This window comes from Actinoallomurus sp. CA-142502 (assembly GCF_050936355.1).
Lineage (GTDB): Bacteria > Actinomycetota > Actinomycetes > Streptosporangiales > Streptosporangiaceae > Actinoallomurus > Actinoallomurus iriomotensis.
In genome coordinates this window covers 7106307-7217710 of sequence record NZ_JBNJMY010000001.1, presented here as the reverse complement: position 1 = coordinate 7217710, position 111404 = coordinate 7106307, and the positions used below count along the sequence as shown (strand labels likewise).

Genomic DNA, 111404 nt, shown 5'->3' with positions numbered 1-111404 from the left:
TCCGGCTCGCGACCGAGGAGACCGCGAAGCCGGCTGATGACCTCGTTCTTGGTCATCCGGCCGAGCTCGAACCGCCTCACCCACGCCAACCGGTCCAGTTCGGCCCAGAGGCGACGCAGCGGATGGGACCGCTGCATCTGATCACTGCGGTGAGTGGCGATCACCAGCAGGCCCGGAACGGCGTGCTGGTTACGGAGGAGGAAACTGAGCAGCTCTCGGCTGGATCGATCCGCCCAGTGCATGTCCTCGATGACCAGCACGATGGACCGCTGCTCGGCCACACCCGCAAGAAGTGCCAGAAACTCCTCGAAGAGGCGCGCGCGAGCCATACCGTCGGCGCCATCGCCGCCGGACGATCCCAGCGTCGGGAGCAACCGGCCCAGTTCCCGCGCCTCGCCATAGGGCAACACCTCTGAGACACCGGCCACGCCGAGCTCTCGTACCAGAGTGCGCAGCACCGCGGCGAACGGCGCGAACGCCAGCCCATTCGCGCCGAGTTCCACGCACCCGCCGAGGAGTACGAGCTCCCTCTTCGACAACCCGGCGGTGAATTCGGCCACCAGCCGAGACTTGCCCACGCCGGCCTCACCGCCGACGAGCACCGCCGCGGGCGACCCCTGCCGGACTCGGGCACAGGCTTCGCGGAACACGGCGAGTTCCTCGCCTCGCCCCACGAAGGACGAGCCTGCGGCATCCACGTTCACGCCTACAGATTTCCAGATAGGGATACCGGATCCGACATCTAGGGATACCGGATAGGGTGCTCGCCCGATCCGCGAAGGCCGGCCGCCGGAGAACACTGCTCCGGTGACCGAGCTGGAGATGGGAACGGCGCGGCGTACGTTGCTGAACCGTCAGATGATCCTTTTGTTGACTGCGTCCCTCGGTTCGCTCACCGCCTTCTACCTGCTGGTTTCGGTGGTGCCGCTGTACGTGGCGACGAGTGGGACAGGCGACACGGGCGCGGGGCTGTCGACCGGCGTGATGATGGCGGCCACCGTGCTGATGGAGCTCGCCGTACCGGCGGTGCTGAGGCGATGCGGCTATCGCACGGGGATCGCCCTGGGGCTGCTGTTGCTGGGCGTGCCGTCGGCCGTTCTGGTGGTCTCGCCTGCGCTGCCACTGGTCCTGGCCGCCTGCGCGGCTCGGGGGGCGGGACTGGGAATCGTCGTGGTGGCCGGTCCCACGCTGGTCGCCGAGTTGGTCCCGGACCGGCGGCGCGGTGAGGCGTTGGGCCTGTACGGCGTCGCCGTAGGGGTTCCCGCCGTCGTGGCCCTGCCGCTGGGCGTGTGGCTGAGCGCGCACATCGGCTACGGAGCCGTGTTCGTCCTTGGGGCGGCGGTGCCGTTGGCCACGCTCGCCGCGGTGGCCGGCCTGCCCGCCGCGCGGGGATCAGCCGAGCATCACACGGGAGTTCTGGGCGGGCTGCGCGACGGCGGACTTGCCCGACCTGTGATGATCTTCGCGGCCATCACGGTGGCGGCGGGAATCGTGCTGACCTTTCTGCCTCTTGCCGTGTCGGCCGGGGCGCGGGGCACGGCCGCGCTGGCGCTGCTGGTCCAGGCTTCGGCCATGCCGCTCGTCCGCTGGCTCGTGGGCCGCTACGGCGACCGCCACGGCATCGCGCACCTGCTCCTTCCCGCGGTTCTCGCGGCCGCCGCCGGCACTGCCGGACTCGTCTGGCTGCACAACCCGTACCTACTGGTCGCAGGAGCCGGACTTTTCGGGGCCGGGTTCGGGGCCGCTCAGAACATCACTCTGACGCTGATGTTCCAACGAACGCCGAAACCGGAGTTCGGCCGGGCGAGCGCGCTGTGGAACCTCGCCTGGGACGGCGGCATGGGCTTCGGCGCCGTCGGCTTCGGACTGGTGGCCGGACACGTGGGCTACGCGGCCGGATTCGCGCTGACCGCCGTCGTGCTGGTCGCCGCCCTCATCCCGACCTGGATCGACCGACGGAGGACTCGATGAGCGACGACCTTCGCCAAGCCGTACGGCGAGTTCTGCCCGGTGTCCTGGCCGACCTGAAGGCCCTGATACGCATCCCCTCCGTGAGCGCCGACCCCGGCGCTGCGCCAGAGCTGCGCCGCTGTGCGGAAATGACAGCCGGACTCTTCGCTGCCGCCGGCGCGCACGAGACCCAGATCCTGGACGACATCGAGAACGGCCGACCGACCGTGCTCGCGCATTTTCCGCCGCCCGCGGGCCGGCCCACCGTCCTGCTCTACGCCCACTACGACGTTCAGCCCGCTGGTGCCCCTTCCACGTGGACGAACCCACCATTCGAACCGTGCGAGACCGGCGGACGGCTCTACGGGCGAGGATCTGCCGACGACAAGGCCGGCATCGCCGCGCACCTGGCGGCGATCCGGGCATACGACGGTCGGCCGCCGGTCGGACTCACGGTCCTCATCGAAGGTGAGGAGGAGATCGGCTCCCCGAGTCTCGGCGCGTTCCTCGACCGCCACCGCGACCGGCTCGCCGCGGACGCCATCGTGCTCGCCGACTCCGAGAGCTTCGCGGTCGGCGTCCCCGCGTTCACCACCACGCTGCGTGGCCTCGCCGCCTGCGTCGTCGAGGTGCGGACCCTCGAACACGGCGCGCATTCCGGCACCTATGGCGGTGCCGCCCCCGACGCGCTGACCGCACTCTGCCGGCTGCTCGCCACCCTGCATGACGACCACGGCGACGTCGCGGTGGACGGGCTCGTCACCGCCCGGTGCCCGACGGTCGACTACCCCGAGGAACGGTTCCGAGTCGAGGCCGCCGTACTCGACGGCGTCCCGCTCCTGGGCAGCGGCACCGTCGCGGAGCGGATCTGGGCCAAACCCGCAGCGACGGTACTGGCGATCGACGCACCCCGGGTGGCCGACGCGTCCAACACCCTCACACCCGTGGCCCGGGCCAAGGTGAGCCTGCGGCTCGCACCCGGTGACAACGCGTCGTCCGCCCACGCCGCGCTGGCCCGGCACCTGCATGAACACGCACCTGGGGGCGTACGAGTCAAGGTCACCGCCACCGATTCGGCACAGCCGCACGCCATCGATCCACGCGGACCCGTCTACGACGCCGCACGACGGGCCTACCAGGACGCCTACGGCAATGACGTCGTCGACATCGGAGGCGGTGGCGCGATCCCGTTCGTCGCGGAATTCGCCGCGGCATTCCCCAAGACGGCGATCCTCGTCACCAGCGCAGGAGCCGACCCCACCTGCCGAGCGCACAGCACCGACGAGAACCTGCATCTCGCCGATTTCGAACACGCGTGCCTGGCCGAAACGCTCCTGCTCAACGAACTCGCGTCCGGCCAAGGATCTCGATGACAACACTGGCGGCCCGATCCGCTCGACGCGTGGCCGAAGCGCCCGATGTCATGCCCTGGCGCCGGCAGCCTTACCCGCAGGCCTCGACGCCCCGCGCCGGGTTCGCGATGATGACGGGCACGCGACGGCAAAGGAGGCACCGTGACGGGTTCGGCGCCGACTTCGGAACTCACCGGCTGGCAGAGCGCCCCGTTCACCGGGGCGGGGATCACTCACGACGTGTACGAGAAGGGCGACGGCCCGGGTGTCGTGCTCGTGCCGGAGATCCCCGGCATCACGCCCGAGGTGCTCGGTCTGGCCGACCACCTGGTGAAACAGGGCTTCACGGTCGCGATCCCGTCGCTGTTCGGCACGCCGGGCCGCCCGATGTCCGGTCCGTACGTCGCGGGGACGGTGGCCCGGGTCTGCGTGTCGGCGGAGTTCCGCGCCTTCGCCGTCAACGCGCGCCGGCCGATCGCGGACTACCTGCGCGAGCTCTGCCGCGACCTCGCGGCCCGCACCCCGGGACCCGGCGTCGGAGTCATCGGCATGTGCTTCACCGGAGGGTTCGCCCTCGCCGCCGCGGTGGATGACGCCGTGCTCGCCCCGGTGCTCAGCCAGCCGTCCGTGCCGCTCCCGGTCAGCAAGGGCCGCCGGCGCGACGCGGGCGTCTCCCGGGAGGAGCTCGCCACCGTGGTCGACCGTACGGCCCGGTCCGGCCTGTGCGTGCTCGGGCTGCGCTTCACCGGCGACCGCACCAGCCCGCCGGACCGGTTCGTGACACTGCGGGAGCACCTCGGCGACGCCTTCGAGGTCATCGAGCTGGACTCCTCGCCGGGCAACGCCGGCGGCTTCGGCCGGGCTGCGCACTCGGTGCTGACCGCCGAGGTGCGCGAGGAGCCCGGCCACCAGGCCCTCGCCGCCCGCGACCGGGTCGTGGACTTCCTGCGCGAGCGGCTCCTGCCCGGCTGAGCTCAGCCGGGCAGCGGACGGATCAGTGGGTCGAGCCTCGCGCGCGCATCGGCGACGGTGATGAAGTCCGGCTCCGTGATCCGCCGCATCTCGGTCAGGTCGGCGTGCTCGTACACGTGCCCGCCGAGCAGGCGCCCGCGCCCGTCGTACGGCCAGTGCATGGCGATCCGCTGACGCACGAGGTAGTACCCCTCGGGGTCGCCGTCCGGGATCACGTGGCCGCGGGCGTAGGTGTTGAAGGTCGCCTCCGTCGCGAGCCCCCAGTCGGCCACCGCGAGCTGCTCGTCCTGGAGCACCATGACGTTGGTCCCGCTGTCGGCGAGCGTCCGGTAGAAGGCGGCGACCTCGTCGGGGCCGTCGAGCGTGGCGCTCGCGCGGTTGATGTTGAGGTAGCAGACGGGGTGTTCCACCGTCATCTCCGGGACGAAGATCTGCTCCCACCGGCCGGTCACCTGGAGCAGCGCGTGACGGCGGTAGTTCTCTAAGATCCGCCGGCGGTGCGGGTTCTCGACGCGTTCGAGGAGTTCGTCCGCGGCCCGGGTCAGCGTGGTGATGTCGAGCTTTGCCACTGAGCGGTCCTCGCTGCCTCATTCACCGGGGCGCGGGGGCGTCCCGGCACTCGCATGATCTCCTCATGGTGACACGGCGCGGGGACTGTCCCGCTCCACGGTTTGCAACAGTCCCCACACGAAATGGGCGACGTACGAGCACGCGGCGGATCCTTCGCCCGGAGCGGTGAAGCCCACCTGCCACCGGCTCGGCACCGTGTCGGCCTGGTGACGGGCCGGCGGGAACCGCTCGGCCACGTCGGAGACGACACACGACCACGGCCGCAGGTCCGCGACGCCGTCGATCCGCGGCGCCGGCGCCCCCTCGGGCCGGACCAGCCACTCGTGCAGGACCGCCCCGTCGGGCCCGATCAGGGCCTCGAACCGCAGGTCCGGCCAGAGCGGCAGGTCCCACCAGTCCGTACGGCAGGTGACGTCGCCCAGCGTCCGCTCGGCACCGTCGGCGGGCGGCCCCAGCACCATCCGCAGCCGGCGCTCACCACCGGGAAAGGCCCGCGACCGCAGGATCCGCTGCCAGCGCGCGTTCACCTGCCGCATCTCGGTACGCGACGCGTCCAGCGAACGCATCGCCCCGGCCACCAGGTCGGGCTGGTAGTCGGCCATGCGCCGCAGCAGGACGAGCTGGAACTCCCGCCTCGCGAACCCCTTCATGGCCGTCCATCAAACCATCGTGTGCTCCAGGACGAGCTCGCCGATCCGGCGGGGCAGGCCGGGGGAGAAGAACGCGTGGCCCATGCCCGGGACCGTCCGCAGCCGGGCACCGGGGACCTGGGCGGCGAGCGCCTCGCCGTGCGGCAGCGGCCGGAGCGGGTCCTCGGTGCCGTGCAGCACCAGCGTCGGCGCCGTGATCGATGACAGCGGGACCCGCCGGTCGTCGGTCATCCGCCGGCCGGCCAGATCGTGGTTGGCCGCCGCGGCGTAGTCGCTCGCGCGGTCGAAGGAGTTCGCCACGAACCGCCGGGCGGCCGGTTCGTCGAAGGGCAGCACGCCGCCGTTCAGCACGCGCCAGGTCTCCAGGTCCGCGGCGATGTGCTCCTCGCGGGTCGTGCGCGGCATCGCCGCCTTCGCGGCCAGGTGTTCCAGGAACCGGGGCGCGGGCGGCGGCAGGTCGCCGGGGTCGGGCGCCTGCCCGGCGAGCGCGCGGGCCCAGGCGGGACCGGCGTCCGCGCCCATCGGGCCGGCCATGATCGTGGTGAGGGTGCGGACCCGCTCGGGCCGGTGCACGGCGAGCCACTGGGCGATCGCGCCGCCGAGGGAGGCCCCCACGACGTGCGCGGCGCCGACGCCGTACCCGTCGAGCACGGCGACCGCGTCGCCGGCCATGTCCGCGAGCGTGTAGGGGTGCCGCGCGAAGTCCACGCGGTCGGACCGGCCCGTGTCGCGGTGGTCGAAGCGAAGGACCTGGCGTCCGCCGTCGACGAGCGTCTCCACGAGTGCGTCGGGCCAGCCGATCGCCGGCGTGGCCGTCCCCATGATCAGCAGTATCGCCGGATGCTCCGGATCGCCGAACCGTTCGGTCCACAGACGCAGCCCGGCCGAGGTGACGAAGGCACTTTCCGCACAATCCATGGCCGCGAATATAGCGGGCTTAATTGCTTTCTGCATTTCCGATGAATGGTAGAAGAAATGCGATTGCCTTGGTATAATGGAGTCGTTGCGAGAGGGGCGGATCCGGGCCCGGGTATTCTGTTCGCGGGCACGGCGACCTATGGTGATCCCATGCCGAAGTCGCAGGTCCTGGAGGTCGCCGGGCGTGAGGTGACGGTCACCAACCCGGACAAGATGGTCTTCCCGTCCGGTGGTCACACGAAGCTGGACCTCGTCCGCTACTACCTCTCCGTCGCCGACGGCGCGCTGCGCGGCGTCGCGGGCCGGCCGATGATCCTCAAGCGGTTCGTCAAGGGGATCGACGAGGAGGCCTTCTTCCAGAAGCGCGCCCCGGCCACGCGGCCGGACTGGATCGAGGTGGCGCGGCTGCACTACGCGTCGGGCCGCTCCGCCGACGAGGTCGTCGTCCGTGACGCCGCGCAGCTCGCCTGGGTGGTCAACCTCGGCTGCGTCGACCTCAACCCGCACCCGGTGCTCAAGGAGGACCTCGACCACCCCGACGAACTGCGGATCGACCTGGATCCGGTGCCCGGCGTCCCGTGGGGGCAGATCGTCGAGGTCGCCCTGGTCGCCAAGGAGGTGCTGGAGGACCACGGCCTGACCGCGTGGCCCAAGACGTCCGGCTCGCGCGGATTCCACATCTACACGCGCATCGATCCCCGATGGCCGTACCGCGACGTGCGGCTCGCCGCCGAGACCGTCGCCCGCGAGGTGGAGAACCGCGCCCCCGACCTGGCCACCAGCCGATGGTGGAAGGAGGAGCGGCAGGGCGTCTTCGTCGACTTCAACCAAAATGCCAAGGACCGGACGATCGCCTCGGCCTATTCCGTTCGGCCGACCGCGGACGCCCGGGTGTCCACCCCGCTCACCTGGGACGAGGTGCCGGGTTGCCGCCCCGCGGAGTACACCGTGACCACGGTCCCAGAGCGGTTCGCGGCGATCGGCGACCCCTGGGCGGACCTTGAGGGCACCGCGGGCTCGCTGGAGCCACTGCTGGAGCTGGCCGACCGGCTCGGGCCGGCGGAGAAGCCGCCCAAGGGCACCGGCCGCCGGCAGCCGACGATGCCGCTCATCGAGATCGCACGCGCCCGTACGAAGGACGAGGCGCTGGCGGGCCTGGACCGCTGGAAGGCCCGGCACCCCGACGTGGTGCGCCACCTGGAGCGCGCCGACATCCTGACGGACGGGATGCGCGGTCGCAGCTCGGTCTGGTACCGCATCCGGGTCAACCTCCAGCACGTCCCGGAGGGCGAGCGCCCACCGCAGGAGCCGCTGGAGGTCGACTACGACCCGTGGGCGGGCGCGTCGTGGCCGGAAGGCCGCTGAACGGCGACGTCCGGCGCCTGAGGATTCTCCGGCCATCGCTCCGTAGGACCCGCCGTACCGCTGGGCGGTCCGGCGGATGCTCCAGCCCCGGTCGTAGACCCGCACGGCGTCCTGCCCGGTTCGGTCGCCGCCGAGCGGACCTCGCTCCGCGGTCCGATTATCACCGTCGGTGCGTGGCCGATTGACAGACCTCCGGCGAGCCGGGATGTTCGGCGGGTGGGTCGTTCGAGCGACGCGCGGGAGCGGCTGGTCAGGGCCGCGGCCCGGCTGTTCTTGGCGCGCGGTTACCAGGCCGTCGGGGTGGACGAGGTGTGTGCGGCCACCGGTGTCCCGAGGGGCACGTTCTACTACTTCTTCCGCTCCAAGTCCGAGCTGGTCAACGCCGTGGTCGACCGGCACGCCCTGGCGCTGTGGGCCCGCCTCGAGGCCGCGGGCGCGGTCGACGGCGCCGACCACGCCGCCCGGCGGCTGCACGCGGTCGCCGACGCCGTCGGGGAGATCCAGGCGGGCTTCGAGCTTCGCTTCGGCGCGCTGGTCGGCTGCCCGTTCGGCACTCTGGCGGCCGAGCTCGCCGGCGCCGACGAGTCCGTACGAGAACACCTCGCCAGCGTGTTCGCCGACTGGGAGGAACGACTGGCCGTCCTGTGCCGCCACGCGGCCGACCAGGGCACGCTGCGGCCGGGTGTGGACCCCGTCCTGCTCGCGCGCATCCTGCTCGCGCAGTTCCAGGGCATGATCCTGCTGGCCAGGACCGGCCGGTCGACGGTCGCCGAGATCCCCGCCACGCTGCACCAGATCATCGACTCTCACCTGCGCGAAGGGGCCAGTACGTAGTACCGCGATGGCACTTGCCGGCCAGGCGGTTGTAACGGCGACCTCGCTGGTGGTTTCGCCAAGCCTGAGCACCCCGGGGTGCTCGGTGGATGAGTGAATTGATGGGTCGTTCGTATGGCTCACATATATTCGCCGTCAACGCTCCTGACCTGCGGCGAGTCCTGGCGGCAGCCCATTGTGCGGGCCTGTCGCACGTCAACCTGGACGGGGTCGTCATCCCCACCGACCGGGTGGCCGCGCCCGGCCCCAACGGCGCTGACCTGTGGTGGTCGGGTAAGTACAAGCACCATGGCGGCAACGTCCAGGTCATCTCGCTCCCGACGGATGGCCGTTGTGGACCTCCGAGGTGCGGCCCGGTCGTGAACACGACATGACCTGCGCCCGCACCCATGGCGTGATCGACGCGCTGGCCGATTTTCGAGCCGATCTCATCGGTCTGGCGCATCGGCGCCATCACCTCCGCCGCCCTCGTTCTACTCCACCAGGAGAACGACCGTACGGTCTGAAGATCACACATAGCGACCAAGAGTTGCAGAGAGAGTGCCCAGTGTGATCGAAGTCAAGGTGAGTCTTGGTCGGAGGCCGCTCCCGATGCAGTGGTGACCCTTGCCTGCCAGCAGAGCGTGACTGGGACGAGCAACAGCTCGATGCCCAGTGCGACCACGAAGACCGGGTTGGGCCAGCCTGACGCTGCTGCGGCCCAAATCCGGGCCACGCCGCCGAGGAATGCAGCTCCCAGCGTGAGTCGGAGTACGGCCGTCGCCCGCTCGACTCGAGGGAGCGACCACATCACCACCGCACCGGCGGTGAACCAAAAAGCGTTGACGAAGCGATATTCGCTGTCGATCGTTGCGCTCACGTGGCCGCCGTCCGGAAGAAACTCGGGCCCGAAGATCATGCCGAACAGCCCTGATGCCACAGCAACCGTGGCCAATACGCCGAGTAGAAGCTGAAGACCTCGTCGACCCATTGCACCTCCCGGGATGCGACTAGTAGATGATCGCATGGTTGCAGGCGGCGTGTTCAATGTCGCAGCAGCACAACGAGAAATCGAACGATTTAAGAAATTGAACCACCGCGAGTTGGACCTGCTGCCCGCAAGACAGTCCTCTGGGATCCCATCGAGGGTGTTCTTCGCGAGGAACCCTCCGCTGTCCAGCATCACTTACCAGGTCCCCGGCGGCGGGTTCGTGAAACACTCCTGCGAGCGAAGCGTTCCCCGGGAGGTTTCGATGGGCGATACCGGCGGCGAGAGCAGGGAGACCGTGGTCGCCGCGCTCACCGCGGAGTGGGCCGCCCTTGACGCGCTGCTGGACGGCCTGCCGCCCGGCGACTGGACCCGGCCGACGTGTCTGCCCGGCTGGCGGGTCACCGACGTCGTCGCCCACCTCGTCGGCACCGAGGCCTCGCTCGCCGGCGACGAGGCGCCGGACCCCGGCGTCGACGTGCGCGTCCTGCCGCACGTACGAGGCGACGTGGCCGCGTTCAACGAGCTGTGGGTTCAGGCGCTGCGCGACGCGGCGCCGGGGGAGATGCTCGCCCGGTTCCGCGACGTCACCGCCCGCCGCGCCGCGCGGCTGGAGCGGATGACGCGGTCCGACTTCGACGCCCCGAGCTGGACGCCCGCCGGGCAGGCCACTTACGGCCGGTTCATGCGGATCCGCGTCTTCGACTGCTGGATGCACGAGCAGGACATCCGCGAGGCGGTCGGCGCACCCGGCCACGAGACCGGTCCGGCCGCCGAGCTGGCGCTGGAGGAGGCGACCCGTGCCCTGGGCTACCTTGTCGGCAAACGCGCCGCGGCGCCCGACGGCTCGATCGTGCGGATCGAGCTGACCGGGCCCCTGGTCCGCCGGCTGACCGTCGTCGTCGACGGCCGCGCCCGGCTCGTGGAGGCGGCGCCGGGGCCGCCGACGGCCGTGCTGCGCATGTCGTCGTCGCGGTACCTGCGCCTCGGTGGCGGGCGTACCGGTGACCACGCCGGTGTCGAGCTCGACGGCGACCGCGACCTGGCCCGCCGCGTTCTCGACAACCTCGCGTTCACGATCTGAGCCCGGCCGGGCCGAGGCGGATCGGCACGCCGTTGAGGTGCGCCATGCCCGCCAGGCGTTCCAGGTCGGCGGGGTCGGAGGAGGTCAGCAGGTTGACGTTGGCGCCGCCGGCCCGGTTGGCGCGCCGCCAGCCGCCGCCCTGGTGGCCCCACCCGTGCGGCACCGCCACGGTGCCCGGCATGACCTCGTCGGTGACCGTGACGGGCAGTTCGATCGCGCCGTACGGCGAGGTGATCCGGCACATCCGGCCGTCGGTGAGGTCGTGCTCGGCCGCGTCGGCCGGGTGGACCCGCGCCGTGTGCGTCCGGCCGCCGCGCATCAGCGTCGCGGAGTTGTGCATCCAGGAGTTCTGCGACCGCAGCTCGCGCAGGCCGATCAGGCGCAGCGGGTACGCCGGGTCCTCCTCGTCCGTGCCGAGGCGTCCGAGCTCCGCGAGAATCTCGGGCGGGTCCAGCCGTACGCGGCGGTCGCGGTGCCGCACCACCTTGGTCAGCATCCCGGTCCGTACGTGCTCGCCGAGGACCACGCCGTGCGGACGCCGCCGCAGCGCGCGCAGGCTGAGTCCACGCCGCCGCAGTCCGAACAGGTCGCCGCCCGGGCCCAGCCGTACCGCCAGGTCCAGCAGGAACACCGGCGACGGCGACGGAACCCGACGCAGGATCCGGCTCAGCGGGCGCGGTACGAAGGGCAGCAGCCCGGCCCGGCGGGCGATCGCGTCGATGATCTGCCATTCCTGCCGCGCCTCTCCGTACGGCCGCAGCACCGGCTCGGTGAACTGCGCGAACGGTGTGGCGAACAGGCCCAGGTTCGCCACCGGCAGGTCCTCGCGCTCCAGGAAGGTCGCCGCCGGCAGCACGTAGTCGGCGTGCCGGTTGGTGTCGTTGACGTACAGGTCGATCGAGACGAACAGCTCCAGCTCGGTGAGGGCGGCCGACAGCTCGTCGCCGTCCGGTACCGAGACGACCGGGTTCCCGGCCGAGACGAACAGCGCCCGTACGCGGCCCGGGCCCGGCGTGGTGATCTCCTTGGCCATCAGGGCCGCCGGGAAGCTGCCGAGCACGTCGGGGAGGTCGCCCACGCGGGAGCGCCGCTTCGCGTACGAGGCGAGGCCGAAGCGGTCGGCGAGCCGTTCGATCCCGAGCGGTGAGGAGCCGAACACCGCGCCGCCGGGGCGGTCGAGGTTGCCGGTGACGACGTTCAGCGCGTCGAGCAGGTACGCCACCAGCGTCCCGTGCCGGCCCAGGCAGGAACCGGTGCGCCCGTACACGGCGGCGCTCGCGGCGCCTGCCAGGTCGCGGGCCAGCCGGCGCGCGACCTCGGCCGGCACGCCGGTACGGTCCTCGGTCCGCTCCGGCGGGTGAGCGGCGGCCGCGGCGCGCAGCGCGTCCAGGCCGCGCGCCTGCCGGGCGAGGGCCGCCGTGTCCTCCAGTCCCTCCGCGAAGATCACGTGCAGCAGCGACAGCAGCAGCCAGGCGTCGCCGTCCGGACGTACCGCCACGTGCTCGAAGGCGCGTGCGGTCTCCGACCGGCGCGGGTCGATGACCACCACCCTGCCGCCGCGCCGCGTGATCGCGCGCAGCTGGTCCCGGATCCGCGGCGCGCTGACGGCGCTGCCGTGGGAGACCAGCGGGTTGGCGCCGACGACCAGCAGGAACTCGGTGCGGGCGAGGTCCGGGATGGGCACGCGGGTGAGCGAGCCGTACAGCAGGCGGCTCGCGACGAACCGGTTGTTGATGTCCTGCGAGCCGGCCGTGAACAGGTTCGGCGAGCCGACGGCGGTCATGAAGCCCTGCAGCCACAGCGCGTGGGAGTAGGAGAACGCGCCGGGGTTGCCGAAGTACCAGCCGATCGCCGGGCCGCCGTGGTCGCGCAGGATCCGCCGCAGCCTCCGGCCGATGTCGTCGAGCGCGTCGTCCCAGCTCACGGGCTCGAACCCGGAGCCGTCCGGGCGGCGGTGCAACGGGCGAAGGACGCGATCCGGGTCATTCTGCACGTCGGTCATGGCGATGCCCTTGGGGCAAGCGAAACCGCGCGACAGCGGGTGCCGGTCGTCGGGCCGCAGGCGGACGAGGCGGCCGTCGTCCACCGTGGCGACCAGACCGCACAGGGGCTCGCAGATCCGGCAGTACGTCACCCGCTCCTCGGTGGCCATGTCCGCATTGTAAGTAGCCACTTTTGAAGGGCATTTGTCCGGTCACGGCGTATCTGAGGGCCGCGACGGGGAAGAGAAGCGGTAGCCGCCCCGATCGGCGCACGTGGCCGGGCCGCCGCCCGGCCGGGTAGTCCGCGATGACTGAGGATCGCGCAGTTTTACCAGGCCGGCGACCTTGTCGTCCTGGCGGGACCGCGTTTTCTGGAGGGGCGTTGACGGCCGACCGGTTCACCCGGCGTGACTTCGGCAGACTCGCGGGCTTCGTGGGTGCGGCCGCCCTTTTAACCGCCCCGCAGGGTACGGCGCGCGCCGGGGACCGGCGCGCCTGGCGCGTCGCCGGGCCGATACTGCACGGCCTGGAGGAGTTCGACGCCACCGTGATGGCCTTCATGGAGGAGCGCTCCATCCCGTGCGGCTCGCTCGCCGTGGCACGTGACGGCCGGCTGCTGCTGGCCCGCGGTTACAGCCGGGGAGGCCGCGGGACGCGGGAGACCGGGCCCACGTCCCTGTTCCGTACCGCGAGCGTCACCAAGCCGGTCACCGCCGCCGCGGTCCTGCGGCTCATCCAGGAGGGCCGGCTCCGGCCGTCCGACCGGATGACGGACCTGCTCCACATCGGCGCGGCGGCCGACCCCCGCCTCACGGAGGTCACCGTCGCGCGGCTCCTCCGGCACCTCGGCGGCTGGGACCGCGAGGTGTCGGGGGACCCGATGTTCGACGACGTGGCGATCGCCAAGGCGCTCGGCCGGCCGTTGCCGATCGGCCCGGACGACATCGTCCGGTACGTCACGGCGCGGCCCCTCGACCACGCGCCGGGCACGGCGTTCGCCTACAGCAACTACGGCTACCTGCTCCTCGGCCGGATCATCGAGAAGGTCACGGGGCGGCCGTACGCGACGTACGTGCGGGACGCGGTGCTGGCCCCGCTCGGCATCACCCGGATGCGGCTCGGCCACACCCTGGCGCCCGCGGCCGGCGAGGTGCCGTACTACTCGCAGTACAAGGGCACGACCGTGATGGACTCCTCGGGCGCGCAGGTGGCCGCGCCGTACGGCACCTTCAACCAGGAGAACAACGCGTTCAACTGCGGGTGGCTGGCCACGCCGGTGGACCTGGTGCGGCTCGCGCGGGTCTACGACGGCGTGACCCCGGTCCTGTCCGCGGGCTCGGTGGCCCCGGCGCTCGCGGTACCCGAGACGGGCGCCAGGCGCGGCCGGTACTACGCCTGCGGCTGGCACGTGCGGCAGACCGGCCGTGGCCTCGTCACCTGGCACAGCGGAAGCCTGCCGGGCACGCACACCCTGCTGGTCCGCCGCTTCGACGGCCTGACGTGGGCGGTCATGTTCGACCAGCGGGACGATCCGTCGGGCGAGCCCTACCGCGACATCGACACGGCCCTGCACGAGACCGCGGACGACATGCCCGGCTGGCCGGCCGGCGACGTCACGCGCCCTTAGCGCATCCTCGTGACCTTTCGTCAGTGCGGGGTGCGGCAGTAGCGGCTCGGTCCGTCGACGAACGTGTCTTGAGCCCAACAACGCGGTCGCCGGTCGTCCGGCGTCGAGCCGGTCACGGCGCGGCCTCGTGGCCGGAGAGGTTCTTCTCGACGACCAGATCGGCGATCTCGGCCAGCAGGGTGATCTGGCCGGGGGTGAGGTGGTCCAGGAAGTAGCGCCGGACGTCCTCGACATGACGCGGGGCGGCGGCCGTGATCGCCGCCCGGCCCTCGGCGGTGACCACCACGAAGGCCCCGCGCCTGTCGTCCTCGCACTCCTCGCGGGAGACCAGGCCGCGCCTCACCATGCGCGTGAGGTGGTGCGACACCCTGCTCTTCTCCCACTCCAGGACGCGAGAGAGTTCCTGGATGCGCAGCCGGCCGTCGGGCGCTCGGGTCAACTCGGCCAGAACCGTGTAGTCCGTGGCGGACAGCCCGAACTCATCCTGCATCGAGCGGCCGGTCCGGTTGACCAGGAGGTCGTGCATCCTCAGCAGGCCGCGCCACGCGCGTTCCTCGGTCGTCGTCAGCCAGCGCGTTTCGGCGGTCATGAGCCCACCGTACGGGGAAGTTGACGTATCACGCATCGCTTCGGCGCGAACATCGACCTCGCGCGAGCGGGGCCAGGGCCCGCCACTCGGCCCGCGGCGGTCCGGGCCGGTCGGTGATGACGTGCAGGGCGACGTGGTCGGCGCCGACGTCGTGGTGGGCCCGGACGCGTTCGCCGATGGTGGCGACGTCCCCCCAGGCGACGACCGCGTCGATGAGCCGGTCGCTGCCGCCGTCGGCGAGATCCGCCTCGGTGAATCCCTGGCGCAGCAGGCTCTGGGCGTAGTGGTCCATGGCGATGAACGTGGCCAGGAACCGGCGGGCGGTGGTGCGGGCCCGGCCGGCGTCGTCGTCGACCACGACCGCCTGGTAGGGCGCCAGCAGGGGACCGGTGCCGAGCAGGGACCGGGCGGTGGCCGTGAAGCCGGGGGTGACCAGGAAGGGGTGCGTGCCGGCGCTACGCCGGGCGGCGAGTTCGGTGAGCTTGGGACCCATCGCCGCGACGATCCGCTCGCCGGGCGGGACCGGCTCCGGGGCCTGGTCGAAGCGGTCGAGATAGGCGTTCATCGCGGCCAGCGGCCGGTACGTCCCGCCGGCCGCGCGAGCGGCCTCGGCGTCGCTGACGCCGAGGCCGAACAGCAGCCGGTGGCCGTACGTCTTCCGCAGCCGCGCGTGCCCGGCGGCCATCTCGTCGGCCGGGTGCCGCCAGATGCTGAACACCCCGGTGGCGACGACGGCGTCGTCGGTGGCGCGCAGTAGCCGCTCGGCGTCGCCGAGGATGTCGCCGCCGCCGAGTCCGGGGATCCACAGCGCGCCCCAGCCCTGCCGGTCCAGCTCGGCCGCGGCCTCCTCGGCCTGACCCGGGTCGCGCAGTTCAGGGCTCCAGATGCCGATTCGCCCGATGTGCATGGTCGTGTCCTCTCTGATGCGTGCGGGGTCGGTTCAGACCTGGTTGGCGCCGCCGTCGACGTAGATCTCGGTGCCGGTGATGAAGCTGCTCTCGGCCGAGGCGAGAAAGACGGCGACGGAGGCCACTTCCTCCGCACGGCCCATTCGGCCCAGGGGCACGGTGCTCGCCAGGTGGTCCCGCAGCTGTGCGGCCTGCTCATCGTCGGGGGCGAGCCCGTTGAGGCCGGGCGTCTCGATCGGCCCGGGGACGATGGTGTTGACGCGGATGCCGCGGCCCTTGAGCTCGTTCGCCCAGGTGCGCGAGAAGGACCGTACGGCCGCCTTGGAGGCGCCGTAGACACCGAACGCCTCGTCGCCGACCGTCGCCGCGGTCGAGCCGGTGAGGATCACCGACGCTCCGTCGTTGAGCAGCGGCAGCGCCTTCTGGACGGTGAACAGCACGCCCTTGACATTGGTGCCGAACGTGGCGTCGAAGTGCTCCTCGGTGACCTGTTCGAGGGTGGCGAACTCGCCGCCGCCGGCGTTGGCGAACAGGACATCGACGCGCAGTCTCCGGTCCGCGACGGTCGCGTAGAGGCGGTCCAGGTCCGCCAGGTCGGAGCTGTCGGCCTGCACCGCGGTCACCGACCCGCCGATGGCGGTGACGGCTTCCTCCAGTGCCTCCTTCCGGCGCCCGGTGATGATGACGTTGGCGCCCTCCTCCTGGAAACGGCGGGCCGCGGCGAGCCCGATGCCGCTGGTGCCGCCCGTGACGACGACGGTCTTCCCGGCGAGCTGTCCCATGGTCTTCTCCTGATCTCCGCGCTTCAGTAGTTCAACAATCAACTAAATTAGAGCTAGATACATGACGTGTCAACTAACGTCGTCGTAACGTGAGGTGTTCCGGTCTTCGCAGGTGGGGGTGGGGTATGCGAACATATGTTCGTGTCGACTGAGGCTGCGATCCTGCACGCCGACCTGGACGCCTTCTACGCGTCGGTCGAGCAGCGCGACGATCCCCGCCTGCGGTCCCGGCCCGTGATCGTCGGAACGGGCGTCGTGCTCGCGGCCAGCTACGAGGCCAAGGCCTACGGCGTCCGTACCGCGATGAGCGGACACCAGGCGCGGCGGCTGTGCCCGCAGGCGGTCGTGGTGGAGCCGAGGATGCGGGCCTACAGCGCGGCGAGCGAGGCAGTGTTCTCGGTGTTCCGGCACACGACGCCGCTGGTGGAAGGACTCTCGATCGACGAGGCGTTCCTCGACGTCGCCGGCCTGCGCCGGATCTCCGGCTCACCGGTCGACATCGCCGTACGCCTGCGGCGCGAGATCGCCGAGGAGGTCGGTCTGCCGATCACCGTCGGGGTGGCGCGCACCAAGTTCCTCGCCAAGGTGGCGAGCGGTGTGGCCAAGCCGGACGGGCTGCTGGTGGTCCCGCCGGACGGCGAGTGTGAGTTCCTCCATCCGCTGCCGGTCCGCCGGCTGTGGGGTGTCGGCCCGGTGACCGCGGGCAAGCTCGGCCGCCGGGGCATCACGACGGTCGGCGACGTGGCCGCCCTGCCGGAGAGCCTCCTGGTCGCCATGCTGGGCCCCTCCTCCGGCCGTCACCTGCACGCGCTGGCCCGTGGCCGCGATCCGCGCCCGGTGCGTACGGGGGTCCGGCGCCGCTCGATGGGTGCGCAGCGGGCCCTGGGCCGCGGCGACCGGGCTGATCTCGCCGCGATTCTGGCCGGCCTGGTCGATCGGGTGTGCCGCCGTCTGCGCACGGCGCACCGGATGTGCCGCACGGTGACGCTGCGGCTGAGATTCGACGACTTCACCCGCGCGACCCGGGGTCACACGCTGCCCCAGCCGACCGCCGAGACCGACGCCGTCCTGTCGGCCGCCCGTGCCCTCCTGTCGGCCGCGGGCGACCTCGTCGCCGACCGCGGGCTGACCTTGCTCGGCGTGGCCGTGGGTGACCTGTACGACGACCGGGCGGTCCAGCTCTCCCTGCCGCTCGACCACTTCGCGCCGGCGGCGCTCGACGGCGCGGTCGACGAGGTCCGCGACCGCTTCGGCTCGTCGGCCCTCACCCGTGGCGTGCTGCTGGGCCGCGACGAGGGCCAGACCGTGCCTCTCCTCCCGGACTGACTAGCGCTGACCGATGAGGTTCGCCGACTGCCACGCGCCGGGACGTACGCCGGCCTCGCGGAGGAAGAAGGCCGAGAAGTTCGAGGCGTCGGCGAAGCCCAGCCGCCGTCCGCATCGGGCCGGGCTCAGGCGATCGTGGGCCAGCAGCCGCTTGGCCTCCAGGAGGAGCCGCTCGCACAGGTAGTCCTTGGCGGTACGGCCGGTCGCCGCCCGGACGCCGCGCGACAGCGTCCGCGGCGAGTATCCGAGTCTGCGTCCGTAGTGGGCGACGTCATGATGAACGCGGAAGTCCTCCTCCACGGCGTCGCGGAAGCGGTGGAAGACGGCGTTGCCGGGCCGGCCGGCGCCGGCGGGCGGGTCGAGCCGGAGCAGCAGCGCGGACAGGAGCAGGCCGGGGAGTTCTCCGGTCCGGGCGTCCTCGGTGGCGCCGGCCTCGAGACGGAGATGCCCGAGCGCGGCCGTGACCAACGGCCACACCGCGTCGGCGGCGGCCCAGCACGCCGAAACGCCCGGGTCGGCGGCCAGGGCCCGGCTGCCGGGCGTGACCGGCGCGGTCGGCACGAACAGGACCAGATCGCCGGCGAGGTCCCCGAGGTCGTCCCAGCGGTGCACCACGCCGGGCCGGATCCACACCACGTCTCTCGGCGCCAGCGGGTGAGCGGAGAAGTCGATCGAGACCCGTCCCCGGCCGCGGCGGACCACCGCGAGCACGTGGAAGTCGCCGCGCTGGGTCGAGCCGTCGTTCAGCCGCCGCAACCGGGCGAAGGACATCGTCTCCACGGGTGCCGAAGCCTCCCGCGGAGGCTGGTAGGTGAGCTGCCGGATCGTGGCCACGTGTCCATTTTTCACCATGCCGTGTCCGGCCGTGACGATGCGCCGGGCGGGGGCGTGCGCTTGAGTGGATGACGACACAATCCGCTATGAGCAGGGAGTTCTCATGACCGCCGCCATCGCAACCGGCCTTCCCGCCTATGACCACCGCCCGGGGGAGGGGCCGACACTGGTATTTCTTCACTATTGGGGAGGGGCGGCGCGCACCTGGCGACCGGTGATCGACCGGCTGCCCGGACGCGGCACGCTGAGCATCGAGGCCCGCGGGTGGGGACGCTCCCGCGCGTTGCCCGGCCCGTACACCCTGGAGCAGCTCGCCCGCGACACGCGCGCCGTCATCGCCGACGCCGGGGTGACCGATTACGTGCTCGTCGGGCACTCCATGGGCGGCAAGGTGGCCCAACTCGTGGCCGCCGCGCGTCCGGCGGGGCTCGCCGGGCTCGTCCTCGTCGGGCCCGGACCGGCCCGGCCCGCCGCCGTCGTCACCCCCGAATACCGGGAAGCGCTGTCGCACGCCTACGACTCCGACGAGACCACCGCCGCGGCCCGTGACACCGTCCTGACCGCCACACCGCTGAGCGACGATCTCAGGGCCCAGATCCTGGCCGACTCTCGCGCCGGCGCTCCCGCGGCCCGCATCGAGTGGCCGCTGCACGGGATCGCCCAGGACATCACCCGCGAGGCCCGCGACATCGACGTGCCCGTCCTCGTCGTCGCCGGTGAACACGACCGCGTGGAGCCGGCGGGGGTGCTCCGCGACAATCTGCTGCCCTACCTGCGCCGCGCGGACCTAAGCGTGATCCCCGGCAGCGGGCACCTCATCCCCCTGGAGGCACCCGACGAGCTCGCCCTGATCCTCCGGGACGCACCGTCTGCCCCCAGCGGTGGTCGAGGCTGAGACGACCGCCGTGAACGGAAACGACCCGGACTTCCTGATCAGCGGCGTGCCGGTCGCCCGGTGCACTCCTCACGCCGGTGCGTGGGACGATCTCGGAGCCGGAAAGTCGTCGGCGGCGAACTCTACGGCGTCGGGCGGCACGTCGAGGAAGCCGTCACCGCTCGGGTGCTCGAGCCGGTAGCCGATGACCGCGCGCGTTCGCAGGTCGACGCCGGTGCTGCTCACCGTCAACTCGGCCCCGGCGAACTCGCCGGAGCGCACGCGGACGCGGACGCCGGGCATGAAGCCGGAGGCGCCGTCGAGTGCCGGGTCGATGGGGTCGCGCCAGTGGGGTACCGCCCGGCGCGGTCCGACCAGCAGGTCCATCGGGTGGTGATAGTCGTCGGCGTCGTCCTGGACCTCAAAGCCCGTCGCGGTCAGGATCGCCGCGATCGCTCCGGTCATCGCCTCCGTCACCGTGCCCTGGTAGGCCAGCGAGATGTGCGTCTGCGAGCGGTCCTGGCGGTAGGCGCCTCGTCGGAGCACGGCCATGGCCGCCGCCGACAGCTCCGCACCGCATTTCCAGGAAACCCACACGCCGTCATCCACGACGACGCGGACGCCACCGCGATCCTGCTCCGGACCGAGCACCGTCAGCCCGGCAGCGGTGAGTTCGTCGCGGACCGCGTCGGCCAACTCGTCATCCGTCATCGGCGCAAGATCCGTCATCGACCAGAGCGTAGCGGCCCCGTCGTATGGCCGCTCGATTCGGCAGGACAGGAGCGGAACGTGAGGCTACGCGGCGTAGGTGCGCAGGACTTCCAGGGCCGTCGCGCCGTACGGGCCGGTGGTGCGCAGGCCGGACTCGGCCGGGCTCAGCCGCTGGGCCGCGACGCGGCAGAACGCCCCGGCGGGCCCGGTGATGGCCGACTCCGCGTCGTCCGGGCCGTACCGCCACGCGGTCGTGCCGTCCGGGGCGGTCAGCGCGCACGACACCGGGTGCTCGCCGGCTCCGGTCAGCGCCAGGGCGTACGGCAGCGTGCGGTGGGCCAGCCACGCGACGTGACGCAGCCGCTCGGTGTCGGCGAAGGCCAGGCCCAGCGGCCCGGCGATGTCGAGGCCGTGCGCCCAGTGCTCGGCCAGCCGGGTGGTCGCCAGCGTGGCCGGTTTCAGCGGCGCCTCGACCCACAGGAGAGGCCGCCCGGGGTCGGCCGACCGCAGCGCGGCGACCGCGGCGCGCCGCGCCTCGCGCCACCGCCGGAACACCTGCTCCGGCGACGTGCGCTCCGCGCGTACGAGGCGGTCCATCGACTCGTCCACCGACAGCCCGTCCGCCGGGCGGATCGCCGCGCCCGCGCCGGCCGCCGTGGCCGTCACTCCCTCCTCGGACTGGGCGAGGTGGAGCACGACGTCCGCGACGGTCCATCCTTCGGCGCCGGACGGCGAGGTCCACTGCGCCTCGTCCAGGCCGGCGAGGAGGCCCTCCAGCCGATCCTGCTCGGCGGTCAGGTCATCGAAGATCGTCACGACTCCTCCTGGGCACGGCGGGCGCGGGCCCGGCGTTTGCCCTCGTGCATCGCCTGGACACGGGCGACCGGGATCGTACGGCCCTCCTCGACCAGGCCCGCGTCCAGCGGCCGGGGCTCGGGCATCTCCTCCGCCCACGGATCCCGGACCGCGACCAGAGCCGGCACCGTACGGATGGTGAAGTCGGCGGGCGTCACCGCGTCCAGGTCGTCCCACGACAGGGGGCAGGACACCGGCACGCCCGGCCGTACGCGCGGGCTGTAGGTGGCCACCACCGTCGTCGCGCCGCCGGACCGGGTCGAGTCCAGGAACACCTTGCCCGCGCGGTCCTCGCGGATGAAGGCGGTGGTGGCGAGGCCGGGATCGAGGCGCTCCGCCCGCGCCGCGACCGCACGGGTCGCGGCGGCCACCTCCTCGTGCGGCGCCTCCGTGATCGGCACGAACACGTGGAGGCCCTTCGCGCCGCTGGTCTTCACGACGCCCGCCATGCCCACGTCCGCCAGCACCCGGCGTACGAGCCGCGCGGCACCGGCGGCCTCGGCGAACGCGCCACCGTCCGGCGGGTCGATGTCGAGCACCAGGTGGGTGGCGTGCGCCCGGTCGCCGGCCCGGATCAGCGCCGGGTGGTACTCCACCGCCCGCTGGTTGGCGAACCACAGCAGCGTACGGCGGTCGTCGCACAGCGCGTAGGACACCTTGCGCCGGGACGTCTCGGCCCACAGCGTGACCGTGTCGACCCACGGCGGCGCGTACTTGGGCACGTTCTTCTGCATGAACGGGTCCTGACCGCGCAGCACGCGGACCACCGAGAGTGGCCGGCCGTGCAGCGCGGGGAGGATCCGGTCACGCACCGCGTCGAGATAGTCGACCAGGTCGCGCTTCGTGGCGTCCGCGCCCTCGAACAGCGGCTGGTCGAGGTTCGTCAGGGACACCCCGTCCCGCGTCTCGCCCGTACCGCTCATCCGCTCACCTTCCCGGTCGGCGGGACGCCAGGTCAAGCCCCCCGGCCGGGCCGTGACGCCGGGAAGCGGCGAGCCGCACGCGGTCACTCCGCGCGCTGGAGCTCGGCGTGCTTGTCGAAGCCGATGTACAGCCGGGCCTCGGCGTTGGTGGCCAGACGCGCGAGGGTCTCCAGCTCCCGCACCCGCAGCAGGACCGGGTGATCGGCGTACGCCCCGGCGGCCTCGGCGTGCAGCCGCAGGGCCTCCGCGTCGGACTCGGCCTGCAGGCGCTGGGTCTCCGCGCGGCCCTCCGCCTTGACCAGCTCGGTCTCGCGCCGGGACCGGGCGGTGATCCGCTCGGTCTCGGCCTTCGCCCGCGCCTCGATCGCCTCCCGCTCGGCCTTGGTGCGGGCCTCGACGAGCTGTGCCTCGCTGAGGCGCTCGGTCGCGAGCACGCGGTTCATGATCTCCTGCAGGTTCCCCGGGAACACGAGATCCTTGACGTCCGCTCGGAGAATGGCGATGCCGTAGCCGGAAGCCGCCTCCTGGACGTCGCCGAGAATGTCCTCGCTGAGCCGGTTGCGATTGGTGAGAATTCCCTCCAGCGTCATCGACGCGAGCGAACGCCGGGCGGCCAGCTGCACATCGCTGTAAAGGCGGTCGGCGTACGACTCGACCTTTTCCAGCGCGGCGGCCGGGTCGACGACGCGATACTGGGTGATGATGCTGACCCGGACCGCGACCTTGTCGGAGGTCAGGATCTCCTGCCCCTTGAGCAGCAGTTCACGCTCGCGCATGTCGACCAGCACGATCTCCACGACCGGGCTGTTCCTGCGGCGGCGCTCGGCGTCCGGCACCTCGTAGCGCCCGGCCTCGAGCACGTCGGTCAGCCGGCCGTCCTCGTAGCGGAGGCCGCGGTGAGTGGACTTGATGACGATTTCCCGCGTGCGTGCCATGACGTTCTCCCATTGTTCTCGCGAAGGAGCCGCCCCGTAACAGGCCCGATGTGAAGGACGAGTTTTCGGATGGGAGACCTGTTATCAAAGGATGACTGTTCCGATTGCACCGGTTCCGGAAGGCCACTCGCTCCTGACCCTGCCGGGGCGGCTCATGAAGAACGATAGGACGCCCCATCGGAAATGGTCATCCGATTTATTCGGACAATGGCACGCCGAGGCGTGTGCGGTCAGCCGGCGTGTTCCGGCTCGGCCTGCGCGCGTCGCCGACGGCGGCCGGAGTACAGGTAGTTCTTCGGCCGGCGCAGAGCGGTGAACGCCCAGGCCATGTTGGGTTCGAGTGCCCAGCGCATGAGCCAGCGCACCGGCGGCGTGCACAGCAGCGTCGCGAGCAGCGCACCCGCCGCCCCGGCCGCCAGGACGCCCAGCACCGTGTGCAGGAAGGCGAAGTGGTACCAGCCGTAGTAGTCCGCGAGCTTGGTGGCGAAGCCGTGGAGCAGGTAGGCGTACAGCGTGGCCGACCCGAGCGAGGTGAACCAGTGCTGCCGCCGCGGTACCAGCGACAGGAACGCCAGGACCAGCACGGTCGCCGCAACGAGAAGGCCGAGCCGCATGCCCGTCCCGACGAGGTTGTTCACGTGGAGCGTCGGGTTGCCGCTGCGCCAGTACACCCACTCGGTCGCCATGTGCCGGTCGACGAACAGGTACGTGACGGCGAACCCGCCGACCATGGTCAGCGCGCCGAGGACGGCGGCCCAGCCCTTCTTGAGGGTCTCGAAGTGCTCCGGCTTGAGGAACAGGCCCAGGACGTAGAAGGGCACCAGTCCGAAGACGCGGTTCATCTCCAGGGTGCCGGGCAGCTGGCTCATCCCCGACAGCAGGCTGATCACGACGGCGACCAGGATGGGGAAGCGGATCTGCTGCCAGACCGGCGTGGACAGCCGCCACGCGAACAGCGCCATCAGGAACCAGGTGAGGTAGTACGGGTCGAGCAGGCTGAGCTCGAACTTCGCGTGCCCGACCGCCCAGTGGTACGTGGAGTACGCCGTCTCGAAGACGAAATAGGGCACGGCCACGTTGGTGAGCAGCTTGCGCGCCTTCCCGCCCGCGAAGGTGAAACGCCGCGTGAAGTAGCCGGTGATGACGATGAACACCGGCATGTGGAAGGTGTAGACGAACAGGTAGAGCGCGTGCGCGAAGTGGATGTCGCGGAGGTTCTGGATGATGTGGCCCGCGACGACGAGCAGGATCGCGAAGAACTTGGCGTTGTCGAAGAACGGGTCGCGCTGCCGCGGCTTGCGGGCGGGCTCCGCGGCGGCCGGCTCCGCGACCGGCTCCGCGAGTGACGACGGCGCCGGCAGGGCGGCCTGAGACCGCGGGAGCGGCTGGAACGCCGATGACTGGGGGGTGCTCATCAGGATCTACTTCGCTGGTCCGGTTCACCGGTCCTGGCGGCTCCAGGACCGAACTGGCGTCGCCGACCTTACCTACTCATGTCGCCCCGGCGAACCGGACTTGGCGAACTCTCAGGGACCGTCCGGGAACTCGTGGTGCACGGCGGGACACGGGTTCGCGGATCCCGTACGGGCCCGGCGTGCGGACCGGACGCGACTCGTCCCACGTCAGCGGTGCGTTCACCGGTTCGGCGCCTCGCCGCAGGGGCGCGCTCCACGCCGAAACCGATGGCGGGCGCGCGGTTTCCGCGGAATCGACTTGACGACACGCATCGTTCCGGGGAGTGAGAGGGCCGTCGCCGCTCGGAGCGGGTCCGCTCATGACTAGAGTTGGACCGACGAAATTGGTGACAATCTCGGTGGTCAGGGGGACCGTGTGGGGGAGGGCAACGGCAGCGATCGGGCCGTGGTGGCCGGCATCCGGGAGGCCATCCTCACCGGCGAGTTCGTCCCGAATCAGCGCCTGGTCGAGGCGGACCTGTCGGAGCGCTTCGCCGCCAGCCGCGCCAGGGTCCGCGCGGCGCTGCTCGAACTGACCAACGAGGGACTGGTCGAGCGGGTGCAGAACCGCGGCGCCCGCGTCCGCGCCGTACGCCTCGAAGAGGCGATCGAGATCTCCGAGGTGCGCATGGTGCTGGAAGGCCTGTGCGCCGCGAAGGCCGCCACCCGGATCACCGAGGCCGAGTCGGAGGAGCTGGAGCGGATCGGCGAGAACATGCGCGAGGCCGTCGCGTCGGGCGACGTGCTCGGCTACTCCCGCCTGAACGAGCGCCTCCACCGCCGCGTCCGCGAGATCAGCGGCCAGCACACCGCCGCGACCGTCCTCGAACGCCTGCGCGCCCAGAACGTCCGCCACCAGTTCCGCCTGGCGATGCACCCCGGCCGTCCGACCGTCTCCCTGCCGGAGCACCTGGCCATCATCGACGCGATCCGCGCCCACGACGCGGAGGCCGCCGAGGCAGCCGCCCGCGCCCACCTGCGCAGCGTGATCCGCACCCTCCCGGAGGCCGCCCGCCGTCCGGCCGAGCCCGCGTAGCCCCCGCCCGGGGCCAGGTGAGCGGTGCCGCACACAGGGCATCCGATGGGGTGACGCCGCGTGAAGGCGGGCGACCAGGGCGGGGCGAGCGACCGTGGCGCCGAACACGCCGTCCGGTTTCCGTCTCAGTGGGCCGTGGGGGACAGGCGGTCGGCGAGCAGCCGGAGCGCGTTCACGACCTCGGCGACGCGTTCCGGGTCGTCCGTGCCGAGCGCCGTGCCGATGGCCTGGTCGCCGAGGCGGCTCGCCGACGCTTACACCGTGGTGACCTACGACCGCAGGGGACTGGCGCGCGGCACCGTCGACGACCCCCGCCGTCCGGTGACCATGGCCGCCCACGTGGACGACGCCCACCGCCTGCTCGCCGCCGTCACCGACGAGCCCGCGTTCATGCTCGGGTGCGGCTTCGGCGCCCTGATCGGCCTCCACCTGGGCCGCCGAGCATCCCGGGCGGCTGGCCGCGCTCGTCGCGCACGAGCCCGTCGCCCCCGCGCTGCTGCCGGCCGCCGAACGCGCACGGCACGAGGAGGAGCTCGCCCACCTCCAGCGGGTCCTGCGGGAGAAGGGCATGGCCGCGGCGCTCGCGGAGATCGCCCACGTCCTCGGCATCGACCCCGCCCGCGAGACCGAGCCCGGCCTCACTCCGCACCCGATGACGCCCGAGCGCGCCGCCGACTTCCGGCACTTCGTGGAGCACGACTTCGACGCGCTTCTCGCCGACACGTTCGACCCGCGGTCCGCACTGGGAACGGGCGTGCGCGTCGTGCCCGCGGTCGGCCGCACCACCCCGGGCGCCGTGTTCGGCCGCAGGTGCGCCGAGGAACCGGCGAAGGCGCTCGGCACCGAACCCGCGGAGTTCCCCGGCGGCCACAACGGCGACCTGTCCCACCCCAGCGCGTACGCCGCCCGCCTCCGCGAGGTGCTGGAGCCCTCCCGGACGACGGTCTGATCGGGGTTATCTCTCGGGTTCTTCGACCGGTGGGGTGCGCCGCTCGGACGAGAGGCGCGCCGACCACTGCCGTACCAGGCGTGACATCGCCTCGGCGCGTCGTTGCCGGCGGAACTCCACACGGCCGGCGATCCACAGGCAGAAGGCCGCCAGCGGCAGTTCGGCGCAGAAGGCGAGGAGCAGGGCGATCGCCAGCTCGCGGTGGCTGTCCGCCGTCACCACGTCGAACCAGGCGTCGACCAGCAGCAGGGTGCCGGTCATCGCGGCGCTCAGCTCGATGTGCTCGCGTCCCTTCTGCGCCAGCCAGCCGGTGCGGATGAGCATGGCGCACAGCGCGAGGTCGAACCCGATCCACGACGCGCCGTAGTGCGCCGCCTCGTGCCGCGTCGGCAGGATGAAGACGAGCCCGGCGACCCACGGCAGCATGAGCAGGCCGACGCCGATGACCAGCCAGCCGATCCAGCGCGGCACCACGGGGGCGGGCCGCAGCGCGCCGGTGAGCGCGCCCTCCATCCGCTCCGTACGGGCGGTCTCGGGCGGTTCGACGGCATGGACCGACTCCGTGGAGTGGTCGACGCGCGGCTCTGCGGGGAGATCCTCGGATGGGCACACCGGAGGATCCGGACACTGCTCGTCCTCGGGGCGGGGGGTGTGGGCCATATCTCTATATTCAGGGCACGAACGGGGTAGGTGGGCCTCTCCGGGAGCTGATCCCGGAGAGGGCCCGGTCGTCACGTTCGTAAGCTTGGAGGTTCACGGTGCGTAGTTTCGGTGTCGAGGAGGAGATGCTGCTCGTCGATCCCGGCAGCGGCGCGGCGGTCGCGCTCGCCGATGCCGTCACCGGCGGGGCCGAAGACGCGCCAGAGGCGGAACTGCAACGCCAGCAGGTTGAGACCGACACCGCCCCCTGCGAGACGCTCGAGGCGCTGGCCGGCCAGCTGCGCGCCCGGCGCCGGGCCGCCGCGGACGCCGCCGAGCGCGAGAACTGCCAGGTCGTCGCGCTGGCCACCTCGCCGCTGCCGGTGAGCCCGTCGACCATGCCGAAGGAGCGTTACCTGCGGATGGCCGAGGAGTACGCCCTCACCGCGCAGGAACAGCTCACCTGCGGCTGCCACGTCCACGTACGGGTGGAGTCGGAGGACGAGGGCGTCGGGGTCCTGGACCGGATCCGCCCGTGGCTGCCGGTGCTGCTCGCGATGACCGCCAACTCCCCGTTCTGGCAGGGGCGCGACAGCGGGTACGCCAGCTACCGGCACCAGGTCTGGGGACGCTGGCCGTCCGCGGGCCCGGCCGAGCCGTTCGGCACGCCGAAGGTCTACCACGAGACCGTCCAGGCCATGATCGACAGCGGCGTGCTGCTGGACGAGGGCATGGTCTACTTCGACGCCCGGCTGTCACGGCACTATCCGACGGTGGAGATCCGGATCGCGGACGTGTGCACGGCGGCCGACGACGCGGTCCTGCTGGCCGCGCTCGTACGCGCGCTGGTCGAGACCGCCGCCCGCGAATGGCGGGCCGGCGACCCGCCCCGGCCGGTGCGGACGGAACTGCTCCACATGGCCTCCTGGCGGGCGAGCCGCTCGGGGCTGGAGGGGCACCTGGTGCATCCCGTGAGCCTCCGCCCCGTCCCGGCGGAGGAGGCGGTGCGGGCGCTGCTCGACCATGTGACGCCGGCGCTGACCGATCTGGGCGATCACCGGGCGGCGCTCGACCTGACCGGCCGGCTCCTGGAGCGCGGCAACGGCGCGACCCGGCAACGCCGCACGTACGAGAGCACGGGCGATCTGACCGCCGTCGTACGCGCGGCGGTCGAGCAGACCCTGGGGGACCGGCCTGCCGGGCGTCGCCGCGTATGACCTGGTCACCCCACTGATGCGGGGGAGGGAGTACGAGAGATAATGGCGGAGGATGAATCAGGGGGACTCATCCTCTTTCCGAAAGAAGGCGATCGGAATGGCTGGTATCTCTCGCCATTCTTCGGGGATGGCAGGGCACCCCGACGCAGCCGAGATGCGCGAACGCTACGCACGGCTGACCGAGGGCCGCCGGATGGAGATGCTCGAAGGCCTCGTCATGCTGACCGGTCTTTACCTGGCCATCTCACCGTGGGTCATTCACTTCCACCGGGGCAACACGAACACGGTGAACAACCTCATCCTGGGCATCGCGATCAGCGTGATCGGCCTGGGCCTCGCGATGCTCCCGGAGCGGGCCCTCGGCCTCGGCTGGCTGCTCGTCCCGATCGGGATCTGGATGATCATCTCGCCGTGGGTGGTCTCCGCCGGGCACGGCGCCCGCGCGGGCATCGTCGCCAACAACGTCGCGATCGGTTTCATCGCCACCGCCCTCGGCCTGGCGACCGTCGGGATGATGGGCATGCGACGCGGCGGCCGTACCCGTACGGCCACCGCCATGCGGTAACGGGGGCCGAGACGACCGGGCCTCACGGAGACGTCTTCCGTGAGGCCCTCGCGAGCCGCCTACGCCGAGGCGTACTCCGGCAGGCCGGCGTCCGTGGCGATCGACGTGGTGCTGCTGATCAGCAGCCGCTGGAACAGGCGGGTGCCGAACGGCGCGTTCCGGGAGCGGAGGCCCAGGGCGCTGGCGGGCGCGAGGAACCGGCCCGGATCGGCGCCGCGCTGCCAGCGGTCCGCGTAGGGCCGCATCCGCTCCGCGTACGCGGCGAAGCCGGCCCGGTGGTCGCCGCCGGCGGAGGCGAGCTCGCCGGCCGGCACGTACGCGCCGACGATGCCGGTGCCGACGCCCATCCCGCCGAGCGTCAGTCCCCAGACGGCGTCGCCCAGCAGCGCCGCGCGGCCGGACGACCAGGCGGGGACGCGAACCCGGCTGATCGAGCCGAAGTACACCTCGGGCGCCTGGCGCAGGCCGGTGAGCAGGTACGGCGCGACCGTCGGGGCGCGCGCGATCGGCCCCAACGAACTCGGCCGGCTCGAACAGGCCGTCGCCGCGCTGACCGGTACGGGACTGGCCGGCTCACAGATGCTGGACGTGGCCGCCACTCTCACCGGGCATGTGCGGATGATCGCGCGACAGGCCGCGGCGGTGCCTGCCGGCGATTCCGAGCAGGCGATGGGCGACGCCATGGGCGCGCTGCTGACCGGCCGCGAAGACCGGTTTCCCGCGCTGGCCGCGGCCATGTCCGACCCGGACGGCCGGGATCAGGCGTTCGACTTCGGCCTGCGCTGCGTCCTCGACGGCGTGGAGTCGCTGGTCGGGTGAACGGCGCCGCCGGCAAGGGCGGCTGAGGGCTCAGTGGCGGTGCCACCAGGGCGGCGGGTTGCTGCGTTTCCAGTGCGGGTACCTCGTCCGCGGGTCGCCCGTCGGCCGCCCGGCGGGCGTGTCGCTCGGCGTGGCGGACGCGCTGGGGCGGACCTCGGGCCGCGGGCTGGAGGAGCCCAGCATCGTCGATGACGAGGTGTGCGGGCGTCGCGCCGACCCGCGCGGCCCGGGCGTCGCACCCGCCGGGCCGGAGGCGGGCGACGTCGAGGACGACTCGGCCATGGGCGGCTCGCCGGCGCCGGGGCTCTTCCCGGCCGAGCCGCCGGTCAGTGCCAGCGTGAGGCCGGCGATCGCCGCGACGAGCACGGCCGCGACCGTGATCATCAGGAGGACGCCGTGGCGGAACCGCATCTCCTCCAGTCGCGCGTGAACGGCCGCGCGTAGCCGGCCGCGACCGCTCGACCGGCGCGCGTGCCGTGCGGCCCGGCTTGCGAGAGGGTTCCCTGCGTGCTGTTCACTCGCCACAAAGCAACCCTAAAGGTGACGCATCCCCAAAAACTGCAACATCAATGACAACGTGGGTAACGGAGGTCGCGCATCACCGTTCCGCGAGTTCGGCGAGCAGGTCCTGGGACAGGGCGACGCGGCCGCTCAGGTCCGTGCCGCCGCACAGCGCCAGGGCGGCCTCGGCCATGACCTCGGGCGGCTCCGCGTTCGGGTCGTCCTCGGTGGTGAGGCCGTGGAACAGCGTGCCCGGGGTGGGCACTACGCGGTTCGGCGCCAGGGAGTTGACCGCGATCCCGTCCCCGTGGACCTCGGCGGCCAGACCCGTGGTGAACCGTTCGAGCGCCGCCTTGCACATCCCGTACACCGTCCCGCCGGGGAGATGGTTCCGCTCGAGCGCGGGATGGCGCGAGGCCAGCGAGGAGATGTTGAGGATCCAGCCGCGCCCTCGTGCGCGCATCTCGGGCAGGACGAGCCGCGCGAGGTGGAACGGCGCCGTCACCTGCACCTCGAACATCAGCGCGTACCGGCGGTCGGTGAAGTCGGCGACCGGCGTGAAGTAGGTGACGGCGGCGTTGTTCACCAGGACATCGGCCGGGCCGAGGTCGTCGGTGACGGCGCGGACCAGCGACACGCGCGCGGCCGGGTCGGACAGGTCGGCGGCGTACGCGCGGGCCCGGCCGCCCGCGGCCTCGATGTGCGCCACCGTCTCGTTGATCGTGCCGGGCAGGCGCGTCCGGGCGGGATCGACGGTACGAGCGGTGACGGCGACCGTCGCGCCCTCCGCGGCGAACCGCCGCGCGATGGCCGCGCCGATGCCGCGGCTCGCCCCGGTGACGATCGCGACCTTGCCGTCGAGTACGCCCATGCGCGGGTCCTTTCGTCGGAGCCGGGAACGGATCTCCCACGGGTTGACAGGTACGCTAACCCACCGGAGACTTTTCTAGAAGGTCATTCTAAAAACGCGTTGAGTGGAGCGGTCAGGCCAATGGGGATCGTCGAAGGGCGCGTGGTCATCGTGACCGGCGCGGCGCGCGGCATCGGCCGCGGGCACGCGCTGGAGTTCGCCCGGCAGGGTGCCAAGGTGGTCGTCAACGACCTCGGGGCGGAGGTGGACGGGAGCGGCTCCTCGGCGGGCCCGGCCGGTGAGGTCGTGGACGAGATCCGGGCGGCCGGCGGCGAGGCGATCGTCAACGGAGAGGACATCGCCGACTTCGAGGGCGCCAAGCGGCTGATCGAGACGGCCGTGGAGACCTACGGAGACCTGCACGTCCTGGTGAACAACGCCGGCATCCTGCGCGACCGGATGCTGGTCAACATGACGGCCGAGGAGTGGGACGACGTCATCCGGGTGCACCTGCGCGGCACGTTCGCGCCGCTGCGGCACGCCGGCGCGTACTGGCGGGCCCGGTCCAAGGCCGGCGAGCCGGTCGACGCCGCGATCATCAACACCACGTCCTCCTCGGGCATCTACGGCAACGCCGGCCAGGGCAACTACGGCGCGGCCAAGGCCGGCATCGCCGGGCTGACCGTGATCGCCGCCCGCGAGCTCGGCCGCTACGGCGTGACCGTGAACGCGGTCGCCCCGGCCGCGCTCACCCGCATGACCGAGAACCTCGTGCGCTGGCAGGGCGGCGACGGGCCGCAGGACTTCGACCCGCGAGCCGCCGACAACATCGCCCCGCTCGTGGTCTGGCTCGGCTCCGACCAGGCGCGCGGCATCACCGGCCGGGTGTTCAACGTCCGCGGCGGCATGATCAGCGTCGCCGAGGGCTGGCGCGCCGGTCCCGGCGCCGACAAGGGCGCGCGCTGGGATCCGGCCGAGCTGGGCGAGGTCATCCCCGGCCTGGTCGAGAAGGCCGCGCCGAACGTCATGCCCGACGGCCGTACGCCGGAGAGCTGACCATGCCGCTCGACCACGGCGCGATCGGCGTCGAGTCCGCGCCGCTCGACCGCTGCTGGACCTCCAAGGACGCGCTGCTGTACGCGGTGGGCGTCGGCGCGGGCGTCGACGACCCGCTGAGCGAACTGGCCTTCACCACCGAGAACACCGCGGGCACGCCGCAGCGGGTGCTGCCGACGTACGCGGTGCTGCTCGCCCAGGTGCCCGGCGCCCGCCGGATCGGCGACTTCGACCCCGCGATGCTCGTCCACGCCGAACAGGCCTTCGAACTGCACCGGCCGCTGCCCGCCGAGGGCTCGCTGCGGGCCACCGCCAAGGTGACCGGCATCTACGACAAGGGCTCGGGCGCGCTCGTCGTCACGGAGTCCACCGCGGTCGACCCGGAGACCGGCGAGCGGATGATCACCTCGCGGGGCTCGGTGTTCATCCGCGGCGAGGGCGGCTTCGGCGGCGACCGGGGCCCGCGCGACGAGTGGAGGCTCCCGGACCGCGCGCCGGACCACGAGGTCACGTACCGGACCCGGCCCGAGCAGGCCCTGCTCTACCGGCTGTCCGGCGACCGCAACCCCCTGCACTCCGACCCGGCGTTCGCCGCGCGTGCCGGGTTCGACCGCCCGATCCTGCACGGCCTGTGCACGTACGGCGTCGCCGGCCGCGCGCTGCTGCACACCATGGCCGGCTCGGACCCGGCGCGGTTCGCCGCGATGTCGGGCCGGTTCAGCAGCCCGGTGATGCCGGGGGAGTCGCTGATCACGTCGATCTGGGCCGAGGGGACGACCGCCCTGTTCCGTACCGCGAAGGAGGATGGAACGGTCGTCATCGACCGGGGCCGGGCGAGCTTCCGGTGAGCGGACGACGGGTGCGGGTGGACTGCCACCTGCACACCGTCCACTCCGGCGACGCCGTGACGACCGTGGACCGCCTCGCCGAACGCGTGCGGGAGGAGCGGCTCGACGTCGTCTGCGTGACCGACCACCACACCCTTGCCGGCGCGCACGAGGCGCTGTCCCGCGCGATCGGCGCCCGCGTCATCGTCGGCGAGGAGATCCGCACGTACGCGGGCGAGATCATCGGCCTGTTCCTCACCGAGCGCGTCCCGTACGTGCTGCCGCTGGAGGACGCGGTACGGCGGATCCGCGCGCAGGGCGGCCTCGTGTACGCCCCGCACCCGTTCGACGCGGCACGGACGAGCCTGGGCGCCGCAGGCCTGTCCGAACTGCACGCGATGGGCACGCTGGACGTGGTCGAGGTGTTCAACGCCAAGACCGCCGACGAGGAGGACAACCGCCGGGCCGCGAGGTTCGCCGCCGAGCACGGCCTGCCGGCGGCGGCCGGCTCGGACGCCCACGACCCGCAGGGCATCGGCGCGGCGTACGCGGAGCTGCCCGACTTCGACGGCCCGGAGGAGTTCCTGAGGTCGCTGACCGAGGCCCGGATCACCGGCGAGTTCCGCCCGCACGTCGGCTACCTCCCGGGTTCGCGGCTCTGAACCGAACCGATTCCCGAGCGGTGTCCGACCGCTGTCAGTTCTCGCGTGTCCAGGCGGGCATGATCCGCACCTCGCGGATTCGCCAGCCCGCCGGCGTCCGTACCGCGGTGTAGTCCTGTCGCAGGCCGCCGGTGAAGTGGGGTGCCTGGCCGTCGCGGTAGTAGTACACGATCGAGTTCGCCGAGGCGGCCGCCTGGTCGCCGTCGACGTCCACCAAGAGGTCGGTGGTCGTGTGCTGGGTGTGCTGTCCCTCGACCTCGGCCTGTCGCATGAAGCCGAGGACCTCGCCGATGCCGCGGAGTTCGCCCCCGCGCGGCGAGTGCACCGCCACATCGTCGGTGAAGACGGTGTCCAGATCCTCCCAATGCCCCTCGTCCAGCAGGCGCGCGAAGCGGGTGAACAGGTCGGCGATCTCGATCCGGTCGGCGACCGGAGTATCCGTGGACATGGCGACTCTTTTCGTTGGTTGGTCCAACATTGGCGTCGCCAACTATACAGAGATTCGTTGGCGGCGCCAACGATGTAGGGTGGCTGTCGTGGAAGCGACACCCGCGCGCCTGAGCGCGAAGCCGAGTTGGCTGCTCACCCAGGTGGCGGTGCACGCCCACCGGCTGGCGTCCGACGGCTTCGGCGGGGTGGGCGCGCGTGGGTACCACTACCGGATCCTGGCCGCGCTGGACGAGTTCGGAGTGGCCAGCCAGGCCGAGCTCGGTCGCCGGTGCAGCATGGACCGCAGCGACGTGGTGGCAGCGATCAACGAACTGGCCGAGCAGGGCTTCGTCGAGCGGACGCCGGATCCGGATGACCGACGGCGCAACATCGTGAGCCTCACCACGGCCGGTGATCGGCAACTGCGACGTATGGACCGAGCGCTCGACAAGGTGCAGGACGACCTACTCGGACCGCTTCCGGCCGAGGACAGACAGACCTTGACCCGCCTGCTCGCTCAACTGCTCACGCACCACCAACGGGAGTGAGGCGGCCGGCCCGCGCCTCAACGGATGTCCCCTCCTTTCCGGATCTGCCGCCCGGGACCCGCCCGGCTCACCAGGTCTTGCCGGCCTGCTCCCGGATCGTGTGGTTGACCCTGTTGAAGAAGTTGGTCAGTGCGATGTTCAGGATGATCGCGGACAGTTGCTTCTGGTCGAAGTGGGCGACGGCGGCGTCCCAGATCTCGTCGGTCACGCCCGGCGCGCCGTCCTGGATCCGGGTCGCCGCCTCGGCCAGCGCGAGCGCCGCCCGCTCCGCCTCGGTGAAGAACGGCGTCTCGCGCCATGCGACCACGCTGTGCAGCCGCTCCTCGGTCTCTCCGTGCTTCTTCGCCGACGCGACCCCGGCGAACGTGCACGGGCTGCAGCCGTTGATCTGGCTGGCCCGCAGGTGGACCAGCTCGAGCACGAGCGGGTCGACGCCACCGGCGCCGATCGCCTTGTGGAGGTGCTGGATCGCGGTGAACACGTCGGGATTCGGCGAGCTCTTCATGCGTGCTTCCATCGGTCATGCTCCTTCATCGGTTACCTCGGCCCCTCCGGGCCCGTCATCACCCATGACGGAGCAGCTCCGAGGAAGGTAACAACATGTCCGACATCAGCCCGGCGGACCCGGTGGCCGAGGTGTTCGAGGCCCAGCGCGACCGGCTGCACGCGGTCGCCCACCGTCTGCTCGGCTCGCACGCCGACGCCGATGACGTGGTCCAGGAGGCCTGGCTGCGGCTGTCCCGCCAGGACTCGGAGACCATCCACAACCTCGCGGGCTGGCTGACCACGGTGGTCGGCCGGATCAGCCTCGACGTCCTGCGAGCGCGCCAGGCCCACCCCGAGGCGCCCTACGACGACCGGCTGCCCGAACTCGTGGTGACGGTCGACGACGGCCTCGCGCCAGAGGACGACGTGGCGCTCGCCGACTCGGTCGGGCTCGCGCTCCTCGTCGTCCTCGAGTCGCTCGGGCCGAGCGAGCGGCTGGCGTTCGTGCTGCACGACCTGTTCGCGGTGCCGTTCGACGAGATCGGCCGGATCCTCGGCAGGTCCACCGACGCCACCAAGATGCTCGCCAGCCGTGCCCGCAGGAAGGTGCGGGCGACCGAGCGGCCGACGGCCGTCGGCCGGGAGCAGCGAGAAGTGGTCCAGGCCTTCCTCGCGGCGGCTCGCCGCGGCGACTTCGAGGGATTGCTGCGCGTGCTCGATCCCGACGTGAGGCTGACCGTCGACACCCCCGGCGGTGCGGTCGTCACCCTCGGCGCGACCGAGGTCGCCGCCGGTGCGCGGCTGTCCGCCGGCGCGGCCGTGCGGGGGCGCGCCGTACTCGTCGACGGCCTGCCCGGCCTCGTGGCCTGGCGCGAGGACGGCACCCCGCTCTCGGTCACCGCGTTCACCGTCGCCGACGGCCGGATCACCGGCATCGCGATCGTGGTCGACCCGGCCAGGCTCGCGGCCATGGACCTGCCGGATCCGGAGTGAGCGCCGAGGCGGTCGCCGCGCCGCGGAGTCAGTCGTCCTGCGTCAGCGGGTCCAGGCGGCGGATCAGGCGGATGGCGGCGGCGGCCACCGTGTCGGCCTCCGCCTTGGTCTCGCAGGCGGCGACCTCGCGGGCGGTCTCCCCGATGACCGTGGTCAGCACGGTCACCGTGACGCGGTCCACCGGGTCGGTGCCGGCGCCCAGCAGCACGGCGTTCTGCCGTACCCACTCGCGGTTGCGGGTGCGGCGCATCAGTTCGAAGCCCGGCGGCCCGTCGCCGTCCATCAGCAGGCGCACCAGGTCGCGCCGCTGCCACGAGCCGTCCAGGAACGCCCGCGCCCCGGCGATGAACAGCTCCAGCGGGTTCGTCTCGCCCGCCTCGCGCAGGGCCGCGACGGCGGCCGACGCGGCCGCCTCATGGGCGGCCTGGTGGTCCTCCCACAGCGCGAGGAACAGCTCGGCCTTGCCTCCGAAGTGGTGGTAGAGGCTGCCGACACTGGACCCGGCGCGCTCGACCACGTCGGCCACGCTCGCATCGGCGAAGCCGCGTTCGGTGAACACCTCGCGGGCCGCCGCCAGCATGCCCCGGCGGGTCTCGGCGGTACGGCTCCACCGCCAGGCGTTCGCGCTCGGGCGGCTGTTCGTCTTGCGTGCCATCACACACCTCGTGTCGTCCCTCCCAGGTTACGGAACCGTATTCCAAAATCGGCCCGAACAGGTCCTCTCCTGCGGTCTTGACACCTTCCGGGGCGGCGGGCAGGCTGGTTTTAGAGTCTCGTTCTAGAAATGTTTTCCAGGTGGAGGGGCGTCCGATGGTGGACTTTTCGCTCAGCGACGAGGAGCGGCAGATCCGCGACACCGTCCGCAGCTTCGTCAGCAAAGAGGTCATGCCCCTGGAGGACGAGGTGCTGCGCAACGAGCGCGCCGGCCGCCCCGGCCTCGCCCCCGACGTGATCAAGGAGCTGCAGCGCAAGGCCAAGAAGGCCGGCTTCTGGGGGATCAACACCCCCGAGGAGTACGGCGGCCTGAACGCGGGCGCGCTCATGTCGGCGATCCTCGCGATCGAGACCGGCCGCACGTTCGTGCCCTTCACCTTCGGCGGCAGCGCGGACAACATCCTCTACGCCGGCACCGAGGAGCAGAAGCAGCGCTACCTGATCCCGACGATCGAGGGGGAGCGGCGGTCCTGCTTCGCCATCACCGAGCCCGGCGCGGGCTCCGACGCCCGCAACATCACCACCCGCGCGGTCAAGGACGCGAGCGGCGACTGGGTCATCAACGGCGAGAAGACCTTCATCACGAACGGCAACGAGGCCGACTTCGTCATGGTCTTCGCGGTCGTCCCCGACGCGGGTGTCACCTGCTTCCTCGTCGACCGTGACATGGGCTGGAAGTCCGAGCCGATCGCGACGATGGGCGAGTGGGGTCCGGCCTCCCTGGTCTTCGACGACGTACGCGTGCCGCACGACAACGTGCTCGGCGAGGTGGGCAAGGGCTTCGAACTGGCCATGCAGTGGATCAGGAACGGCCGCTTCATGATCCCGGCGCGGGCCATCGGGTCGGCCGAGCGCCTCCTGCAGATGGCGATCGACTACGCCGGCATGCGCAAGTCGATGGGCCACCTGATCGGGGAGTACCAGGCCATCCAGTGGCAGATCGCCGACTCGCAGGTGGAGATCGAGGCCACCAAGTGGCTCACGCTGTACGCCGCCTGGCGCGTCCAGAACGGCCTCGACGCCCGGCACGCCTCCTCGATCGCCAAGCTCAACGGCGCGGAGATGGCCAACAAGGTCGTCGACCGCGTCCTGCAGATCCACGGCGGCATGGGGTACACCAAGGAGCTGCCGATCGAACGCTGGTACCGCGAGCTGCGGCTGCTGCGCATCTACGAGGGCACCGACGAGATCCAGCGCCGGACGATCGCGCGCAACCTCCTGAAGGGGCACGTTCGCCTCGGCGGCATCGGCGAATGACGGCCGGCGAGGGCGTACGAGGTCTGTTCGCGCCCGGCTCGATCGCCATGGTGGGCGCCACCGACAAGTCGGGCTGGTCGGTGGCGACCTTCGCCAACCTGCGGCGGCACGGCTTCCCCGGTCCCGTCTACCTCGTCAACCCGCGTACCGAGGTCGTGCACGGCGAACGGGCGTACCGCAGCCTGAGCGACCTGCCCGAACGCGTCGACCTCGTCTACGTCATGGTGCCGACTCCGGTCGTGCTCGACGTGCTCAAGGAAGGGGCGCGGCTCGGCATCCGCCACTACGTCGTGCTCACCGCGGGCTTCGGCGAGACCGGGGCGGAGGGGCGCAAGCGCGAGGAGGAGCTCACCGCCCTCTGCCGGGCGAACAACCTCACGGTGCTCGGGCCGAACGGCAACGGCTACATCAACACCTCTGATGGTCGCGCTCGCTCCGAGGCCGGCATCACCCCGTACGGCCTGCCGATCCCGCCGCCGCTGCTGCGCGGCTCGGTCGGCGTCGTATTGCAGAGCGGCGCGCTGGCCAGCTCCGTGCTCGCCTTCAGTCAGGCCCGCGGCATCGGCCTCAGCCTGCTCACCTCCATGGGCAACGAGGCCGTGGTCTCGGTCACCGACGTCATCGACCACCTCGTGGACGACCCGGCGACCCGCGTCATCGCGCTCTTCCTCGAGTCGATCCGCCGGCCGGAGGAGTTCGCCCGGGTGGCGCGCCGCGCGCTGGCGGCGGGCAAGCCGATCGTCGCGCTCAAGATCGGCCGTAGCGGGCTCGCCTCCCGTACGGCACAGGCGCACACCGGCGCGCTCGTCGGCGACGACGCCGTCATCGACGCGGCGTTCCGGCAGCTCGGCGTCATACGCGTCCGCTCGCTGGAGGACCTGATCATCACGGCCGGGCTGCTCGCGTCGTCCGGGCCGCTGCCGGGGCCCCGGCTCGGCGTCGTCACGCCCTCGGGCGGCGCCTCGGAGATCATCGCCGACCGCGCCGAGGACGAGGGGCTGGCACTGCCCGCGTTCGCGGAGGAGACCGTCGCCCGGCTGACCGAGATCATGCCGGACTTCGGCCGCCCGGCGAACCCGCTCGACGTGACCGGGTACGTCGTGGTCGACCGCACCCTGCTCTCCCGCGCGCTGCGGATCGTCGCCGAGGATCCGGGCATCGACGTCGTCATGCTCCTGTCCGACCTGCCGCGCGGTGAGCCGCCGGACCCGGAGCCGGTGTTCCGCCTGTACGAGAAGAGCACGCGGATCATCGAGGAGTCGCCGCGCCCGGTCGTCATCGTCGGCAACGTGCTGACCGACGTCGGCTCCTTCGCCCGTACGATCCAGGAGCGCACCGGGTACCCGCACGTCGTCGGCGGCATCGAGCACGGCATGTCGGCCATCGGCGCCGCGGTCCGCTGGTCGGCCGTACGCGAGCGGGCCGCCGTGCGCCCGCGCGCCACGACGCCGCCTCCCGTGATGCGCGGCGAGCGGACCGGTGTGTGGGCCGAGCACCGGGCCTCCGCGCTCCTGGCGGAGGCGGGCGTGCCCGTGGTGCCGTCCGAACTCGCGCCGGACGAGGAGACGGCCGTGGCCGCCGCCGAGCGGTTCGGCTACCCGGTCGTGCTCAAGGCCGCCGCGGAGGGTCTGGGCCACAAGAGCGACGTCGGCGGCGTACGCCTCGGGCTCGGCTCCGCCGACGACGTGCGGCGCGCGCACCGGGAGATCCTCGCGGCCGTCGGCGCGACCGGCTTGGGCACGCTCGTCCAGCCGCAGCGCGAGGGCGGCGTCGAACTGCTGGCCGGCGTCGTGCGCGACCCCGCCTGGGGCCTCGTGCTGGCGGTCGGGCTCGGCGGCGTGTGGGTGGAGGTGTTGAAGGACTCGGTGCTGCGCCTGCTGCCGGTGGACGCGGCCGAGGTCCGCCGCGCGCTCGGCGAGCTGCGCGGCGCGAAGCTCCTGACGGGCGCGCGGGGCACCGAACCGGCCGACCTGGACGCACTCGCCGAGGTCATCACCCGCGTCGCGGACCTCGCCGGCGCGCTGGGCGACGACCTGGAGTCGCTGGAGATCAACCCGCTGCTCGTCCGCGGCTCCCACATCGAGGCACTGGACGCCCTGGTGACCTGGCGCACGTGACCGGTACGCTGGCGGCGGCCGTGACTGGCGAAGGTGGATCACCACCGGGGAGCGGCCGGACACGGATGCGGGCACCGACCGCCTGGGCGCTCCATCAGCGACATCGACCGCTGAGGAGGCCACGGCGTGGAGCTTCGTTACGGGATCAACCCGCACCAGGAGGCGCGGGCGGTACCGGCAGGGGACGGCGGCACGCCGCTCCGGCCGCTGAACGGCACCCCCTCCTACATCAACCTGCTCGACGCGCTGTCCGGGTGGCAGCTCGTCCGGGAGGCGAGCCGGGTGCTCGGCCGCCCGGCGGCCGCGTCCTTCAAGCACGTCTCGCCGGCCGGGGCGGCCGTGTCCGGGCCGCTCGACGCGGTCGCCGCGGAGCCGTACGGGCTCGACCGCCCCGGGGAGCTCACCAGTGCCTACCTGCGGGCCCGGGACGCCGACCCCCGATCCTCCTACGGCGACTTCGTGGCGGTGTCGCACCCGGTCGACGCCGAACTCGCCGACGCGCTGGGCCCGGTGTTCAGCGACGGCATCGTGGCACCCGGCTACGCTCCCGGCACCGTGGCCGCCCTGAGCCGCAAGAAGAAGGGCCGCTTCGTCGTCTTCGAGGCCGACGAGGCGTTCGTCCCGCCGTCCCGGGAGACCAGGGAGGTCTTCGGCGTCCAACTGACGCAGGACCGCGACGAGGCACCGATCTCCCGCGACCTGCTCGACCCGGCCGGCGACGCGGCGCAGCCCGAGACGGCCGTGCGGGACCTCCTGCTCGGGCTCGTGGTGCTCCGGTACACCCAGTCCAACGCGGTCTGCTACGTGCGCGACGGCATGACTCTCGGGGTCGGCGCGGGGCAGCAGTCGCGCGTCGACTGCACCCGCCTGGCCGGGCGCAAGACCGACCTCTGGTGGCTACGGAGGCATCCGGCGGTGCGAGGCCTGGCCTTCGCGCCGGGAACCCGGGCGCAGGACCGCCTCAACTGGCGGATCCGGTACGCCGAGGGCGGCCTGACCCCCGACGAGGAACGACGGCTGACCGAGGCGCTGGCCGGGCCGGTCGCCGCCCTCACCGCGGCCGACCGCGAGGAGTGGGCGCGCCGGCTGACCGGCGTGGCGTTCGCCTCCGACGGCGCGCTGCCCTTCCGCGACAACGTCGACCACGCCCGGCGCCACGGCGTGGCGTACATCGCCGAGCCGGGCGGCTCGATCCGCTCCGGCGAGGTCGCCGACGCCTGCCGCGAGCACGGGATCGCGCTCGTACGGACCGGGCTCCGGCTCTTCCACCACTGAACCGGGCGGACGGCCTCATCGTGGTACGGAGCGGACGTCTTATGCCGCGGGATCCGACGACGCGCTCTCATCGGCGCCGAATCGGTCGAGCAGGGGGAGACCGTTCGTCGTCATCATCGCGGTGACCTGGTCCTGGTCGAGGAGCGGGCTCGCCTGGATCCCGGAGGTGGCGGCGGCGATGACCGGCTCGGGCGTCCACGGCCAGTCCGTTCCGTACAGCAGGTGAGAGGGATCGGTCATCGCCAGCAGCGACGGCAGTTGCCGTGGGACCGGGAAACCGGCGAGGTCGTAGTACAGGTTCCGGAGCTGGCCGGCCACGTCGGGGCCGTCGGCGACGGCGAAGATGCGCGTGAACTCGTCGATGCGGTCGGCGAACGCCGCGAGGGCACCGCCGCCGTGCGGAACCACCATCCGGATGCCCGGATGGCGGATGAGCCCGCCGCGCAGGAGGAGGTCGGCGACGGCCCGCGTGGTGTCGAACGGGAACTCGATCATCGGCCGCCCCCAGCCCCGCGAGACCGCCTCCCAGCCGGGCGGCGACGTCGGGTGGAGGACGACGAGCGCGCGCCGCTGGTCGAGGGCGTCCAGAACCGGCTCCATCGCCGGATCCCCGAGGTACAGTCCGCGGGCGTTCGTCTTCAGCGTGACGCCGTCGGCGTGCAACACGTCGTAGGCGTGGTCGATCTCGGCCAGTGCGCCCTCGACGTCCGGCAGCGGCAGGGAGGCCAGGAAGGCGAACCGGTCCGGGTGCTCGTCCCTCACGGTCGCGCTGAACTCGTTGACGCTGCGGGCCAGGTGCCGCGCCGCGGCGTCGTCGCCGAAATGGACTCCGGGCGATGACACCGAGGCCACCGCCACGGCGACCCCGCACCGGTCCATCATGGCCAGCGCCTCGTCCACGCTCCAGTGCGGGAAGCCCGCCATGCCGTCCGGGTTCCCGTACCCGGCTTTCACGGCGGCGTCCCGGTAGAAGTCAGGCACGAAGTGCGCGTGGAAGTCGATGACCGAGCTGTGAGCCGACACCGCGACTCCTTTCCCTCGTCGGAGATAACTGCACCTTAGTGCAATGCTGCACTAGGGTGCAGTCTGTGCCGCGATGGTCGGCATCACCTGGGATGATGAGGGAGATGGACAACGTCGCCGGCGATATTCAGGCGCCCCCGGCCGCGGACCGCAGGGCCCGGCAGCGTGAGCGCACCAGGCGCCGCATCCTGGAGGCCGCGCTGGAGCTGTTCTCCGCGCGCGGGTACGCCCACACGACGATGGACGACATCGCGGGCCGAGCGGACATCGCCCGCCGAACCCTGTTCAACCACTTCCCCGCCAAGCAGGCGATCCTGGCGGCCTGGCGAGCCGAGCGGGGTGAGCGGCTCGCCGCCGCCCTGCCGGACGCGGCCGCGGAGGGGGACGGCCCCCCGGTGCCCGCGGCGGAGCTGCTCCGGCGGCAGTTCGCCGTGCTCGGCCGGCTCAGCGAGTCCGATGTCCCGTTGACGATCGTGCTGGTTCAGGGCCGGATGACGGAGATCGGTGACGCCGGCGAGCCGTTCCCGACCTTCGAGTCGCTCCGGGCGGTCGTGCAGCTGGGTCAGGACCGGGCGGAGTTCAGCACGACGGCACCGGCCCACACGGTCGCCGAGGTGCTCTCATCCTGCTACGCCGACACCGTCAGTCGCTGGGCCCTGCCACAGGTCACCGGCCGGCCGGCACCGTTCGAACTCGGCCCCGCGCTGTCGGCCAAACTGGAACTGGTCCTCGGGGGCCTGGCCGCCGGCGCGTCTCGGTATTGAGGGTCTGGCGCGGTTTTCCTGGGGATTTTCGACGTAAGTCTCACAGGGAGTTTCAATGAGACGCTCGAATGTATGGAATCACAGCAAGAGATCATCGCGTTCGTGACGGCTCTGCCCGGTGTCGTCGCCGAGACCGCCGGTGAGGAGACCGGAGCGCCGGAGATCGCCTGGGGCGACACGTTCTTCTTCCACGACCCCGACGGCGACACGCCCCCCGACCGCCGGATGCCCTTCGCCACGATCGTCACCAAGGACTACGACGGCTTCGACACCGCCTCGGACCTGAACCGCCCCGGCGTCTTCCGCCTCAACATCGCCGTCGGCCGCACCGCGTTCGAGGAGCTGTTCGGCCACCCGGCACGGTCGGTGGACGTCGATCACACCGCCGTGGACACACTGATGCCGCATCCGGTGTACGCGGCCCAGTCGTGGGTCGCCATCCTCAACCCCGGGGAGCGGACCGCGGAGCAGGCGCGGAAACTCCTCACTGATGCCCACGCCCGTGCGGTGCGCGCGTATCAACGCCGCACCGCACGGGGGACCGGGTCTCAGCGGTAGCTCAGCCAGGTGCCGGCGGGCTTCCGCCATCCCGGGGGCCGGCGGTCGTAGTCGCAGACGCCCGTGCGGAACGTCGCTCGCAGCCGCCGCTGCTCGTCCGCGGTGAAGGTGACCGGGTAGTCGCGGAAGTCCAGGGGCTTCAGCGCGCACTTCGTGGCGTCCATGGCGAGCGGTTCCCCGGCCACCATGCGGGCGTCGGCGGCCACCGGGTACCGCGCGCCGCACTGTCCGCCGGACGGGTAGGTGAGGGGCTCACGGATCCGGTCCGCGGCGGTCAGGTAGCAGCCGTCGGCCAGGTCGGCGGGCCGGTCCGCGAGGACCTTGTGCCGCGGGTCGCGGCCCGAGCGGTCGGCGTCGATGGCGGTGAGCCAGCGGTCCATGGCGTCCAGCTCGTACGCCGACGCGGCCGCGACCTGGGCCGGGGTCGTGTCGCTCTCGATGATGACCTGGTTGGCCGCCGTGCCGTTCGACCGCAGCAGGCGCTGCCGCATGACGAACGACCACTCGGTCGTGTGGATGTCGTTCCCCGGCCCGGCCAGGTCGAGGTCGGTGCGCTGGTCGATGATCGGCGTCTGCCGCAGGCCCTGCGCCGCGGAGTTGACGATGTCGTTCGCGTACGCCGCCGCGAGCGCCTTCGGGTCGGCCTCGGTGCGGGCCGCCACCGGTTTGCCGGTGTAGTCGAGGCCGCCGATCGAGGTGTTGAGCGCGGTGAACTGGGCCGGGGTGATCGTCCCCGCCTTCAGCGCGGCCAGGCCGTACTGGATGCCGACGTTGTCGAGTGTGCTGCGTACGAATCCGGTCCGCGGGTCGCGGCCGAGCTGGTCGGCGAACTGCTCGTCCGCGTTGCACCGGACGCCGGACGGGTTGGTCACCGCGTTCCAGCGTGCGGAGACGGGGATGGCCGAGTCGCAGCTGTCCGTCGCGGTGGCGCGGCTGGCGAACGTCTGGTCCCACGACGGGCAGGTGGTGAAGTCGTTGAACCCGGCGATCGCCTTCTTCTGCGCGTCGGTGAACGCGGCCCCCGCACCGCCGAAGAAGCGGTCCAGCAGCCGGCAGTCCGTCACCGGCCCGAGCGTGGTCAGCGGGTCGGGGAAGGAGACACCGGGGATGATGCCGTCCACGACGCCCGGGTAGCTCTCGGCGATGTCGTACTGCTGGATCGCGCCGCCGGAGCCGCCCCAGCCGATGGTGTGGGCGATCGGCCCGTACGTCTCGGCGAAGTGCTCCTTGACCATCATCGCCGCCTCGGCCGAGATGATCGGGCTGCAGTTGTTGTCCAGCACGTTCAGGGTGGAGGAGGCGACGGCGTAGCCCTGCCCGAGGAACAGGTCGTCCAGCACGCCGCCGGTCGAGCGGCCCTGGTGGTAGCCGGCGTTGCAGCCGCCGCCGAAGGTGTAGACGAGCCGGCCGTTCCAGCCGCGGTCCGGCGTGGTCGGCGAGGGCGCCGTGCCGTCGTACAGCGCCGCGATCTCGTACACCGCGCGGTCGATCGTGCCGCGCTCGACCCGCACGATGTAGGGGACCTTCGCGCCGTTGACCGTGGCGGTGGCCAGGTCGGCGGGCCGCGCGGAGGGATCGGCGAGCGGCGCGTACGTCCCGGCGGTCGTCCGGTACTGGTAGCCGACCTGCGTGGGCGCCGAGCAGTACGGCTGGGTGGCCGCCGGCAGGCCGAACGCCTGGGTCTCGCAGTAGAACGGGAGCTGCTGCCGGCCGGAGAAGACCGGCCCGGTGATCGGGTGGTTCACGACGCGCAGCGTGGCCCGGGCGCCGGCCTGCCGTGCCTCGATGGTGTTCGTGCCGTCGCGGAGGCCGCCGGCCGTGCCGAGGAGGCTGCCGTCGGGCTCCCGGCGCAGCGCCGAGGTGACGTCGTGCCCGTTCGCGGTGACGGTCGTCGGCCGGGTGCCTGCCGGGACGACCCGGATCAGCACCTGGCCGCCGCTGACGAGGTCCGGCCGGGGGTTGGACACGGACGTGATGGTCAGGCGCGCGTGCGCGGCCGGCGACGCGTTCGCCGCCGCCGGTACGAGAGGCAACGCCGTCGCCAGCGCGACGCAGGCGACGGCGAGGTGCCGTCGTCGATCTGCCACGGGCCACTCCGCTCACTCGGGGCGCCGCGGGGCGCGGCGCCGGGGGGACGGCCGCCGCCGCACGGGCGGAGGCCGGGAATCAGTGTCAGGGCAGGCGGTTCGCGAGCGCCAGTGTGGCGGCGGACATGAACATTCCGCCATTGCCGAGGACGACGCCGACCTCGACGCCGGGCACCTGGGCCGCGGCCTCGCCGCGGAGCTGCCGGATCGACTCCTGCATCGCGAACATGCCGTACATGCCGGTGTGGGTGTACGACAGGCCGCCGCCGTTGGTGTTCATCGGCAGCCGGCCGCCGGGGGAGGTGTGCCCCTCCGCTATGAAGGCGCCCGCCTCGCCCCGCCCGACGAAGCCCATGTCCTCCAGCCCGTAGATCGGCACGTGCGCGAACGCGTCGTAGATCATCAGGTGGTCGACGTCGCCGTGGGTGATCTTCGCCTCGGCGAACGCCGCCTGGCTCGACAGGCGGAACGACCGCGACGTGGTGAAGTCCTCCATCTGGGAGATGATCGGCGATTCGGCCGACTCGCCGGCGCCCAGTACGTACACGGGCGGCTTGCGGGTGCCGAGCGCCTCGGCGCGCTCGCGCGAGGTGACGACCAGAGCGCCGCCGCCGTCCGTGACCAGGCAGCATTCGAGCAGGTGGAAGGGGTAGGCGACGAGCCGTGACGCGAGCACGTCGTCGACGGTGACCAGGTCGCGCATCGCGGCACGCGGGTTGCGGCTGGACCACCGGCGCTGGGCCACCGCGACCGAGGCGAGCTGCTCGTGGGTGAGGCCGGTCTCCTTCATGTACCGCAGGGCGGTGACGGTGAAGGTCGTGGCCGGCCCCATCGTCCCGTACGGCAGCTCGAACTGGCCCAGCAGCGAGTCGGGCCCGAACGCGCGCGGCGGCGCGCCGACCCGCGACCACCCGGACTCGCCGTGCGTGACCAGCACGGTGTGACACAGGCCGGCCTCGATCGCCGCCATCGCGTGACGTACGTGGAACAGGAACGACGTGCCGCCGACCGAGGTGCCGTCGAGCCAGGCCGGGGTGACGCCCAGCGCGTGCGCGACCTGGACGGGACCGGGCGTGCCGACCGTCGCGACCCCGTCGACGTCGTCCTTGGTCAGGCCGGCGTCGGCGAGCGCGTTGCGCGCGCCCTCCAGGTGCAGCCGGAACGCCGAGTGCTCCGGCAGCCGCCCTACCTCGTCGGTCTCGGCCGCCCCGATGATGACCGCGGTCATGACGCCTCTCCCGCCGGCTCGAAGAGGGGGACGTGGACGTCGCCGCGCGGCTCGAACACCACGCGCAGCGGCATGTCCAGCGCGAGGTTCTCCGGAGTGATCTCGGTGTGCACGATGTTGGTCATCATCCGCACGCCCTCCTCCAGCTCGACGACGGCGATCGCGTACGGTCCGTCGCCGGCGAAGCCCGGCGCCGGGCGGTGACTGATGACGTAGGAGTAGAGGGTGGCCCGCCCGCTGGCCGTCACCCATTCGACGTCGGACGAGCCGCAGTGCGGGCAGACCGGGCGCGGGTAGAAGTAGTGTCGCGCGCAGGCGACGCAGCGCTGGATCCGCAGCTCACCGGCTGCGGCGCCGTCCCAGAACGGCCGGGTCTCGGGTGTCGGTCGGGGAATCGCCTTGGACTGGTCGGCGGACATGCGTCGCCCCTCCGGTGGAGCCTGGGCACCCCTCATGGATGCGACGCCGATTCTAGAACGGTTTTCTAAAAGTCGGCCAGCCCCGCCCTCACCTGTCCGACCTCAGTCGATGATGAACCAGTTGCCGTGCCGGTAGGACAGCGTCATATCGCTCAGGTCGTGTGCGGTGAACCTCACGTCGGCGACCACGGCGCGCGCCGGGATGTCCACGTCTCCGTTGGCCCGCCTCGTCACCTTCGACTTGTCGACGGTGGCGGTCCGCAGCGCCTTCAACTGCGCGTCGGAGATCATGCTCAGCGTGATGGCGAAGGTGGTCCGGCATTTCCCGAATCCCTCGTCCTCGGCCTTCTTGGCGGCCGGTCCGCCGATGACGCACATCGTCTTCACGTCGCTTCGGCTCACCGCGCGCAGAAAGGTGATGTAACGCGCGATCGCGGCCTGGGTGGTTCTGGGCACCGCGGTCGACGAGGGTGACGGGGACGGCGTGCCGGGCGCCGACGGCGTGGAACTCGCCGCCGGCAAGTCGGCCTTCGGGCTGGATTCGGCGTCGTCGGTCTTCGCGTTGTCCTTGCACGCGGACACGGCGAAGACAGAGGTCAGTGCCAGCACGCTGGCGCCGAGACGTACGGCGTGGTTACTCACGACGATCCTTAGTGGCCGGTATTCGGGCGAACCAAAGATAACCGGAATTACACGCTCGTTATGAGCCTTTCGTACAGGTCCCATGAGTCCATGGGGCCGGGCATCACCGATCCGCGGAATCCGTCACCGCTGATCTGTTCGGGACTCCCCTGGGCAGAATGGAAGAAACGTCGAGCACCGTATCGCTGCACCTTGTCGCTCGACGGTCATTTCAGGCAGTGCGGTGCCGGGTGCTCGTCCGCGTGGAGGATGACGACGAGGGTGCGCCGAGGTCGCGTTCGATCTCCTCCAGCGTGCGGTTCTTGGTCTCGGGGACCTTGGTGACGAAGAACGCGATTCCGACGATGCCCATCACGGCGTACAGGCTGAACGTCCAGGCCTTGCCGATGGCGTCGATGAGCTGCAGGAAGTAGTAGGAGACGACGAAGTTGGCGGCCCAGTTGAACACGCTGCACACCGCCATCGCCGTGCCCCGTACGCCCAGCGGGAAGATCTCGGAGATCATCAGCCAGAACCCCGGGCCGAGCCCGACGGCGAACGAGGCCATGAAGACCACGAGGGCGACCAGCGCCACCCACGGCGCGGAGTGCTGCCAGTGGAAGGCGAAGAACGCCGCCAGCGTCGCGAGCGCGAGGGTCAGCCCGATGGTGCCGGCGATGAGCAGCGCGCGGCGGCCGACCCGGTCGAGCAGCAGGACCGCGATGACGGTGAAGACGACGTTCGTGATGCCGACCGACAGCGCCTGGGCGATCGCGTCGTTGGCGTGCAGTCCGGTGTAGGTGAGGATGGTCGGGGAGAAGTACACGACCGTGTTGACGCCGACGACCTGCTGGATGACGGCGAGGCCGATCCCGATGACCAGCATCGGGCGCAGCGACGGCCGCAGCAGCGTGCCGAGCCCGGCGCGGCGCTCCTCCGACAGCACCGACTCGATCTCGGTGAGCTCCTTCTCGTAGTCCTCGCCCGCGCGGGTGCGGCGCAGCACGTCCCGGGCCTCGTCGCGGCGGCCCCGCTGCATCAGCCAGCGCGGGGAGTAGGGCACGAACAGCATGCCGAGGACCAGGAACACGCCCGGCAGGGCGCCCAGGCCCAGCATCCAGCGCCAGTTCGAGCCGACGTCGCGCAGCGCGAAGTCGACGAGGTACGCCACGAGGATGCCGACGGTGACCATCAGCTGGTTGTACGACACGGTGCCGCCGCGGATCTTCGGCGGCGTGTGCTCGGCGATGTAGAGCGGCACCACGGCCGACGCCGCGCCCACGGCCAGGCCCAGCACCATCCGCGCCGCGACGAGCTGGCCCGACGACTGGGAGAAGGCCGCCGCCAGCGCGGCCCCGACGTACACGACGCCGCTGACCAGCAGCGTCCATCTCCGGCTGATCAGGTCCGCCAGGCGTCCTCCGGCGAGCGCGCCGAACACCGCGCCGACGAGCAGGCCGGCGACGATCCACGACTGGGCGAGGTCGCCGGCGTTCAGGTCCTTCTTGATGTACAGCAGCGCCCCGGAGATGACGCCCGTGTCGTAGCCGAACAGCAGTCCGCCGAGGGCGGCCAGCAGCGAGATCTTCAGAATGAACGGATTACGCGCCGCTTCCCGCGTGAAACTCGGCATGCCGTGTGCTCCTCTCGACGTTCATTGCGCCTACCCGCTTTGCGTGCCTTCATGTACGGGCGGTGAGCCCGGCGCGGCATGATATGCATGAGTCATGCATGATCGAGCGCGTACCGCGAACCTTCTGGGCGCCACCGCTCTGGCCGTGGCCGACCTCGCGCTGGCCGGCGCCGCGCGGGCCGCGGGGGTGAGCGTCAGCGGCGCGTCCGCCCTCGTGGTCCTGTTCTGGTCGCCCGCCGTCGGCGTGACCGAGCTGGGCCGTCGGGTCGGCCTCACCCAGTCCGCCGCCGCGCGCATGGTCGACTCTCTGGAGGCCGGCGGCCTGGTGACGCGGCGGCCGGGCGCGGGCCGGGCCGTCACCGTGGAGCCCACGCCGGCCGGGCGACGGCTGGCACGCGACCTGCTGGGCGCGCGCGACGCCCCGCTCGCCGGCCTGCTCGGCGCCCTCGACGACGAGGAGCACGAGACGCTGGCGGCGCTGCTGGCCAAGCTGCTGGCCCGCGCGTACAGGGAGGTCGGTGACGCGGAGCTGCTCTGCCGCCTCTGCGACCGCGGCGCCTGCACGGACAACGCGGTGTGCCCGGTCGGTCAGGCCGAGCGCGACCAGCGGGGCTGAGCGGGCGTGGGTGCGCTCCTCGCGCTCGCGTCGGCGGTGTGTTACGGGCTGTCGGACTTCGCCGGCGGGCTGCTCTCACGCCGTGCGGGCTTCGTCGCCGTCGCCCTCGCGGGGCAGCTCGGCGGCCTCGTGCTCGCGCTGGCCGCGGCCCCGGCGTTCCCGGTGACCGCGGTGCCGGTGTCCGACCTCGGCTGGGGCGCGCTGTCCGGAGTCGGCACCGGGCTGGGCATGCTCTTCCTGTTCCGGGGCCTCAGCCGTGGCGCCATGAGCATGGTGGTGCCGGTCAGCGCGGTCAGCGGCGTCGCGCTGCCCGCCGTGGTCGGCGTCGCGTTGCTCGGCGACCACCCCTCGGCGCTCTCCTGGCTCGGCATCGCCGTCGCCGTGCCCGCGCTGTGGCTGGTCTCCCGTGGCGAAGGCGCCGGCGGACGGCGCACGGGCGCGTCCGCGTTCGACGGCCTGCTCGCCGGCACCGGCATCGCCCTGCAGTACGTCGCGCTGGCCCAGGCCGCGCCGCGCGCGGGTGTCTGGCCGGTCGTCACGGGACGCCTGGCCGCGGCGCTCACCATCCTCCCGCTGCTGGTGACGGCCGGGGCCGCCGCGCGGCGCGCGGGTGGACGCCAGGTGCTCCTCGCGGCGGGCACGGGCGCCATGGCCGCCACCGCGCTGATGTTCTACCTGGCGGCGACGCGGGAGGAACTGCTCGTCGTGGCGGTCGTGCTGTCCTCCTTCTACCCGGCGATCCCGGTCCTGCTGGGCATCACCGCCCTGCGCGAGCGGCTGAGCGCGCTACAGACCGCCGGCCTCCTCGGCGCCGCCGCCGCGATCGGCCTGCTCACACTCGGCTAGTGCTTTGACCGGGAAGGTCCGCCGGGTCGGCGGTTCCAGCGGTTGGATGTCCTGAGACGTCCGATCCGACCGTTGGGGGGTGTGGTGGCTGAGCCTGTCCGTGTGCGCAGGTACCAGCGACCGAGCCGAGAGCGTCAGACCCTCACGCCACGCGCGATTCGGTACAGCACGTTCGGACGCAGTGGCCCTTCGGGCGCGGTGGGGTCCTCGAAATCCTCAGCCGGGTCTCGGGTCATGCCGATCCGGCGCATCACCGCTTGGGAACGCAGGTTGGTAGCAGTCGTCACTGCGAGGATCTCGGGAAGTTCAAGCGTTTCGAAGCCGAAGGCCAGGCCGGCCAAGGCGGCCTCGGTGGCGTAACCCTGGCCCCAGACCGAGCGAGCGAGCCTCCAACCGATCTCTACTCCCGTGAACGGCATGCCATCATCCACCTGATCCAAGCCCGCGAAGCCGATGAACTCGCCCGTGGCCTGCAATTGAACTGCCCACCATCCGTAGCCCCGCTGGTCGAACTCGGCCTGGAACCGCGCCACGGAGGCATCGCTCTGTTCACGGGTGAGCAGGTCGCCCAGGTACTCCCGGACCTCAGGATCAGCATTCATCGCCGCCCACGGTTCGAAGTCGGAGTCTTGCCATCGACGGAGTACGAGGCGATCGGTACGCAGCTCGACCATGCTGCCCAGCCAACGTGAGCGCTGTCCCCAAGGCAATCCATTTTCTTCGGGACTGCCACCGCCGGTCAGAAGGAGAACGCACGGCTGGCTCCAAGACTGACGAAGCGACCACCGCCCCGGCGAACCTTCCCGGTCAGAGCACTAGCGGCCGGAAATGTCGGACCGGGCGGGAGCCGGTGTTCCTCTCGAGGGGTTCTCCTGGCAGGAGAATCCTCTCCTGTCAGGAGAAGCCCGCCATCGGCTACCCCCGCCTCCGGCACTGTGACGCATCATCAGGAGTCACTCGGCCGGTTGCGGTGGCGTCGGTGCTGTGGTCGGGTACGGACGTGCGAGCCGACGATCCGCGGGACGAGCCGGACGCCCTGCGCGCGGTGCTGGCGAACGTGGACCGGAAGCCGCCGGCGGGCTGGGCCGCGGTGCGCGCCTTCGAGGCCGCGCACGCGATCGAGCTGCCCGCGCCGTTCCGCGGCTTCCTCGCCACCGTGTCCGACGGATGCCCGGCGGGCCCGCCCGCGTACGGGCTGTCCGGTCTCGGTGCGCTGACCGGGCCGGAGGCCGACGCGACGCTCGCGCGGCCGTTCCCGCTGACCTCCGCCCGGTTCTGGGACGAGGAGACCGGGCCGGCGAAGGGGGACGGCACCGTCCACCTCGGCACCGACGGCTGCGCGATGGACTGGCGGCTGGTCGTGACCGGCGAGCACCGCGGGCACGTCTGGCAGTTCACCGACGTCGGCGCCCAGCCGTTCGGCCGGCCCTTCGGGTACACCACCGCCGAACCCGGGTTCGGCGGCTGGCTGCGCCACTGGGCGGCCGGCCGCGACTGGTTCGACGCGGACTGATTCGACACGGGCTGATTCGACACGGGCTGATTCGACACGGGCTGATTCGACACGGGCTGATTCGACACGGGCTGATTCGACACGGGCTGAGCCGCGTGGCCTCGGCTCCGGGCGGCGGGTGGGTCAGCCGATGGGCCGACGCGGGTCAACAGGTCCTCGCCCGCGGGGCCGGAGCCGGACTCGTCGACGACGTACGCGGTGCGTCGGCCACCTCGACGCGGTCGGGGTTCGCGCCGGTAGAGACCGCGTCCGGGCCGGACGGCGGGCCGGGGCTCAGGACCAGTCGGGGTGGGCGATGCCCAGGTCGCCGGCGGAGACGGGCATCGCGCCCGTGCCGTCGACGCGGATCGCCCAGATGCTCTGGTGCGCCGTCTCGCCGCGGGCGGTCGCGATCCAGGTGCCGTCGGGGGAGAAGGTCGGGTCCATGTCGCGGGTCGCGGTCGAGGTCAGCCGGCGCGGCGTGCCGGTGCCGTCGGAGGGGGTGAGCCAGACGTGGCGCGCGTCCTTGGCCGGCTGCTCGGTGTAGGCCATCGTCCCGCAGTCCGGCGAGAACGACGGGTCGTTGACGTCGTGGTCGTCGTGGGTGACCTGGGTCCACGAGCCGCCCGCCGTACCCGCGTCGACCGTGTAGATCTGCTGGGTCCCGCTCTTCTTGCTCCAGAACGCGACGCGGTTTCCGCACCAGGCCGGGTCGTCCTTGTCGGCGCCGTCGCCGGTGAGCCGCAGCGGTGTCTCCGGGTGGGCGATCGTGATCACGGCGATCTGCCGTCCCGACGGCGTCTTGGCGACGATCGCGATCTTCTTGCCGTCCGGTGACCAGGCGCTGCGCGTGCGGCCGTCGACGATGTTCGTGATCATCCGGGGTGTCCCGGTGCCGTCGGCGTTCGTGATCCACAGCTCGTTGACCGTGGCGCTGACGTTCCGGGTGAAGGCGATCTGCTTCCGGTCCGGCGACCAGCGGGGCAGCATGTCGCACTTGTCGTCGTCGCTGATCACCTTGGCCGCCACGCGGGTGGTCGGGACGAGTCTGCCGATGCTGCCGTAGCAGCGGCTCGGCCAGCCGCTCTGCCGGTCGATGCGCACGAGCAGGCCGGCCTTCGGCAACGGCGCCGGTCCCGACCCGCCCGCGGCCCCGGTGGGCTTCCCGCCGTCGTGCCGGGTGAGCAGCCAGCCGGTCACCGCCGCCGCCGCGACGACGACCGCCGCCGCACCGGCCAGGAGCACCCTGCCCCGGCCACGCCACCGGGCCGGAGACCCGCCGTCCGGAGGCATCGGCCGGGTCGGGTTCGCGGTCGGGGCCGTACGCTCCGGCGTGACCGCGACGGTGTGTCCCGGACCGCCGGGCATGCCGGAGCCGGCCGCGACGGTGTGGCCGGGCCCCTCCGGCGGCCCGGAGAGCGGCCCCGGCGGGAACGAGCCCTGACCGGGGACGGGACCCGCCGGCGGTATCGGCGGCTGCCAGGCCGTCAGCTTGCCCAGCACCGCCGCCTCGCTGGTCTCGCCGCCGACCAGGGCGAGCAGCAGGTCTCGTGCGGTCGGGCGGTTGTGCGGGTCCTTGTCCAGCGCCGCCCGTACGAGCCGGTCCAGGGGAGCGGGCAGGTCGCCGATCTCCGGGTCGCCGTGCACCAGCCGGGCCGACATGACCGAGAAGTCGCCGGTGCCGAAGGGATTGACGCCGTTGCGCGCGTACGCGACGAGGCATCCCCACGAGAAGATGTCGACCGCGGTCGTCACCTGCTGCCGCAGGATGCGTTCCGGCGCCATCCAGCCGGGACTGCCGACGAGCTGGCCCGTCATCGTCAGCCCGGAGGCGGCGTCGAGGGCCTGGGAGATGCCGAAGTCGATGACGCGCGGCCCGGAGAAGGACAGCATGACGTTCGCGGGCTTGAGGTCGCGGTGGATCAGCCCGGCCGCGTGGATGGCGACCAGGGCGGCGGCCACCCCGACCGCCACGCCGTGCAGCATGCCGGGCGACAGCTCGCCGTTCTGCTTGACGTAGTCCTTGAGCGAGACGCCCTCGATGTACTCCGTCACCATGTAGGCGCGGCCGCCGGACTCGCCGTGGTCGAGCACCTGGGCGGTGCAGAACGACGCGACCCGCCGGGCGTTGGTCACCTCGTCCTGGAAGCGCGTGAGGAACCCGGCGTCCTGCGCCAGTTCCGCGCGCACCACCTTGATCGCCACCTGGCGTCCGTCCGGGCCGCGCCCGAGGTAGACGGCGCCCATGCCGCCCTCGCCGAGCCGCGCCTGGAGCGCGTACGGACCCACCTGCTCGGGATCGCCGGGCCGCAGTGGTGTCCCCGCGCCCGTACGTCGTTGACCGTCCACCGCAGCTCATCTCTTCGCGCCGACTTATGACCGTACTCCGCGAAGACCCGTCCGGACATGCCGGAAAACCCTGATCCGCGGTACGTCTTTCTTCGACGCGCGGAACCGCCCGGACGATCGGCGCGACGGCCGGAAAGGCATCGCGTATCAACCGATCGCGTGTTAGCCGACCGATTTGCGGGGCAGGCGTGCCCCATGGTGGTACGCCCGGTCGCGTGGCTGCGCTGGCACGCCGGATACGCGCTCCGGTCGCTGCGGCGCGCTCTTCGCGGGCCGAGTCGTGAGCGCGACCTGCTCGTCCAGTCGGCCAAGTCCGCGGTCGCGGCGGCCCTCGCGTGGCTCGTCGCGTACGAGGTGCTGCACGCGCCGCTGGCGTCCCTCGCCCCGTGGGTCGCCCTCGTCATGGTGCACACCACGGTGTACCGCTCGGTGGTCAAGGGCCTGCAACAGGGGTTCGCGGTGGTCTTCGGGGTGGTCGTGGCGACCGCCGGATTCGCGCTGGCCGGCGACCGTACGGTGGCCCTCATCGCCGTGCTGCTCGTGACGATGCCGCTGGTCAACCTGCGGACCTTCGGCGACCAGGGGATCTACGGCCCGCTCACCGCGGTGCTCGTGGTCACCTCGGGTCAGCCCAGCGCGCACGCCATGGGCTGGCGTCTCCTCGAGACCGGGCTGGGGATGGCCGTCGGGGTGCTGGTCAACGCCCTCATCCTGCCTCCGACGCACCTGCGCGACGCCCACGAGGCGGTCACGGGCGTGGCCGAGGAGATCGCCGGTCAGCTCGACCGGCTGGGCGACGGTCTCGCCGGAGAGTGGGACGTCAACGACGCGCGCGACTGGCTGCGCCGGTCGGACGACCTGAGGGCCCGTACGGAGGACGCGTGGTCCGCGATCCGGCGGGGCCGGGAGAGCATGCGGATGAACCCGCGTTCGCGGCCCGGCCGGCGGGGCGAGGACCTGTCCGCGGTGCTGCTGCCGCTGGAGGTCGTGGCCAAGCAGACGCAGGGCATCTGCCGGACCCTCGTCGACGCCGCCGAGGAGGGCATGCCCGACCCCGACCCCGGGTTCCTCGCCGTGTACGCCGAGATGCTGTGCCACGGCGCCACGGTCGTCCGCGCCTACCGGCGCCGGCGCCTCGACACGGGCGCCCCGGACCTGCCGGCCGTCCTGGACGCGGCGCGCGAACACAGCGGTCACCTGCACGGACGTCTGCGGGCCGATGAGTTCCGGCTCGACGGATGGCTGATCCACGGACCGCTCCTCATCGAGATCGACCGGATGCTCACCGGCCTCGCGGACGACCAGGACCTGTCCTACGGACGTGAGCCGTGAGACGGACCCCGGCGCGGCGTCACGCCATCGGACCGACCCAGCCGGGCCGGTACGGTGCGACGGGACGGGCCGAGCCCGCGTACGGCGGCACGATCGGGCCGCTCCAGCCGGGGTAGTACGACGGCAGGACCGCGAGGGTCTCGGCCACCGGGCGGTCGTTCGGCACGCAGCGCGCCGTCACCGTGCCGATGGCCGGGCCGGTCACGGTGATCTTGAGGCGGCCGACGGTGAGCACGTGGGTGCCGCTGACGGTAGGCGTCCAGTCGCCGGTGAGGTCCCCGCGGATCGGCTGGCCCACCGGCACGTAGCCGCCGGAGCCGGTCACGCGGAACGCGCTGTTCTCCGCGCCGCCGACGTTGATCCACGCCGAGGCGCTCCAGGCGTCGATGGGCACCGGTGCCCCCGCGCCCAGCCGCGACAGGTGCAGGCGGACGCCGGTCGGCCGGGTCACGGCCGTCTGGCCCGGCGAGGAGAGCCGGCCGTCGAGGACGACGGCCCCGGATCCCAGCATCGGGACGTCGCAGGAGTAGACCGTGGAGAAGCGATCGGCGTACGCGGGCGCCTGCGCGGCGACGAGAGCGAGCCCGCCACCGGTCACGAGCGTGGCGCCGGTCAACGCGTATCCGGCCAGATTCTTGATCATGGAAGAGTCCTCCGAGTTCTGGTGTTCGGAGAGACGTCATCACGCACGCCCGGCCCGCGTGGAGCCCCGGACCCGCGTTTTTGCCACCGCTGGTGACGATCAAAACCGCGCCCAGATCAAGCCGTGAGCCGTCAGGGCAGGATGCTGTCCACGTAGCCGCCGTCCACGCGGAGCGCGCCGCCGGTCGTCGCCGAGGCGTTCTCCGAGCTGAGATAGACCACCATGTCGGCGATCTCCTCCGGCTCGATGAGGCGCTGGATCAGGGAGTTCGGCCGGTGCTCGGCCATGAAGCGCCGCTGTGCCTCGTCCCACGGCAGGTCGGCGCCCACGAGCTCGGCGACGAAGTCCTCCACGCCCTCCGTGTGCGTCGGCCCGGCGATGACGGTGTTGACGGTGACGCCCGTGCCCTTGGCGGCCTTCGCGTACCCGCGTGACACCGCCAGCAGCGCCGTCTTCGTCATGCCGTAGTGCACCATCTCCTCCGGGATGACGACCGCCGAGTCGCTCGCGATGAACTGCACGCGCCCCCAGCCGCGCTCGATCATCTTCGGCAGGTAGTGCCGCGTGAGCCGTACGCCGGACAGGACGTTGACCTCGAAGTAGCGGCGCCACTCGTCGTCGTCGATCTCCAGTACGGGCCGGGGCGCGAAGACGCCGAGGTTGTTGACGAGGATGTCGATCTCGGGCAGCTCGTCGAACAGCCGGGCCGCGCCCTCGGCGGACGCCAGGTCCGCCGCCATGCCCCTCACCGGGCCCGAGTCGCCGGCGAGGTCGCGTACGGTCGCGGCCACCTGGTCGGCGTTCCGTCCGTTGACCACCACGGCGGCGCCGGCGCGGCCCAGCCGGGCGGCGATGGCCCGGCCGATCCCCTTGGTCGATCCACTGACAAGGGCGGTGCGTCCACTCAGATCGATGTCCATAGGGTTCCACCGTACCCAGGCGAACGGTGAGTGATCGCCTACGGTACGCACACGGGAGCCGGGCCTCTCGCGGGGTCCGGCTCGGTCCCGCGCTCGATGGTCGCGCTCGCCTCCTCACTCGCTACACGGACGGCTCGTCCCTCACCGGCCGCTCCGCTCGCTCGTCGGCTCGCCGCACGAATTCGCCGGTCGCGCTCGCCTCCTCACCCGCTACACGGACGGCTCGTACCTCACCGGCCGCTCCGCTCGCTCGTCGGCTCGCCGCGGGTTCTCTGGTCGCGCTCGCCTCCTCACTCGCTACACGGACGGCTCGTACCTCACCGGCCGCTCCGCTCGCTCGTCGGCTCGCCGCTCCGGTCAGGCGGCGATGGTGGCGTGCATCTCCCAGACCAGCACCTCGGACGGCTCGGTGGCGGTGACGCGCCGGCCGCCGGCCGCGGTGAGCCGGGCGGCGTCGCCCGCGTTCAGGTCGCCGGCGCCTTCCAGGGCGACCCCGCCGCGAGGGACGAACAGGTGGACGAACGGCGCCTCGGGCACCTCCACGCTCTGCCCCGCCTCCAGCCGGGCCACGTGCAGCGCCGCGTACTTGTTCTTGATGCGGATCGCGGACCGGTCCTCGTGGCGGGGCATGCCGGAGGCGACCGTGACGAGGCCGCCGCGCAGGAGCTCGTCCTCGATCTCGAGCTGCTCGTACCCCGGCGTGATGCCGGCCTCGTCCGGGACCACCCACATCTGGACGAAGTGCACCGGCTCGGTGGGCTCGGGCCGCCCGGCGGGCCGGTCGTTCTTCTCCGAGTGCAGGATGCCCGTGCCGGCGCTCATCCGCTGCGCCAGGCCGGGGTAGATGACGCCGTTGTGCCCCTCGGAGTCCTGGTGGACGAGCGCGCCGCGCAGCACCCACGTGACGATCTCCATGTCGCGGTGGGGATGGGTCTCGAACCCGGTGCCCGGCTTGACGATGTCGTCGTTGTTGACCAGCAGCAGCCCGTGGTGGGTGTTGGCGGGGTCGTGGTGGTGTCCGAAGGAGAACGAGTGCTTGGAGTCGAGCCACGAGATCTTCGTCGCGAACCGCTCGTCCGCTCGCCGGACCTCGATTCCTGGCCGCACCTTCATGTCGCTCCTATCCTCGATGGTTGAACCTTAAACTACCTGCCCGGCGGCGCTATTCCCCTCGCGCCGCCGCCGGCGTCCGGGGGTGTTCGCGCGGCCGCGGAGTGATCCATTAGGCCGGACCGGGCGGTATTCGTCTCGGTTGATTTCGCATTTCCGCAGGTCAGGCCTTTCTGAAGGACGTGGGATCGGCGGTTCTGAGACCTAACCCGAAAGTGATGGGCCGAACACGCAGAGTGATGCATGATGTTTCCAGATCGAAGGAGGTGAACGAAAGATCTTGACACGGCATCACGACGGGCGTCGGTAGCTCGTCGCCAGCCCCCGAAGGGAGTCGAGTTCGATGCGAAGAACACCGATACGAATCGCCGGAGCGTGTGCTCTCGCCGCGACACTGGCAACGTCCGCGGCCGCGTGCGGCAACGATGACAAGAAAGCCGCCTGTGACAAGCTTCAGGACACGATTTCGCAGGTGAGCCAGAGTGGCATTTCCCAGAACAATGATCCGAACGGGCTGGCTCGCACTTACTACAACAGTGCCACCGCGATAAGGCAGGAAGGGCGGGACTCCGGCGACAGCGATGTCGAGAGCGCGGCCAACGACGCCGCCTCCTCGCTCGAGCAGCTCAGCCAGCAGCTGACGGCGATGGACCGCGGCGACCGGGGCGGACCGCAGTACCCCACGACCGGCACCAGCCTGATGAGCGCCGGCGATCGGATCAGGTCCGCCTGCGACCACTGAAGGCGTCCGTGGGGGACGGATCGGACCGAACCACTGGGCCCGCTTCTCCGGTCGACGGGGGAGCGGGCCGGTCCGTTCGACGGGCCTCGACGGTGGCGGCACGGCGGGTCCTCACTCCGGCTCGTCCCGCATCGACGCGGCCAGCAGCAGTCGGGTGACCTGGTCCAGCGTCGCGCCGGGGGAGTGTGCGTCCGGGTCCAGTGTCGTGTGCAGCACGAAGCCGTCGCCGGCCGCGACGATGAGGGCGGCCATCGGCTCCGGCTCCACCCAGGAGGCGATGAGCCCGGCGTCGCGCAGCTCGCGGATGCTCCCGGCGAGCGCCTCCCGCAGCTCGGCCAGCATCGCCACGATCGGGGCGCGGACCGCCTCGTCGCGCGCCGCCGTCGCCAGCGCCTCCAGGTAGGCGGGCGCGTGCTCGTGCGCCTCGTCGAGCGCCGCCCGCAGCGCCGCGACCGTGGCGAACAGGCCGCCCAGCGGATCGCCCGCGATACCGGTCAGCGCCGTGCGCGCGGGCTCGATCCACGTCCGTACGGCGTCGACCAGGGCCTGTGCGACGAGGGCGTCCTTGGAGCCGAAGTGGTACGTGATCGCCTGGAGGTTCACCCCGGCCGCGGCGGCGATCTCCCGTGAGGTCGTCCGCGCGACGCCGTGGCGGCCGAGCACCTCCAGCGTCGCCCGCAGCAGGCGGGCACGCGTGACCTCTTGGCGTTCACTCATACGAATGTATGATTTTCATCGGTGTGGCTCCTACCGCGAGGAGAGCGTGATCTCATGCCGACGGATCTGCCGACGGACCTGGTGACCGGGGCGTACGGATACACCGGAACCTATCTCAGGCGGCGCCTGGAGAGCGCGGGCCACACGGTCCGTACGCTGACCGGGCACGCGCCCCCCGACGCGGACATCCCGGTGTTCCCCTACCGCTTCGACGACCCCGCCGCGCTCGACGAGGCGTTCGCGGGCGTCACCACCTTCTACAACACCTACTGGGCGCGGTACGCGCCGGGCGGCACCAGCCACCGGGAGGCCGTCGCCAACACCGCCGCGCTGCTGCGGGCCGCCGCGCGGGCGGGCGTCGAGCGCGTCGTCCACCTCAGCATCACCAACCCGGACGCCGACTCGTTCTACGCCTACTACCGCGGCAAGGCCGAGGTGGAGGACCTCGTCGCGGAGAGCGGCCTGACGTACGCCATCGTCCGACCCGGCGTCATCTTCGGCGGGCCGGACATCCTGCTCAACAACATCGCGTGGCTGCTGCGCCGGTTCGACGTGTTCGGCATCCCGGGCGACGGGCGGTACCGGCTGCGCCCGGTGCACGTCGAGGACCTCGCGGAGCTGTGCGTCCGGCTCGGGGCCGAGGAGACCGACACGGTGGTGGACGCGGTCGGGCCCGAGTGGTTCGCCTTCGAGGACCTGGTCGCCGCCGTCGCCGGCGCGATCGGCCGGCGGTTCCGTCCCGTTCACCTCCCGCCGGCGGTCGTCTCCCTGATCGTGCGCGGGCTGTCGCTGCTGACCGGGGACGTCGTGCTGACCCGCGACGAGATCGACGGGCTGATGGCCGAGCTCGTCATGGTCGAGGGCGAGGCCACCTGCCCGACGCGGCTGACGGACCACCTGCGCGACAACGCCGACCGGATCGGCCGCGAGTACCACTCCGAACTGGCCCGGCGCAGGTGAGCCCGAGCCGGGTCGGGCGAGGCCGTGAGTGAACGTCCCGATTGGGTAAGGGGAGCAAGCCGTGGTCGTTCGACGGGAGACGATGGTGGAACATCCCAAAACCGCGTTCGTACTGGGTGGCGGCGGTCTGCTGGGCGCCAACGAGGTGGGCATGCTGCGCGCGCTCGCCGAGGCGGAGATCCGGCCCGACCTCGTCGTCGGCACGTCGGTGGGCGCGTTCAACGGCGCGTTCGTGGCCGCCGACCCGGCGGGCGCGGCCGACCTGCTGACCACGGCGTGGCAGGGGGACGGCGCGGGCTCGGTCTTCTCCGGGTCGTTCATCAGCCGCATGTCCACGCTCATCCGGTCCGGCACTCACCTGCACTCCACCAGCCTCCTGGCCACCGCGATCGACGCGCTCATCCCGGCCGACCGGATCGAGGACCTGGCGGTGCCGTTCCACTGCGTGGCGGCCAACATCGAGCGGGCCGAGGCCCGGTGGTTCACCCGCGGGCCGCTGATCCCGGCGGTGCTCGCGTCGTGCGCGGTGCCCGGCATCCTTCCGCCGGTACGGATCGGGGACGAGCACTTCTACGACGGCGGGCTCGTGCACAGCATCCCGATCGGCCGCGCGCTGCGGGAGGGCGCCCGGACGATCTATGTCCTGCAGGTCGGCCGCATCGAGACCCCGCTCACCAAGCCGGCCCGTCCCTGGCAGGTGGGCCTGGTCGCCTTCGAGATCGCGCGGCGGCACCGGTTCGCCGAGGAGATGGCGGAGCTGCCCGACGACGTGACCGTCCACGTGCTCCCCACCGGGACGACCGGGGCGGGCGGCGCCCTGTCGCAGCTGCGTTACCGCGACGCCTCGCGGGTCGAGGCGAACATCGAGCGGGCGTACCGCGCGACCAGCGCGTACCTCGCGGGCGACTGAGCGGCGGAGCGCGGACTCGTGATCCCCCCGCGGTTCGTCCGGCGAGTGGCCCTCATCCCGCTGCTGGTGGTGGTCACGGCCGTCGCCGTCGTCGTGGGGGCGCCGCTCCTCCTCCTCGGGCTGGTCGTCTCGCGCGGCCGCCGGCGCGTCGCGCGGGTGACGGTCATCGCGGTGTCGTGGCTGGCGATGGAGTGCGTCGTGCTCTGCGCCGCCCTCGCGCTGTGGCCGGCCGGCGGCGACCCGGAGACCGCGCGCGAGCGGCACTACGCGCTGTGCGGCTGGTTCCTCGGCCGGATGTACGGCGTCGCGACGCGCGCGCTGGGCCTGGTGATCGAGATCCAGGAACCGCTGAACGCCTCCTCGGACCGGCCGGTGATCGTGCTGAGCCGGCACGCCGGGCCGGGCGACTCCTTCCTGATCGTGCACTTCCTCCTCAACGTGTACGGGCGTCGGCCACGGATCGTCATGAAGGCGGCCCTGCGGCTGGACCCGGCGGTCGACGTGGTGCTGGGGCGATTGCCCAACGTCTTCGTCACCGGGCGCGAGGAACCGGGCGGGCGGGTGGCGGCCGAGATCGGACGGCAGGCCGCAGCGCTGGCGGGCCGCGACGCGTTGCTGATCTTCCCCGAGGGCGGCAACTTCACCCCACGCCGCCGCGTACGCGCGATCCGCAGCCTGCGCCGCCGGGGCCGCCGGGCCGCGGCGGAACGCGCGCGCGGCATGACGAACGTCCTGCCGCCCCGGGGGGCCGGCACGCTCGCCGCGCTCGCCGCCGCGCCGCACGCCGACGTCGTCTTCGTCGCGCACACGGGCGCGGACGATCTGCTCTCCCCGCGCGACATCTGGCGGAACATCCCGATGGAGCAACCTCTGCGCGCCCGCTGGTGGAGGATTCCCCACGAGGAGATCCCGGAGGAGGATCGGGAGCGCTGGCTCTATGACTGGTGGGAGACCATCGATGCCTGGATCGCGGAGAACCGGCCAGAACAGGGGTAATAGCAGTGCTATGTGGGGCTAGCGCATAGTTCTCGGTACTTCTACCGGGGTAGCCCGGTATCTAATGGTCGGATCCGACGGCAAGCTGATGCCTGGCAACCGGGGACCGTCAGCCGGCGGATTGGCAGAGGGGAGTGTCATGACAGCCGCGGCTCCCTCCACTCCGGCCGCACGGTCTCGCCCGTCGGTCCGGACGGCGGGCTCGCCGCGGTGGAGATCGGTGACGGTCCAGGCGGCGCTGGTGTCAGCCGTGCTCGTCCCCGCGGTGGCCGAGGGGGGGCTCTGGGTCCGGCACCCACTCACGACCGTGGTCAACCTGCTGGTATCCGCTGGGGCCATCGGAGCGGGGGCGCTCCTGGCAGGGGATGCGGAACAGCGGGTCACGGGGTACGTCCTGATCGCGTCGGGGGTCGCGCGACCACTGGAATGGGCGGACGAGTGGGCGTCGGGCCCGGGCCCGTTGTACGCGCAGGTCTTCGAGTACCTGCCGATCACCCTCACCGCGTGGGCCCTGCTGCGCTATCCGTCGGCGTCACTGGGACGGCACCGGCGCGGCTTCATGGTGATCATGGCCGTATGGGTGATCGGGCTCCCGGCGATCGAGGCCTGTGTCGCGCGGCCGGCGTGGGTCGGCATCCCCAATGCCACGCCCGCGACCTGGTGGCCGAACCTGTGGGCGGACCGGCGGCTCTACGACACTCTCGAGTACACGCTGATGGCCGGCTGCGCGCTACTCGCCCTCGGTTTCCTGGTGTTCATGCTGCGGGGGCTGCGCGTCGGCGGCCGGCGTCACCGCGCCGAACGCCTGCCGGTGGCCGCCGCGGGCATCCTCGCGGCGATGGCCTCCGGCCCGGTGGTCGTCATCACCGCGCTCGCCGGCCCGCACGAAGAGGTGTTCGCCATCGAGGGCATGGCCCAGCTGGGCGTGCCCATCGCGTTCCTGGTGTCGCTCGCGCAGCGGCGGCTGACCCGGCTGTCGTCTCTGATGGCCGTCTTCGACACCACGTACCCGACCACACATCTGCTGCGGGAGCTGCTGCGGCACAATCTGCGCGATCCCGGCCTTGACCTGCTCATCTGGTCCGAGGCCGACCGCGGCTACCTGACGGTGGACGGCGAACCGGCCGACGTCGCGACCTCCTCGCGCGACCGCCGCACCATCCCGGTCCACGGCCGCGGGGACCGGCGGCTGGCCTTACTGGTCGTCGACGCCGCCATGGCCGGCGACGGCGAACTGGCCGGTGCCGCGGTGGCCATCAGCAAGCTGGCGATGGAGAACCTCATGCTGTCGCGGCGGCTGCTGACCGCCGACTACGACGCGCGCCAGCTCATCGTGGCCGACCTGCACGACGGGGCGCAAAAGGACCTGTGCGCGCTGCGCGTGGCACTGTCCAAGATCGAGCACGCCGAGCCCGAGCGGGTGCCGGCGCTCGTGGAGACCGCCGACCGGCTCGTGGCGAACGCCCTGCGGGAGCTGCGCGACCTGGCCCACGGCGTCTACCCGCACACGCTGACGCACGCGGGCCTGGCGGCGGCGATCGAGGAGACCGCCGACGGCCTCGGCCTGATCGTGCACCTCACCGCGCCGGAGCACCGCCTGCCGGCGACCGTGGAGAAGACCGTCTACTTCTTCGTCAGCGAGGCGCTGACGAACGCGCACAAGTACGCCGGCACCGTCCATCTCCAGGTGGACGTCCGGCAGTCCGGGGGCGTCATCATCGCCGAGGTCAGGGACGACGGTGTCGGCGGGGCCGACACCGAGGGGCCCGGGCTGGCACGGCTGCGCGACCGCATCGAGGCGTACGGCGGCCGCCTGCACGTCCGCAGCCCGCACGGCGAGGGCACTCACGTGGTCGCGAGGATCCCATGCGTGTGATCGTCGCGGACGACGTCCCGATGCTCCGCGACCTGTACCGGCAGAGCATCCAGGCCCTCGGCGTCGACGTGGTGGCCGAGGCCGCCACGACCGCCGAGCTGCTGGTCCACGTCCGCGGCCACCGGCCCGACGCGGTGCTGGTGGACATCAACTTCGGCGGCCACCTCGGCCGGCCGCAGGACGACGACGGCCTGCGCGCCGCCGAACGGCTGCGCGCGGACCATCCGCGGCTCGGCATCGTGATGTTCTCGGTGCACATGACGCCCGCGTACCTGCGGCGCATCACCGCCATCGGCGACGGCACCCACATCGGCTACCTCGGCAAGGAACGCATCAAGGACGCGCGGACGATCGTCGACGCGCTCGCACGCGTCACCGCGGGGGAGACGGTCATCGACGGCGCGCTGGCCGAGCAGATGCTGCGGACCCGCCGCGTCCAGGACCCGATCGCCCTGCTCACGGCGCGGCAGCGGGAGGCGCTGGAACTCCTCGCCCAGGGCCGTACGAACAAGGCGATCGCCGAGCGGATGAAGGTGGCCGTCCCGACCGTCGAGGCGTACCTCAGCGAGGTGTTCAAGACCCTCGACATCCCGGCGTCGCCCGACGACCACAAGCGCGTCCTGGCCGTACTGGCCTGGCTGCGCAGCGCGGGCCCGAGGCCGTCCGGCGTCCGTACGGCCCAGGGCGTGGAGGAGTGATGGCACCGGCGATCGGCATCGACCTGGGGACCACGTACTCCGCCGTGGCGGCGGCCCGGCCGGGCCGCCGGCCGGAGGTGCTGTGGAACCACGACGGCGACCTGCTCACCCCCTCCGTCGTCCTCCTGTCCGGCGCGGGCGAGGCGCTGATCGGCAAGACCGCCAAGCACGCGACGAAGAACGTCCCCGGCGACTGCGTCGAACTCGCCAAACGACGAGAGGGCGCCGCGGGCTGGACGTTCACCGACTCCCAGGGCGGCGTACGCGGCGCCGAGGAGATCCAGGGTCTGATCCTGCGGCGGCTCGCCGAGGACGCCGCGGCGGCGCTCGGCGAGCCGATCGGCGAGGTGGTGCTCACGGCGCCCGCCCGCGCCGGAGCGGCCGCGCGGCGGGCGTTGAGGAGCGCGGCGGAGGCGGCCGGCCTCACCGTTGCCGGGCTGGTCGACGAGCCCGTCGCGGCCGGCCTGGCCTTCGGGGTCACCCAGGGGACCGTGCTGGTGTACGACCTCGGCGGCGGGACGCTGGAGGTGACCGTGATGACGGTCGACGACGACGGATCCCATGTCCTCGCCACCGACGGCGACCGCCGGCTGGGCGGCTTCGACTTCGACGACCGGCTCATGGCGTACGTGGCCTCGGAGGTGCGGAAGCTGGCCGGCCCGGACCTGCTCGACGGCGGCCGCCGCCAGGCGGAACTGCGGGAACGGTGCGAACAGGCCAAGCACGCGCTCAGCCGCGCGTTCCAGACGCGGCTGTTCATCGCCGGCGCCGACCGGAGCTACACGGTGGAGGTCAGCCGCGAACGGTTCGAACGGATGACCCGGGACCTCCTGCAGCGGGCCGCGGCCGTCGCCGACGCGGCCCTCGGCCGCGCCGGCGTGAGCTGGGCCCGGATCGACCGCATCCTGCTCGTCGGCGGCTCGACACGGATGCCGATGGTCCGCCGGATGATCGAACGACGACTCGGCGGCGTGGCGGACACGACCATCGACCCGGACCAGGCGGTCGCCCTGGGCGCCGCCATCGCGGCCCGCGACGGCCGGACGGGTGCGCTCCGGCTCCATGACGGGGAGCTTCTCTGAGCGATGGCGGGCCGTCCGCCGCCGTCCGGATAATGGCACCCGTGAACCGTGCGACGACGTGGTGGGCCGCTCTCTCCCTCGCGATGAAGGCGGCCCTGGCGGGGCTGCTGCTGTTCGCGCTGGCCCACCCACACTGGGACCGCTTCGCGGACAAGGCCATGGGCATCCGTGCGATGACCTACCCCCTCGCGGCGGTGCTCGTCCCCGTCATCTGGCTGATCGTCCGCCGCCTGCGCGGCTCGGCCCGGTACCCGTGGGACGTGGACGCGCTGGTCGTCGCCCCGTTCGTCATCGACGTCGCGGGCAACGCCGCGAACCTCTACGACACCCTCACCTGGTTCGACGACTTCTGCCACTTCGCCAACTGGGCCCTGGTGAGCGCCGCGTTCGGCACCGCGCTGCGGCGGGGGCCGGTGCTGCCACGGTGGATGGCGGCGTTCGCCTGCGCCGGCTTCGGCGCGATCGCGGCGATCCTGTGGGAACTCGCCGAGTACGCGACGTTCGTCATGAACACCAACGAGGTGATCGGCATCTACCGCGACACCATCGGCGACGAGGTGCTGGGCCTGTCCGGCGCGACGCTCGCCGGAGTGCTCGTCGCCGCGCTCGGCCCGGCGCAGTCCTCCCCGGAGCCCGACGCCGCCGACGGGGGCCAGGCCCTGGGTTCGAACTCTCAGAAGTAGTCGGCCGGCCAGTGGACGGCGGTCGGCGCGCGGACGGTCTCGGTGGGGTCGGTGGTGATCGGGCGGATCATGCCGGTGGTGTCCGCGGTGTAGCGCACGTCGCTGAACAGGTGCGGCAGGGCGGTGAGTGTCGCCTCGTCGGCCGGCAGGCGTGCCCGGCCGTGGCTGACGCCGCGGCGGGCGGCTCGCGCCGTGACCTCCTCGAACACCGCCACCTGGTCCCCGGCGACCTCCAGGAGTTCGACCGCGTCGGCGTGCCAGCGCGCGGCCAGGTACCCGATCGGCCTGCCGGCGCGTTCGGTGACCGTCAACTCCACCGGAGGGCCGTACCAGACGGGGACCCGCAGCCGCCAGTCCTCGGACCCGCGCACGGTGGTCAGGGGGCGCCGGGCGTTGTGCCGCTCGTACAGCGGCGCGAGGGCCGGCCACGCGTCCGGGCCGACCCGCCTGGTCGTCGTCCGGGTGCCGGGCGCCGCGGCCCCGGCCAGGGTGCCGGACGGGTGGCGCAGTTCAAAGGTCGACCAGCCGGCGTTCGCGTAGACGCCGGGGGTGCCGGTGAACAGCAGGGACCAGGCGCACCCCTCGGAGGCCATGGCGTTGAGGGCCATGGAGAGGAGCCGCTTGATGTGGCCTCTCCCGCGGGCGTCCGGCCGCGTCGCCACGTTGGCGACTCCACCGACGAGGTCCACGCCGCCGGTGGCGTTGCGGATCCGGCGCGGCACGTAGTAGACGACGGCGTGGACGCCGTCGTCGCCGGCCGCGACGAAGGTCCGGTCGTACCGGCCGGGTTCGCTCTCGTACAACGGCACGATGTGCGGCGCGTCGAAACAGGCCGCCCAGACGCGGTAGAGGGAGCCGCGGTCCTCCGGAAGCGCCGTCCGGAACTCGATCACAGCACCGCGTTCCGCTGCCGGCCGAGCCCGTCGATCTCGAGTTCCATCACATCGCCGGAGGCCAGATAGGGGAACCTGCCCGACAGGGCGACTCCCTGCGGCGTGCCCGTGTTGAGCACATCGCCCGGGTCGAGGACGGTGTACTGGGACAGGTGCCAGATCAGGTACGCCACGCTGAAGATCATGTCGGCGGTGGTGGAGTCCTGGCGGGGTTCGCCGTTCACCCACGAGCGCAGGCCGAGACTCTGCGGGTGTCCCGCCTCGTCGGGGGTGACCAGCCACGGCCCCAGGGGGTTGAACGTCTCACAGCTCTTGCCCTTCGACCACTGGCCGCCGGACTCGGTGAGCTGGAAGTGCCGCTCGGAGACGTCGTTGGCGATCGCGTATCCGGCGACATGGTCGAGGGCCTGGTCCGGCGAGTCGAGGTAGCGGGCCCGCCGGCCGATCACCACGGCGAGTTCGACCTCCCAGTCGGTCATGGTGGAGCCGCGCGGAATGAGGACGTCGTCGTACGGCCCGACCACCGTGTTCGGGGCCTTGTAGAAGACGATCGGGCTCGACGGCGCCTCGGCGCCCGACTCCGCGGCGTGAGCGGCGTAGTTCTGCCCCACGCACAGCACCACGCCCGGCCGCGCGACCGGCGGGCCGACGCGCAGGCCGGTGACGTCGATCTCCGGCAGGCCCGCGAGGTCCCGAACCCCGCCCCGGGCGAGGAAGGCGCCGTCGATGTCGGCGGTGACGCCCGACAGGTCGGCGTACCGCTCGCCGTCGAAGGCGACCGGTCGTTCCCGTCCCGGCTCGCCGACGCGTAGATAACGCAATGATTTCTCCTTTATCCGATGTGGTGCAGCATCGCGGCGGTCACCGCGTGCTCCAGCGGCAGTCCCGCCGCCAGCCGCTCGATCTCGGCGATCACGATGTCGCCCTGCCTTCTCCGGCACTCCGCCGTCCCGGCCGCCTGGTGGGGCGTGAGCAGGACGTTCGGCAGGGTCCGGAACGGATGGTCGTCGGGCAGCGGCTCCTCGTCGAAGACGTCGAGTGCGGCGTCCAGACGGCCGGTCCGCAGCTCGGCCAGGAGCGCGGCCTCGTCCACCAGCCAGGACCGCGCGGTGTTGACCAGGCCGGCCCCGTCCGGCATCAGCGCCAGCTCGCGCGACCCGAGCAGATGACGGGTCTCCGGAAGCGCGGGGGCGTGCACGGCGACGATCCGGCTCTTCGCGAGCAGCTCATCGAGCCCGACGGCGTCCTCGAGGAAGGGGTCGGTGACGCGGACGTCGGCGCCGAGGGCGCGTGCCAGCTCGATGTAGGCCCGGCCGGTCCGGGACGCGCCGATCACGCCGATCGGGCAGCCGAGGATCTCGTGCCGCCGGGGCGCCCGCTCGGCCGCGGCCCAGGAGCTCCCGCCACGCAGCGCGTGGTCGAAGCGGTGCACCTGGTGCAGCAGTGCCAGCGTGAACGCCATCGCCACCTCGGCCACCGAACGCGCCATGCCCGCCCCCGCCTGCGTCACCTGAATCCCCCGCGCCCACAGGGCGCCGGTGACGAACGGCTTGACGCTGGCACCGGTGTGCGCGACGAGCCGCAGCGTGGGCGCCGAGTCCAGCAGCCCGGCGTCCAGCGGCGGCGTGCCCCAGCCGGTCACCAGTACCTCGGTGCCCGGCAGGGCGCCGGCCAGTTCGCGATGGTCGTCGAGCAGTCTCACCTCACCCAGGGCGAGCAGGGGACCGGGATCGGGGAAGAACTGCCGCCGCAGTTCCTCGGGGACGCACACGAGCACCCGGAGGGGTTCAGCGGAGCCAGTCATCACGATGCTCCGCCACGAAGTCGTCGTCGGTCAGCCAGGGGTAGGCGCCGCCCACCCGGGTCAGCTCGGCGTCCTGGCCGGGGGAGAGGCCCTCGTCCGGATCCAGGCACCAGATGCCGTCCAGCAGGCCCTGGCGGCGCAGCACCTCGTGCACGCCGGCGATGCAGCCCGCGAACCCGTGGGCGGCGTCGAAGACGGCGGCGTTCGCGTCGGTGAGCGCGGCGGCCCGCCCGGACCAGAGCGCCGCGTCCGCACGGACCGTCGCGAACATCTCCACGGCCGCCCGGGTCCACACCGCCCACTGGCCGAGCAGCCCGCCGGCGAAGCGGAGCCCGCCGGGCAGGTCGGCGAGCAGGTCGCCGATGATGTGATCGTCATTGCCGGTGTACAGGGCGACCTGGTCGCGACGGTCGGAGGCGGCGACACCGTGGACGACGTCGAGGCTCCGGTAGCGGTCGAAGGCCGCGACCTTGATGGCCACGGTCGACGGCTGGTCGGCGAGGGCCCGCCAGAACGCACGGGACAGGACCGGCCCGCCGATCGCCGCCTGCAGGTAGAAGCCGACCACCGGCAGGACCTCGCCGACCGCACGCGCGCGTACCAGCAGGTCGGCCTCTGTGGCGCCCGGCACCACCGGGGAGAGCAGCACCGCGTCGTAGCCGAGGCCGGCGGCCAGCTCGGCCTCGGCGACGGCCTGGCGCAGGTCCCCGCAGGCTCCCGCGATCTTCACCACCGGGCGTCCGGCGTCGGCGCGGATGACGTCGGCGGCCAGCCGCAGGACCGGTTCGAGCAGCCCGGCCCGGCGGATCCCGAACTGGGTGGTGTGCACCCCCACGGCCAGCCCGCCCGCGCCCGCCGCGAGGTAGTAGCGGGTCAGCGCCGCCTGGCGGCGCTCGTCCAGCCGGCGTTCGGCGGTCAGCGCCAGCGGGTGCGCCGGGATGACGGTGCCCTCGCGGAGCATCAGAACCTCCCGTCGCGGACGGCGAATCTGGTCGGCTTGCCGGAGGTCGGGAGTCCCGCCTCCAGCCAGGCGGCCTGCCAGTCGATCAGCGTGCCCAGGGCCACCTCGGGGTAGCCGAACAGGCGGTGACACAGTGTCGCGTCGCTGAGCAGCGCGGTCCCGGCCTCCTCGCCCGCGAGGACGGGTTCGCGCCCGAAGCGCTCGGCGAACGCCGCGGCGACGCGGCGGACCGGGGCGGTCTCCGGGCCGGTCAGGTTGAGGACGAACGGCTCGGCCGCGGCGTGCCGGAGCGAGCGCAGCGCCACCTCGTTGGCGTAGCCCTGCCAGACCACGTTGACGTGGCCGGTGGTGACGTCGACCGGCTCACCCGCCCGTACGGTCCGGCCGATGTCGGCGAGCACGCCGTAACGCAGGTCGATCGCGTAGTTCAGGCGCAGGATCGCGACGCGCGTGCCCCGGGCCGCCGCCGCGTGCTCGAAGATCCGCTCCCGGCCGAGGCAGCTCATGGCGTACTCGCCGACCGGGCCGACGGGGTCGCGCTCCGTGCAGCCGCCGCCGGTCACCGGCGTCAGCGGATAGACGTTCCCGGTGGAGAACACCGCGATCCGCGCGTCCGGGTACCGCTCGGCGACCCGCGCGGGGAGAACGGCGTTGCCGATCCACGCGAGGTACGGCGCCGTGCTCGTGCCGAACTTGACGCCCATCATGAACACCACGTCGGCCGCGTCCGGCAGCGTCGTCAGGTCGCCGCCGAGCAGGTCCAACGAGACGATCTCCACACCGTGTCCGGCCAGGTCGCGCGCCGCACGGGGATCGGACCAGCGCGACACGGCGTACACGCGGTCGCGGCTCCGGCCCGCCGCGTCCAGGCCGCGGCGGGCCAGGCGGCAGAGCGTCGGGCCCATCTTCCCGCCCGCGCCCAGCACGACCAGGTCGCCCTCGCCCGCGGCGAGGTCGGCGACGAGCGCGGCCGAGGGGGTGGTCAGCCGGTCCTGCAGGTCCTCTTCTGACGTGAACATCCTCAACCCTTGATTCCGGACATGGTGACGCCCTCGGTGAAGTAGCGCTGGCCGACGAGGTAGGCCGCGAAGATGGGGACGAAGGCGACGGTGGCACCGGCGAGCACGACGTTGAGCGGTACGTTCTCCTGCTGGAGCGCCGCGATGCCGACGGTGAGCGTGCGCATGTGGGTGTCCTGGCCGACGATGAGCGGCCACAGGAAGTCGTTCCAGTGCCAGAGGAAGACGAAGACGCCCAGAGTGGCCAGGATCGGCTTGCACAGCGGCAGCACGATCCGGGTGAAGACCCGCCACTCCGAGCACCCGTCCAGCCGCGCGGCCTCGAACAGCTCGTCCGGCAGCCCGCCGATGAACTGCCGCATCAAGAAGACGGCCTGGGCGTTGGCGAGCGTCGGCAGGATGAGTCCCCAGTAGGAGTCGACCCCGCCGAGCTTCGAGATGAGGACGAAGGTCGGGATCAGCGTGACGTGGTACGGCACCATGACCATCGACAGGAACGACCAGAACATGGTCTCCCGGCCGGGGAAGCGCTTCTTGGCGAAGGCGTAGCCGGCGAGTGAGGCCAGCAGGAGCACCGCCACGACGCTCACCACCGAGTAGACGAGGGTGTTGAGCGTCCAGCGCAGCATGTCACGGCCGCCGAGGACCTGCGCGTACGCGCCGGTGTGGAGCGGCCAGGGCAGCAGGCTGGCCGGGAACCGCACGGCCGTGGCCGGCTTCAGCGACAGCACGACCATCGCGTAGAACGGGAACAGCGTGACCGGGGTGGCGATGGCGAGCAGCACGACCCGGACGACCTTGCCGGTCCGCGAGGGCTCCAGCGCCCGGTACGAACGGGTCACGGGCCGGGCGGCCGGCGCGGACGGCGCCGGGCGGGTGGCGGTCAGGCTCACCTGTTCCTCCCGAGGATGAGGCGCTGGATCAGCGCGACGACGAGGGTCATGACGAAGAGGGAGACGCCGATGGCGCTCGCGTAGCCGAAGTCGAAGTACTTGAAGCCCTGGTCGTACAGGTGCATGACGAGGGTGTAGCTGGAGTGCGCCGGACCGCCGCCCGTCATCACGTAGACCAGGTCGAACACCTGGAACGAGTTGGTCGTCTCGATGATCGCGAGGAAGAACAGCGCGGGCCGGAGCTGCGGGGCGACGATGTGCCGGAACCGCTGCCACGGGCCGGCTCCGTCGGTGAGCGCGGCCTCCTCCAACTCGCGCGGCACGTCCTGCAGCCGGGCCAGGATGATCAACATGCCGTACCCGAACCTGGACCACACCGAGACCAGCACCAGGGCGGGCACCACCAGCGTGGTGGAGGCGAGCCAGGACGAGCCGGTCAGCTTGGTCCAGGGCCCCTCGGAGGAGAACAGCCAGGTGAAGATCGTGCCGGCCAGCACCAGGCTGGTGACGACGGGCAGGAAGAACACCGAGCGGAAGAAGCGCGCGCCGCGGAACGCCCGGCGCACCAGCAGCGCCATGCCCAGCGACAGGCCGATGGACGCGGGCACGTACAGCACGGTGTAGAACAGCGTGACCTTGAGCGCGGACCAGAACGTCGGGTCGGCGAGCAGCCGCCGGTAGTTGTCCACGCCGCTGAAGGTGGGGCTGTCCCCGATCGTGTAGTCGAAGAAGCCGAGCAGCACTCCGGCGATGGACGGCCCGAAGCGGAAGGCCAGGAACAGCAGGAAACACGGCAGGACGAACAGCAGACCGGTTCGTGTCTCCCACCGTGAGAGGGCCCTCCGGCGGGGTGTTCCGGCGGTCGTCGCCATGGTCACCTCCTTGTCTCGGGGCCCGCCGTCCGGCGGGCCCCGTGTCTCGTCAGCCCTTCAGCAGCGCGTCGGCCGCCTTGGCGGCGTCCGCGAGAGCCTGCTGGGGCTGCTTCTTGCCGATCAGCGCGGCCTGGATCTCGGGCGCGAGGACGCCCATGACGTCGCGCGCCTTGTCGTTCAGCGGGCCGGCGGTCGTGTAGCCGACGGTCTGCTCCATCGCGGCCTGGACCGGGTCGTTCGGGTAGAGGGACCCGGTCGACTTCTGCGGGGAGAAGTTGCTCGACGCCACGTCATAGGCCTTGGTCGCCTCGGTCCTGGTCGCGAACGCGATCCACTTGCCCGCCGCGGCCTTCTTGGACGAGGTCTTGAGCATGGACAGCGCGCCGACCGTGCCGTACGCGACCTGCTTGGCGTCGTTCAGCGGCGGGAAGACCTTGATGTTGTCCTTGCCCCAAAACGACTCGACGTCGGCGGGGACGTGCTGCCAGGTGCAGGCGACCTTGTTCTGCGCGACGTGGGTCTGCTCGAACTTCGGCAGCCCGGTCAGCAGGTCCTTCTCCATGTATCCGCCGTCGACGAGCTGCTTCAGGAAGGTCAGTGCCTTGACGCCGGCGGGACCGGCGAAGGCCACGGATTTCCCGTCCGGGGCGAACACGTCGCCGCCGGCCTGCCAGAGCAGCGGGTAGAACGACTGGTTGAGCGTCGCGGAGGGGTCCGCCCAGTAGTTGGTGACGTCGATGCCCTTGGCCTTGAACGCAGGGGCGAGCTTCATCAGCTCGTCCCAGGTCTTCGGATAGGTCGTCACCCCGGCCTTGTCGAAGGCCTTCTTGTCGCACATCAGCGGGTTGGAGCTCATCAGAATGGGGGCGCCCATCATCGCGCCGTCCACGGTCACGGCTCGCCGGGCGTTGTCCCGGTAGTCGGCCTTGGCCGGCGCGGACAGGTACTTGTCGACGGGCTGGATCAGCCGGGCGTACTTGGGGATCTGGTCGGGGATCAGGTAGACGACGTCCGGCGCCTTGTTCCCGGCGATGGCGGTCGACAGCGCCTCATCCCGCTTGACCCACGGGTAGATCTCGACCTTGACGTGGATGGTCGGATTGGCCTTCTCGAAGGCGGCCACCTGCTCGTTCCAGAAGGCCTGGTGCTTGGCCTGGTCCGGGATCACCGGATAGGTCCACATGGTGACGGTCTCCGTGTGGCCGGAGCCCGAGCCGCTGCCGCAAGCGGTCAGCGCTCCTGCCGTCAGCGCCGCCATCGCCAGTGCGCGCAGTCGCATGGCTGTTCCTCTCGTTCTGAATCTCATCGGGACGATCTCGTGGTCATTTGTCGGGCACGGTGACGACCGTGCCGGTGTGGCGGGCACGCTCCGCGGCGAAGACCGCGAGATGGCCGTCGAGTGACTCGGCCGGTCCGGACCGCACGTGAGCGGCGTCGCCGGTCCGTACGGCACGGACGAAGGCGTCCATCAGGCCGGCGTCGCCGCCGCCGTGGCCGTCGGCCGCATTGGAGCCGGCGTCGGTGGCCACCGACCACTCCTCGCGGCGGCCGCCCGCGCGGAAGTCGACGACCGTGACCTTCTCGCCGTCTCCGGTGAGGCAGCCGTGGGTGCCGAAGATCCTCGTCTGCCGGTGGGTCTGCTCGGAGAAGGCCGTCATGGTGAAGGTGGCCGTGACGCCGCCGCTCAGCTCCATGGCGAGCACCTGGTGGTCGACGACGTCGTTGTCGCAGGCGTACACGCACCTGCCGTACGGGCCGGTGCGGAGCGCCTCGAGCACGGCCGCCTCGTCGGTGCCGCCGGTGACCACGCTGACGGGCCAGACCGGCCCGCGGTCGCGGAGGGTGCCCAGGTAGAGGCGTGGGGCCGAGTACGGGCAGCCGGGCTCGATCGAGCAGTCCAGGCACCGGTCGGCCGCGCCGTCCGGGCGACGGTCCGCCCGGAAATGGCCGAGCGAGCCGAAGCTGGACACCTTCGCGATGCGCCGGCCGGTCACGTAGCCGAGCCAGTCGAGGTCGTGGCAGGACTTGGCGAGGAGCATCGGACTGGCCAGGCGCTCGCTTCGCCACGGACCGCGCACGTACGAGTGGGCGGCGTGCCACCAGCCGACCGGCTCCAGGTGCTCGACGCTCATCACCTCGCCGAGCACCCCGCTGTCCACGGCCCGTTTCACCAGGTCGGTGTAGGGCGTGTACCGCAGCACGTGGCAGACCGCGAACAGCACGCCGGCCTTCGTGACCGACTCCACGATGCGGCGGCACTCCTCCTCGGTGGGCGCCAGCGGCTTCTCCACCAGGAGGTGGTAGCCGGCCTCGGCGAGGGCGACGGCGGGTTCGGCGTGCAGCCGGTCCTGAGTCGCGACGATCACGGCGTCCGCGATCCGCTCGCCGAGCAGCTCGGTCCAGTCGGAGAACTCCCGTACGCCGGGGCCGCCGAGCCGGGCCCGGCGCTCCGGCAACGGGTCGGCGACCGCGACGATGCGGGCCCGTCGCGGGTTGGCGGCCACCCAGGACGCGTACGTCCGTCCTCGGTCGCCGGCGCCGACGAGGGCGAGCGTGACAGGTTCGGTCATCGGTCACATCACCAGGTTTCCGGTGGTCTGCACGCCGGCGCCGTCCTTGGGGAGCGCCGTCCTGGTGACGCCGTTCTCCACGTTGCCGGCGTGTTTGAGGTAGGAGCCGTCGCCGAACGCGCCGTCCCGCAGCTCCAGCCGCCCGCCGTTGAACAGCGCGCCGACCGCCGAGTAGCGGTTCTTGCCGGCGGACAGGGCGATGTGGGCGGTGCCGGCGTCTCCGGCCAGGCTCCGGTAACCGGTCAGCTCCCAGGTGATCGTCCCGGCCGCGTCCGCGCGGGACAGCAGCGTTCCGGTGCCGGTGACCTCGGTGCCCCCGCCCAGCCGGATCCGCTGGTCGGCCTTGCCGGCGAGGCGCACTCCCGTGCCCGTGACGGTGCAGCCGTCCAGGACGAGCGTGGCGGCGGCGCATGTGACGGGCTCGGCGTTCTCCCGGCCCCGCAGGATCGTGTCGACGAGGCGGAGCTCGCCGGTGCCGTTGAAGGCGTTGCCGTCGAGGCCGGTCAGGACCGAGCGGCTGACGTGGACGGGGGCGGTGACGTTCGCCTGGACGATCTCGCTCTTGGCGGGCAGGGCGAACGTGCATCCGTCGATGATGTTGGGACGCCCCGACCGGTTGGACGCCTGCGAGATGATCAACGTGTCGCTGGCCGAGCATCCCCGCATCTGGACGCCGTCGGCGTTCACCCAGATCATGCCGGAGCCCTGCAGCCCGGCCTTGCCGATGACCCGTACGTCCTCCAGCGTGAGGTCGGTGACGCTCACCCGGGCGACGAACCACGAGCACACGTGCTTGCGCACGGTGATCCGCTTGGCGGCCGAACCCCAGGCGGCCCCGGAGTTGGCGAAGGTCATCAGCCCGGAGTTGCCGGTGTAGACCAGGTCGTGCTCGTACTGGCCGTGGGTCACGAACGGGCCTTCGTCGTCGCCGTCGCCGTGGCAGTTCTCCACGTAGCAGTACGCCGAGGCGGTGAGGTCGTTCAGGTGGCGGGCGTTGGCGGTGTGGCAGTCCGAGACGTGCCCGTAGAGGCAGTAGATCTGCTGGGTGAGGTATCCGGCGCCGCCGTAGCTCACCGTCGGCGGGTTCTTGAGGCTGCACTGCTCGGTGCGGAAGTGGGTGCACCAGCGGCGCATGATCACCGGCCAGAACGTCCCGGTGGCGTCGATGCCGGACACGTCGCAGGAGACCGTGTACTCGTACGCGACCGGGTGGGAGCCGGTGTACTGGTCGTCCCCGGCGCCGGTGAAGACCATGTTCCGTACGTGGGCACGTTCGACGGGTTCGATCCTGGTCCAGGTGATGGTGCGGCCGGCGGCCAGTTCCCAGCCGTTCTTGTAGTCCACCCGGATGTGGTCGCCGTCGACGATCTGCGTCACCTGGAGGAGCTTCTGCAGCTCCCGCTCCCAGCGGCCGGAGAGCTGGTTCACCTCGGCGCTCCACCACTGGCCGACCGCGAACTTGGACGAGTCGCCCACCTCGAACACGTCGGACAGCTCGGGCATGGTCGCGGACAGCTTGTGCGTGACCACGGTGTCGGTGACCTTGCCCCGGAACAGCAGCACGGCCGCGAACGGGTCGTCCTCCCCGGCCTTCTCGATCCCGTCGGTGCTGACGGTGTTGCCGCCGAAGTCGAGTTCGATGTCGGAGCGGTGGAAGGTGTGGCGTTTGACGAAGTGCAGGTCGGTGTGGGCTTCGATGCGGTGGATGGTGGGGTCGGTGACCATCGCCTCCAGTGCGGTGTCGGCGGGGGTCTTGTCGTCGAAGATGCCGAAGCGGCGGAAGTCGGCGACGCCGTGGTGGATCTGGCGCCAGCGGCCCTTGCTCGTTCCGGGCGGGGCGAGGACGGTGCCGCCGTTGGCGGGGAGGGTGGATGTGGCGTCCCAGCGCAGCAGCATTCCGCCGCCGTCGCCGGGAGCGCGGTAGCCGGCGACCTGGACGAGCAGGCCGTCCTCGAGCCCGCGGACCTCGAGCCTGAGAAGCTCCGCGATCGTGCCGGCCTGCTGGACGGTCTGCTTCAGCGGATGGGCGGGATCGGCCGACGCCGGGTCGGCGGCGAGCAGTGAACCGAACGTCACCAGGCCGGCGGCGGCTCCGGTGGCGCGAAGAATGTGACGACGCTCCATGGCGGGCTCTCTCAGAGGGTGAGGTTGTCGGCGACGAGGACGTGCGGGCCACCGGCGGGCAGGGAGCGTTCCACGCTCTCCTCCACACACTCGGTGTGCAGCAGCGAGGTCACGGCGGTGAGCTTCAGGCGGCCCCCGGCGAACACCGAGCCGGCCGCGCGGTAGGTGTTCTCACCGGTGGTGATCTCCAGGTGCGTGGCGTGGCCGCTCGCCTCGCTTCGGTGGCCCACCAGCTCCCACTCGAGCTTTCCGGGCCCGTCCGCGCGGGAGAGCAGGGCGCCGTCCCCGCCCCGTACGAGCGCGCCGCCGCCGATGTGCAGCCGCTGGTCGCGTACGGCGCTGAGCCGGATCGGGGCTCCGTCCACCCGTCCTCCGGAGATGACGATCTCGGCCGCTCCGATGGAGACCGGCTCGCCGTCGCGCACGCCGTGCAGTTCGCACCGCGTGAAGCGCAGCGACCCCGAGCCGCGGAAGACCGCGCCGTCCAGGCCGGTGAAGACGCAGTCCACGAAGTGGACGGGGTTCGCGACCGGCGTCTGCACCACCACCGCGTCCTTCGGCAGGTCGAAGGCGCACCCCTCGATCACGTTGGGGCGCCCGGAGCGGTCGGAGCGCTGACCGATCGCGAACGTCCGGGCCGAACAGCCGCGCATCTGGATGCCGTCGGCGTTGACCTGGAGCGTTCCGGCCGGATCGAACGTGGAACGCGGGATGACCCGCACGTCCTCCAGCGTCAGGTCGGTGATCTTCGTTCCGGCGACGAACCAGGAGCAGACGTGCTTGCGCACGGTGATCCGCTTCGCGCTGGTGCCCCAGGGAGCGCCGCTGTTGGCGATGTCCATCAGCCCGGAGTTGCCGGTGAACACCAGGTCGTGCTCGTACTGGCCGTGGGTGGTGAACGGGTTGCCACCGGCGTCGTCGCCGTCGCCGTGACAGTTGTCGACGTAGCAGTACGCCGAGGCGGTGAAGTCGTTCAGATGCCGCGCGTTGGCGGTGTGGCAGTCCGAGACGTGCCCGTACAGGCAGTAGATCTGCTGGGTGAGGTATCCGGCGCCGCCGTAGAACACCGTGGGCGGGTTCTTGAGGCTGCTCTGCTCGGTGCGGAAGTGGGTGCACCAGCGGCGCATGATCACCGGCCACCAGGTGGCGGTGGCGTGGATGCCGGACACGTCGCAGGAGACGGCGTACTCATAGGCCACCGGGTGGGATCCGGTGTACTCCCGGTCGTCGGGCACCGAGCCGTCGTCCGGCCCGTCGTACGGCGGCGCGCCGATGAAGATCATGTTCCGTACGCAGGCGCGTTCGACGGGTTGGACCCTGGTCCAGGTGATGGTGCGGCCGGCGGCCAGTTCCCAGCCGTTCTTGTAGTCCACCCGGATGTGGCCGTCGTCGACGATCTGCGTCACCTGGACCATGCGCTGCAGCTCGCGCTCGTAGGTGCCGCCGAGCGCGTCGACCTCGGCGGCCCACCACTGGCCGACGGCGAACTTCGAGGAGTCGCCCACCTCGAAGACGTCCGACAGGTCGGGCAGCACGGCGGACAGCCGGTGCGTGACCACGGTCGTGGTGACCTGACCGCGGAAGTACAGCACCGCACCGAAGGGGTTGTCGTGGCTGTTGCGTTCGATGCCGTCGGTGCTGACGGTGTTGCCGCCGAAGTCGAGTTCGATGTTGGAGCGGTGGAAGGTGTGGCGTTTGACGAAGTGCAGGTCGGTGTGGGCTTCGATGCGGTGGATGGTGGGGTCGGTGACCATCGCTTCGAGTGCGGTGTCGGCGGGGGTCTTGTCGTCGAAGATGCCGAAGCGGCGGAAGTCGGCGACGCCGTGGTGGATCTGGCGCCAGCGGCCCTTGCTCGTTCCGGGCGGGGCGAGGACGGTGCCGCCGTTGGCGGGGAGGGTGGATGTGGCGTCCCAGCGCAGCAGCATTCCGCCGCCGTCGCCGGGAGCGCGGTAGCCGGCGACCTGGACGAGCAGGCCGTCCTCGAGCCTGCGGACATCGAGCATCAGCAGGCCCAGGACATTGGCCACGTGGTTCATGGGGCCTCAACCTTCGGGGGCGCGCCCGGACGGACGCGGCAAAGGATGGAAGGTCGGGCGATGCGCAGAGGCGCGCAGGCGGCGGAGCTGCTGGCCAGAACTTCCGGAGTCGGGGCTGCGACACACCGGGAGCCAGCTCTTCGCCCGAGACGATGGCGTGGACGCTAGACAGCCTTGGCCACGTGTGTCAAGGGCGGTACCCGAGGTCGCGGGAGATTCGCTCGGCCGCGTCGCGTACGTGTCGTCCCAGCTCCTGGTACCGCCAGGCGGGCAGATCCAGCTTCAGGCTCGTGATGCTGATCGCTCCCGCGCACGCCCGAGTGTGGTCCCGCAGCGCGCCGCCGATGCAGAACACGCCGTCGGCGTCCTCCTCGTCGTCGACGGCGTAGCCGAGTTCGCGAACGGTCCGCAGATGGGCCAGGAGCGTCGGCAGGTCCTTGATCGTGTGGCTCGTCCGGAGGGGCATGCCGACCCGCTCGATGAGGCGGGTCACCGCGGCGTCGCTCATCTCGGCCAGCAGCGCCTTGCCCAGTCCGGTGCAGTGCGGGAGCTCCCGCGTCCCCATTCGCAGGTCGACCTGGACCCGCTCGCCGTTGCTGACCTGGTCCACCACCACGGCGTGGTCGCTCTCGGAGACGGCGAGGCGGGAGTTCATCCCGGTCACCCGGGTCAGCTCGACGAGCACCGGGCGGGCCACGTCCCGTAGGGAGAGCTGGTCCTGGGCGCGGGCGCCGAGGCGCGCCAGGGACATCCCGAGCCGGTAACGCCGGTTCATCCCCTCGCCGTCGTCGGCGACCAGGCCATACTGGCGCAGGGTGAAGAGGGTGGCGAAGGCCGCGCTCTTGCTCAGGCCGCACGCGCCGGCCACCTCGGTCACGCTCATGCCGGCCCCCTGCGCGTCGCCCGCCAGGGCCTCGAGAACCTCGGCGGCGCGGGCGACGCTTCGCACCCAGTATCGCGAGTTTTTCGCATCGCTGTTCGTCACAGCCGAACAGCTTACTCGCTTGTAACACGATTGCCTGTTGACCACCGAAAATTCTCATGCGAAACTCCCGGCAATCGTTCGGCAACACCAAACACTGTTCTGTATTTCGATCTGCGGCGGAAGAACCGGCGCCGACCACGACCGGGCTGGGTCACGGGCGGCGCGCCAAGGAGAAAATGTGAATCAGCGTGTCCTGTCCGGCTCCGACCTCGCCGAGCGCGCTCGCAGGGCCATCCCCGGCGGCGTGAACAGCGGGCAGCGCAGCATCCCCGGCCTCACCGATCTCGTGATCACCGAGGCGGACGGCGCACGCTTCCGCGACGCGGACGGCCGGGAGTACGTCGACTACCACGCGGCGTTCGGCCCACCGCTGCTCGGCCACAACGACCCCGATGTGAGCGCGGCGGTCGCCGAGGCCGGGCGAACCGTGGACCTGTGCGGAGTCGGCGTCACCACGGCCGAGGTCGAGCTGGCCGAGGCCCTGGTGGAGCTGGTGCCGAGCGTGGAGAAGGTCCTGCTCACCAGCACCGGCAGCGAGGCCACGTTCCACGCCCTGCGGGTCGCCCGTGCCGCCACCGGCAGGCGGCTGGTGGTCAAGTTCCAGGGCTGCTACCACGGTTGGCACGACGCGGTCAGCCTCAATGTCATCTCCGCGCCCGAACGCGTCGGAGCCAGGGATCCCATCTCGGCCGGCATTCTTCCCGAGGTGCTGGAGGCGACCCTCGTCCTGCGGTTCAACGACGCCGAGGGCGTGCGCGCGGCGTTCGCCGAATACGGCCGCGACATCGCCGCGGTCATCGTCGAACCGGTCCCGCACAACGTCGGCTGCCTGCTCCCCGAACGGGAGTTCCTCCAGACACTGCGCGACGAGTGCACCCGCGCCGGCAGCGTACTGATCTTCGATGAGGTGATCAGCGGCTTCCGGCACGACCTCGGTGGCTGGCAGGCCATCAGCGGGATCACCCCGGACCTCACGACGATGGGCAAGGCCATCGCGAACGGCTACCCGGTCGGTGCGCTCGGCGGACGCGCCGACCTGATGGAGCTGTTCAGCTCGCGCCCCGGCGGCTCGGTCTTCTTCGCCGGGACGTACAACGGGCATCCCGCGGTCGTGGCCGCCGCGCTGGCGACGCTGCGCAAGATCCGTACGGAGCCGGTGCACGAGCACGTGTTCCGTCTCGGTGACCGGATCCGCACCGGGCTGTCGGAGGTGTTCGCCGGGCTCGGCCTCCCGGCGGTGGTCACCGGATACGGTTCGGTGTTCGTCGCGTACTTCATGACGGGCCCCGCCCGAACCTACGATGACCTGCTGCGCAATGATGCGTCCATGTTCGTCGGGTACCGCCGCAGGCTCCTCGGCCACGGAGTGTTCGAGCTGCCGCTCAACCTGAAGCGCAGCCATGTCTCCTACGCCCACACCGAGGCCGACGCCGCCCGGCTGCTGGAGGCCGCCGCCGACGCGGCGCGCGCCCAGCTCACCGACGGCGACGTCCTCGCCGACGTGGCGGACGCCAGCACCATGGGGGGAGTGGCGGACCGATGCTGACCGTCGACACCACCCGCCCGGTCGGGCCCGCGGGGCGCGTGAGCAGGGTCGAGACACTCGCGCTGGGGACCGCCTGGCGCGACTTCTCCTACGTACGCGTGCACACCGACGAGGGCCTCAGCGGCGTCGGCGAGATCACCCATCCCTACCGGGGCCGGGAGACCGCCGCGCTGGCGGAGGCGATGGCGTCCCGGCACCTCATCGGCGCCGATCCCTTCGACGTCGAGGAGATCTGGCTGCGGATGTACCAGGGCGACTTCCTGCGCGGCGGCGACGTCGGCGGGATCGTCGTCTCCGGCATCGACCAGGCGCTCCACGACATCATGGGCAAGGCGCTCGGCGTGCCCGCCTACCGCTTGACCGGCGGCGCCTGCCGCGACCGGATCAGGGTCTACGCCAACGGCTGGTACACCGGCGACCGCGAGCCGGGCGAGTTCGCCGCGCGTGCCAAGGACGTGGTGGCACGCGGGTACACCGCGCTGAAGTTCGACCCGTTCGGCGCCGGGCTCGGCGAGCTCTCCCGCGCCGAGCTACGGCGCTCGATCGACATCGTGGCCGCGGTCCGCGAGGCCGTCGACGTGGACATCTTCATCGAGGGGCACGCCCGTTTCGCCATGCCCACGGCGACCCGGCTGCTGCGCGAGCTGGAGCCGTACGACGTGGGCTGGTTCGAGGAACCCCTGCCCTGGACGCACATCGAGCGGTACGCCGAGCTGCGGCGGCGCGCGCCGATGCCGATCTCGGGCGGCGAGCATTTCCACAACCGCTATGAGTACGCGCGCCTGTTCGCCACCGGCGCCGTCGACATCATCCAGCCGGACCTGTCGATGGCGGGCGGCTTCACCGAGGTCAGAAAGCTGGCCGCGCAGGCGGAGGTGCACGCGATGCTGGTCGCGCCGCACAACTCCAACTCGCCGGTCTGCACGACCGCGTCCGTCCACGCCACTCTCGGCATGCCGAACTTCACCATCCTGGAGACCTTCGACGGGATGCTCGAGGACCACGTGTTCCAGGCGGTACGCGGCGCGCTGCCGGTCGTGGACGGCCACATCGGGCTGCCGACGCGGCCGGGGCTCGGCATCGAGCTGGTCGACGAGGTGTTCGCCGAGCATCCGCCGAGCGGCGGGTTCTGGAACATGTTCGCCGAAGGCTGGGAGAAGCGGAACCGCACGTGATCGTCGACGTTCATTCACACCTTTTCACCTGTCCCGACGACGTGGGCGACCCGTTCGCGGCGGAGTCCGCGCGGGCGCACGGCGGCACGGTCGACCTGACCGTGCGCTGGGACGACTACGCCGGCTCCGCCCCACCCGGCACCGCCGCGATCGTCGTCGGCGGCAAGGCGCACCGATCGGGCCTCTGGGTGGACGACGCCGCGGTGGCGGCCTACGTGGCCGCGCATCCCGACCGGCTCGTCGGCTACCTGTCACTGGACCCGACCCGGCCGGGGTGGCGGGACGAACTCGAGCACGGCCACCAGGACCTCGGCCTGCGCGGCATCAAGCTGATGCCGATGTACGCCGGATTCGATCCCGCCGATCCCTCGCTCGACCCGCTCTACTCCTACGCCGCCGACAACGGCCTGCCGCTCCTGGTGCACACCGGCACCACCTTCGTGTCCACCGCACCGCTGCGCTACGCGCTTCCGGTGCACCTGGACGAAGTGGCGATCCGGCATCCCGAGCTGCGCATGGTCCTGGCGCATCTGGGCCATCCGTACGAGGGCGAGTGCATCGCGGTCATCCGCAAGCACCGGCACGTCTACGCCGACGTGTCGGCGCTGCACTACCGGCCCTTCCAGCTCTGGCACAGCCTGCGCCTGGTCCAGGACTACGGCGTCTGGCACAAGCTGCTGTTCGGCAGCGACTACCCGTTCACCACCGTCGACGCCTCGGTCGAGGGACTGCGCGCCGTCGCCGAGGTACCGGGCATCCCGGGTCTTCCGCCGCTGGACCGCGAGGAGATCGAGAAGTTGATCCACCGTCCGTCGCTCGACCTGCTGGGGCTGTCGTGAGCCTGCGAGGCCGGACGGCGATCGTCACCGGCGCCGCCCGCGGGCTGGGCCGGGCCATCGCTCTGGGCCTCGTCTCCGCCGACGCCCGCGTCGTGGCGGTGGACCGGCCCGGCGCCGCCGGACTCGACGCGTTCGAGCACGCCTACGGCTTCGACCTCGCCGACACCCACGGTCTGGCCGGGCTCGCCGACGACATCCGCGCCGCCCACGGGCCGATTCACATCCTGGTGAACAACGCGGGAGTGGCCCGGCTGGAGCACTTCAACGAGATCACCGTCGAGACGTGGCGCGAGGTCATGCTCGTCAACGCCGACGCCGTGTTCTTCCTGTCCCAGCGCGTCGCCGAGCACATGATCGCCGATGGGGTACCCGGCCGGATCATCTCCATCTCCTCCAAGAACGGGCTGATGGCCGAGGCGGGCCTCGCGCACTACAACGCTTCCAAGGGCGCGGTCGAACTGATCACCAAGTCGCTCGCGGCGGAACTGGGCCCGCACGGCGTCACCGTCAACGGGGTCGCCCCGGGGATGATCGCCACCCCGATCGACGGCGAGTTCCCCCTCGATCGTGAGGCGTTCGAGGCGGCGTGGAACGAGCGCATTCCGCTCCGGGACGGTCACGGCGGCGGCTACGGCCGGCCCGAGGACGTCGTCGGCGCCGTCCTGTACCTCGCCTCCGACGCCGCCCGCTACGTCACCGGCACCACACTCGTGGTCGACGGCGGCGTCCTCGCCGACCAGATGCCCCGCCTGCGGTTCATGCGCCCGTACCGCAACTCCCTGGACACGTGACCGGCCTTCACCCGTCCGCGGCACGCAGGTGACGCAGGGCGTCCTGGACGGGGATGCCGAAGTCGTCGCGGTCGCCGTCCCAGCGGCGGAACACCGCGGCGGCCGCGAGCGCGAGCTCGTCCGGCAGCCCGGCCTCGGCCAGCGTCGCGGCGGCCTCCTCCATCTCGGGCGCCCACCGCCAGGCCCGGGCCGCGACCCCGGACAGGTGCCCGGGCGTGGCGAGGTGGTCGTGGGTCATCCGCCGTGCCTCGGCGAGAAGATGGTCGCTCACGCCATAGACGTCCGCCAGCGCGTGGGAGACCGCGGCGAGGGCGCTCGCGGCCTTGTTGAACGAGCCGTACGCCATCTTCAGCGCGGACGCCTGGCCGACGCCGCCGTCGACCGGGACCGCCTCGAGCGGGCCGCCGGCGAACAGGCCGGCCACCGGGCCGGTGTCCCCGGCCGCACCCGACAGGTACAGGCGCGCGGCGGCGCGGTCGGAGGGCGGGGGACCGATCACGCAACCGTCCACGACGCGGGCGCGCGGGAACAGGTCGGCGATCCGCCGTACGCGCGCCGGGCTGATCGCGTTGGCCTCGACGAAGACGCCGTCGAAGCCGGTCCCGGCGACCTGCCGGGCGACCTCCTCGGCCGCGGCGGGCGGGCAGAGAGAGACGACGATCCCGGCCTCGGCCGTGAGCGCGCCGAGGCCGGCGGCGCGTACGAGCCCGGCCTCGTCCGCGCGGTCCGCCGTCGCGGCGCTCCGCCCGCCGGGGCACCAGAGCACCCGGTGACCCGCCCGGACGGCCAGCCGTCCCACCGCGGCGCCCATCCGCCCCGGATGCAGGAGCCCGACCGTGACCGGTGATCGCTCCACGCTCATCGGCTCTCCGCTCTCCCGGTACGCCTGTCCGCCCGTACCGTACCGGCCGGACGGCGCGGCGCCGGGCCGCGGGGGACCGTCAGCGCCGGCCCGAGACGGTGCGGCGGTACTGCTGCCAGACCTCCTTGTCGGTCACGCGGCCATGAACCTGCGGCGCGAGATGGTCACTGTTCCGCCTGGTACGACGCGCAGAACATCACGCCGCTGTTCCCCTTCGGGTACGGCCTGTCGTACACGGCGTTCTCCTTCGGCGACCTCCAGGTCGGCGCGCTCGGGTCGGGCGGCTCCACGGTGACGGCCACGGTGACCAACACCGGAAGCCGCGCCGGGGCGGAGGTCGCCCAGCTGTACGTCCCGCACGGCATGAGCAGCCGGGTGGGCGCCAGGGTGTCCCTGCCGGTCGACGCGGTGAGCACCGCGGCGGCGAAGCTCACCTTCACCGCCACCGGGTTGCCCGCCGGCCTGTCCATCACCAGGTCGGGCACGATCACCGGCCGCGCCCGTCATGCGGGCACCCGCACGGTCACCGTGACCGCGAAGGACTCCTCCGGCGCCTCCGGCACCGCCCACCTTCGTCTGGACCACGACCGGTAAGAGACGTCCGTGAAAGCGCGTTGAAAGCGCCTTGGTCGCGCTCTTCCACCGGGTTAGTCTCCGTCGATTGAGAGGGAAAACGCTTTCCCGTCATCTCCCCGAAGGAGAAGCCGATGGAACACCCACGCGGCACCGGTGGATTACGCGGCGTCGGCAAGAGAGGGAGGAACGCAGCACTCGCGATCGCCGTGGCCGCCGGGACGGTGCTCGCCGGGGCGGCGCAACTGCCCCGGCACGACGCGGCGGCGGCGACCGCACGGCAGGTGGAGAAGCTCGACCGCGGCCTCGTCAGCGTGCGGTCCGGCAGCGGCAACTTCGTCAGCTGGCGGCTGCTCGGCACCGACTCGTCGAGTGTGGCGTTCAACCTCTACCGCGGGTCGACGAAGGTGAACTCCAGCCCGATCACGAACTCGACGAACTACTACGACGGCGGAGCGGCGGCCGGCGCGGCCTACACCGTGCGTCCCGTGGTGAACGGCGCCGAGCAGGCGGCGTCGGAGCCGGCCCTGCGGTTCACCAACGGCCATCTGGACGTGCCGATCAGCCCGCCGTCCGGCGGCGCGACGCCGGACGGCGTCTCGTACACCTACAGCGCCAACGACGCGAGCGTCGGCGACCTCGACGGCGACGGGCAGTACGAGATCGTCCTGAAGTGGGATCCGTCGAACTCCAAGGACAACTCCCAGTCCGGCTACACCGGGGACGTGTACGTCGACGCGTACCGGCTCAACGGCACCCGGTTGTGGCGTGTCGACCTGGGCCGCAACATCCGGGCCGGCGCCCACTACACCCAGTTCCAGGTGTACGACTACGACGGCGACGGCAGGGCCGAGGTGGCCATGAAGACCGCTGACGGCACCGTCGACGGCACCGGCAAGGTCATCGGCAGCGCCTCCGCCGACTACCGGAACTCCAGCGGGTACATCCTGTCGGGCCCGGAGTACCTCACGATGTTCAACGGGCAGACCGGCGCGGCGATGCAGAGCGTCGACTACGTCCCGGCGCGCGGCACCGTCTCCGGCTGGGGCGACGCTTACGGCAACCGGGTCGACCGGTTCCTGGCCGCCACCGCGTACGTCGACGGGCAGCGGCCGAGCCTGATCGAGGCGCGGGGCTACTACACCCGGACCGTCATCAGCGCGTGGGACTGGCGGAACGGGACGTTCACCCGCCGCTGGACCTTTGACAGCAGCAGCTCCACCAACGGCTCGGCCTGGACCGATGAGGGCAATCACAACCTGGCCGTCGGCGACGTGGACGGCGACGGCAGGGACGAGATCGTCTACGGTGCGATGGCCGTCGATGACAACGGTGCCGGCCTGTGGAACACCCAGATGCACCACGGCGACGCCATGGACCTCGGCGACCTCGACCCGAACCGGCCCGGGCTGGAGGAGTACAAGGTCGACGAGGACACGTCCAAGCCCGCCGGATACATGGCCGACGCCGCCACGGGTGCGATCCGGTGGCAGTACCCCACCTGCGGCTGCGACAACGGACGCGGCCGGTCGGACGACATCTGGGCGGGCAGCCCGGGAGCGGAGTCCTGGAGTTCGGCGACGTCCGGCATCTACGACACCAGCGGCCGGCAGGCGAACTCCCGCAAGCCCTCCTCGGACAACTTCGTCATCTGGTGGGACGCCGATCCGGTGCGGGAACTGCTCGACGACACGCACATCGACAAGTACGGCACGAGCGGGGACACCCGGCTGCTGACCGGTTCGGGAGTGGCGTCGAACAACGGCACGAAGGCCACGCCGGCGCTGTCGGGCGACATCCTGGGCGACTGGCGCGAGGAGGTCGTCTGGCGGACCTCCGACAGCAAGGCGCTGCGGATCTACACGACGACCGCGGTCACCGACCGGCGCATCGTCACGCTCATGCACGACACGCAGTACCGCACCGCGATCGCGTGGCAGAACACCGCCTACAACCAGCCACCGCATCCGAGCTTCTTCATCGGCGACGGCATGGCCCAACCGGCGTGGCCGAACGTCTACACGCCCTGACCTGGAAAACGCCGCAACGGCCGTGGCGGGACGTCGCGCCACGGCCGTTCGAGGACGGCTTGACGTATCGAGCACCATCGGCCACCCGAATGTGATCGAATCGGGGCGGACATGGCGGGCCGGGCGAAAGGTGAACGCGGATGGCGGATCCTCTGCGGCCGGGAGATCCTCAGCGCCTGGGGGAGTACGAGCTCGTCGGCCGGCTGGGCGAGGGCGGCCAGGGCGTCGTGTTCCTGGGACGCGCTCCCGACGGGGCGCAGGTCGCGGTCAAGCTGCTGCGCGTCGGGCAGGGCGGTGACGAGGCGGCCCGCCGCCGGTTCGTACGCGAGCTGGCGACGGCCGAGCGGGTCGCCGGATTCTGCACCGCGCGTGTCCTCGACGCGGACGCCGAAGGTGACACGCCGTACATCGTCAGCGAGTACGTCGACGGCCCGTCGCTGCAGGACCTCGTGCGCGACCAGGGACCGCGGACCGGCGATGACCTGATGCGCCTGGCGATCGCCACGGCCACGGCGCTGGCCGCGATCCACGAGGCCAAGATCGTGCATCGCGACTTCAAGCCGCCCAACGTGCTGATGAGCCCGGACGGGCCCCGGGTCATCGACTTCGGCATCGCGCGCGCTCTCGACGCCCCGGGGACGCTGACCAGCCAGGTCGTCGGCACCCCGGCGTACATGGCGCCCGAGCAGGTCGCGGGCGCGCCGCTCGGGCCGGCCGCCGACATGTTCGCCTGGGGGACCACGATCCTGTTCGCCGCGACCGGGCGGTCGGCGTTCGGCTCGGACTCCATTCCGGCGGTGCTGCACCGGGTGCTGCACGTCGACGCTGACGTGAGCATGCTGCCGCAACCCCTGGCCGCCCTCGTGAACGCCTGCCTGAACAAGGACCCGGCCCGCCGCCCGGCGGCGACCGACGTACTGCTGAGCCTGCTCGGCCGGGCGGTGCCGGGACAGGCCGCCGCCACGACGGAGATGTCCCCGATCCTCGCCGCGGGAGCCTCGGCCGTCACCGCCGAGCACCTGCCCTCGATCCAGCCGCCGCCGCCCGTACCGCCGCCCGTGTGGGGTCCGACCGTCCCGTCCGGGGCGCCGGGTCCGGCGTTCGCGCCCTGGGCGGCCCCGGCGTCCTCGCCGCGGCGCGGGTTGCCCGGCGTCCCGGCCGTCGCCCTGCTGGCGGTCGCACTCGCGACGTTCACCGTCATGCTCGGCCAGGCCATGCTGTCGGTCGCCTATCCGGTCGTGTCGAGGGATCTCGGTCTCAGCGTCCACTCCCTGACCTCGATCGGCGACTTCTACCGGTTCGCCCTCGTGGCGGCGATAGTGCCGGCCGGCCGGATCGCCGACGCCGTCGGTCGCAAGAAGATCTTCATCGCCGGCCTGGCCGCGTACACGGTCGCGACACTGCCGATGGCGTTCGCGAGCGGCTCGGGAATGTTCCTGGCCTTCCGGCTCTTCCAGGGGCTCGCGGCGGGTCTGGTGCTCGCGGCGGGGGTCGCACTGATCCGTGACATGTTCCCCGGCCGTCAGGGTGTGTTCGCCCTCGGGGTGTGGGCGGCGGCCGTCGTCGTGCCCATGGCCGACGGCGGGTTCGTCGGCGGCCTGATCATGGAGTACCTGAGCTGGCGTCTCATCTTCCTGGTGCTGCTGTTGCCGCTGGTGGTCGCCGGGGGGCTGGGCCTCGTCGGCGTGCGTGACTCCCAGGCGCGGGGGTCGGCGAACGGCGCCCTCGGCGTGGTGCTGCTCTCCCTCATCGTGCCGTTGCTGACCTACGGCCTCCCACACCAGAACACCGGATGGCTCCAGGTCAGGACCATCCTGCCCCTGTCGCTCGCCGTCGTCATCGCGGTGGTCGCCGTGATCGTGGCGTTCGCCGTACGGCCGTCGCCGCTGCCCCTACGGGCGACCGGCGGGACCGCGGTGTTCGCCCTGGGTCTGTGCCCCGCCTTCGTGGCCATGACGTTCCTGAGCTTCCGCCTGCAGGCGTACTGGGGATACAGCCCGATCGGCACCGGTGTGCGGCTGGCGCCACTCGCCGTGACGGCACTCGGGTGCGCGCTGGCCGGAGGCGCCCTGGCCGGGCGGCTCGGCCCCGGCCCGGTGCTGGCCGCCGGATGCGCGGTCTCCGGGGTGACCGCGCTCGTCGGGTACCCGGTCGCGACGAGCGGCACCTCCCTGCTGCTTCTTCCGGTGGCGGCGCTGCTCGGCGTCGGCCTGGGCGCGACGGTGGCCGGTGCGGCCACGGCCCTCGTCGGTGAGCCGCCGGACGGGCTGGCGGGGTTCGGCGGCGGCCTGCTCCAGGCCGGATTGGTGCTCGGCAGCGCCCTGTCGGTGCCCTTCTTCCATCCGCTCTCCATGACACCGCTGATCGTGGCCGGGATCATCGGAGTCGCCGCGGCCGGAGCGGCCCTGCTGCTGAGGAGCCGCCCGCCCGAGCAGGCCGGCCCGCCGCCCGCGTACGCGAGCCCGCCGATGGCGCCGCCGGCGCCGGCTCCCTGGCAGTGACCGCCGTGCACCTCGCCCCCGCCACGTCGCCGTCGGCCGCCGCTGTCGGTATCGTGCCCGGACTATGACTTCGACACTGGGTGAGGGCAGGCTGCTGGGCGGCCGCTACCGGCTGGTGGAGCGCATCGCCGCCGGCGGGCAGGGCGAGGTCTGGCGCGCGGAGGACGTCGCGCTCGGCCGTCCGACCGCGGTCAAGGTGCTGCGCGGTGAGTACGCCGACAACGCGGAGTTCCGTGAGCGGTTCCGCCGCGAGGCGCAGCACGCGGCCGGCCTGTCCCATCCGGGCATCGCCCAGGTCTTCGACTACAGCGAGGGCGATGGCGGGGAGCCGCCCTACCTGGTGATGGAGTACGTGGCGGGCGAGTCGCTGTCCGCGGCGATCGCCCGCGAGGCGCCGATGGACCCCGGCCGGGTGCTCGACATCATCGCCGCCGTGGCGTCGGCGCTGGCCGCGGCGCACACGGCGGGCCTCGTCCACCGCGACGTCAAACCGGGGAACGTGCTGCTGGGCCACGACGGCTCGATCAAGATCACCGATTTCGGCATCGCCCGCGCGATGGACGCCAGTTCGCTCACCCGGACCGGCACGCTGATGGGCACGCCGCTGTACCTCGCGCCCGAGCAGGCGCTCGGCCGGCCGGCGACGGCCGCCAGCGACCTGTACGCGCTCGGCGTCATCGCCTTCGAGCTGCTGACCGGCCGGCCGCCGTACGAGGGACCCCCGACCGCCGTCGTCCTCGCGCACCGCGACACGCCGCTGCCGCCGCTCCCGTCGTCGGTACCGCCCGGCCTCGTCGACCTGGTCCACGCGCTGACCGCCAAGGATCCGGCGGCGCGGCCGCACCCGGCGGCGGCCGTCGCCGAGCGGGCGACCCGGCTGAGGGCCGACCCGGCGATGGGCGCCCGGCGGCCGGACGACACACCGCTCGACCAGCCGATCCCGGGCGTACGGAGCGGGAGCCTCACCCAGGTCCTGGCCCAGCCGCTTCCACCCGTACGACGCCGGCGGGCGCTTCCGCTCGCGGTTGGCGGCCTCGCCGTGCTCGCGGGCGTCGTCACCTGGTCCGCCTGGCCGGCGTCCCACGACCGACCGGCGGTCGCACCCTCACCCTCGGCGGCGGTCACGACTCCGTCGGCGACGCCGACCAAGCCGAGTCCGCGACCCGTGGCCAGGCGTCCCAGGCCCCCGGCACATCCCCCACCCCACCGGCCGAAACCCGGCAAACACGGTAAACAGGCCAAGCATGGCAAGGGCGGCAAGGGCCGGCACTGACGTCACGAACCCCGGGCGGACGCCGCGTCCACCCGGGGCTCGTCATGCGCGGGATCAGATCTTGCCGACGCCCGCGCCGGCCGTGACGACCGACTTCACGGTCGAGGCCGAGTCCGCCGAGTAGGAGTACGGCACATTCGGCACCGACGAGGCGTTGCGCGACTCCGCCGTGCCGGAGCCGGTGAGGTAGTTGCCGACCAGCCGCAGGTCGCCCTCGGGCGAGTCACCGGTCTGGACGACCGTCGGGTGCTCGACCTTCTCGAAGTAGTTCTTCTCGACGAGGACGCCCGCGTCGCAGGTGGAGGCGACGCCGTAGCCGCTGTTGCCGTTGTAGTAGTTGTTGAGCACGTGCACCGGGCTGCCGAAGCGCACGCGCGGGTTCCGCTGCACCGTGCCGTCGAACCAGTTGTGCACGTACGTCACGCGCAGGTGGCCGAGGTCCTCGGAGCCGTTGCCGTCGTCGTGGCCGAGCAGGGCGTTCTTGTTCTGGTCGTGGTAGTGGTTCCACGACACGGTCACGTAGTCCGAGGCGCGCTTGATGTCGGTCGCGCCGTCGTAGGCGTTGGACAGATCGTTGTGGTCGATCCACACGTGCGTGGAGTACTGGACGTTGATCGCGTCGTCGGCGGATCCGGTGAACGTCAGATTGCGGATGACGACGTTGTTCGCCTGGTTGACGTTCAGCCCGTACCCGGTGATCCGGCCGGCCGTGCCCACGCCGATGATCGTCTTGTTCGAGGTGACCTTCGTCATCGACGAGAGCGAGATCGTGCTGTTCACCTTGATGACGTACGAGCCGCTGCGGCTCGCGTAGTCGGTGAGCTGGGACGCGCTGGTGACGGTCACCGTCGTGCCGCCGGTGCCGCCGGTCGTGCCGCCGCTCTGGCTCGCCCAGCCGACCGGGCTGGACTCGGCGAGAGGTAACGGGGCCACCGCCGCGGTCGTGGCGGCCGCCGCGGAACCGGCCAGGGCGCTGACGCCGAGGGCGAGGGCCACGACGGCGCCGAGCGGACGGAGCCGGTTGTTGTTTCCCATCATGATCCTCCTCAGGACGGTCGGTGATGATGGAACCGGTCGCGGGAAAAGCTTTTCCAACGGCGCCCATCGTGCGCTTCCGGACATGGGCCGTCAACGATCCGTCACGGAGGACGTCGAGGCCGTCCTCCCCGGTGAACGCTTCCTCCAGGTCAGAGGCACCGAGTCCGCAGGTCACGCCACTCGCGGGGCCATGAAAGCTTTCATGACCCGAGACCGGCGCGTTGCCGGAGCAGGGCCTGTTCGGCCGGGTTGGCGGTCAGCTCCAGAGCGCGGCGGTCGGCGGCGCGGGCCTCACCGGGACGGCCGAGCCGCCGCAGGAATTCGGCGCGGGTCGCGTGGTAGAGGTGGTAGTCGCGCAGTTCGCCGGCGAGGGCGTCCAGCTCGGCCAGGGCCTCCCGCGGCCCGGTGGCGTAGCGCACGGCGATGGCCCGGTGCAGGCGCGTGACCGGCGACGGCGCCAGGTGCAGCAGCATGTCGTACAGCAGCACGATCTGTTCCCAGTCGGTGTCCTGCCAGCGCTCGGCCTCGGCGTGACAGGCGACGATCGCGGCCTGCAGCTGGTAGGGGCCGGGGCGCCGCCGCCGTGCGGCGCCGGTCAGCAGCCGCGTCGCGTCCGCGATCGCCTCCCGGTCCCACCGCGACCGGTCCTGGTCCTCCAGCAGCACCAGCCCGCCGGCGGGATCGAAGCGGCCTCCCGCGCGGGCGCGGTGCAGCCGGATCAACGCGAGCAGCCCGGCGACCTCCGGCTCGTTCGGCATCAGCCCATGCAGCAGGCCGGCCAGCCATTCGGCGTCCTCGGTCAGGTCGCGTGACCGGGCCGTCCCGGCGGTGGACAGGTAGCCCTCGTTGAACAGCAGGTAGATCACCGTGAGGACCTCGGTCAGGCGCGCGGCGAGCTGGTCGTCGCCGGGAATCCGGTACGGGATGCCGGCGTCGGTGATCTTCCGTTTGGCCCGGCTGATCCGCCGGGCGACGGTGGCCTCACTGGTGAGGAACGCGCGGGCGATCTGCGCGGTGGTCAGGCCGCACACCACCCGCAGGGTGAGCGCGATCTGCGCCGGCCGGGGCAGCGCCGGGTGGCAGCAGGTGAAGATCAGCCGTAGCCGCTCGTCCGGGCCGGGCTGGACCGGCCACCGCACCTGCGCCAGCTTGGTCCGGTAATTGGCCTCGCGCCGCAGCGCGTCCAGACCGCGGCGCCGGGCCACGGTGAACAGCCAGGCATCCGGCCGTTCCGGAATTCCCTCCGCCGGCCAGTGCCGCAGCGCCGCCAGCACGGCGTCCTGGACCAGGTCCTCGGCGGTGGCGAAGTCGCCGCCGGTGACGTGCATCAGCGAGGCCGCCAGCCGGCCCGCGTGCTGCCGGATCACGCGGGCCAGCCGATCGTGCGAGGCGTCGGTCACCGGCTCAGGACTCCAGCGGACGGATCTCGACGACGGGGCAGGCCGGCCAGGTCGCCACCATGCGCAGCGCCTCGTCCAGATCGGCGACCTCGATCTCGGTGTAACCGCTGACCGCTTCTTTGCCCTCCACGAACGGCCCGTCGACGATGACCGGCTCGCCGCGGTCGAGCCGCACCGTCGTCGCCGTCTCCGCCGGCCGCAGCTTGGCGCCACCCCGGATCTTGTCCGCGTGCGCCGCGAACCATTCGTCCACCCGCTCGTACGCCCGCTCACGCTCGGCCGGGCCCAGCGCGTCCAGGTCGGCGGCGAACTCCTCGGTCTCCACGAACAACAGCACGTACTTCATCTCTCGCTTCCCCTGCTTCTTTCGCCGGCCGGTATCGCCCTTCACCGGTAAGACGATCGGGGGAACGGCGGATGAGACAACCGCCGCGAGAATTTCTCGCGTCACCTGTCCTGTTCGGCGTCCCGCCGATCGTCAGATAGATGAGGACCGAGCCGGGAGAAGACGGAGGACGCCGTGCCGGATGAGGACAGGAAGCGGGCAGCGCACCGAGCCCTGGTGGAGCGCGTGCTGGGCGGGGAGGGCCGGGCGTCCGCGGAGCAGCGGGCGCGTGCCTTCGCCGGCGACGGCCTCGCGTCGCCGCCGCTGGACGCGCTGATCGGCAAGGTCGCCGACAGGCCCGCGCAGGTCACCGAGGCGGACCTGGCCGCGGCGAAGGCGGCGGGCTGCACCGAGGACCAGCTCTTCGAACTGGTGGTGTGCGCCGCGGTCGGCCGGTCCACCCGGCTGTACGAGGCCGGGCTGGCGGCCCTGGCCGAGGCGACCGGTGACGGGAGGCCCCACGGTGCGGCTTGACATCCTCGACCGCGGCTACCGCCCCGGCACCAAGCTGCTGTTCGCGCTCATCCGGCTGTTCTCCGGCCACCCGCTGCCGGACGCCGCCAGGCTGGTCTTCTACCGGCCCGATTTCTACGGCGCCCGGGCCAAGGAGTTCACCCACGAGGCGATGCGCGGGCCGTCCGCCTGGTCGGTGGGCGACCGGGAGCTGATGGCGGCCTACGTGTCCACGGTGAACGACTCGGCGTTCTGCGTCGGCGCGCACACCGCGACCGCGAGCCAGGCGTACCAGGACGGTCCACGGGTCGCGGCGGTACTGGCCGACCTCGCATCGGCCCCCATCGCCGAGCCGCTACGGGCGACGCTGCGGATGCTCGGCAGGCTGACCCGGGAGGGACGGGTCGGCGCCGAGGACATGCGGGAGGTGCTGGCCGCCGGCGTCACACCCCAGCAGGTCCAGGACGCGCTCGCGGTCTGCGCCGCCTTCAACATCACCAACCGGCTCGCCGACGCGTTCGGGTTCGCGCTGCCCGGCCCCGAGGGCTTCGCGGCCGGAGCGCGGCACCTGCTCAAGCGCGGTTACCGATAGCGCTTCTTCCGTAAGCCATTCCGGTGAGCACTCCGAGCACCTTCTGGAGCGTAACAAGAGCCGTGATCAGAAGGCTCTAAGATGTGGCGCGCTGGCGAACATTGAACCGCCGGGGAGAAGGGCACGGTGGCCGACCAACACGATTACTACGCCATCCTCGGAGTAGCGTCGGACGCGACTGCGGAACAGATCAGAATCGCGCGCCGTGCCAAGCTCCGAGCGGCGCATCCCGACGCCAACCCCGGCGACCCGAAGGCGGCCGAGCGGTTCGACTACATCTGCAAGATCTGCGAGGTCCTCGGCGATCCCGAGCGGCGCCGCATGTACGACCAGGAACTGCGGGGGCGCACGGAAGGGACCGCGCGCACCCGTGTCCGGTGCCGCACGTGCAGCGGGTCCGGCGCGTGGCGGTTCCTGAAGTGCGACGCATGCGGAGGCCTCGGCCGGGTGCGCATGGGCTTCGCCCGGGACTGCCCCGAATGCGGGGGCAGCGGCCGGGTCCCTGATCCATGCTTCCGATGTGACGGGCGTGGCTGGAACACGCCGTCGGACCCGTCCCCGCGCCCGAAGCCGCCAAAGCAGCCGAAGCCGCCACCTCGCGCGCCGGTGCGGAACTGCTATGAGGTGCTCGGCGTCGCGTCGGACGCCGATGCCGAGCAGATAACCGAACGGTACCGTCAGGTCGTCCAGATCGTCGGCAATCAGGTCACGGTTCCGGACGAGGTGAAGGCCGCCTATCGCCGGATCGGCGATTCGCGGCGGAGACGCGGTTACGATCGCGGCCTTGGGCTCGTCTCGTCCAATGGCATTTCCGAAGAGATCGAGGTACACGTCTCCCGTCGTGTCGTCGTGGAAGGTGCCGGATTCCACGAATTCGTCGTCGACGACCGTGAGATCTGTGACTCCTGCCAGGGCGCGGGCAGGACCGTCCATCGTTGTGAAACCTGCGGGGGACGCGGCTATTGGCAGTTCGGATCGTCCGTTCCCACGAAATGCGATGCCTGCGGCGGCAAGGGCGGCGCCGAGTCGCCCTGCCACGGGTGCGCTCTGTCCGGATGGGTCGCGACCACGCGAACGATCGCGGCCCCGGTGGCCGCGGGTTCTGACACCGAAACACGGATCACGGTCCGGGACGAACTGCTCGGCGTGAGCACGCTCCGGTTGCGTGTGGCACCGGTGCCCGGCTTCGTCCGACGGGAGGAGTGACATGCCCCGTTTCCGGCGCGCCAAGGAGTTGCCAGAACCACATACGGACGCCGAGAAGGAGATTTCCCGGCGCACCCGTGAGGCCGAGACCATCGGCGCACAGGGCGACGCCGCAGCGGTGGCCGCACTCTTCGCGGACATCGTGCTGGACGCGATCAGCCGACTCGGGGAGGAGCATCCGCGGACCCTGGTCGCCCTGCGGTGCCGCGCGTACTGGACGGCGCGGGCGGGCGACGCCGCCAAGGTCCTGTCGCTGTGCGAGCGGGTGACGGCCGACATGACCCGCGTCCTCGGCGCCCAGCACGTCGAGACGTTCGTGAGCCGGCGAGTCCTCGCCGAAGCAGTCGGCCTGGCGGGGGATCCCGGCCGGGCGGCGCGGCTGCTGGATGTCCTTATCCGCGACTCGGCCCGGCCGCTGGGACCGCACCATTCCGAGCGTTACCGTCAATCGGCGGCGCACGTCGAATGGAAGATCCTGGCCGAGCGGCAGGAGCCGAGGGCCGAGCCGGCGGACGCGGCGAGGAGGCCGGCCGGTGGCACCTCCCGTCCCGAGCCACGACCCGCACCTGAACCGCAGTCCCCACCCGAGCCCCCGCCTGAGCCGCGGCCCGCTCCCGAGCCTCCGTCCGAGCCGCGGCCCGCACCAGAGCAGCGAGAATCCGAACAGCGCGAACCCGGACCCCCGCCGGAGCCGCCTCGGCGGGACGTGCCCGTCCCGGACCCTGAGGTGTTCGCACGGCGTTACGCCGATTCGCTCGCGATGGGGGTGGCCGGGCAGGCGGCGGCCGCCGCGGCGGCGTTCGGGGTGCTGGTCGCCGACCTTTCCGCCGTGGTCGGTTCCGAACATCCGGACACACTGGCCTGCCGGGTGGAGCACGCCACCTGGCTGGGCCTGTCCGGGGAGGCGGCGCGGGCCGCCCGGCTGCTGTGGGACGTGACCGATGCCTGCGCGCGTGCCTACGGCGACGACCACCCCGACACCCGCGTGGCACGCGAGGAACTCCGGCACTGGCGGTCCCTGGCCGACGGGTAGGCGTCCCGTTCCGCGTGCCGCCGCGGATTCGGTCTCCTGTAGCGGGGCCGCCCGTCTCCGCCGATGTCATGGTGTGCGCATTCCCGTTCGACGATCGGAGACGGTGTGGCCCTGAGCAGAGAGACGATGACCGACGAGCAGCGCAAGTCCGTCGTCCTCGAATATCTGAAGGCGTTCGACAACGGGGGAGTCACCTCGACGGGTGACGGCATCCTCGACCTGTTCGCCGACGACGCCCAGGCGTACTTCCCCAAGTGGGGCCTTGCCAACGGCAAGGAGGAGATCGGCCGGATGTTCGGCGACGTCGGGGCCACGATCAAGAAGATCGAGCACCACTACTCGCACTTCAACTGGGTGTTCTCCGGCAGTGACGTGGTGGTGGTCGAGGGCACGAGCCACGGCGAGCACCGCGACGGCCCCTGGCGCGCCGGGGTGCCGGAGTGGGCCGCGGGCCGCTGGTGCGACGTGTTCGAGATCCGCGACTGGAGGATCCAGCGCCTGTTCATCTACCTCGACCCCGACTACGCCGCGAAGGACACCGAGCGCTACCCCTGGCTGGCCGATCGGACCTGAGCGAAGGTCAGCGCGCCCAGGTGGTTGGGGTCGCCGGCGATGACCTCGGAGATCCGCGCCCGTGTCTCGTCCGGGCGGCCGCGCAGCTCCGCCGCCTGGGCGGCGAGGAAGGCCGCGGTGGTCGCCCGGCGGGCCGGGAGATCGTCGGTGAACAGCAGCATCGTCGGCAGGGACGTGGCGAAGTAGTCGACCCGCGCGGGGGTCGCCCGCAGCTCCGCGACGTACGCCTCCAGGCCCGTGACCAGGGCGGTCGCCCGCTCCTCCTCGCCCAGGCGGCGCCACGCCAGCACGGAGGAGTACGTCATCTCGCTGTACGGCCGGGTGCTCATCTCCTGGAAGTCGCCGTCGGCGGTGGCCGCCCGCGTCCAGACGTCGCGGGCGGCCGCCGTCTCCCCGGCGGCGGCGTGGGCGTCGCCGAGCAGCAGGAGGAGGTCGGCGCAGTTGGCCAGCGGGTGCCGGGCCTCGCCGAGGGACTCGGGCGGGTCGAGCGCGGCGCGGGCGTGGGCCCCCGCCCCGGCGGCGTCGCCGGCGGCCAGTGCCTCGCGCCCCAGGGCCAGCCGGGTCTGCTCCCAGGCGTACAGGGCCTGGCCCTCGCCGCCCTCCCAGGGCTGGAAGCGGCGGCCGGTCAGCACGTCCAGCGCGCGGGCGGCCCGGCCGGTGGCCACCAGCAGGAGGACGTACTCGACGGTGAGGTCGTCGCGGGCCGCGACGACGTCCGGCCGCCGTTCCAGCCGGGCGAGGCGTTGCTCCGGCGGCGTCCCGGTGCGCTTGGCGAGCTGGTCGGACTCGTGCCACAGCTTCGCGTCGTCCGGCGCGACCGCGAGGGCGCGGTCGTAGCAGGCGGTGGCCTCCGCGGCGTCGCCCCGGACGTTGAAGGCCGCGACGCCGAGGTTGCGCCAGGCCACGACGTCCGACGGGTCGTGCTCGACCGCCCGTCGCCAGCAGGCCACGGCCTCCTCGTGCCGGTGGTGGTGGTAAAGCCAGTGGCCCAGCAGTGCCGCCGCCCGCGCGTCCGAGGGGTCGCGCTCCAGCGCGCGCGTCAGTACGAGCGCGTCCTCGGCGCGGCTCGGGAAGCAGTAGCGCGCGTCGGTGGTACGGGCCTGGTCGAGGGCCGGCCCGGCGTCCTCGCCGAGGGCCGTCAGGAGGTCCGCCCGGTGGTAGGCGAGCAGCGGCCCGGCGCCGGAGCGCGGCCGCCGCCACTCGTCCGGCGCACCGGGCTCCTCGTCGGCGAGCCGTTCCCCGGCGCGGTCGAGCACGCGCAGCGCCTCGGCCGCGAATCCGGCGGAGCCGTAGTCCAGGGCGACGTCGAGACAGGTCGGGGCGTCGCAGCCGAGGGGGAGGCCGGCCAGGTCGCGGGCCCACCAGTCGAGCGGGTCCAGCCGGCGTACCGCCGCCAGCGCCGCATCCGCCTCCTCCGTACGGCCGAGTCGCCGTAGCACCAGCACCCGCAGGTCGTGGGCCTGGAGCAGCCCGGCCTCGGCGGCCAGCGCGGCGTCGAGATGGTCCAGCGCGGCCGCCCACCGCGCCGCGCGGCAGTCGAGCCGGGCCAGCGCCCAGTGCGCCGGGGCCCGCCAGGCGGCGTTCCACGCCGCCTTGGCCAGCGCGTCGTAGGCCTCTTCGTCTCGGCCGAGGCGAATGAGCGTCAGGCCCAGCCGGTAGTACGCCTCGCCGTCGTAGGGATTCGGGTTGCGCAGCGTCTGGCGGGCCACGGCGCGGCGGAGCAGCTCCTCGGCCTCGGCGTACCGCCCGTCGCCGTACTGCCGCGCGGCGAGCGCGATCGCCGACCGCGCGTCGCCGGGATCGCGGCGCAGCGCCTCCCGCCAGTACGACTCCGGCGAGCGTGTCGCGTGCCGGTACTGCTCCAGGTGCAGCCCGGTGACGTACAGCTCGTCCGTCGTGGGGATCTCCTCCGGCGCGGGCGGCTCGGTGGCCGGCTCGGGCGGCGTCGCCCCGGCGGTCGCCGGCCGCGGCCGCCAGTACAGCAGCGTCGTGCCCTCGTGTTCGACCGTGAGCTCCAGGTCCTCCGCGGCGTACGTGCGGGGCAGCGACACGTCCGTGACCAGCGGCGATCCGGGCGCGAGGTCGTACCGCCCCGTCCAGACGGTCGCACCGGCCGCCCCGAGCCGTACGACGCAGCCGGAGCGTACGGCGGTCACCGCCACGCCGACGCGCGCCGTGCTCCCGTCGGCCGACAGGCTCACGGCGGCGTCGAGGTTCGCCTGGTGGGCCGGGCCGATCCGCTGGATCGGATACCAGTACTGGCTGAACGTCTTGGTCTCGCCCGGCGCGAGGAAGGAGAAGTCCGGCTGGTTGTCGGTGAAGACGCCGGCCATCAGCTCGACGTACGGGCCGTCGCCGTCCGTGAGGTTGCGGTCCCACGCCCAGCCGAAGGGCGCGTTCCCCCAGGTCCACTGCTTCTTGCCCGGCGCGATGCGGTGGTCGGCCCAGTGCACGAAACCGGCCTGCGCGCCGTGGTCGTAGCCGCCGAAGAAGTCGTCCTCGCTGCCCACGCACATGTACGACGTGGGCACCGGGATGTTGCGGTACCAGTCGAGCCGGTCGCCGTCCGGGTTCGCGGCGTCGGCGCGCGCCGGGTAGTCGACGCCGTAGTAGCGGCCCGAGGCGCGGGGGAACGTGGTCGTCGCCCGCTTGGCGTGGTCGGCCACGAAGCGCACGTCGGTGGGGAAGAAGGACTGGTAGTGGTCGTTCGCGTGCGCGGCGACGTTGGCCCACCACAGGAACGTCCGCACGTCCTCGGTGCGGTTGTAGAGCCGCACCCGCAGCTCCACGACGGCACGGTCGGGCCGCAGCCGTACGCCGTGCATGCCCTTCATCCGGGTCAGCGGGTCATGGTCGGAGCACCACACCGTCACCGCGCCGTCCGGCTCGTGCTCGATCTGGACGTCGACCGGCAGGAACGTGCCCGGCCGGTGGTGCTGCGGCCAGTTGAACTCCACGCCGCCGGAGATCCAGGGGCCGGTCAGCCCGACGAGCGCGGGCTTGATGACGTTGTTGCGGTAGAAGAAGTCATAGTCGGCGGTCCGGTCGTAGCCGACGTGGACGCGTCCGCCGAGCGCGGGCAGCACCATGAGGCGCAGCCAGCGGTTCTCCAGGTGCACCGCGTCCCAGCGCACCGGCGCGCGGGTCTCGGCGATCCGCTCGTAGAACGGCAGCGGGTACACCCGGCCGGACGAGCCCTGGTACACCCGGGCCTCCAGGAACGCCGGGTAGGCGTCCGGGTCCGCCGGAGCGTACGTCTCGATCGGGACGTCCTCGCGCCAGACCGCCACCGCCTTCCCCTGCTGGTCCTCGGGTACGGGCGGCAGCTCGATCCTGGGGTCGTCCGGCATGGTCCGAGCGTACGGAGGCGCCCGAAGCCGCCGGAATGTGCGAAGGAACGGATTCCCTGGACGAAACGACGATCGGCCGCCAGCATGGCGCCATGCCCCGCATGGACGGCTTCCCCGGTGAGCGCATCAGCGTGCTCGCCCGCCCGCTGGTGCGCGAGGCGCTCGGGCTGCCGCTCACCTCACGGCTGCTCGTCACCGACTGCGGATACTTCCCGCAGGCCGCCGACCACCGCCGGAGCCGTACGGAGGGCAGCCCGCAGGTCATCGTCATCGTCTGCGCCGAGGGTGCGGGGTGGTGCCGGCTGCCGTCCGGACGGTTCGAGGTCGGGCCGGGTGAGGCGCTGGTCATCCCGGCCGGGGTGGGCCACGAGTACGGCGCCGACCCGGACCGGCCCTGGACGATCTGGTGGCTGCACGTGGGCGGTACCGACGCCGGTGAGCTGGCCGGCGCGGTCCTGGCCGACCCGGAGCGGCCGGTGGTCCCGGTGGGCGACGTCTACCAGGCGGTCTCGCTGGTCGAGGAGGCGCTCGGCCGGATGGAACGCGACGACTCGGTGCCCAGCCGGCTGGCCGCCGCGGGCGCCGCCTGGCACCTGCTGGCGCTGCTGGCCGCCGGCCAGACCGGCGCGCCCCCGGGCCGGGCCGACGCCGTACGGCAGGCGCAGCAGTACCTGCGCGAGCACGTCGGCGCGCGCACCAGCGTGGCCGAACTCGCCGCGCTCGCACGGCTCAGCCCGTCGCACTTCGCGGCCCTGTTCCGCCGCGCGACCGGCACCTCGGTTCTGCGGTACCAGACTCGCCTGCGCATGTCCCGCGCCCGCGAACTGCTGGACACCACGGACCGGCCGATCGCCGAGATCGCCCGCGCCCTCGGCTACACCGAGCCGTTCTACTTCTCCCGGCAGTTCGGCCGGATGCACGGCGTCAGCCCGAGCGCCTACCGCGTCCAGCACAAGGGCTGAGCACGGTCTCGGTCTCAGGCTCAGTCGCAGCCGATGCCGTCGCCGTCGCGGTCGAGGTCGTAGATGTCCGAGCCGATCACCCGTACGGTGCCGCTGACGTAGGCCGGACCGTTGCCGCCGCCGCCCGCGCAGTCGACGTCACTGGCGATCGGCACGCAGCCGCTGTAGTTCGGATCGCACCGCCGCGCGACGCGAGTGCCCACCATGACCACCCGCGTGACCGGCGCCCGCGTGACCACCTTGCGCACCAGCTTCTTCGCCGTCTGCCGTCCGTCGGTGAACGTGACCCGGTAGGTCAGCGTCAACACGCCCTTCACGCCGTGTCTCGCCACCCTGGTCGTGCCCCGGGCGAGACCGGGGTCGGTGACCCTCCGGGTCGAGTAGCGAATCGAGCGCCTCTGAACGACGGTGCGCCTCTCGACCCGAGGCGTGGGCGTCACGCTCGCGCCTTGGCTGGGAGAGGACGCGGGGGGTGTGGCCGACGTCGGCAGGGCCTCCGGAGAGGTCGCCGATTCCGCTCGGCAGGCGGTCGCCAGGAGGACGCCACCGACCGCGAATACCGCGAATGCGCGTTTCATAACGCCGGTTATAAGGAGAAACGCGCTCTTACGGTGGTGAAAGGCCGGTCCGGCCCCGGCCAGGCCACAGACGGCCGCCCGGTGAACGCGATCGCGGGGCAAACCGTCCGCGTCGAGCCGCCCGAGTCCGTCCGCCCGACCGCTCGCGACGAGTCGACTCACTCGTGATCTACAACGTAAAGGCGGACGGCTCGGAGTGTCGGCAATGGCAGACGTACGCGGTGATTCGCCCAAGGCTGCGGGGAGATCGAGGCGATAATGCCGATTGTGTCGGATGGAGGGGTGCCCATGCCGTCGGGGGACGTGAGGATCGAGCCACTGGCGCCGCAGGATCCCTCGCGGGTCGGTGGCTACACGCTCCTGGGTCGGCTGGGGACCGGGGCGATGGGCCGCGTGTACCTGGGCCGGTCGGCCTCCGGTCGTCTCGTCGCGGTCAAGACGATCAGGAGCGAGTTCGCCGCCGACCCCGACTTCCGCACCCGGTTCGCCCATGAGGTGACCGCCGCCGGGCGGGTCAGCGGCGTCTACACCGCCGGCGTGGTCGCCTCCGACCCCGACGCCGAGATCCCCTGGCTGGCCACCGCCTACATCCCGGCGCCCTCCCTGGACCAGCTCGTACGGGCCTGCGGGCCGCTGCCCACCGAGGCCCTGCGCTGGCTGGCCGCCGGCTGTGCCGAGGCGCTCGCCTCGATCCACCAGGCCGGCCTCGTGCACCGGGACCTGAAACCGTCCAACGTCCTCGTCGCGGCGGACGGGCCGCGGGTCATCGACTTCGGCGTGGCGCGGGCGACCGAACGCGTCACGGTCACCGCGACGCACCAGGCCGTCGGCACCCCCGCCTACATGGCGCCCGAGCAGGCACGCGACAGCCGGCAGACGGTGGCGGCAAGCGACGTGTTCTCCCTCGGCTCCACCCTGCTGTACGCGGCCACCGGCCACCCGCCGTACGCGGGGGACTCGGTGACCGACGTCCTGATCCGGCTGGCCACCGAGCCGCCGGACCTCACCGGCCTGCCCGAAGAGGCGGCCGAGCTGATGCTCGACTGTCTCGACCGCGATCCGGCCGCCCGGCCCACCGCCGCCGCCCTGCTCGCACGCCTGGCCGAGGAACTGGAGGAGCACGGCGGCGAGTACGCGCTGCGCCCCGCGCCGTTGCCCGCGGCGGCGCGCGAGCTCATCGAGGAGTACCGGCAGGGCGAACGGAAGCCCGAGCCCGAGGAAGAGCCCGTCGAGCGCACCCTGGACTCCCCGACCTCGGTCGGGCGGCCGCGCCGGCCCGCGGAGCCACGCCCGGCGCCCGTCGCCTCCGCCCGGCGCCGCACCGGGGAACCCCGCGGCGGCCGGACGCCGCGGGTCGTCGTGACCGCCGCGGCGGTCTTAGGCGTTGCCGGCGCCGCCCTGCTGCTCGGCGTCGTGCTGGGCCGGACGTCCGGCGACCGCAGGCCGGCCGGCTCGCCGCCCGCCGGCGGCCCGCCCCCGGGAGCGGTACGCCAGCCGGAACGGCCGGGCACCATCGTGCTCAACCAGACGTTCGGCGACGGCAACACCGCGTTCGTCGTCTCCGGCACCGGCTTCACGCCCGGCCGGAAGGTGACGATCCGGCTCGACGCCGGACCGCCGTCCCCGTACACCCCCGTCGTCGACTTCGGCGGAGCGTTCAACTACGCCATCAATCAGAGCCATGAGTTCTTCCCCGGGAAGATCCCGCCCGGTTCGCACCACGTCACGGTGACCGTGGCCGGCCTGAGCCGTCAGCTGGCCGCGGCGTTCACCGTGAACCGGCTGTGACCTGCCAGGTTCCAGGAAACGCCGGACTTCACTACGTACGGTCCCACCAGAGATCCTCCTGTCGAGAGCACCATGACGGGTCGCTCAGACGGCCCAGATCGCTGAACGTGATGATCGCGTGCTCGATGAGCACGCCGACGACCACCTCGTCCGAGAGCCGGGTTCCGCTGCGTACGAGCCCCCGGATATTGATTTTGCGCCGCAACACCTTCACGTGCTCCCCGACACGCGCGGCGAGCCGGTCACGGAATACCGGATCGTTGTCGAACTGCTCCAGCTCATGGTGCGCGTCGGTCACCTCCAGCGCGGCGCGGGCGATCTCCGGAGTGCGCGGCAGCGGCGTCGTACGCGTCGGATCGATCAGCCACGGCCGGCACCACAGCAGCGCGACCAGGAACAACTTGGTGTTCGGATCCAGGTACAGCGGGAGCAGGGTCGAGTCTTCGTCCGGGCGCGCCGGCCGGTCCCCGAGCGTCCCGATCGGTCCGCTCGCCGTCGGCATGATGGTCACGCGCAGCGGCTGGCCGTCGTCGAGCATGGCCCGCGACCCCACGAGCGTGGTGCCCGCCCGCATGAACCATCCGCCGGCCGGGTCGCCCGGCGCCTCCATCGGCGGCAACCGGATCTGGTAGCCGTCGGTCTCGGCGTACAGCGCGTGGGTGTGGCTGAGGTTGGCCACCCACGCGCCGCCGCGTACCCCGCCGATCATCCCGGCGCGGCGGGACAGCCCTCTGTCGGCGACGATCACCAGGTCCGCGTCGGGCCCCCGCCCGAACACGAGACGCTGGTTCTCCACGACCTCGACGACGGCCCCGGACGACGAGACGACGCGCGCCGCCACGGGCGGCGTGGCCTCCGCCGTCATGACCGTCCGGCCCGGGCGACTCTGCTCATGGCGGCCGAGTGTAGAGCGGGCACTCACCGGGCGGATATCCCGGAATCCGGGGATGGCCCCACGCCCGGATCCGCGCTTGGCTTCATCCAGGGCAGGGAGCTCAGATCACCTGCCCGACTGACGTACCGAAGGTGCCGACCAGGCCCGGACATACCGGGGCTGTCCGGAGGCCCGGCACCGTCCGGGCCGATCCGGGACATGTGTGGGGGGTGTCCCGGATCGGCCCGGACCTTGACCGACCTGCGACGGGGTCCGCGGCACCACTCGGCCATCCCTCCGCATGCGACGGAGAGCCATGAACGAGCTGAAGAGCCACACGAATGACGAGCACCTCGCCCTGACGCTGATGACGATGTGGGCCCTGTCCACCGGTCGCGTGATGCCGGAGCGGCCGCCATGGCTGCTCACCGAGGACGAGCTGATCGACTTCTGGGCCGAGTGAGGGCGCCCCGCGCGTTAGAGTCTCGGTCGCGGACCGGGCGCCGACGAAGGGACGCCGAGATGACCGGCTGGACGGGAAAGGCTCCGGGGGTCGACCCCGGCACACCGAGCGTCGCACGCATGTACGACTACTTCCTCGGCGGTGAGGACAACTTTCCCGTCGACCGCGAGGCGGCCGAGCAGGTCGGCCGGGCGCTTCCCGGCGTGGCCGAGGTCGCGCGGGCGAACCGCATGTTCCTGCGGCGCGCCGTGCGCCACGTCGCCGGCCGCGGCGTCGGCCAGTTCCTCGACCTGGGCGCGGGCCTGCCGACGCAGGGGAACGTGCACGAGATCGCCCGGTCGGTGAACCCGGACGCCCGCGTCGTGTACGTCGACAACGATCCCGTCGTCACGTCGCATGGGCGGGCCCTGCTCGCCCGCGACGAGGGCGCCGCCGTCGTCCAGGCCGACATGCGCGACCCGGAGAGCGTGCTCGGCACCCCCGAGGTGGCCGAACTGATCGACTTCGACCGGCCGGTGTGCGTGCTGTTCGTCGCCGTGCTGCACTTTCTCACCGACGAGGAGGACCCGGCCGGCCTGCTCGCCCGCTACCGTGACGCCGTGCCACCGGGCAGCCACGTCATCTTCTCCCACGCGGCGATCGAGGAGCGGCGCAACGCCGAGGTGGGCGACGCCTATCGCTCCGCGAGCGCCCCGTTCACGGCCAGGACGCGCGAGCAGGTGAGCGCCTTTCTGGACGGCCTGACACTCGTCGAGCCCGGCGTCGTCCGGCTGCACGAATGGCACCCGGAGGGCGGCGAGTACGTCACCGACGCCGGCTGGACCGCCGTCGCCCGCAAGTGACGCGGTGACCGCAGTGGAGAATGGCGTTGACGATGATGGTCACAGGTGGAGCAGGAAGTCGCGTACAGCGGTTCCGATCTCGTACGGGGAGTCCTCCTGGACGTAGTGGCCGCCCCTGACGTTCACCTCTCGCTGGTTCGCGAAGGTCCGGGCGAATTCCGCGGCGCGTCCGACGAGCATCGCGCCGGGCTCGGCCGCGATGAAGAGCTTGGGGATCGGGCTCGTGGCCAGCCACCGCCCGTAGTCCTCGACGATCTCGATGACGTCGGCGGGGGTGCCGTCGATCGGCAGCTCACGCGGGAAGGTCAGCGTCGGGACACGTGACTCCGGGGTCGGGAACGGTGCACGGTAGGCCGCCATCGTCGCCTCGTCCAGTGTGCGCAGGACGCTTCTGGGCAGCACCGTCTCGACGAAGAAGTTCTGCCTCAGCACGAGGTCCTCACCCTGCTCCGAACGCATCGCACGAAAGAGCCGGTCGCGTCCGGAGGGGAAGTCCGACCAATCGCGGGGCCGCACGATCGCCTCCATGTAGGCGATCGCCCTGACCCGTTCGGGATGCCTCCGGGCCCAGTGGAAACCGAGCGCCGACCCCCAGTCGTGGACGACCAGCGTGACGTTCCGGGTCAGGCCGAGGGTCTCGAACCAGGCGTCGAGGTAGCGGGCGTGGTCGACGAAGCGGTACCGCCCGTCCGAGGCGGGGCCGGACCGGCCCATTCCCACCAGGTCCGGTGCCAGGCAGCGGCCGTGGCCGGCGAGGAGGGGGATGACGTTCCGCCACAGGTAGGACGAGCTGGGGTTGCCGTGCAGGAACACGATGGGGTCACCGCTCCCGGTGTCCACGTGGCTGATGTGCGTCCCGAGAACGCTCGTCCGCCTCCTCGGCAGGGAGTCGGTACTGGGGATGTCGTGGCGCTGCATGGGGCTTTCCTTCGGGCGGGCTTCAGGCGGATGCGCTGAGCACGGTGGCGAACGTGATGCGGCGGAATCGCCGGAGAGCCTCGGGGCTGCGCTCGACCTTCATGCGAAGGATCGCGCCCTGCCAGGAGGCGAGCAGGAAGTCCGCCATGTCGAGGGCCGGCACGTCGAGCCGGATCTGGCCCGCGGCGTCGGCCTCTCGCAGGCATCGGGCGAACGGCTCCCGCCACCGGGTGAATATCTCGGTGAGCCGGACGCGGATCGCCTCGCTGTGCTCGGCCGCCTCGAGACTCATGTTCCCGATCAGGCAGCCGTGTTGCCAGCCGCGTTCCTCGAGCCGTTCCGAGATGGCGTCGAAGTAGGCCCGGAGGCGATCCAGCGGCGGTCGGCCGGGGTCCTCCAGCGTCGCGTCGACGACGGTGAGCAGGTCCGCGAAGTAGCGGTCGACGATTTCAAGCCCGAACGCCTCCTTGGAGGCGAAATGGTTGGTGAAGGACCCCTGGGGGACCCCGGCGGCACCGGTGATCTCGCGTACGCCCGCGCCGGCGAAGCCGCGCCGGCGCACCACCTCAAGGCCTTCTCTCAGGATCTGCTCTTTGTTCGATGCTCTGGCCACCGGCTCAATATGTACGCCCGTATTGGTCTTCGTCAAGACCCGGCCGTCGGCCGCCTCAGGCGTCCCCGCCTCTAGTCGACGGTCATGAGGCTCTTGGCGGACATGCCGGCGACGTCCTTGTAGCGGCGGGAGATCGCGGCCAGTTCCTCCTGGCTGATGACGTCCTCGATGCGGTCGAACGGCCGGTCGCCCGTACGGTCCCGTACCTCGCGGATGATCACGTCCGGCGGGGTGCGGCGGTTGGTCAGCACCACCTCGGTCGTGGCGGGGCGGCGCCGGTCCTCGTACGCGCGGAAGGCCGTGGTCACGTCGCTCGCGCCGGCCAGGGCCGTGCTCAGCGCCCTGGCGTCGAGGATCGCCTGGCCCGCGCCGTTCGAGCCGCGCGGCACCATCGGGTGCGCGGCGTCACCCAGGAGCGTGACGCGGTCGAACGTCCACCGGTTCAAGGGGTCCTGGTCGACCATCGGGTACTCCAGCACCGCGGCGCTGGACCGCAGCAGCGCCGGCACGTCCAGCCAGTCGAAGTGCCAGTCCTCGTACGCGCCGATGAAGTCGTTCAGGTCGCCCCGGCGGTTCCAGTCGCGGGTGAGGTGGTGCGGCGTCTCGATCTCGGCGACCCAGTTGACCAACTGGTTGCCGGCTCCGTCGACGTCGTCGCGGATCGGGTACACGACGAGTTTGCCGAGGTCGAGCCAGCCGACACGGACCATGCTGGCGCCGGACAGGAACGGCCGGCCGATCGCGGTGCCGCGCCACATGTTGACGCCGGAGTAACGCGGCTCGCCCTCCTCGGGGTGGAACTGCCGCCGGATGACCGAGTGCACGCCGTCGCAGGCGACGACCCCGTCGGCGCGGACGCGGGGGAGCGGCGCGTCGCCGGTC

General features: G+C 71.9%; 110 protein-coding genes, 1 pseudogene and 1 riboswitch (2 of these 112 cut by a window edge). Of the genes and pseudogenes, 54 read left to right on the top strand and 57 right to left on the bottom strand.

Features of this window, described 5'->3' with window-relative positions; genetic code table 11:
• Positions 1-800, bottom strand: partial view of an ATP-binding protein gene (locus ACQEV1_RS34050; protein ID WP_433399273.1) — the 5' portion only. Its footprint begins 2164 nt before the window's first position; 800 of the gene's 2964 nt are visible here — the first part of the coding sequence; it begins with the start codon at positions 798-800; the stop codon falls past the left edge of the window.
• Positions 801-807: 7 nt separating this feature from the next.
• On the opposite strand from ACQEV1_RS34050, the gene ACQEV1_RS34045 reads away from it, so the two are divergent.
• The 3 genes from ACQEV1_RS34045 to ACQEV1_RS34035 all read left to right on the top strand — a co-directional run bounded on the left by ACQEV1_RS34045 (position 808) and on the right by ACQEV1_RS34035 (position 4274).
• Positions 808-1971 (top strand): MFS transporter, encoded by a 1164-nt coding sequence (locus ACQEV1_RS34045; RefSeq protein ID WP_433399270.1) that lies wholly within the window; start codon positions 808-810, stop codon positions 1969-1971.
• Entirely contained in the window at positions 1968-3323 is a 1356-nt protein-coding gene (locus ACQEV1_RS34040) for a dipeptidase (protein ID WP_433399267.1), read from the top strand. Before ACQEV1_RS34045 ends, ACQEV1_RS34040 begins: the two co-directional genes overlap by 4 nt.
• A 141-nt stretch (positions 3324-3464) precedes the next feature.
• On the top strand, positions 3465-4274 hold the full coding sequence (locus tag ACQEV1_RS34035; RefSeq protein ID WP_285583913.1) for a dienelactone hydrolase family protein: 810 nt from the start codon (positions 3465-3467) through the stop codon (positions 4272-4274).
• A gap of 2 nt (positions 4275-4276) precedes the next feature.
• Here ACQEV1_RS34035 and ACQEV1_RS34030 read toward each other — a convergent pair whose 3' ends face one another.
• The 3 genes from ACQEV1_RS34030 to ACQEV1_RS34020 all read right to left on the bottom strand — a co-directional run bounded on the left by ACQEV1_RS34030 (position 4277) and on the right by ACQEV1_RS34020 (position 6412).
• Entirely contained in the window at positions 4277-4843 is a 567-nt protein-coding gene (locus ACQEV1_RS34030; RefSeq protein WP_433399263.1) for a hypothetical protein, read from the bottom strand.
• A 63-nt stretch (positions 4844-4906) separates the two neighbouring features.
• On the bottom strand, positions 4907-5494 hold the full coding sequence (locus ACQEV1_RS34025; RefSeq protein WP_285629974.1) for a hypothetical protein: 588 nt from the start codon (positions 5492-5494) through the stop codon (positions 4907-4909).
• A gap of 9 nt (positions 5495-5503) precedes the next feature.
• On the bottom strand, positions 5504-6412 hold the full coding sequence (locus tag ACQEV1_RS34020) for an alpha/beta fold hydrolase (RefSeq protein WP_433399260.1): 909 nt from the start codon (positions 6410-6412) through the stop codon (positions 5504-5506).
• Between the two features lie 150 nt (positions 6413-6562).
• Between ACQEV1_RS34020 and ligD the strand changes: the two genes are divergently transcribed.
• The 3 genes and pseudogenes from ligD to ACQEV1_RS34005 all read left to right on the top strand — a co-directional run.
• Complete coding sequence (gene ligD, locus ACQEV1_RS34015) at positions 6563-7777, top strand: non-homologous end-joining DNA ligase (protein ID WP_433399257.1); 1215 nt, start codon at positions 6563-6565, stop codon at positions 7775-7777.
• 216 nt (positions 7778-7993) lie between these two features.
• Complete coding sequence (locus tag ACQEV1_RS34010) at positions 7994-8611, top strand: TetR/AcrR family transcriptional regulator (protein WP_433399254.1); 618 nt, start codon at positions 7994-7996, stop codon at positions 8609-8611.
• Between the two features lie 116 nt (positions 8612-8727).
• Positions 8728-9002: pseudogene (locus ACQEV1_RS34005) on the top strand (transposase family protein); the annotation flags it as partial.
• A 168-nt stretch (positions 9003-9170) separates the two neighbouring features.
• On the opposite strand, the gene ACQEV1_RS34000 reads toward ACQEV1_RS34005, so the two are convergent.
• Positions 9171-9581: a DUF4345 domain-containing protein gene (locus ACQEV1_RS34000; RefSeq protein ID WP_433399251.1), complete on the bottom strand. Its 411-nt coding sequence runs from the start codon at positions 9579-9581 to the stop codon at positions 9171-9173.
• 262 nt (positions 9582-9843) lie between these two features.
• Between ACQEV1_RS34000 and ACQEV1_RS33995 the strand changes: the two genes are divergently transcribed.
• Entirely contained in the window at positions 9844-10662 is an 819-nt protein-coding gene (locus ACQEV1_RS33995) for a maleylpyruvate isomerase family mycothiol-dependent enzyme (RefSeq protein WP_433399249.1), read from the top strand.
• Here the strand turns inward: ACQEV1_RS33995 and ACQEV1_RS33990 are convergent.
• Positions 10652-12814 carry a molybdopterin-dependent oxidoreductase gene (locus ACQEV1_RS33990; protein WP_433399246.1) on the bottom strand — a complete coding sequence of 721 codons (2163 nt, stop codon included), beginning with the start codon at positions 12812-12814 and terminating at the stop codon, positions 10652-10654. The two genes, ACQEV1_RS33995 and ACQEV1_RS33990, sit on opposite strands and share 11 nt — an antisense overlap.
• Before the next feature lie 212 nt (positions 12815-13026).
• Here ACQEV1_RS33990 and ACQEV1_RS33985 point away from each other — a divergent pair, with 212 nt between their 5' ends.
• On the top strand, positions 13027-14271 hold the full coding sequence (locus tag ACQEV1_RS33985) for a serine hydrolase domain-containing protein (RefSeq protein WP_433399243.1): 1245 nt from the start codon (positions 13027-13029) through the stop codon (positions 14269-14271).
• 112 nt (positions 14272-14383) lie between these two features.
• On the opposite strand, the gene ACQEV1_RS33980 is transcribed toward ACQEV1_RS33985, so the two are convergent.
• Genes ACQEV1_RS33980 through ACQEV1_RS33970 form a run of 3 tightly spaced genes read right to left on the bottom strand, consistent with a single transcriptional unit; the run spans position 14384 to position 16550 of the window.
• Complete coding sequence (locus tag ACQEV1_RS33980; protein WP_433399240.1) at positions 14384-14860, bottom strand: MarR family winged helix-turn-helix transcriptional regulator; 477 nt, start codon at positions 14858-14860, stop codon at positions 14384-14386.
• A 28-nt stretch (positions 14861-14888) separates the two neighbouring features.
• Complete coding sequence (locus ACQEV1_RS33975) at positions 14889-15767, bottom strand: TIGR03620 family F420-dependent LLM class oxidoreductase (protein ID WP_433399237.1); 879 nt, start codon at positions 15765-15767, stop codon at positions 14889-14891.
• A gap of 33 nt (positions 15768-15800) precedes the next feature.
• Positions 15801-16550, bottom strand: coding sequence for an SDR family oxidoreductase (locus tag ACQEV1_RS33970; RefSeq protein ID WP_433399235.1), 750 nt, complete (start codon positions 16548-16550; stop codon positions 15801-15803).
• Positions 16551-16691: 141 nt separating this feature from the next.
• Here ACQEV1_RS33970 and dinB point away from each other — a divergent pair, with 141 nt between their 5' ends.
• Entirely contained in the window at positions 16692-17876 is a 1185-nt protein-coding gene (dinB, locus tag ACQEV1_RS33965) for a DNA polymerase IV (RefSeq protein ID WP_433399232.1), read from the top strand.
• Here dinB and ACQEV1_RS33960 read toward each other — a convergent pair whose 3' ends face one another.
• Positions 17877-18710 carry a helix-turn-helix domain-containing protein gene (locus ACQEV1_RS33960; RefSeq protein ID WP_285629998.1) on the bottom strand — a complete coding sequence of 278 codons (834 nt, stop codon included), beginning with the start codon at positions 18708-18710 and terminating at the stop codon, positions 17877-17879.
• 103 nt (positions 18711-18813) lie between these two features.
• On the opposite strand from ACQEV1_RS33960, the gene ACQEV1_RS33955 reads away from it, so the two are divergent.
• Positions 18814-19605, top strand: a complete 792-nt coding sequence (locus ACQEV1_RS33955; protein WP_433399228.1) for an alpha/beta fold hydrolase — start codon at positions 18814-18816, stop codon at positions 19603-19605.
• A gap of 69 nt (positions 19606-19674) precedes the next feature.
• On the opposite strand, the gene ACQEV1_RS33950 is transcribed toward ACQEV1_RS33955, so the two are convergent.
• The 5 genes from ACQEV1_RS33950 to ACQEV1_RS33930 form a co-directional block, all read right to left on the bottom strand.
• Positions 19675-20313 carry a hypothetical protein gene (locus tag ACQEV1_RS33950; RefSeq protein WP_433399225.1) on the bottom strand — a complete coding sequence of 213 codons (639 nt, stop codon included), beginning with the start codon at positions 20311-20313 and terminating at the stop codon, positions 19675-19677.
• A gap of 66 nt (positions 20314-20379) precedes the next feature.
• A complete protein-coding gene (locus tag ACQEV1_RS33945; RefSeq protein ID WP_433399222.1) occupies positions 20380-21111 on the bottom strand; it encodes a maleylpyruvate isomerase family mycothiol-dependent enzyme in 732 nt (243 codons plus the stop codon).
• The gene (locus tag ACQEV1_RS33940) at positions 21108-22073 is read right to left on the bottom strand and encodes a DNA polymerase domain-containing protein (RefSeq protein ID WP_433399219.1); all 966 of its coding nucleotides are present in this window, start codon (positions 22071-22073) and stop codon (positions 21108-21110) included. The genes ACQEV1_RS33945 and ACQEV1_RS33940 overlap by 4 nt, the downstream gene beginning before the upstream one ends.
• An 83-nt stretch (positions 22074-22156) precedes the next feature.
• Positions 22157-23008, bottom strand: coding sequence for a slipin family protein (locus ACQEV1_RS33935; RefSeq protein WP_285630008.1), 852 nt, complete (start codon positions 23006-23008; stop codon positions 22157-22159).
• Positions 23009-23238: 230 nt separating this feature from the next.
• The gene (locus tag ACQEV1_RS33930; RefSeq protein ID WP_433399215.1) at positions 23239-24423 is read right to left on the bottom strand and encodes an acyltransferase family protein; all 1185 of its coding nucleotides are present in this window, start codon (positions 24421-24423) and stop codon (positions 23239-23241) included.
• 415 nt (positions 24424-24838) lie between these two features.
• Here ACQEV1_RS33930 and ACQEV1_RS33925 point away from each other — a divergent pair, with 415 nt between their 5' ends.
• Together ACQEV1_RS33925 and ACQEV1_RS33920 are read left to right on the top strand one after the other, a co-directional pair.
• Positions 24839-25498, top strand: coding sequence for a GntR family transcriptional regulator (locus ACQEV1_RS33925; protein WP_285630013.1), 660 nt, complete (start codon positions 24839-24841; stop codon positions 25496-25498).
• Positions 25499-26066: 568 nt separating this feature from the next.
• Positions 26067-26447, top strand: a complete 381-nt coding sequence (locus tag ACQEV1_RS33920) for a hypothetical protein (RefSeq protein WP_433399212.1) — start codon at positions 26067-26069, stop codon at positions 26445-26447.
• A 6-nt stretch (positions 26448-26453) separates the two neighbouring features.
• Here the strand turns inward: ACQEV1_RS33920 and ACQEV1_RS33915 are convergent, their stop codons facing one another.
• Positions 26454-27107 (bottom strand): hypothetical protein, encoded by a 654-nt coding sequence (locus ACQEV1_RS33915; protein WP_285630017.1) that lies wholly within the window; start codon positions 27105-27107, stop codon positions 26454-26456.
• A 98-nt stretch (positions 27108-27205) separates the two neighbouring features.
• Between ACQEV1_RS33915 and ACQEV1_RS33910 the strand changes: the two genes are divergently transcribed.
• Both ACQEV1_RS33910 and ACQEV1_RS33905 read left to right on the top strand, forming a co-directional pair.
• Complete coding sequence (locus tag ACQEV1_RS33910) at positions 27206-28303, top strand: glutamate--cysteine ligase (protein WP_433399209.1); 1098 nt, start codon at positions 27206-27208, stop codon at positions 28301-28303.
• A gap of 127 nt (positions 28304-28430) precedes the next feature.
• A complete protein-coding gene (locus ACQEV1_RS33905; protein WP_285630021.1) occupies positions 28431-28868 on the top strand; it encodes an SPW repeat protein in 438 nt (145 codons plus the stop codon).
• Between the two features lie 59 nt (positions 28869-28927).
• Here the strand turns inward: ACQEV1_RS33905 and ACQEV1_RS33900 are convergent, their stop codons facing one another.
• On the bottom strand, positions 28928-29383 hold the full coding sequence (locus tag ACQEV1_RS33900; RefSeq protein ID WP_433399205.1) for a hypothetical protein: 456 nt from the start codon (positions 29381-29383) through the stop codon (positions 28928-28930).
• Here ACQEV1_RS33900 and ACQEV1_RS33895 point away from each other — a divergent pair.
• Positions 29337-29687, top strand: a complete 351-nt coding sequence (locus ACQEV1_RS33895) for a TetR/AcrR family transcriptional regulator C-terminal domain-containing protein (RefSeq protein ID WP_433399202.1) — start codon at positions 29337-29339, stop codon at positions 29685-29687. The genes ACQEV1_RS33900 and ACQEV1_RS33895 overlap by 47 nt on opposite strands.
• 30 nt (positions 29688-29717) lie before the next feature.
• Here the strand turns inward: ACQEV1_RS33895 and ACQEV1_RS33890 are convergent, their stop codons facing one another.
• Positions 29718-30098 carry a hypothetical protein gene (locus ACQEV1_RS33890; protein ID WP_433399199.1) on the bottom strand — a complete coding sequence of 127 codons (381 nt, stop codon included), beginning with the start codon at positions 30096-30098 and terminating at the stop codon, positions 29718-29720.
• Positions 30099-30285: 187 nt separating this feature from the next.
• A complete protein-coding gene (locus ACQEV1_RS33885) occupies positions 30286-31059 on the bottom strand; it encodes an SDR family NAD(P)-dependent oxidoreductase (protein WP_433399196.1) in 774 nt (257 codons plus the stop codon).
• A gap of 120 nt (positions 31060-31179) precedes the next feature.
• Here ACQEV1_RS33885 and ACQEV1_RS33880 point away from each other — a divergent pair, with 120 nt between their 5' ends.
• From ACQEV1_RS33880 to ACQEV1_RS33870, 3 genes are read left to right on the top strand one after another with little or no spacing between them, the layout of a single operon-like run.
• Complete coding sequence (locus ACQEV1_RS33880; protein WP_285630029.1) at positions 31180-32094, top strand: SDR family oxidoreductase; 915 nt, start codon at positions 31180-31182, stop codon at positions 32092-32094.
• 2 nt (positions 32095-32096) lie between these two features.
• Complete coding sequence (locus ACQEV1_RS33875; RefSeq protein WP_433399192.1) at positions 32097-32942, top strand: MaoC/PaaZ C-terminal domain-containing protein; 846 nt, start codon at positions 32097-32099, stop codon at positions 32940-32942.
• Complete coding sequence (locus tag ACQEV1_RS33870) at positions 32939-33583, top strand: PHP domain-containing protein (protein WP_285630033.1); 645 nt, start codon at positions 32939-32941, stop codon at positions 33581-33583. Before ACQEV1_RS33875 ends, ACQEV1_RS33870 begins: the two co-directional genes overlap by 4 nt.
• 34 nt (positions 33584-33617) lie before the next feature.
• On the opposite strand, the gene ACQEV1_RS33865 is transcribed toward ACQEV1_RS33870, so the two are convergent.
• Positions 33618-34031, bottom strand: a complete 414-nt coding sequence (locus tag ACQEV1_RS33865; protein WP_285630035.1) for a nuclear transport factor 2 family protein — start codon at positions 34029-34031, stop codon at positions 33618-33620.
• 88 nt (positions 34032-34119) lie between these two features.
• On the opposite strand from ACQEV1_RS33865, the gene ACQEV1_RS33860 reads away from it, so the two are divergent.
• Positions 34120-34560 carry a MarR family winged helix-turn-helix transcriptional regulator gene (locus ACQEV1_RS33860; RefSeq protein WP_285630037.1) on the top strand — a complete coding sequence of 147 codons (441 nt, stop codon included), beginning with the start codon at positions 34120-34122 and terminating at the stop codon, positions 34558-34560.
• Positions 34561-34627: 67 nt separating this feature from the next.
• Here ACQEV1_RS33860 and ACQEV1_RS33855 read toward each other — a convergent pair whose 3' ends face one another.
• Positions 34628-35077 carry a carboxymuconolactone decarboxylase family protein gene (locus ACQEV1_RS33855; protein ID WP_285630039.1) on the bottom strand — a complete coding sequence of 150 codons (450 nt, stop codon included), beginning with the start codon at positions 35075-35077 and terminating at the stop codon, positions 34628-34630.
• Positions 35078-35160: 83 nt separating this feature from the next.
• On the opposite strand from ACQEV1_RS33855, the gene ACQEV1_RS33850 reads away from it, so the two are divergent.
• The gene (locus ACQEV1_RS33850) at positions 35161-36039 is read left to right on the top strand and encodes a sigma-70 family RNA polymerase sigma factor (RefSeq protein ID WP_433399187.1); all 879 of its coding nucleotides are present in this window, start codon (positions 35161-35163) and stop codon (positions 36037-36039) included.
• A 28-nt stretch (positions 36040-36067) separates the two neighbouring features.
• On the opposite strand, the gene ACQEV1_RS33845 is transcribed toward ACQEV1_RS33850, so the two are convergent.
• A complete protein-coding gene (locus tag ACQEV1_RS33845) occupies positions 36068-36694 on the bottom strand; it encodes a TetR/AcrR family transcriptional regulator (protein ID WP_285585114.1) in 627 nt (208 codons plus the stop codon).
• A 155-nt stretch (positions 36695-36849) separates the two neighbouring features.
• Between ACQEV1_RS33845 and ACQEV1_RS33840 the strand changes: the two genes are divergently transcribed.
• The 3 genes from ACQEV1_RS33840 (at position 36850) to ACQEV1_RS33830 (ending at position 41402) form a co-directional block, all read left to right on the top strand.
• Positions 36850-38010: an acyl-CoA dehydrogenase family protein gene (locus ACQEV1_RS33840; protein WP_285630043.1), complete on the top strand. Its 1161-nt coding sequence runs from the start codon at positions 36850-36852 to the stop codon at positions 38008-38010.
• Positions 38007-40127 (top strand): acetate--CoA ligase family protein, encoded by a 2121-nt coding sequence (locus tag ACQEV1_RS33835; RefSeq protein ID WP_433399182.1) that lies wholly within the window; start codon positions 38007-38009, stop codon positions 40125-40127. The genes ACQEV1_RS33840 and ACQEV1_RS33835 overlap by 4 nt, the downstream gene beginning before the upstream one ends.
• 10 nt (positions 40128-40137) lie before the next feature.
• Positions 40138-40222, top strand: a riboswitch (ZMP/ZTP riboswitch).
• Positions 40223-40253: 31 nt separating this feature from the next.
• Positions 40254-41402, top strand: a complete 1149-nt coding sequence (locus ACQEV1_RS33830) for a phosphoribosylaminoimidazolecarboxamide formyltransferase (protein ID WP_433399179.1) — start codon at positions 40254-40256, stop codon at positions 41400-41402.
• A gap of 39 nt (positions 41403-41441) precedes the next feature.
• Here ACQEV1_RS33830 and ACQEV1_RS33825 read toward each other — a convergent pair whose 3' ends face one another.
• On the bottom strand, positions 41442-42425 hold the full coding sequence (locus ACQEV1_RS33825; RefSeq protein ID WP_433399176.1) for an amidohydrolase family protein: 984 nt from the start codon (positions 42423-42425) through the stop codon (positions 41442-41444).
• A 104-nt stretch (positions 42426-42529) separates the two neighbouring features.
• Here ACQEV1_RS33825 and ACQEV1_RS33820 point away from each other — a divergent pair, with 104 nt between their 5' ends.
• Together ACQEV1_RS33820 and ACQEV1_RS33815 are read left to right on the top strand one after the other, a co-directional pair.
• Positions 42530-43189, top strand: coding sequence for a TetR/AcrR family transcriptional regulator (locus ACQEV1_RS33820; protein WP_285630051.1), 660 nt, complete (start codon positions 42530-42532; stop codon positions 43187-43189).
• A gap of 72 nt (positions 43190-43261) precedes the next feature.
• Positions 43262-43747, top strand: a complete 486-nt coding sequence (locus ACQEV1_RS33815) for a DUF6194 family protein (protein ID WP_433399173.1) — start codon at positions 43262-43264, stop codon at positions 43745-43747.
• Here ACQEV1_RS33815 and ACQEV1_RS33810 read toward each other — a convergent pair.
• From ACQEV1_RS33810 to ACQEV1_RS33790, 5 genes are all read right to left on the bottom strand, one after another.
• A complete protein-coding gene (locus ACQEV1_RS33810; RefSeq protein ID WP_433399170.1) occupies positions 43738-45834 on the bottom strand; it encodes a DUF6351 family protein in 2097 nt (698 codons plus the stop codon). The genes ACQEV1_RS33815 and ACQEV1_RS33810 overlap by 10 nt on opposite strands.
• A gap of 85 nt (positions 45835-45919) precedes the next feature.
• On the bottom strand, positions 45920-47062 hold the full coding sequence (locus tag ACQEV1_RS33805) for a thiolase C-terminal domain-containing protein (protein ID WP_433399167.1): 1143 nt from the start codon (positions 47060-47062) through the stop codon (positions 45920-45922).
• Positions 47059-47481 (bottom strand): Zn-ribbon domain-containing OB-fold protein, encoded by a 423-nt coding sequence (locus tag ACQEV1_RS33800; RefSeq protein ID WP_285630058.1) that lies wholly within the window; start codon positions 47479-47481, stop codon positions 47059-47061. Before ACQEV1_RS33800 ends, ACQEV1_RS33805 begins: the two co-directional genes overlap by 4 nt.
• A 102-nt stretch (positions 47482-47583) precedes the next feature.
• Positions 47584-48123 carry a hypothetical protein gene (locus ACQEV1_RS33795; protein ID WP_433399164.1) on the bottom strand — a complete coding sequence of 180 codons (540 nt, stop codon included), beginning with the start codon at positions 48121-48123 and terminating at the stop codon, positions 47584-47586.
• A 211-nt stretch (positions 48124-48334) separates the two neighbouring features.
• Positions 48335-49735 carry a sugar porter family MFS transporter gene (locus ACQEV1_RS33790; RefSeq protein WP_285630064.1) on the bottom strand — a complete coding sequence of 467 codons (1401 nt, stop codon included), beginning with the start codon at positions 49733-49735 and terminating at the stop codon, positions 48335-48337.
• Between the two features lie 94 nt (positions 49736-49829).
• Here ACQEV1_RS33790 and ACQEV1_RS33785 point away from each other — a divergent pair, with 94 nt between their 5' ends.
• Together ACQEV1_RS33785 and ACQEV1_RS33780 are read left to right on the top strand one after the other, a co-directional pair.
• A complete protein-coding gene (locus tag ACQEV1_RS33785; protein ID WP_433399160.1) occupies positions 49830-50351 on the top strand; it encodes a MarR family winged helix-turn-helix transcriptional regulator in 522 nt (173 codons plus the stop codon).
• Between the two features lie 6 nt (positions 50352-50357).
• Positions 50358-51197, top strand: coding sequence for an EamA family transporter (locus tag ACQEV1_RS33780; RefSeq protein WP_433399157.1), 840 nt, complete (start codon positions 50358-50360; stop codon positions 51195-51197).
• Positions 51198-51331: 134 nt separating this feature from the next.
• On the opposite strand, the gene ACQEV1_RS33775 is transcribed toward ACQEV1_RS33780, so the two are convergent.
• Positions 51332-51871, bottom strand: a complete 540-nt coding sequence (locus ACQEV1_RS33775; RefSeq protein ID WP_433399154.1) for a GNAT family N-acetyltransferase — start codon at positions 51869-51871, stop codon at positions 51332-51334.
• A 326-nt stretch (positions 51872-52197) separates the two neighbouring features.
• Between ACQEV1_RS33775 and ACQEV1_RS33770 the strand changes: the two genes are divergently transcribed.
• Positions 52198-52710, top strand: a complete 513-nt coding sequence (locus ACQEV1_RS33770; protein ID WP_285630072.1) for a hypothetical protein — start codon at positions 52198-52200, stop codon at positions 52708-52710.
• A 273-nt stretch (positions 52711-52983) separates the two neighbouring features.
• Here the strand turns inward: ACQEV1_RS33770 and ACQEV1_RS33765 are convergent, their stop codons facing one another.
• Positions 52984-55038, bottom strand: a complete 2055-nt coding sequence (locus tag ACQEV1_RS33765) for a protein kinase domain-containing protein (RefSeq protein WP_433399151.1) — start codon at positions 55036-55038, stop codon at positions 52984-52986.
• Between the two features lie 195 nt (positions 55039-55233).
• On the opposite strand from ACQEV1_RS33765, the gene ACQEV1_RS33760 reads away from it, so the two are divergent.
• Positions 55234-56370 carry an FUSC family protein gene (locus ACQEV1_RS33760; protein ID WP_285572829.1) on the top strand — a complete coding sequence of 379 codons (1137 nt, stop codon included), beginning with the start codon at positions 55234-55236 and terminating at the stop codon, positions 56368-56370.
• 19 nt (positions 56371-56389) lie between these two features.
• Here the strand turns inward: ACQEV1_RS33760 and ACQEV1_RS33755 are convergent, their stop codons facing one another.
• From ACQEV1_RS33755 to ACQEV1_RS33745, 3 genes are all read right to left on the bottom strand, one after another.
• On the bottom strand, positions 56390-57013 hold the full coding sequence (locus ACQEV1_RS33755; protein WP_433399148.1) for a hypothetical protein: 624 nt from the start codon (positions 57011-57013) through the stop codon (positions 56390-56392).
• Between the two features lie 131 nt (positions 57014-57144).
• On the bottom strand, positions 57145-57933 hold the full coding sequence (locus ACQEV1_RS33750; protein WP_285630079.1) for an SDR family NAD(P)-dependent oxidoreductase: 789 nt from the start codon (positions 57931-57933) through the stop codon (positions 57145-57147).
• 357 nt (positions 57934-58290) lie between these two features.
• On the bottom strand, positions 58291-59046 hold the full coding sequence (locus ACQEV1_RS33745; RefSeq protein ID WP_285630081.1) for a pirin family protein: 756 nt from the start codon (positions 59044-59046) through the stop codon (positions 58291-58293).
• Between the two features lie 340 nt (positions 59047-59386).
• Here ACQEV1_RS33745 and ACQEV1_RS33740 point away from each other — a divergent pair, with 340 nt between their 5' ends.
• Positions 59387-59785 carry a hypothetical protein gene (locus tag ACQEV1_RS33740; RefSeq protein WP_285572823.1) on the top strand — a complete coding sequence of 133 codons (399 nt, stop codon included), beginning with the start codon at positions 59387-59389 and terminating at the stop codon, positions 59783-59785.
• Positions 59786-59896: 111 nt separating this feature from the next.
• On the opposite strand, the gene ACQEV1_RS33735 is transcribed toward ACQEV1_RS33740, so the two are convergent.
• The gene (locus ACQEV1_RS33735; RefSeq protein ID WP_433399143.1) at positions 59897-60502 is read right to left on the bottom strand and encodes a TetR/AcrR family transcriptional regulator; all 606 of its coding nucleotides are present in this window, start codon (positions 60500-60502) and stop codon (positions 59897-59899) included.
• Positions 60503-60556: 54 nt separating this feature from the next.
• Here ACQEV1_RS33735 and ACQEV1_RS33730 point away from each other — a divergent pair, with 54 nt between their 5' ends.
• The 7 genes from ACQEV1_RS33730 (at position 60557) to ACQEV1_RS33700 (ending at position 67707) form a co-directional block, all read left to right on the top strand.
• Positions 60557-61462 (top strand): SDR family oxidoreductase, encoded by a 906-nt coding sequence (locus ACQEV1_RS33730; RefSeq protein ID WP_433399140.1) that lies wholly within the window; start codon positions 60557-60559, stop codon positions 61460-61462.
• Positions 61463-61523: 61 nt separating this feature from the next.
• Positions 61524-62372, top strand: a complete 849-nt coding sequence (locus ACQEV1_RS33725; protein WP_433399137.1) for a patatin-like phospholipase family protein — start codon at positions 61524-61526, stop codon at positions 62370-62372.
• 18 nt (positions 62373-62390) lie between these two features.
• The gene (locus tag ACQEV1_RS33720) at positions 62391-63368 is read left to right on the top strand and encodes a 1-acyl-sn-glycerol-3-phosphate acyltransferase (RefSeq protein ID WP_433399134.1); all 978 of its coding nucleotides are present in this window, start codon (positions 62391-62393) and stop codon (positions 63366-63368) included.
• 220 nt (positions 63369-63588) lie between these two features.
• Positions 63589-65244, top strand: a complete 1656-nt coding sequence (locus tag ACQEV1_RS33715) for a sensor histidine kinase (RefSeq protein WP_285630092.1) — start codon at positions 63589-63591, stop codon at positions 65242-65244.
• Entirely contained in the window at positions 65235-65942 is a 708-nt protein-coding gene (locus ACQEV1_RS33710) for a response regulator (protein ID WP_285630095.1), read from the top strand. Before ACQEV1_RS33715 ends, ACQEV1_RS33710 begins: the two co-directional genes overlap by 10 nt.
• On the top strand, positions 65942-67024 hold the full coding sequence (locus ACQEV1_RS33705) for an Hsp70 family protein (protein WP_285630097.1): 1083 nt from the start codon (positions 65942-65944) through the stop codon (positions 67022-67024). Before ACQEV1_RS33710 ends, ACQEV1_RS33705 begins: the two co-directional genes overlap by 1 nt.
• Positions 67025-67065: 41 nt before the next feature.
• Positions 67066-67707, top strand: a complete 642-nt coding sequence (locus ACQEV1_RS33700) for a hypothetical protein (protein WP_433399128.1) — start codon at positions 67066-67068, stop codon at positions 67705-67707.
• On the opposite strand, the gene ACQEV1_RS33695 is transcribed toward ACQEV1_RS33700, so the two are convergent.
• The 12 genes from ACQEV1_RS33695 to ACQEV1_RS33640 form a co-directional block, all read right to left on the bottom strand.
• On the bottom strand, positions 67698-68600 hold the full coding sequence (locus ACQEV1_RS33695) for a GNAT family N-acetyltransferase (protein WP_433399125.1): 903 nt from the start codon (positions 68598-68600) through the stop codon (positions 67698-67700). The genes ACQEV1_RS33700 and ACQEV1_RS33695 overlap by 10 nt on opposite strands.
• Positions 68597-69421 carry a fumarylacetoacetate hydrolase family protein gene (locus ACQEV1_RS33690; RefSeq protein WP_285630102.1) on the bottom strand — a complete coding sequence of 275 codons (825 nt, stop codon included), beginning with the start codon at positions 69419-69421 and terminating at the stop codon, positions 68597-68599. The genes ACQEV1_RS33695 and ACQEV1_RS33690 overlap by 4 nt, the downstream gene beginning before the upstream one ends.
• A gap of 11 nt (positions 69422-69432) precedes the next feature.
• Positions 69433-70404, bottom strand: a complete 972-nt coding sequence (locus ACQEV1_RS33685; protein WP_433399122.1) for a hydroxyacid dehydrogenase — start codon at positions 70402-70404, stop codon at positions 69433-69435.
• Positions 70388-71365 (bottom strand): dihydrodipicolinate synthase family protein, encoded by a 978-nt coding sequence (locus tag ACQEV1_RS33680; protein WP_433399119.1) that lies wholly within the window; start codon positions 71363-71365, stop codon positions 70388-70390. Before ACQEV1_RS33680 ends, ACQEV1_RS33685 begins: the two co-directional genes overlap by 17 nt.
• On the bottom strand, positions 71365-72384 hold the full coding sequence (locus tag ACQEV1_RS33675) for an NAD-dependent epimerase/dehydratase family protein (protein ID WP_433399116.1): 1020 nt from the start codon (positions 72382-72384) through the stop codon (positions 71365-71367). The genes ACQEV1_RS33680 and ACQEV1_RS33675 overlap by 1 nt, the downstream gene beginning before the upstream one ends.
• A gap of 2 nt (positions 72385-72386) precedes the next feature.
• Positions 72387-73277 (bottom strand): carbohydrate ABC transporter permease, encoded by an 891-nt coding sequence (locus tag ACQEV1_RS33670; RefSeq protein ID WP_433399113.1) that lies wholly within the window; start codon positions 73275-73277, stop codon positions 72387-72389.
• The gene (locus ACQEV1_RS33665) at positions 73274-74149 is read right to left on the bottom strand and encodes a carbohydrate ABC transporter permease (protein WP_285572796.1); all 876 of its coding nucleotides are present in this window, start codon (positions 74147-74149) and stop codon (positions 73274-73276) included. Before ACQEV1_RS33665 ends, ACQEV1_RS33670 begins: the two co-directional genes overlap by 4 nt.
• 49 nt (positions 74150-74198) lie before the next feature.
• Positions 74199-75428 carry an ABC transporter substrate-binding protein gene (locus ACQEV1_RS33660; protein ID WP_433399108.1) on the bottom strand — a complete coding sequence of 410 codons (1230 nt, stop codon included), beginning with the start codon at positions 75426-75428 and terminating at the stop codon, positions 74199-74201.
• Between the two features lie 43 nt (positions 75429-75471).
• Entirely contained in the window at positions 75472-76719 is a 1248-nt protein-coding gene (locus ACQEV1_RS33655) for a Gfo/Idh/MocA family protein (RefSeq protein WP_433399105.1), read from the bottom strand.
• Between the two features lie 3 nt (positions 76720-76722).
• Positions 76723-78843 (bottom strand): hypothetical protein, encoded by a 2121-nt coding sequence (locus ACQEV1_RS33650; protein ID WP_433399103.1) that lies wholly within the window; start codon positions 78841-78843, stop codon positions 76723-76725.
• Positions 78844-78854: 11 nt separating this feature from the next.
• Positions 78855-80879, bottom strand: a complete 2025-nt coding sequence (locus tag ACQEV1_RS33645; RefSeq protein ID WP_433399100.1) for a hypothetical protein — start codon at positions 80877-80879, stop codon at positions 78855-78857.
• 187 nt (positions 80880-81066) lie between these two features.
• Positions 81067-81864 (bottom strand): IclR family transcriptional regulator, encoded by a 798-nt coding sequence (locus tag ACQEV1_RS33640; protein ID WP_433399097.1) that lies wholly within the window; start codon positions 81862-81864, stop codon positions 81067-81069.
• Positions 81865-82042: 178 nt separating this feature from the next.
• On the opposite strand from ACQEV1_RS33640, the gene ACQEV1_RS33635 reads away from it, so the two are divergent.
• Genes ACQEV1_RS33635 through ACQEV1_RS33620 form a run of 4 tightly spaced genes read left to right on the top strand, consistent with a single transcriptional unit; the run spans position 82043 to position 86215 of the window.
• Positions 82043-83410 (top strand): aspartate aminotransferase family protein, encoded by a 1368-nt coding sequence (locus tag ACQEV1_RS33635; protein ID WP_285630120.1) that lies wholly within the window; start codon positions 82043-82045, stop codon positions 83408-83410.
• Entirely contained in the window at positions 83404-84585 is a 1182-nt protein-coding gene (locus tag ACQEV1_RS33630) for a mandelate racemase/muconate lactonizing enzyme family protein (RefSeq protein ID WP_433399093.1), read from the top strand. Before ACQEV1_RS33635 ends, ACQEV1_RS33630 begins: the two co-directional genes overlap by 7 nt.
• Entirely contained in the window at positions 84582-85424 is an 843-nt protein-coding gene (locus ACQEV1_RS33625) for an amidohydrolase family protein (protein WP_285572785.1), read from the top strand. The genes ACQEV1_RS33630 and ACQEV1_RS33625 overlap by 4 nt, the downstream gene beginning before the upstream one ends.
• Positions 85421-86215 (top strand): SDR family NAD(P)-dependent oxidoreductase, encoded by a 795-nt coding sequence (locus ACQEV1_RS33620; RefSeq protein ID WP_285630124.1) that lies wholly within the window; start codon positions 85421-85423, stop codon positions 86213-86215. The genes ACQEV1_RS33625 and ACQEV1_RS33620 overlap by 4 nt, the downstream gene beginning before the upstream one ends.
• Positions 86216-86222: 7 nt before the next feature.
• On the opposite strand, the gene ACQEV1_RS33615 is transcribed toward ACQEV1_RS33620, so the two are convergent.
• Entirely contained in the window at positions 86223-87077 is an 855-nt protein-coding gene (locus ACQEV1_RS33615) for a DUF1932 domain-containing protein (RefSeq protein ID WP_433399088.1), read from the bottom strand.
• 164 nt (positions 87078-87241) lie between these two features.
• Positions 87242-87379, bottom strand: coding sequence for a hypothetical protein (locus tag ACQEV1_RS33610; RefSeq protein WP_285630128.1), 138 nt, complete (start codon positions 87377-87379; stop codon positions 87242-87244).
• Position 87380: 1 nt separating this feature from the next.
• Between ACQEV1_RS33610 and ACQEV1_RS33605 the strand changes: the two genes are divergently transcribed.
• From ACQEV1_RS33605 to ACQEV1_RS33590, 4 genes are all read left to right on the top strand, one after another.
• Entirely contained in the window at positions 87381-87671 is a 291-nt protein-coding gene (locus ACQEV1_RS33605) for an Ig domain-containing protein (protein ID WP_433399085.1), read from the top strand.
• A 113-nt stretch (positions 87672-87784) separates the two neighbouring features.
• Entirely contained in the window at positions 87785-89680 is a 1896-nt protein-coding gene (locus ACQEV1_RS33600; protein WP_433399082.1) for a rhamnogalacturonan lyase, read from the top strand.
• A 140-nt stretch (positions 89681-89820) separates the two neighbouring features.
• Positions 89821-92181, top strand: a complete 2361-nt coding sequence (locus tag ACQEV1_RS33595) for an MDR family MFS transporter (protein ID WP_433399079.1) — start codon at positions 89821-89823, stop codon at positions 92179-92181.
• Between the two features lie 64 nt (positions 92182-92245).
• Positions 92246-93454, top strand: coding sequence for a serine/threonine-protein kinase (locus tag ACQEV1_RS33590; RefSeq protein WP_433399076.1), 1209 nt, complete (start codon positions 92246-92248; stop codon positions 93452-93454).
• Between the two features lie 54 nt (positions 93455-93508).
• On the opposite strand, the gene ACQEV1_RS33585 is transcribed toward ACQEV1_RS33590, so the two are convergent.
• The 3 genes from ACQEV1_RS33585 to ACQEV1_RS33575 form a co-directional block, all read right to left on the bottom strand.
• Positions 93509-94489, bottom strand: coding sequence for a pectate lyase family protein (locus ACQEV1_RS33585; RefSeq protein ID WP_433399073.1), 981 nt, complete (start codon positions 94487-94489; stop codon positions 93509-93511).
• Between the two features lie 203 nt (positions 94490-94692).
• Positions 94693-95892, bottom strand: coding sequence for an RNA polymerase sigma factor (locus tag ACQEV1_RS33580; RefSeq protein WP_433399070.1), 1200 nt, complete (start codon positions 95890-95892; stop codon positions 94693-94695).
• 4 nt (positions 95893-95896) lie between these two features.
• Entirely contained in the window at positions 95897-96283 is a 387-nt protein-coding gene (locus tag ACQEV1_RS33575) for a YciI family protein (protein ID WP_433399067.1), read from the bottom strand.
• Positions 96284-96412: 129 nt separating this feature from the next.
• On the opposite strand from ACQEV1_RS33575, the gene ACQEV1_RS33570 reads away from it, so the two are divergent.
• The 5 genes from ACQEV1_RS33570 (at position 96413) to ACQEV1_RS33550 (ending at position 100134) form a co-directional block, all read left to right on the top strand.
• A complete protein-coding gene (locus ACQEV1_RS33570) occupies positions 96413-96751 on the top strand; it encodes a hypothetical protein (protein WP_433399064.1) in 339 nt (112 codons plus the stop codon).
• Positions 96741-97322: a carboxymuconolactone decarboxylase family protein gene (locus ACQEV1_RS33565; protein ID WP_285630145.1), complete on the top strand. Its 582-nt coding sequence runs from the start codon at positions 96741-96743 to the stop codon at positions 97320-97322. Before ACQEV1_RS33570 ends, ACQEV1_RS33565 begins: the two co-directional genes overlap by 11 nt.
• 126 nt (positions 97323-97448) lie before the next feature.
• A complete protein-coding gene (locus ACQEV1_RS33560; protein ID WP_433399060.1) occupies positions 97449-98528 on the top strand; it encodes a DnaJ domain-containing protein in 1080 nt (359 codons plus the stop codon).
• A 1-nt stretch (position 98529) separates the two neighbouring features.
• A complete protein-coding gene (locus ACQEV1_RS33555; protein ID WP_433399057.1) occupies positions 98530-99561 on the top strand; it encodes a hypothetical protein in 1032 nt (343 codons plus the stop codon).
• Positions 99562-99666: 105 nt separating this feature from the next.
• Positions 99667-100134: a nuclear transport factor 2 family protein gene (locus ACQEV1_RS33550; RefSeq protein ID WP_285630151.1), complete on the top strand. Its 468-nt coding sequence runs from the start codon at positions 99667-99669 to the stop codon at positions 100132-100134.
• On the opposite strand, the gene ACQEV1_RS33545 is transcribed toward ACQEV1_RS33550, so the two are convergent.
• Positions 100107-103484, bottom strand: coding sequence for a DUF5107 domain-containing protein (locus tag ACQEV1_RS33545; protein ID WP_433399054.1), 3378 nt, complete (start codon positions 103482-103484; stop codon positions 100107-100109). The genes ACQEV1_RS33550 and ACQEV1_RS33545 overlap by 28 nt on opposite strands.
• Before the next feature lie 92 nt (positions 103485-103576).
• Between ACQEV1_RS33545 and ACQEV1_RS33540 the strand changes: the two genes are divergently transcribed.
• Positions 103577-104446 carry an AraC family transcriptional regulator gene (locus ACQEV1_RS33540; protein WP_285630155.1) on the top strand — a complete coding sequence of 290 codons (870 nt, stop codon included), beginning with the start codon at positions 103577-103579 and terminating at the stop codon, positions 104444-104446.
• A gap of 20 nt (positions 104447-104466) precedes the next feature.
• Here ACQEV1_RS33540 and ACQEV1_RS33535 read toward each other — a convergent pair whose 3' ends face one another.
• Positions 104467-105024, bottom strand: a complete 558-nt coding sequence (locus ACQEV1_RS33535; RefSeq protein WP_433399051.1) for a G5 domain-containing protein — start codon at positions 105022-105024, stop codon at positions 104467-104469.
• A 288-nt stretch (positions 105025-105312) separates the two neighbouring features.
• Between ACQEV1_RS33535 and ACQEV1_RS33530 the strand changes: the two genes are divergently transcribed.
• The gene (locus ACQEV1_RS33530; RefSeq protein ID WP_433399048.1) at positions 105313-106812 is read left to right on the top strand and encodes a serine/threonine-protein kinase; all 1500 of its coding nucleotides are present in this window, start codon (positions 105313-105315) and stop codon (positions 106810-106812) included.
• Positions 106813-106843: 31 nt separating this feature from the next.
• On the opposite strand, the gene ACQEV1_RS33525 is transcribed toward ACQEV1_RS33530, so the two are convergent.
• Positions 106844-107677 (bottom strand): hypothetical protein, encoded by an 834-nt coding sequence (locus ACQEV1_RS33525; RefSeq protein WP_285630160.1) that lies wholly within the window; start codon positions 107675-107677, stop codon positions 106844-106846.
• A gap of 325 nt (positions 107678-108002) precedes the next feature.
• Between ACQEV1_RS33525 and ACQEV1_RS33520 the strand changes: the two genes are divergently transcribed.
• Together ACQEV1_RS33520 and ACQEV1_RS33515 are read left to right on the top strand one after the other, a co-directional pair.
• Positions 108003-108149, top strand: a complete 147-nt coding sequence (locus ACQEV1_RS33520) for a hypothetical protein (protein WP_285572740.1) — start codon at positions 108003-108005, stop codon at positions 108147-108149.
• A 59-nt stretch (positions 108150-108208) separates the two neighbouring features.
• Positions 108209-108991: an SAM-dependent methyltransferase gene (locus ACQEV1_RS33515; protein WP_433399043.1), complete on the top strand. Its 783-nt coding sequence runs from the start codon at positions 108209-108211 to the stop codon at positions 108989-108991.
• Between the two features lie 39 nt (positions 108992-109030).
• On the opposite strand, the gene ACQEV1_RS33510 is transcribed toward ACQEV1_RS33515, so the two are convergent.
• The 3 genes from ACQEV1_RS33510 to ACQEV1_RS33500 all read right to left on the bottom strand — a co-directional run.
• Positions 109031-109909, bottom strand: a complete 879-nt coding sequence (locus tag ACQEV1_RS33510; protein ID WP_433399040.1) for a haloalkane dehalogenase — start codon at positions 109907-109909, stop codon at positions 109031-109033.
• Positions 109910-109931: 22 nt separating this feature from the next.
• A complete protein-coding gene (locus tag ACQEV1_RS33505; protein ID WP_433399037.1) occupies positions 109932-110522 on the bottom strand; it encodes a TetR family transcriptional regulator C-terminal domain-containing protein in 591 nt (196 codons plus the stop codon).
• A 71-nt stretch (positions 110523-110593) separates the two neighbouring features.
• Positions 110594-111404, bottom strand: partial view of a flavin-dependent oxidoreductase gene (locus ACQEV1_RS33500; protein ID WP_433399034.1) — the 3' portion only. It continues 431 nt past the right edge of the window; the window shows 811 of its 1242 coding nt (coding positions 432-1242); its start codon lies beyond the right edge, outside the window; its stop codon occupies positions 110594-110596.

Coding starts and splice junctions, on each gene's coding strand:
- ACQEV1_RS34040 (WP_433399267.1), top strand. CDS start 1,968: ATGAGCGACGACCTTCGCCAAGCCGTACGGCGAGTTCTGCCCGGTGTC.
- ACQEV1_RS34025 (WP_285629974.1), bottom strand. CDS start 5,494: ATGAAGGGGTTCGCGAGGCGGGAGTTCCAGCTCGTCCTGCTGCGGCGC.
- ACQEV1_RS34020 (WP_433399260.1), bottom strand. CDS start 6,412: ATGGATTGTGCGGAAAGTGCCTTCGTCACCTCGGCCGGGCTGCGTCTG.
- ligD (WP_433399257.1), top strand. CDS start 6,563: ATGCCGAAGTCGCAGGTCCTGGAGGTCGCCGGGCGTGAGGTGACGGTC.
- ACQEV1_RS34000 (WP_433399251.1), bottom strand. CDS start 9,581: ATGGGTCGACGAGGTCTTCAGCTTCTACTCGGCGTATTGGCCACGGTT.
- ACQEV1_RS33995 (WP_433399249.1), top strand. CDS start 9,844: ATGGGCGATACCGGCGGCGAGAGCAGGGAGACCGTGGTCGCCGCGCTC.
- ACQEV1_RS33990 (WP_433399246.1), bottom strand. CDS start 12,814: ATGGCCACCGAGGAGCGGGTGACGTACTGCCGGATCTGCGAGCCCCTG.
- ACQEV1_RS33980 (WP_433399240.1), bottom strand. CDS start 14,860: ATGACCGCCGAAACGCGCTGGCTGACGACGACCGAGGAACGCGCGTGG.
- ACQEV1_RS33975 (WP_433399237.1), bottom strand. CDS start 15,767: ATGCACATCGGGCGAATCGGCATCTGGAGCCCTGAACTGCGCGACCCG.
- ACQEV1_RS33970 (WP_433399235.1), bottom strand. CDS start 16,550: ATGGGACAGCTCGCCGGGAAGACCGTCGTCGTCACGGGCGGCACCAGC.
- ACQEV1_RS33955 (WP_433399228.1), top strand. CDS start 18,814: ATGACCGCCGCCATCGCAACCGGCCTTCCCGCCTATGACCACCGCCCG.
- ACQEV1_RS33950 (WP_433399225.1), bottom strand. CDS start 20,313: ATGACGGATCTTGCGCCGATGACGGATGACGAGTTGGCCGACGCGGTC.
- ACQEV1_RS33940 (WP_433399219.1), bottom strand. CDS start 22,073: ATGAGCGGTACGGGCGAGACGCGGGACGGGGTGTCCCTGACGAACCTC.
- ACQEV1_RS33935 (WP_285630008.1), bottom strand. CDS start 23,008: ATGGCACGCACGCGGGAAATCGTCATCAAGTCCACTCACCGCGGCCTC.
- ACQEV1_RS33930 (WP_433399215.1), bottom strand. CDS start 24,423: ATGAGCACCCCCCAGTCATCGGCGTTCCAGCCGCTCCCGCGGTCTCAG.
- ACQEV1_RS33920 (WP_433399212.1), top strand. CDS start 26,067: ATGGCCGCGGCGCTCGCGGAGATCGCCCACGTCCTCGGCATCGACCCC.
- ACQEV1_RS33915 (WP_285630017.1), bottom strand. CDS start 27,107: ATGGCCCACACCCCCCGCCCCGAGGACGAGCAGTGTCCGGATCCTCCG.
- ACQEV1_RS33905 (WP_285630021.1), top strand. CDS start 28,431: ATGGCAGGGCACCCCGACGCAGCCGAGATGCGCGAACGCTACGCACGG.
- ACQEV1_RS33890 (WP_433399199.1), bottom strand. CDS start 30,098: ATGCGGTTCCGCCACGGCGTCCTCCTGATGATCACGGTCGCGGCCGTG.
- ACQEV1_RS33885 (WP_433399196.1), bottom strand. CDS start 31,059: ATGGGCGTACTCGACGGCAAGGTCGCGATCGTCACCGGGGCGAGCCGC.
- ACQEV1_RS33880 (WP_285630029.1), top strand. CDS start 31,180: ATGGGGATCGTCGAAGGGCGCGTGGTCATCGTGACCGGCGCGGCGCGC.
- ACQEV1_RS33875 (WP_433399192.1), top strand. CDS start 32,097: ATGCCGCTCGACCACGGCGCGATCGGCGTCGAGTCCGCGCCGCTCGAC.
- ACQEV1_RS33865 (WP_285630035.1), bottom strand. CDS start 34,031: ATGTCCACGGATACTCCGGTCGCCGACCGGATCGAGATCGCCGACCTG.
- ACQEV1_RS33855 (WP_285630039.1), bottom strand. CDS start 35,077: ATGGAAGCACGCATGAAGAGCTCGCCGAATCCCGACGTGTTCACCGCG.
- ACQEV1_RS33850 (WP_433399187.1), top strand. CDS start 35,161: ATGTCCGACATCAGCCCGGCGGACCCGGTGGCCGAGGTGTTCGAGGCC.
- ACQEV1_RS33845 (WP_285585114.1), bottom strand. CDS start 36,694: ATGGCACGCAAGACGAACAGCCGCCCGAGCGCGAACGCCTGGCGGTGG.
- ACQEV1_RS33840 (WP_285630043.1), top strand. CDS start 36,850: ATGGTGGACTTTTCGCTCAGCGACGAGGAGCGGCAGATCCGCGACACC.
- ACQEV1_RS33835 (WP_433399182.1), top strand. CDS start 38,007: ATGACGGCCGGCGAGGGCGTACGAGGTCTGTTCGCGCCCGGCTCGATC.
- ACQEV1_RS33820 (WP_285630051.1), top strand. CDS start 42,530: ATGGACAACGTCGCCGGCGATATTCAGGCGCCCCCGGCCGCGGACCGC.
- ACQEV1_RS33815 (WP_433399173.1), top strand. CDS start 43,262: ATGGAATCACAGCAAGAGATCATCGCGTTCGTGACGGCTCTGCCCGGT.
- ACQEV1_RS33805 (WP_433399167.1), bottom strand. CDS start 47,062: ATGACCGCGGTCATCATCGGGGCGGCCGAGACCGACGAGGTAGGGCGG.
- ACQEV1_RS33800 (WP_285630058.1), bottom strand. CDS start 47,481: ATGTCCGCCGACCAGTCCAAGGCGATTCCCCGACCGACACCCGAGACC.
- ACQEV1_RS33790 (WP_285630064.1), bottom strand. CDS start 49,735: ATGCCGAGTTTCACGCGGGAAGCGGCGCGTAATCCGTTCATTCTGAAG.
- ACQEV1_RS33785 (WP_433399160.1), top strand. CDS start 49,830: ATGCATGATCGAGCGCGTACCGCGAACCTTCTGGGCGCCACCGCTCTG.
- ACQEV1_RS33775 (WP_433399154.1), bottom strand. CDS start 51,871: ATGGTCGAGCTGCGTACCGATCGCCTCGTACTCCGTCGATGGCAAGAC.
- ACQEV1_RS33760 (WP_285572829.1), top strand. CDS start 55,234: ATGGTGGTACGCCCGGTCGCGTGGCTGCGCTGGCACGCCGGATACGCG.
- ACQEV1_RS33755 (WP_433399148.1), bottom strand. CDS start 57,013: ATGATCAAGAATCTGGCCGGATACGCGTTGACCGGCGCCACGCTCGTG.
- ACQEV1_RS33750 (WP_285630079.1), bottom strand. CDS start 57,933: ATGGACATCGATCTGAGTGGACGCACCGCCCTTGTCAGTGGATCGACC.
- ACQEV1_RS33745 (WP_285630081.1), bottom strand. CDS start 59,046: ATGAAGGTGCGGCCAGGAATCGAGGTCCGGCGAGCGGACGAGCGGTTC.
- ACQEV1_RS33740 (WP_285572823.1), top strand. CDS start 59,387: ATGCGAAGAACACCGATACGAATCGCCGGAGCGTGTGCTCTCGCCGCG.
- ACQEV1_RS33735 (WP_433399143.1), bottom strand. CDS start 60,502: ATGAGTGAACGCCAAGAGGTCACGCGTGCCCGCCTGCTGCGGGCGACG.
- ACQEV1_RS33730 (WP_433399140.1), top strand. CDS start 60,557: ATGCCGACGGATCTGCCGACGGACCTGGTGACCGGGGCGTACGGATAC.
- ACQEV1_RS33710 (WP_285630095.1), top strand. CDS start 65,235: ATGCGTGTGATCGTCGCGGACGACGTCCCGATGCTCCGCGACCTGTAC.
- ACQEV1_RS33705 (WP_285630097.1), top strand. CDS start 65,942: ATGGCACCGGCGATCGGCATCGACCTGGGGACCACGTACTCCGCCGTG.
- ACQEV1_RS33685 (WP_433399122.1), bottom strand. CDS start 70,404: ATGACTGGCTCCGCTGAACCCCTCCGGGTGCTCGTGTGCGTCCCCGAG.
- ACQEV1_RS33680 (WP_433399119.1), bottom strand. CDS start 71,365: ATGCTCCGCGAGGGCACCGTCATCCCGGCGCACCCGCTGGCGCTGACC.
- ACQEV1_RS33675 (WP_433399116.1), bottom strand. CDS start 72,384: ATGTTCACGTCAGAAGAGGACCTGCAGGACCGGCTGACCACCCCCTCG.
- ACQEV1_RS33665 (WP_285572796.1), bottom strand. CDS start 74,149: ATGGCGACGACCGCCGGAACACCCCGCCGGAGGGCCCTCTCACGGTGG.
- ACQEV1_RS33660 (WP_433399108.1), bottom strand. CDS start 75,428: ATGCGACTGCGCGCACTGGCGATGGCGGCGCTGACGGCAGGAGCGCTG.
- ACQEV1_RS33655 (WP_433399105.1), bottom strand. CDS start 76,719: ATGACCGAACCTGTCACGCTCGCCCTCGTCGGCGCCGGCGACCGAGGA.
- ACQEV1_RS33650 (WP_433399103.1), bottom strand. CDS start 78,843: ATGGAGCGTCGTCACATTCTTCGCGCCACCGGAGCCGCCGCCGGCCTG.
- ACQEV1_RS33645 (WP_433399100.1), bottom strand. CDS start 80,879: ATGAACCACGTGGCCAATGTCCTGGGCCTGCTGATGCTCGATGTCCGC.
- ACQEV1_RS33630 (WP_433399093.1), top strand. CDS start 83,404: ATGCTGACCGTCGACACCACCCGCCCGGTCGGGCCCGCGGGGCGCGTG.
- ACQEV1_RS33615 (WP_433399088.1), bottom strand. CDS start 87,077: ATGAGCGTGGAGCGATCACCGGTCACGGTCGGGCTCCTGCATCCGGGG.
- ACQEV1_RS33600 (WP_433399082.1), top strand. CDS start 87,785: ATGGAACACCCACGCGGCACCGGTGGATTACGCGGCGTCGGCAAGAGA.
- ACQEV1_RS33595 (WP_433399079.1), top strand. CDS start 89,821: ATGGCGGATCCTCTGCGGCCGGGAGATCCTCAGCGCCTGGGGGAGTAC.
- ACQEV1_RS33590 (WP_433399076.1), top strand. CDS start 92,246: ATGACTTCGACACTGGGTGAGGGCAGGCTGCTGGGCGGCCGCTACCGG.
- ACQEV1_RS33585 (WP_433399073.1), bottom strand. CDS start 94,489: ATGGGAAACAACAACCGGCTCCGTCCGCTCGGCGCCGTCGTGGCCCTC.
- ACQEV1_RS33555 (WP_433399057.1), top strand. CDS start 98,530: ATGCCCCGTTTCCGGCGCGCCAAGGAGTTGCCAGAACCACATACGGAC.
- ACQEV1_RS33545 (WP_433399054.1), bottom strand. CDS start 103,484: ATGCCGGACGACCCCAGGATCGAGCTGCCGCCCGTACCCGAGGACCAG.
- ACQEV1_RS33540 (WP_285630155.1), top strand. CDS start 103,577: ATGCCCCGCATGGACGGCTTCCCCGGTGAGCGCATCAGCGTGCTCGCC.
- ACQEV1_RS33535 (WP_433399051.1), bottom strand. CDS start 105,024: ATGAAACGCGCATTCGCGGTATTCGCGGTCGGTGGCGTCCTCCTGGCG.
- ACQEV1_RS33530 (WP_433399048.1), top strand. CDS start 105,313: ATGCCGTCGGGGGACGTGAGGATCGAGCCACTGGCGCCGCAGGATCCC.
- ACQEV1_RS33525 (WP_285630160.1), bottom strand. CDS start 107,677: ATGACGGCGGAGGCCACGCCGCCCGTGGCGGCGCGCGTCGTCTCGTCG.
- ACQEV1_RS33520 (WP_285572740.1), top strand. CDS start 108,003: ATGAACGAGCTGAAGAGCCACACGAATGACGAGCACCTCGCCCTGACG.
- ACQEV1_RS33515 (WP_433399043.1), top strand. CDS start 108,209: ATGACCGGCTGGACGGGAAAGGCTCCGGGGGTCGACCCCGGCACACCG.
- ACQEV1_RS33510 (WP_433399040.1), bottom strand. CDS start 109,909: ATGCAGCGCCACGACATCCCCAGTACCGACTCCCTGCCGAGGAGGCGG.